This window comes from Cobetia sp. 2AS, from assembly GCF_029846355.1.
Lineage (GTDB): Bacteria > Pseudomonadota > Gammaproteobacteria > Pseudomonadales > Halomonadaceae > Cobetia > Cobetia amphilecti.
The window spans coordinates 288,196-403,538 of sequence record NZ_JARWKQ010000002.1 but is presented as its reverse complement, the minus strand read 5'-3'; the positions used below and the strand labels follow the sequence as shown (position 1 = coordinate 403,538).

84 protein-coding genes and 1 pseudogene (2 of these 85 only partly in view) are annotated in these 115,343 nt (G+C 62.2%); 49 read left to right on the top strand and 36 right to left on the bottom strand.

All coding sequences use genetic code 11. The features are described 5' to 3' along the window. From QD356_RS06850 to QD356_RS06840, 3 genes are all read right to left on the bottom strand, one after another. Positions 1-99: the beginning of a YkvA family protein gene (locus QD356_RS06850; RefSeq protein WP_192839264.1), read on the bottom strand. 342 nt of this gene lie to the left of the window's left edge; 99 of the gene's 441 nt are visible here — the first part of the coding sequence; it begins with the start codon at positions 97-99; its stop codon lies beyond the left edge, outside the window. A gap of 290 nt (positions 100-389) precedes the next feature. Next, on the bottom strand, positions 390-1,115 hold the full coding sequence (locus tag QD356_RS06845; RefSeq protein WP_192839262.1) for a pirin family protein: 726 nt from the start codon (positions 1,113-1,115) through the stop codon (positions 390-392). Positions 1,116-1,176: 61 nt separating this feature from the next. After that, positions 1,177-1,629, bottom strand: coding sequence for a DoxX family protein (locus QD356_RS06840; RefSeq protein WP_192839261.1), 453 nt, complete (start codon positions 1,627-1,629; stop codon positions 1,177-1,179). 131 nt (positions 1,630-1,760) lie between these two features. Between QD356_RS06840 and QD356_RS06835 the strand changes: the two genes are divergently transcribed. Then, complete coding sequence (locus QD356_RS06835; RefSeq protein ID WP_192839260.1) at positions 1,761-2,702, top strand: LysR substrate-binding domain-containing protein; 942 nt, start codon at positions 1,761-1,763, stop codon at positions 2,700-2,702. A 15-nt stretch (positions 2,703-2,717) separates the two neighbouring features. Here QD356_RS06835 and tdh read toward each other — a convergent pair whose 3' ends face one another. From tdh to QD356_RS06810, 5 genes are all read right to left on the bottom strand, one after another. Further along, a complete protein-coding gene (tdh, locus tag QD356_RS06830) occupies positions 2,718-3,743 on the bottom strand; it encodes an L-threonine 3-dehydrogenase (RefSeq protein ID WP_192839259.1) in 1,026 nt (341 codons plus the stop codon). After that, positions 3,740-4,978, bottom strand: coding sequence for a glycine C-acetyltransferase (locus QD356_RS06825; protein WP_192839257.1), 1,239 nt, complete (start codon positions 4,976-4,978; stop codon positions 3,740-3,742). Before QD356_RS06825 ends, tdh begins: the two co-directional genes overlap by 4 nt. A gap of 271 nt (positions 4,979-5,249) precedes the next feature. Next, entirely contained in the window at positions 5,250-6,668 is a 1,419-nt protein-coding gene (locus QD356_RS06820) for a BCCT family transporter (protein WP_192839256.1), read from the bottom strand. 508 nt (positions 6,669-7,176) lie between these two features. After that, complete coding sequence (locus tag QD356_RS06815) at positions 7,177-8,874, bottom strand: BCCT family transporter (protein ID WP_192839254.1); 1,698 nt, start codon at positions 8,872-8,874, stop codon at positions 7,177-7,179. Between the two features lie 584 nt (positions 8,875-9,458). Beyond that, complete coding sequence (locus QD356_RS06810; RefSeq protein ID WP_279877298.1) at positions 9,459-11,276, bottom strand: BCCT family transporter; 1,818 nt, start codon at positions 11,274-11,276, stop codon at positions 9,459-9,461. Between the two features lie 539 nt (positions 11,277-11,815). Between QD356_RS06810 and QD356_RS06805 the strand changes: the two genes are divergently transcribed. The 8 genes from QD356_RS06805 to QD356_RS06770 all read left to right on the top strand — a co-directional run bounded on the left by QD356_RS06805 (position 11,816) and on the right by QD356_RS06770 (position 19,409). Beyond that, a complete protein-coding gene (locus QD356_RS06805) occupies positions 11,816-12,772 on the top strand; it encodes a GlxA family transcriptional regulator (RefSeq protein ID WP_054557162.1) in 957 nt (318 codons plus the stop codon). A 334-nt stretch (positions 12,773-13,106) separates the two neighbouring features. After that, the gene (locus QD356_RS06800; protein WP_192839253.1) at positions 13,107-14,150 is read left to right on the top strand and encodes a YHYH protein; all 1,044 of its coding nucleotides are present in this window, start codon (positions 13,107-13,109) and stop codon (positions 14,148-14,150) included. A gap of 149 nt (positions 14,151-14,299) precedes the next feature. After that, on the top strand, positions 14,300-14,650 hold the full coding sequence (locus QD356_RS06795) for a hypothetical protein (RefSeq protein ID WP_191237206.1): 351 nt from the start codon (positions 14,300-14,302) through the stop codon (positions 14,648-14,650). Positions 14,651-14,878: 228 nt separating this feature from the next. Continuing rightward, positions 14,879-15,970, top strand: coding sequence for a YHYH protein (locus tag QD356_RS06790; protein ID WP_192839251.1), 1,092 nt, complete (start codon positions 14,879-14,881; stop codon positions 15,968-15,970). Between the two features lie 158 nt (positions 15,971-16,128). Then, positions 16,129-16,749 carry a HupE/UreJ family protein gene (locus QD356_RS06785; protein WP_192839249.1) on the top strand — a complete coding sequence of 207 codons (621 nt, stop codon included), beginning with the start codon at positions 16,129-16,131 and terminating at the stop codon, positions 16,747-16,749. Continuing rightward, complete coding sequence (locus QD356_RS06780) at positions 16,746-17,297, top strand: hypothetical protein (protein ID WP_192839248.1); 552 nt, start codon at positions 16,746-16,748, stop codon at positions 17,295-17,297. Before QD356_RS06785 ends, QD356_RS06780 begins: the two co-directional genes overlap by 4 nt. Before the next feature lie 261 nt (positions 17,298-17,558). Next, the gene (locus QD356_RS06775) at positions 17,559-18,170 is read left to right on the top strand and encodes a hypothetical protein (protein WP_192839246.1); all 612 of its coding nucleotides are present in this window, start codon (positions 17,559-17,561) and stop codon (positions 18,168-18,170) included. A gap of 333 nt (positions 18,171-18,503) precedes the next feature. Beyond that, positions 18,504-19,409, top strand: coding sequence for a hypothetical protein (locus QD356_RS06770; protein ID WP_192839244.1), 906 nt, complete (start codon positions 18,504-18,506; stop codon positions 19,407-19,409). A gap of 157 nt (positions 19,410-19,566) precedes the next feature. Here the strand turns inward: QD356_RS06770 and QD356_RS06765 are convergent, their stop codons facing one another. From QD356_RS06765 to QD356_RS06745, 5 genes are all read right to left on the bottom strand, one after another. Further along, positions 19,567-20,613 (bottom strand): alpha/beta hydrolase, encoded by a 1,047-nt coding sequence (locus tag QD356_RS06765; protein ID WP_192839243.1) that lies wholly within the window; start codon positions 20,611-20,613, stop codon positions 19,567-19,569. A gap of 120 nt (positions 20,614-20,733) precedes the next feature. Continuing rightward, positions 20,734-21,201 carry a thioesterase family protein gene (locus QD356_RS06760; RefSeq protein WP_192839241.1) on the bottom strand — a complete coding sequence of 156 codons (468 nt, stop codon included), beginning with the start codon at positions 21,199-21,201 and terminating at the stop codon, positions 20,734-20,736. Next, complete coding sequence (locus QD356_RS06755; protein ID WP_192839239.1) at positions 21,201-22,154, bottom strand: L-carnitine dehydrogenase; 954 nt, start codon at positions 22,152-22,154, stop codon at positions 21,201-21,203. Before QD356_RS06755 ends, QD356_RS06760 begins: the two co-directional genes overlap by 1 nt. Next, positions 22,151-23,086, bottom strand: a complete 936-nt coding sequence (locus tag QD356_RS06750; protein ID WP_192839238.1) for a 3-keto-5-aminohexanoate cleavage protein — start codon at positions 23,084-23,086, stop codon at positions 22,151-22,153. Before QD356_RS06750 ends, QD356_RS06755 begins: the two co-directional genes overlap by 4 nt. A 282-nt stretch (positions 23,087-23,368) precedes the next feature. Further along, positions 23,369-24,406 (bottom strand): LacI family DNA-binding transcriptional regulator, encoded by a 1,038-nt coding sequence (locus tag QD356_RS06745; RefSeq protein ID WP_192839237.1) that lies wholly within the window; start codon positions 24,404-24,406, stop codon positions 23,369-23,371. A 161-nt stretch (positions 24,407-24,567) separates the two neighbouring features. Here QD356_RS06745 and ltnD point away from each other — a divergent pair, with 161 nt between their 5' ends. From ltnD to QD356_RS06685, 12 genes are all read left to right on the top strand, one after another. Then, on the top strand, positions 24,568-25,506 hold the full coding sequence (ltnD, locus tag QD356_RS06740) for an L-threonate dehydrogenase (RefSeq protein WP_192839235.1): 939 nt from the start codon (positions 24,568-24,570) through the stop codon (positions 25,504-25,506). Then, positions 25,506-26,858 (top strand): 3-oxo-tetronate kinase, encoded by a 1,353-nt coding sequence (gene otnK, locus QD356_RS06735; RefSeq protein ID WP_192839234.1) that lies wholly within the window; start codon positions 25,506-25,508, stop codon positions 26,856-26,858. The genes ltnD and otnK overlap by 1 nt, the downstream gene beginning before the upstream one ends. Next, positions 26,855-27,508, top strand: coding sequence for a 3-oxo-tetronate 4-phosphate decarboxylase (otnC, locus tag QD356_RS06730; RefSeq protein WP_043336237.1), 654 nt, complete (start codon positions 26,855-26,857; stop codon positions 27,506-27,508). The genes otnK and otnC overlap by 4 nt, the downstream gene beginning before the upstream one ends. Before the next feature lie 38 nt (positions 27,509-27,546). Beyond that, positions 27,547-28,341: a 2-oxo-tetronate isomerase gene (gene otnI, locus QD356_RS06725; RefSeq protein ID WP_192839233.1), complete on the top strand. Its 795-nt coding sequence runs from the start codon at positions 27,547-27,549 to the stop codon at positions 28,339-28,341. 314 nt (positions 28,342-28,655) lie between these two features. Continuing rightward, positions 28,656-29,651: a D-erythronate dehydrogenase gene (gene denD, locus QD356_RS06720; protein WP_192839232.1), complete on the top strand. Its 996-nt coding sequence runs from the start codon at positions 28,656-28,658 to the stop codon at positions 29,649-29,651. Between the two features lie 163 nt (positions 29,652-29,814). Further along, positions 29,815-31,191 (top strand): gluconate:H+ symporter, encoded by a 1,377-nt coding sequence (locus tag QD356_RS06715; RefSeq protein ID WP_054557183.1) that lies wholly within the window; start codon positions 29,815-29,817, stop codon positions 31,189-31,191. Positions 31,192-31,489: 298 nt separating this feature from the next. Continuing rightward, on the top strand, positions 31,490-32,875 hold the full coding sequence (locus tag QD356_RS06710; protein ID WP_192839231.1) for a GGDEF domain-containing protein: 1,386 nt from the start codon (positions 31,490-31,492) through the stop codon (positions 32,873-32,875). Next, positions 32,872-34,116 carry a GGDEF domain-containing protein gene (locus tag QD356_RS06705; protein ID WP_192839230.1) on the top strand — a complete coding sequence of 415 codons (1,245 nt, stop codon included), beginning with the start codon at positions 32,872-32,874 and terminating at the stop codon, positions 34,114-34,116. Before QD356_RS06710 ends, QD356_RS06705 begins: the two co-directional genes overlap by 4 nt. A 594-nt stretch (positions 34,117-34,710) precedes the next feature. Next, positions 34,711-36,117, top strand: coding sequence for a cytochrome ubiquinol oxidase subunit I (locus QD356_RS06700; protein WP_054557186.1), 1,407 nt, complete (start codon positions 34,711-34,713; stop codon positions 36,115-36,117). Positions 36,118-36,121: 4 nt separating this feature from the next. After that, on the top strand, positions 36,122-37,120 hold the full coding sequence (cydB, locus tag QD356_RS06695) for a cytochrome d ubiquinol oxidase subunit II (RefSeq protein WP_054557187.1): 999 nt from the start codon (positions 36,122-36,124) through the stop codon (positions 37,118-37,120). After that, complete coding sequence (cydD, locus tag QD356_RS06690; RefSeq protein WP_279877287.1) at positions 37,107-38,930, top strand: thiol reductant ABC exporter subunit CydD; 1,824 nt, start codon at positions 37,107-37,109, stop codon at positions 38,928-38,930. The genes cydB and cydD overlap by 14 nt, the downstream gene beginning before the upstream one ends. Beyond that, positions 38,927-40,750, top strand: coding sequence for an ATP-binding cassette domain-containing protein (locus tag QD356_RS06685; protein WP_225996646.1), 1,824 nt, complete (start codon positions 38,927-38,929; stop codon positions 40,748-40,750). The genes cydD and QD356_RS06685 overlap by 4 nt, the downstream gene beginning before the upstream one ends. A gap of 122 nt (positions 40,751-40,872) precedes the next feature. On the opposite strand, the gene dkgB is transcribed toward QD356_RS06685, so the two are convergent. The 4 genes from dkgB to QD356_RS06665 form a co-directional block, all read right to left on the bottom strand. Next, on the bottom strand, positions 40,873-41,679 hold the full coding sequence (dkgB, locus tag QD356_RS06680) for a 2,5-didehydrogluconate reductase DkgB (RefSeq protein WP_153635971.1): 807 nt from the start codon (positions 41,677-41,679) through the stop codon (positions 40,873-40,875). A gap of 157 nt (positions 41,680-41,836) precedes the next feature. Continuing rightward, on the bottom strand, positions 41,837-42,844 hold the full coding sequence (locus tag QD356_RS06675) for an alcohol dehydrogenase catalytic domain-containing protein (RefSeq protein WP_192839229.1): 1,008 nt from the start codon (positions 42,842-42,844) through the stop codon (positions 41,837-41,839). 120 nt (positions 42,845-42,964) lie between these two features. Beyond that, a complete protein-coding gene (locus tag QD356_RS06670; protein WP_192839228.1) occupies positions 42,965-43,879 on the bottom strand; it encodes a TIGR03571 family LLM class oxidoreductase in 915 nt (304 codons plus the stop codon). Between the two features lie 108 nt (positions 43,880-43,987). Continuing rightward, the gene (locus QD356_RS06665) at positions 43,988-45,169 is read right to left on the bottom strand and encodes an MFS transporter (protein WP_054557192.1); all 1,182 of its coding nucleotides are present in this window, start codon (positions 45,167-45,169) and stop codon (positions 43,988-43,990) included. Positions 45,170-45,606: 437 nt separating this feature from the next. On the opposite strand from QD356_RS06665, the gene QD356_RS06660 reads away from it, so the two are divergent. The 7 genes and pseudogenes from QD356_RS06660 to QD356_RS06630 all read left to right on the top strand — a co-directional run bounded on the left by QD356_RS06660 (position 45,607) and on the right by QD356_RS06630 (position 53,856). Beyond that, positions 45,607-45,879 carry a hypothetical protein gene (locus QD356_RS06660; RefSeq protein WP_192839227.1) on the top strand — a complete coding sequence of 91 codons (273 nt, stop codon included), beginning with the start codon at positions 45,607-45,609 and terminating at the stop codon, positions 45,877-45,879. A 74-nt stretch (positions 45,880-45,953) separates the two neighbouring features. Beyond that, complete coding sequence (locus QD356_RS06655; RefSeq protein ID WP_225996657.1) at positions 45,954-47,375, top strand: sodium:solute symporter family protein; 1,422 nt, start codon at positions 45,954-45,956, stop codon at positions 47,373-47,375. A 217-nt stretch (positions 47,376-47,592) separates the two neighbouring features. Then, positions 47,593-48,822, top strand: a complete 1,230-nt coding sequence (locus QD356_RS06650) for a diguanylate cyclase (RefSeq protein WP_192839226.1) — start codon at positions 47,593-47,595, stop codon at positions 48,820-48,822. A gap of 170 nt (positions 48,823-48,992) precedes the next feature. Then, entirely contained in the window at positions 48,993-50,054 is a 1,062-nt protein-coding gene (locus QD356_RS06645; RefSeq protein ID WP_192839225.1) for a helix-turn-helix domain-containing protein, read from the top strand. A gap of 205 nt (positions 50,055-50,259) precedes the next feature. Continuing rightward, positions 50,260-50,880 (top strand): annotated as a pseudogene (locus QD356_RS06640) (trimeric intracellular cation channel family protein); the annotation flags it as partial. A 415-nt stretch (positions 50,881-51,295) separates the two neighbouring features. Beyond that, a complete protein-coding gene (locus QD356_RS06635; RefSeq protein ID WP_153635964.1) occupies positions 51,296-52,186 on the top strand; it encodes a LysR family transcriptional regulator in 891 nt (296 codons plus the stop codon). Between the two features lie 248 nt (positions 52,187-52,434). Continuing rightward, a complete protein-coding gene (locus QD356_RS06630; protein ID WP_192839223.1) occupies positions 52,435-53,856 on the top strand; it encodes a nuclease-related domain-containing protein in 1,422 nt (473 codons plus the stop codon). Between the two features lie 110 nt (positions 53,857-53,966). Here the strand turns inward: QD356_RS06630 and QD356_RS06625 are convergent, their stop codons facing one another. Both QD356_RS06625 and trxA read right to left on the bottom strand, forming a co-directional pair. Then, the gene (locus QD356_RS06625) at positions 53,967-55,085 is read right to left on the bottom strand and encodes an L-dopachrome tautomerase-related protein (RefSeq protein WP_192839222.1); all 1,119 of its coding nucleotides are present in this window, start codon (positions 55,083-55,085) and stop codon (positions 53,967-53,969) included. Between the two features lie 201 nt (positions 55,086-55,286). Then, complete coding sequence (gene trxA / locus QD356_RS06620; protein WP_054557199.1) at positions 55,287-55,610, bottom strand: thioredoxin; 324 nt, start codon at positions 55,608-55,610, stop codon at positions 55,287-55,289. Between the two features lie 486 nt (positions 55,611-56,096). Here trxA and QD356_RS06615 point away from each other — a divergent pair, with 486 nt between their 5' ends. From QD356_RS06615 to arsJ, 3 genes are all read left to right on the top strand, one after another. Further along, positions 56,097-56,501 carry a metalloregulator ArsR/SmtB family transcription factor gene (locus QD356_RS06615; protein WP_225996645.1) on the top strand — a complete coding sequence of 135 codons (405 nt, stop codon included), beginning with the start codon at positions 56,097-56,099 and terminating at the stop codon, positions 56,499-56,501. Between the two features lie 114 nt (positions 56,502-56,615). Then, positions 56,616-57,665 carry an ArsJ-associated glyceraldehyde-3-phosphate dehydrogenase gene (locus QD356_RS06610; RefSeq protein ID WP_192839362.1) on the top strand — a complete coding sequence of 350 codons (1,050 nt, stop codon included), beginning with the start codon at positions 56,616-56,618 and terminating at the stop codon, positions 57,663-57,665. A gap of 1 nt (position 57,666) precedes the next feature. Then, positions 57,667-58,986 (top strand): organoarsenical effux MFS transporter ArsJ, encoded by a 1,320-nt coding sequence (arsJ, locus tag QD356_RS06605; protein WP_192839221.1) that lies wholly within the window; start codon positions 57,667-57,669, stop codon positions 58,984-58,986. Between the two features lie 131 nt (positions 58,987-59,117). Here the strand turns inward: arsJ and QD356_RS06600 are convergent, their stop codons facing one another. Beyond that, positions 59,118-59,249, bottom strand: coding sequence for a hypothetical protein (locus QD356_RS06600; RefSeq protein ID WP_279877273.1), 132 nt, complete (start codon positions 59,247-59,249; stop codon positions 59,118-59,120). On the opposite strand from QD356_RS06600, the gene chrA reads away from it, so the two are divergent. Further along, positions 59,248-60,525: a chromate efflux transporter gene (gene chrA / locus QD356_RS06595; RefSeq protein ID WP_192839220.1), complete on the top strand. Its 1,278-nt coding sequence runs from the start codon at positions 59,248-59,250 to the stop codon at positions 60,523-60,525. The two genes, QD356_RS06600 and chrA, sit on opposite strands and share 2 nt — an antisense overlap. Positions 60,526-60,643: 118 nt before the next feature. Here chrA and QD356_RS06590 read toward each other — a convergent pair whose 3' ends face one another. The 7 genes from QD356_RS06590 to QD356_RS06560 form a co-directional block, all read right to left on the bottom strand. Continuing rightward, positions 60,644-61,849: a GAK system CofD-like protein gene (locus QD356_RS06590; protein WP_131432212.1), complete on the bottom strand. Its 1,206-nt coding sequence runs from the start codon at positions 61,847-61,849 to the stop codon at positions 60,644-60,646. 194 nt (positions 61,850-62,043) lie between these two features. Next, on the bottom strand, positions 62,044-62,718 hold the full coding sequence (locus QD356_RS06585; protein WP_192839219.1) for an HAD-IB family hydrolase: 675 nt from the start codon (positions 62,716-62,718) through the stop codon (positions 62,044-62,046). Then, positions 62,711-63,898 (bottom strand): ABC transporter ATP-binding protein, encoded by a 1,188-nt coding sequence (locus QD356_RS06580; RefSeq protein ID WP_192839218.1) that lies wholly within the window; start codon positions 63,896-63,898, stop codon positions 62,711-62,713. Before QD356_RS06580 ends, QD356_RS06585 begins: the two co-directional genes overlap by 8 nt. Continuing rightward, on the bottom strand, positions 63,898-64,878 hold the full coding sequence (locus QD356_RS06575) for an ABC transporter permease (protein ID WP_225996644.1): 981 nt from the start codon (positions 64,876-64,878) through the stop codon (positions 63,898-63,900). Before QD356_RS06575 ends, QD356_RS06580 begins: the two co-directional genes overlap by 1 nt. Beyond that, positions 64,862-65,710 (bottom strand): ABC transporter permease subunit, encoded by an 849-nt coding sequence (locus QD356_RS06570; RefSeq protein ID WP_192839217.1) that lies wholly within the window; start codon positions 65,708-65,710, stop codon positions 64,862-64,864. The genes QD356_RS06575 and QD356_RS06570 overlap by 17 nt, the downstream gene beginning before the upstream one ends. Continuing rightward, complete coding sequence (locus tag QD356_RS06565) at positions 65,710-66,543, bottom strand: alkaline phosphatase family protein (RefSeq protein ID WP_192839216.1); 834 nt, start codon at positions 66,541-66,543, stop codon at positions 65,710-65,712. The genes QD356_RS06570 and QD356_RS06565 overlap by 1 nt, the downstream gene beginning before the upstream one ends. Positions 66,544-66,635: 92 nt before the next feature. Next, on the bottom strand, positions 66,636-67,724 hold the full coding sequence (locus QD356_RS06560) for an extracellular solute-binding protein (protein WP_225996643.1): 1,089 nt from the start codon (positions 67,722-67,724) through the stop codon (positions 66,636-66,638). A gap of 686 nt (positions 67,725-68,410) precedes the next feature. On the opposite strand from QD356_RS06560, the gene QD356_RS06555 reads away from it, so the two are divergent. Then, a complete protein-coding gene (locus tag QD356_RS06555; protein WP_192839215.1) occupies positions 68,411-69,181 on the top strand; it encodes a UTRA domain-containing protein in 771 nt (256 codons plus the stop codon). A gap of 160 nt (positions 69,182-69,341) precedes the next feature. On the opposite strand, the gene QD356_RS06550 is transcribed toward QD356_RS06555, so the two are convergent. The 3 genes from QD356_RS06550 to QD356_RS06540 form a co-directional block, all read right to left on the bottom strand. Continuing rightward, positions 69,342-70,694: an MFS transporter gene (locus QD356_RS06550; RefSeq protein ID WP_192839214.1), complete on the bottom strand. Its 1,353-nt coding sequence runs from the start codon at positions 70,692-70,694 to the stop codon at positions 69,342-69,344. Positions 70,695-70,978: 284 nt separating this feature from the next. Beyond that, complete coding sequence (locus QD356_RS06545) at positions 70,979-71,536, bottom strand: NYN domain-containing protein (RefSeq protein WP_192839213.1); 558 nt, start codon at positions 71,534-71,536, stop codon at positions 70,979-70,981. Positions 71,537-71,741: 205 nt separating this feature from the next. Then, positions 71,742-71,930: a hypothetical protein gene (locus tag QD356_RS06540; RefSeq protein ID WP_084589604.1), complete on the bottom strand. Its 189-nt coding sequence runs from the start codon at positions 71,928-71,930 to the stop codon at positions 71,742-71,744. Between the two features lie 330 nt (positions 71,931-72,260). Between QD356_RS06540 and QD356_RS06535 the strand changes: the two genes are divergently transcribed. The 5 genes from QD356_RS06535 to QD356_RS06515 all read left to right on the top strand — a co-directional run bounded on the left by QD356_RS06535 (position 72,261) and on the right by QD356_RS06515 (position 76,941). After that, positions 72,261-73,346 carry an NAD(P)-dependent alcohol dehydrogenase gene (locus tag QD356_RS06535; protein ID WP_192839212.1) on the top strand — a complete coding sequence of 362 codons (1,086 nt, stop codon included), beginning with the start codon at positions 72,261-72,263 and terminating at the stop codon, positions 73,344-73,346. Positions 73,347-73,494: 148 nt separating this feature from the next. Beyond that, positions 73,495-74,358: a PA4780 family RIO1-like protein kinase gene (locus QD356_RS06530; protein WP_054557253.1), complete on the top strand. Its 864-nt coding sequence runs from the start codon at positions 73,495-73,497 to the stop codon at positions 74,356-74,358. A 504-nt stretch (positions 74,359-74,862) separates the two neighbouring features. After that, positions 74,863-75,879 carry a substrate-binding domain-containing protein gene (locus QD356_RS06525; RefSeq protein ID WP_107334618.1) on the top strand — a complete coding sequence of 339 codons (1,017 nt, stop codon included), beginning with the start codon at positions 74,863-74,865 and terminating at the stop codon, positions 75,877-75,879. A gap of 285 nt (positions 75,880-76,164) precedes the next feature. After that, entirely contained in the window at positions 76,165-76,578 is a 414-nt protein-coding gene (locus tag QD356_RS06520) for an arsenate reductase ArsC (RefSeq protein ID WP_131432205.1), read from the top strand. Between the two features lie 27 nt (positions 76,579-76,605). Next, on the top strand, positions 76,606-76,941 hold the full coding sequence (locus tag QD356_RS06515; protein WP_279833316.1) for a metalloregulator ArsR/SmtB family transcription factor: 336 nt from the start codon (positions 76,606-76,608) through the stop codon (positions 76,939-76,941). A gap of 89 nt (positions 76,942-77,030) precedes the next feature. On the opposite strand, the gene QD356_RS06510 is transcribed toward QD356_RS06515, so the two are convergent. The 4 genes from QD356_RS06510 to QD356_RS06495 form a co-directional block, all read right to left on the bottom strand. Then, a complete protein-coding gene (locus QD356_RS06510; protein ID WP_043336107.1) occupies positions 77,031-77,531 on the bottom strand; it encodes a DUF1456 family protein in 501 nt (166 codons plus the stop codon). 116 nt (positions 77,532-77,647) lie between these two features. Then, positions 77,648-78,412 (bottom strand): YiiX/YebB-like N1pC/P60 family cysteine hydrolase, encoded by a 765-nt coding sequence (locus QD356_RS06505; RefSeq protein ID WP_192839211.1) that lies wholly within the window; start codon positions 78,410-78,412, stop codon positions 77,648-77,650. Between the two features lie 87 nt (positions 78,413-78,499). After that, on the bottom strand, positions 78,500-79,606 hold the full coding sequence (locus tag QD356_RS06500; protein WP_192839210.1) for an endonuclease/exonuclease/phosphatase family protein: 1,107 nt from the start codon (positions 79,604-79,606) through the stop codon (positions 78,500-78,502). Between the two features lie 95 nt (positions 79,607-79,701). Continuing rightward, positions 79,702-80,631, bottom strand: coding sequence for an EamA family transporter (locus QD356_RS06495; RefSeq protein WP_192839209.1), 930 nt, complete (start codon positions 80,629-80,631; stop codon positions 79,702-79,704). A gap of 384 nt (positions 80,632-81,015) precedes the next feature. Here QD356_RS06495 and QD356_RS06490 point away from each other — a divergent pair, with 384 nt between their 5' ends. Beyond that, positions 81,016-81,882 (top strand): cation diffusion facilitator family transporter, encoded by an 867-nt coding sequence (locus tag QD356_RS06490; RefSeq protein WP_225346721.1) that lies wholly within the window; start codon positions 81,016-81,018, stop codon positions 81,880-81,882. Between the two features lie 220 nt (positions 81,883-82,102). On the opposite strand, the gene QD356_RS06485 is transcribed toward QD356_RS06490, so the two are convergent. Continuing rightward, the gene (locus QD356_RS06485; protein ID WP_192839207.1) at positions 82,103-83,485 is read right to left on the bottom strand and encodes an NAD-dependent succinate-semialdehyde dehydrogenase; all 1,383 of its coding nucleotides are present in this window, start codon (positions 83,483-83,485) and stop codon (positions 82,103-82,105) included. 362 nt (positions 83,486-83,847) lie between these two features. Here QD356_RS06485 and QD356_RS06480 point away from each other — a divergent pair, with 362 nt between their 5' ends. The 6 genes from QD356_RS06480 to QD356_RS06455 all read left to right on the top strand — a co-directional run bounded on the left by QD356_RS06480 (position 83,848) and on the right by QD356_RS06455 (position 108,839). Then, positions 83,848-84,288, top strand: a complete 441-nt coding sequence (locus tag QD356_RS06480; protein WP_192839206.1) for a low molecular weight protein-tyrosine-phosphatase — start codon at positions 83,848-83,850, stop codon at positions 84,286-84,288. A 281-nt stretch (positions 84,289-84,569) separates the two neighbouring features. Continuing rightward, on the top strand, positions 84,570-102,752 hold the full coding sequence (locus QD356_RS06475) for a VCBS domain-containing protein (RefSeq protein WP_279877253.1): 18,183 nt from the start codon (positions 84,570-84,572) through the stop codon (positions 102,750-102,752). A gap of 255 nt (positions 102,753-103,007) precedes the next feature. Next, entirely contained in the window at positions 103,008-104,510 is a 1,503-nt protein-coding gene (locus QD356_RS06470) for a TolC family protein (protein ID WP_192838952.1), read from the top strand. 40 nt (positions 104,511-104,550) lie between these two features. Continuing rightward, positions 104,551-105,360 carry an efflux RND transporter periplasmic adaptor subunit gene (locus QD356_RS06465; protein ID WP_192838951.1) on the top strand — a complete coding sequence of 270 codons (810 nt, stop codon included), beginning with the start codon at positions 104,551-104,553 and terminating at the stop codon, positions 105,358-105,360. A gap of 74 nt (positions 105,361-105,434) precedes the next feature. Continuing rightward, entirely contained in the window at positions 105,435-106,733 is a 1,299-nt protein-coding gene (locus QD356_RS06460; RefSeq protein WP_192838950.1) for an HlyD family efflux transporter periplasmic adaptor subunit, read from the top strand. Positions 106,734-106,736: 3 nt separating this feature from the next. Next, positions 106,737-108,839, top strand: a complete 2,103-nt coding sequence (locus QD356_RS06455; protein WP_192838949.1) for an HlyD family efflux transporter periplasmic adaptor subunit — start codon at positions 106,737-106,739, stop codon at positions 108,837-108,839. Between the two features lie 279 nt (positions 108,840-109,118). On the opposite strand, the gene QD356_RS06450 is transcribed toward QD356_RS06455, so the two are convergent. Then, positions 109,119-112,304, bottom strand: coding sequence for an EAL domain-containing protein (locus QD356_RS06450; protein WP_192838948.1), 3,186 nt, complete (start codon positions 112,302-112,304; stop codon positions 109,119-109,121). Positions 112,305-112,639: 335 nt separating this feature from the next. Here QD356_RS06450 and QD356_RS06445 point away from each other — a divergent pair, with 335 nt between their 5' ends. From QD356_RS06445 to QD356_RS06430, 4 genes are all read left to right on the top strand, one after another. Beyond that, positions 112,640-113,161 (top strand): CidA/LrgA family protein, encoded by a 522-nt coding sequence (locus QD356_RS06445; protein ID WP_192838947.1) that lies wholly within the window; start codon positions 112,640-112,642, stop codon positions 113,159-113,161. Further along, positions 113,158-113,886, top strand: a complete 729-nt coding sequence (locus QD356_RS06440) for an LrgB family protein (protein WP_166019932.1) — start codon at positions 113,158-113,160, stop codon at positions 113,884-113,886. The genes QD356_RS06445 and QD356_RS06440 overlap by 4 nt, the downstream gene beginning before the upstream one ends. Positions 113,887-114,221: 335 nt before the next feature. Continuing rightward, positions 114,222-115,097, top strand: a complete 876-nt coding sequence (locus tag QD356_RS06435) for a hypothetical protein (RefSeq protein WP_192838946.1) — start codon at positions 114,222-114,224, stop codon at positions 115,095-115,097. Positions 115,098-115,244: 147 nt separating this feature from the next. Further along, positions 115,245-115,343: the 5' end (the start) of a response regulator gene (locus tag QD356_RS06430; protein ID WP_192838945.1), read on the top strand. The gene runs 564 nt beyond the window's last position; only the first 99 of its 663 coding nucleotides appear in the window; it begins with the start codon at positions 115,245-115,247; its stop codon lies off the right edge, out of view.

The window sequence follows — 115,343 nt, the reverse complement described above, 5'->3', positions numbered from 1 at the left end:
GTGGGGGCGGCTGCCATCGCCCGTCTGCGCTAGTGGATCCGGTGCTGGCAGCCTGAGTGTCTCAGGCGGCTCGGCGGCGATGATCGTCTCATTCGTCATGGCGCTGTCTCCGTCATCTGAAGGTGTCGGCAATGGCTGCCAGTCTCATACCCTGCGCTGCAGACCTTACTTTACCATGTGACTTTGCGCGGGTTGCGTCGTTCCATGGTTCGCTCCGGGAATTGCTCCGTGAGTCACTTCGGCAATCGCTCCCTGTGTCGTGCTGTGGAGCGCTTCGTGAATCGCTGCGTGCTGGCAATGACAGACAGAAAGACGCCGCCTCACCCGTATCGACTGGGCAAGGAGGCGGCGTCTTTTTTGGCGATCAGGAATTGGTCAGCATCAACGGCTCAGGCGGGCAGGTCGAACAGCAGGGCATGCAGTCGGTGGGCATCGCTCAGCACGAGTCGTGATGCCTGATCCAGCGTCACGGCGTCGCCTGCGCCCAGCGAGACACCTTGCGCATCGTCCCCGCTCAAGCGCGTGGACCCGTCGATCACGTGCAGATAGTAGCGGCGCTCGCTGTCCAGTGGCAGCTCCAGTGCTGCGCGCTGCTCGTCATCCCCTTGCAGGGCGATGCGATACATCCGGGCATCCTGATTGATGGCCAGCACCCCAGGCGCGGCTTGCGCCGGTGGTGCGATCAACAGGGTGAGACCGTCGCGGGCGGCGAAGGGCTGCTGCTGATAGCGCGGCGGCAGCCCCTTGGTCTGTGGCGTGATCCAGATCTGCAGAAAGCGCAGTGGCTCGCGGGACGAGGCGTTGTACTCGCTATGCTCGATGCCCGTCCCGGCACTCATCAGCTGGACTTCGCCGACCCCCAGGGTGTGCTGTGAGCCCATGCTGTCGCGGTGCTCGATGTTGCCTGACAGCACATAGCTGATGATTTCCATGTCGCTGTGCGAGTGCGGATCGAAGCCCGCGCCCGGCGCCACGCGGTCATCGTTGATCACGCGCAGCACGGAGACGCCCATGTGAGCCGGGTCGTAGTAGCTGGCGAAGGAGAAACTGTGGCGGCTCTCCAGCCAGGCGAACCTGGCATGGCCGCGCGCATTGCCGGGACGTAACGTGAGCATGGCAACCTCCTGAGACTGTGCGGGCGCGCATTGAGTGATGAATAGCCAGCCTTCAGCAGGCTTATGAATCGTGCCTGGCCGGGCTCAGCAGGCGGTCGAGTGACAGCTTGCCGCCGCCGGTGATCGCCAGGCTCGCCGCGATGGTCAGCAGTGCCAGCGCGTATTCGTAGCCGTTGTTGCTCGCGAACAGACCATTGCCGATATGCACGGTCAGGATGGCGACCAGCATGGTGAAGGCCAGCACGGCAGCCGCCGGGCGCGTCAGCAGGCCGATCAGGATCGCCAGTCCGCCGAAGAACTCGCCGCTACCGGATAGCAGCGCCATCAGGTAGCCCGGCTCGATACCGATGGAGGCCATCCACTGACCGGTGCCTGCCAGACCGTAGCCGCCGAAGGCGCCGAACAGTTTCTGTGAACCGTGGGCCATGAAGATGATGCCGGTCGGGACGCGCAGCACCAGGCTTGCGAGGCTGGAGTCGGTGGTCATCAGGCGAGAGAGGGCGGACTTGAACATGTGTGGCTCCATTGATCAGGGGATATGAGGTCTTTCAGATCAGTGTGTTTGATCGATGGAGCTACTATAGAATGGGGATTATCAAAAAAATAACGGAGGATTCTGGTCTCAATGATCAGAATTTTTGAATCATGGTCTCACCCATCACACTCGACGCCCTGCGCGTGCTGGATGCCATCGAGCGGCGGGGCAGTTTCGCCGCGGCCGCCGAGACATTGCATCGCGTGCCCTCGGCGATTTCCTATTCGGTCCAGAAGCTGGAGGAAGAGCTGGGCGTGCCGCTGTTCGATCGCTCGCGTCGCAAGGCCGAGCTGACCGATGCGGGCCACCTGGTGCTGGCGCATGGGCGGCGCATTCTGTTGGCCACCGAGGAGATGACGGCGCTGGCGCGTCAGGCGGGAGCCGGCTGGGAGGTCGAGCTGCGTATCTGCGTCGATACCATTCTTGATCCGGAGGCGCTCTATCCGCTGTTGGAGGAGTTCCAGGCCATCCAGCCGCGCACGCGGGTGGTATTGAGTGAGGAGGTGATGGCGGGTGCCTGGGATGCGCTGCATGACAATCGCTGTGATCTCGTGATCGGCGCGCCCGGCGAGCCACCGGTGTCGGGGCTTGCGTGCCGGCGGTTCGGCGCAATAGAACCGGTCTTCGCCGTGGCGGCAGATCATCCGCTGACCCGGCTGGCGCAGCCGATTGCCATCGAGGCGCTGCAGGAGTATCCCACCGTGATCGTGGCGGACAGTTCGCGCAGTCTGCCCGGCCATTCTTCCGGCTTGCTGGATGGCCGCAGCCAGATCATCGTCAAGACCACGGCGCAGAAGATCGAGGTCCAGCGCAAGGGGCTGGGAGTCGGCTATCTGCCGCGGCATCGGATCCATCGCCATCTGGAGGAGGGCAGTCTGGCACTGCTGCAGCTGGAGACGGCGCGCGCGCCGATCGATCTCTCGCTTGCCTGGCGCAGTGGCCGTCAGGGCAAGGCGCTCAAATGGTTCCTCGAGCGCCTTGCCGCCCCCGGCATGGGCGAGGCCTTCGGCCTGTTGCCACGCGAGGCGGCGACTGACTTGCGTGGAGACTGAGCCGAGCAGACGCCCTCAGCCCCAGTCGAGCACCACCTTGCCCGACTGACCGGAGCCCATGATCTCGAAGCCCTGCTGGAAGTCTGCGACGCCCAGGCGATGGGTGATGATGGGCGAAAGATCCAGCCCTGACTGGATCAGGCTGGCCATCTTGTACCAGGTCTCGAACATCTCGCGGCCATAGATGCCCTTGATGGTCAGCCCCTTGAAGATGACCTTGGTCCAGTCGATGGCCATCTCGCCGGGCGGAATGCCCAGCATGGCGATCTTGCCGCCATGATTGATGACATCGAGCATCTGCTCGACGGCGGAGGGCACGCCGGACATTTCCAGCACCACATCGAAGCCCTCATGCATGTCGAGCTCCGCCATCACCTCCTGCAGGGATTCGCGGCTGACATTGACGGTGCGCGTCGCGCCCATCTGCTCGGCGAGTGCCAGTCGATAGTCATTCACGTCGGTGATCACCACGTGGCGAGCCCCGATATGGCGGATGACCGCCGCCGCCATGATGCCGATGGGCCCGGCACCGGTGATCAACACGTCCTCGCCGACCACATCGAACGCCAGCGCCGTATGCACGGCATTGCCGAAGGGGTCGAAGATGGCCGCCAGGTCATCGCTGATCTCATCCGGCAGCTTGAAGAGGTTGTAGGCGGGCAGAGCGAGATATTCGGCGAAGGCGCCGGGGCGGTTGACGCCCACGCCCTCGGTATTGCGGCACAGATGGCGACGCCCCGCGCGGCAGTTTCGGCAATGGCCGCAGGTGATGTGGCCTTCGCCCGAGACACGGTCGCCGATCTCATAGCCGCGCACCTCGCTGCCCAGTGCGACGATTTCCCCCGCATACTCATGACCGGTGACCATCGGCACCGGCACGGTCGCCTGAGACCACTCATCCCACTGATAGATGTGCATGTCCGTGCCGCAGATCGCGGTCTTGCGGATCTTGATCAGCACATCGTTGTGGCCGATTTCCGGCACGGCCGTCTCGGTCATCCAGATGCCGGGTTCGGCCTTGAGCTTGGCCAGCGCCTTCATGCATCACCTCCCGGCGTGGAGTCGATCACGCCCATCTCGCGGCCGATACGCGTGAAGGCGGCAATGGCCGTCTCGATCTGCTCCGGGGTATGTGCCGCCGAGATCTGGGTGCGAATGCGCGCCTGTCCCTTGGGCACCACCGGGTAGGAAAACCCGATCACGTAGATGCCGGCCTCCAGCAGGCGATTGGCGAAGTCGCCCGCCAGGCGTGCATCGCCGATCATCACCGGAATGATGGCGTGACCGGCACCCGCGAGGGTGAAGCCGGCCTCCTGCATGCCACGACGAAAGCGTTCGACGTTCTCCCAAAGCTTTCGGCGCGCCTCGTCGCTGTCCTCGACCTTGTCCAGCGCCTTGAGGGTCGCCGCCACGATGGGCGGTGCCAGCGAGTTGGAGAACAGATAAGGGCGCGAGCGCTGGCGCAGCCACTCGACGATGGGCCCGCGCGCGGCCGTCACGCCGCCCGAGGCCCCGCCCAGCGCCTTGCCGAAGGTCGTGGTGATGATGTCGATCTGGTCCATCACGTCATGGTATTCGTGGCTGCCACGCCCGTTGGCCCCCACGAAGCCGGTGGCGTGGGAGTCATCCACCATCACCAGCGCATCGTAGCGTCTGGCGAGCTCGCAGATGCCCTTGAGATTGGCGATCACGCCATCCATCGAGAAGACACCATCGGTGGCGATCAGCTTGAAGCGTGCACCGGCGGCGTCCGCCTCCTTGAGACGGGCCTCGAGTTCGCGCATGTCATTGTTGGCATAGCGATAGCGGCTTGCCTTGCACAGACGCACGCCATCGATGATGGAGGCGTGATTGAGCGCATCGGAAATGATGGCGTCTTCAGGGCCGAAGAGTGTCTCGAACAGGCCGCCATTGGCGTCGAAACACGAGGAATAGAGGATGGCATCGTCCATGCCGAGAAAGGCTGCGAGGCGTTTTTCCAGCACGCGATGCTGATGATGAGTGCCGCAAATGAAGCGCACCGAGGCCATGCCGAAGCCGTCACGCTCCAGCGCCTGTTGCGCGGCCGCGATCAGCTCGGGGCTATCGGCCAGGCCCAGATAGTTGTTGGCGCAGAAGTTGATCACCTCCGACCCTTGCCCCTCGTGTTCATCACCGCCCGCGACCCGCAGGCTGGCACGCTGGGGCGAGGTGATCTCGCGCTCCTGCTTGTAGAGACCTTCTTCATGCAGCTCATTGATCTGACGGCTGAGGTGGTCGTGGAAACTGGCTGGCATGCGTCGCTCCTGTGGTCCGTCACACTGTCGGGTGTCACCGCTGGGCTCGGTCTGCTTGAGCCGTCTTGTTCGCAGAGACGGTCAACCTGTTACTGACAGCATAGTGGTCTGCCAGAGCGTATGCCGACAAGGGGCGGGTGTGCGTCGGGGGAGGGAAAAGGTCTGCATCAGATGTGACACGGCCCTGCACCTCGTTAGAGGGCAGGGGCGTTGTGTTGGACAGACTGCATCGCATCAGTGCGCGCTGCGACGCGTCTCACGCCATGGCGGTTCAGCGCTGGGTGAGTGGCGCCGCTGCCGGGATGGCGCGGGTGGCGCGATCACGGCGTACGCGGATCACGAAGGCGATCACCAGCGCGAAGATACCGAAGGCGACCGGGATGGCGGCGACCGAGATCAGGCTCAGCAGGGTCTTGTAGACATCGCCGCCCAGCCAGCTGACCACGACGGCCAGTGCCGCCATGGAGACGATCCAGAAGGCGCGTGAGCGTTTGACGGTCAGCATCTCGCATACCAGGCCCGCGGAGTCGGCGCTGGTGATGAAGAACAGCAGGATGTTGAGCGTCAGGATGAGGGACAGCAGGCCGCTGCTGTCGATGGTGTCGATCAGCTTGAACACATCATCGACTCCCAGGCTCAGGCTGCCGAGCCCGAAGACCACGAACCACAGGCACGAGAACAGGGTCGGCACCAGCATCACGCCCAGCACCATGCCACGCAGGGTGCGGCCCTTGGAAATGCGGGCGATGAAGACGCCGGTGAAGATGAACCAGCCATACCAGGCCGCCTCGAAGGCATACAGCCAGTCTGCCAGCCATGTCTTGCGCTCCGGATCGCCCAGGCCGATATCGGTGGCCATCGCGGGGTACTTGAGCAGGTATTCCGGCACCAGGCGCACGAAGGTGGAGAGGATATCGCCGGGCACGGTCAGCACCAGCACGCCGAGCATCAGGATGATCGCGAACAGGGTGTTGTAGTTGCTCAGCCACTTGATGCCGCGCTTGAGGCCCGAGGCGGAGGAGATGATGGCGCACACGGCCAGCACGCAGATGATCAGGGTCGGGCTGAATTCGATGCCGACCAGCTTGACCAGCCCCTGCTGGATCGGGGTGGTCGCGTAGGTGAAGGACAGCGACAGGCCGATGACGGTGGAAACGACGAGGCTTACCAGGTTCAGCTTGCTCCACAGGCCGTTGCCCAGCAGTTCTTCGGCGGGCTTGGCCATCTTCATGTTATACATGGCGTGGGCGAAGAGCGCGCCGATGGCCAGATAACCGGCCCAGGCCAGCAGGCCCCAGTGATTGAAGGCGTTGAGCAGCGCCATGTCGGTGCTCAGGCCGGCATCGGTGTGATATTTGGGTTCCAGCACGCCCCAGGTGAGCAGGCCAATGCCCATGCCGGTGGCGAACAGCATGCCCATCCAGCTCAGGGTATGGAATTCAGGGTCGCCTTCGCCGAAGCGCAGCTTGCCCAGCGGGGTAAAGCAGACCACGACCAGCAGCAGCGAGACGGCAAAGGCCGGCCAAGTGAACAGGAAGCCGAAGTTGCCGATCACCGAGCCCTTGATCAGGTCGAGACTGGCCAGAAATCCTTCGGGAAACAGGGCGGCGGCACCGATCAGCAGCGCGATCACGCAGACGGTCGCGATCGAGGTCAGGTATTGCTCCTTGCCACAGGCCGAGTTTCCCATTCCGCAGATGTCGTCAGCGGAGTGCGCGTTCTGTTGTTCATGATTTGACTGTTCAGAGACGGACTGTTCAGACGCGGACTGTTCAGAAGCAGGCTGTGCAGAGGGCGAGTGGTGGGTCATTGTGCGAGTCCTGATGTTGTTATTGTCGTGGCAGGCAACGTGATGCGGGGATGAGGTGACGCGTTGAAGAGGCCGATGCTGAGCTCCTGTGAATGGCAAGGACCTCATAAGACTATCCGTACTGGGTAAGCAGTTTTGGATATGCACGACAACTAATTGGCTTGTTGCGACATGATGGCCCACTCCAGCGCGATATCGGCAGGCGCAAGCGTGATGTGTTGCCCCACGCGACTCGCCGAGCCGCCCCTGTGACGGGATGGCTCGGCGAGTGGGGGTTGGCAGGACCGCTCTGGCAGAGCATGTCATGCCAGTGAGGCTTCATGTGGGGACTGACACAGGTTCAGGCTCAGTCTCAGTCTCAGTCTCAGTCTCAGCCTCAGCCTCAAGCTCAGGCCTGGCTTCTGTCCGGCTTCGGCTTGCCGAGTTTCATGAGCGCGATGCCGGATTCCTGACATAGCGCTACCAAGAGGCCCAGCGTCATCGCCACGATCACGAAGCTCATCGGCAGGGCGGCGGCCATCAGGATGGTCTGCAGCGCCTTGAGCCCGCCCGCCATCAGCAGCGTACCGGCCACCAGCCCGATGCAGATGCCCCAGAAGATGCGGTGGCGCGCCAGCGGTTCTTCATCGCCCAGCGACAGGATGGTCGTGACCACCAGGGTGCTGGAATCCGAGCTGGTCACGAACCAGCTGATCAACAGGAAGATCAGCAGAGACGACAGGATGACGCTCAGCACGCTGTTGCCCGCTAGGGCATCGGCGGTGGCGAACAGCGCTTCGGGCAGATTCCAGTTGCGCACCAGCGTCATCAGCTCGCCGCTGCCGGCCCCCATGCTGGCCGTCAGCTCCTGATACAGGCCGGTGCCGCCGAACAGCGCCTGCCAGATGAAGATGATCAGCGGCGGCGCGATCAGCACGCCCAGAATGAATTCACGCAGGGTGCGGCCCTTGGAGATGCGGGCGATGAACAACCCGATGAACGGCGCCCACGCCAGCCACCAGGCCCAGTAGAAGATGGTCCAGCCGACCTGCCAGCTGTTTTCTCCCGCGGTCTCGGCGACCCACAGCCCCATCGGCACCACATCGCGCAGATAGGCCAGCAGCGTCTCGCCGAACAGCGAGATCAGCCACAGCGTCGGGCCGCCGATCAGGAAGCTGCCGACCACGAGGACCGACACGCCGATGTTCAGTTCGGAGATGAAGCGAATCCCGCGCTTGATGCCGGAGACCGCCGAGGCGATGGAGATCGCACTGATCGCGACGATCAGCACCAGCTGGGTGCCGATGCCGGCATCCAGACCGGTGAGGCGATTGAGGCCCACCGCGATCTGGCTGACGCCCAGCCCCAGCGAGGTGGCGATACCGAACACGCAGCCCAGCACGCCCATGATGTCGACGGCATGGCCGATCGGGCCGTAGATGCGATCACCGATCAGCGGATAGAGCGCGGAACGCAGCGCCAGCGGCAGTTTCTTGCGATAGGCGAAGTAGGCCAGTGTCATGCCGACCATGCCGTAGATTGCCCAACCATGCAGGCCCCAGTGGAAGAAGGCCACCTTGAGCGCCTCGACGGCGCGGGCGTGATCCATGGCGGTCGCGCCGGCCAGATCCGCGTGCGGGTTATTGGGGTAACCGAAGCCACCGGAATTGTCGAAATAGAACATCGGCTCGGCGACACCGAAGAACAGCACGCCGATGCCGACACCTGCCGAGAGCAACATCGAGATCCAGGTGAAGCGCGAGAATTCCGGCGCGCTGTCCTTGGGACCGAGGCGCAGGCTGCCCCACGGCGAACACACCAGTACCAGCGACAGGGCGATCATCGCGACCACCAGCACCAGGTAGTAGGTGCCGAAGGTATGTTCGATCCAGCTGCGCGCGGCACCGAAGATGGTGGCCGCCCCATCGGGTGAGAGACCGGCCCCGACGACGAACGCCAGCAACAGGCCGGCCGAGGTCAGGGTCATGCCCTTGTGCATGCCCTTGAGCGGGCCACTGGTTTCCACCTGGATATGTGCCGTGAGGACATTGTTCTGCGAAGGGGGTGGTGCGGGATCACCGAGTGGATCATGGTCTGTCGCTGCCATGAGAAGACTCCTGAATTGTTGTAGTTGTTGTGTGAGCTGTCGTTCTAATGCTGTTCGAGTTGTCGTTCTAATTGCTGTTTGAGCGTCGCTCCTGCTGCAGCCTGAGTGCCTTGAGGCCTTGAGTGCGAAAGCGGTAGGGGCTAAGCCAGTGGCTAAAGTGGGGGATGGGGTTCTCGATCAGGCCAAGGCCGGGGGTGGCCAATCTCGAGAGCGCAAAGAGCGTCATGCGTGCCTGGCTGGGCGCTTTTGCTGTCTGCCTCCTGTCAGCAGCGCAACCGGCTGTCAGGCCGAGGGTTGCGCCTTTCCAGACTAGTCAGGTGCGGTGTGGGGACGTTGGAGGCAAGCGACGCCTGCTTGCCACAACACGACGTGAAGAGCATGCAAAAGACGCCAGAAATGACAATGCCCGCTCAGGTGTTGGCCTGAGCGGGCATTGATGACGCCATGGTCACGTGATTCTGATGCTGTGGTCAGACATACAGATCAATGAGGCTGTGATTCCGGAGCAAGTGCCGAGAGCGCCACGCTGCCTTCTCTACGCTTGGATCATGGAGTCCTGCGTCACGAAATCACTGCCAGAGGCCTTAGCCCGCGTTGGTCTGGCTGACCGCTCGCGGCGTGGCTTGCGGGCCGGTCTTCGGCTGACGACGCGACGTGATCATGCTGCGTGATTCATCGACCAGCGCGACCAGCAGGCCAAGCGTCATGGCGAGGATCACGAAGCTGACCGGCAGGGCGGCAGCCATCAAGACCGTCTGCAGCGCCTTGAGCCCGCCTGCCATCAGCAGTACCGCCGCGACGGAGCCGATGCAGACACCCCAGAAGATGCGGTGACGCGGCAGCGGGTCTTCATCGCCCATCGACAGGATGGTGGTGATGACCAGAGTGCTGGAGTCGGAGCTGGTCACGAACCAGCTGATCAGCAGGAAGATCAGCAGTGACGTCAGCACGGTGCTGAGAATGTCATTGCTCACCAGCGCATCGGCGGTGGCGAACAGTGCCTCTGGCAGATTCCAATCGCGAATCATGCCCATCAGCTGGCCGGTGCCCGGGCCCATGGCCGCGTTCAGTTCCTGATGCAGCGCGGTGCCGCCAAACAGGGTCTGCCAGATGAAGATGATCAGCGGCGGGGCAATCAGCACGCCAAGGATGAACTCACGCAGGGTGCGGCCCTTGGAGATACGCGCGATGAACAGGCCGATGAACGGCGCCCATGCCAGCCACCAGGCCCAGTAGAAGATGGTCCAGGCATCCTGCCAGTCGCGCTCGACCGGCGTGCTCGCGACCCACAGCCCCATGGGGATGACGTCACGCACGTAGGAGACGACCGTCTCCCCGAACATGCTGATCAGCCACAGGGTCGGGCCACCGATCAGGAAGCTGCCGACCACGATGACGGACACGCCGACATTCAGCTCGGAAATGATGCGGATGCCGCGCTGGACGCCGGAGACCGCCGAGGCGATGGAGATGATGCTGATGATCGCGATCAGCACGACCTGGGTGCCGATACCCGAGTCGATACCGGTCAGGCGGTTGAGGCCGACGGCGATCTGACTGACGCCCAGCCCCAGCGAGGTGGCGATACCGAACACGCAGCCCAGCACGCCCATGATGTCGACGGCATGGCCGATGGGGCCGTAGATGCGGTCACCGATCAGCGGATAGAGCGCGGAGCGCAGTGCCAGCGGCAGATTGCGGCGATAGGCGAAGTAGGCCAGCGTCATGCCGACGATGACGTAGACCGCCCAGCCGTGCAGGCCCCAGTGGAAGAAGGCTTGCTTGAGGGCGTCGACGGCGCGGGCGTGATCCATCGCCATATGGCCGGCGAGGTCTGCGTGCGGATTGTTGGGATAGCCGAAGCCGCCGGAGTTGTCGAAGTAGAACATCGGTTCGGCGACGCCGAAGAACAGGATGCCGATCCCGACGCCTGCCGAGAGCAGCATCGAGATCCAGGTGAAGCGCGAGAATTCGGGGCGGCTATCCGGCGCGCCCAGGCGTAGCTTGCCCCAGGGGGAGAAGACGAGGGCAATGCACAGGCCGATCAGACCGACGATGGTCACCAGGTAATAGGTGCCGAAGGTGGATTCGATCCAGGCGCGCGCGGCGCCGAACAGGCTGGAGGACAGCTCGGGAGCCAGGCCGGTGGCGAGAACGAAAAGCAGCAGCAGGCCGGCGGAGGTCAGGGTCATGCCCTTGTGCATGCCCTTGAGCGGGCCGGAGGTCTCGACGCGCAGGCTCAGGTCCGGCGAATGGTAGCGCTGAGAACCGACGACTGCCGCGGCGCTGCCGTCAGAGGTGGTGTTGTTAGCGGTGGCGTTTTTGGTACTGGCGTTTTTGGTACTGGCGTTTTTGGTACTGGAATTGTCAGGTGAGGCGGGGTCAGGCTGAGGTGGGGTCACGCAATATCTCCTGTTCGAGCTGGTCGTAGGGCCAGCGTTCCCTGTCGCGGTCACGGCGGAATGACCGTTCATCTGTCGCGAAAAATTGTTGTCGATAAGGCAACGAGATGAAGACGTGAATGCTTGTCGAGAGGCGCGGGATGACGCTAACTCCCTCAAAGCATTACAATATATTATGAATGGAATTGATTTTGATGGCTACAGCTTCTGGAAAATTGGCTGTGTCGCAAGAGCGTGTTCGCCAGCGGGCCCATTCGGTCACGCAGACGCATTGGCGACGGCTATCAAGCAGGGGTGTCGCGGCTGTCTGAGAGATAGAAATCATGCAATGATATTATTGACGTGATGCGACCATTGATTGCCTGTATGCGACAATATTGGCCATCTGTGGGACGCTTTCGGGATAACATTCCGGCGATGCAGGGGCGTGAGCGGAGCCTGCACCCCGGACGCTTGCCCTCACAACGTCATTGACGCTGCTTGCGCTCAGCCGCCGGGCAGGACGGATTCACTTTCTCACTCTCTGGAGCCACTGCACGATGCGACTCGATTACATCGGCCCGCTACCGGAAACCATCGGGTTTCTCTTGCTGCCACGCTTCTCGATGATGGCGTTCTTCGCGGCCGTGGAGCCTCTGCGCATCGCCAATCGCATCAGTGGCAAGCCGCTGTTTCGCTGGCTGCTCATCAGTGAGGATGGCCAGCCGGTCACGTCTTCCAGTGGCATGACGCTGGTCGCCGACCACAGCATTCTCGATATTCGCTCCCTGCCTTCGCTGGCGGTATGCAGTGGTTTCGAGCCCGAGGCGCACCTCAATCGCGCCTTGACGGGCTGGCTGCATCGTCTCGATGGAGGAGGCTGTGTGCTGGGCGGCCTGGATACCGGCTGTTTCCTGCTGGCGGCGGCAGGACTGCTGGACGGCGAGCGGGTCACGCTGCACTGGGAAAGCCTGCCGGCGTTTCGTGAGCGCTTCCCGACCATCAGTACCTCGGATGAGCTGTTCGAGCTGGGCGCGCGGCGCTTTTCCTGTGCCGGTGGGGCAGCCGCGATGGACATGGCGCTGGATGTGATTGCCCGCCGACACGGTACGGCGCTGGCGGTGGATGTCTCGGAGCAGCTGGTACACGACCGCATGCGCACGCGGACGGACCAGCAGCGCATGACGTTGGCGCGCCGCCTGGGCACCCACAAGCGCCAGCTGGTGGATGCGGTCGCCCTGATGGAGCAGAACCTGGACACCCCCTTGTCGCTGGAGGAGCTGGCGAAGCGCTGTCGCGTCTCGCTGCGCCAGTTGCAGCGCCTGTTCGAGCAGGAGCTGTCGACCTCGCCGCGGGCCTGGTACCTGCGGCTGCGCCTGGAGCGGGCGCGGCATCTGCTCAAGGAAACCGACCTCGATATTCTCTCGGTCGGGCTGTCGAGCGGCTTTACCTCCAGCTCCAGCTTCTCGCGTGCCTACCGCAACCACTTCGGGCATTCCCCACGCCAGACGCGCTGAGGTCTGGCCAAGGGCGCTGCTTTCAACACAAGGGCGCTGCTTTCAACAATTGCTGCAAGTTCGTGCGCCACCTTGCGTGCGTTCGGCTCTCACCACTGGCTTTTGTCGGTGGTCCTCATGCGGCTGTCATACCCGCGTGTCAAAAACGTGATCTGATGGGAAAGGCTGACAGAACGAGGGTATCCACGCCTTGAGATGCCATGCTGTCGGGCAGGGTGCGTCTTGTGCTGGAGGAAGTACGAGGTTTCAGCCGGCGTTTGCCGCGGGTGAGTGACAGATGCGTGTGGCCTGCAGAGGCATGAGAGCGACTTTCGCAATGACAAGGGGATGGGGAATGAAGCATCTGACAAGCAAGCTGCTATTGGGGAGCGCCATCGCCTTGATGGCCTCCACGACCGCCGTGGCCCACGGCACCGACACGAGCGAGCGCCTGGCAACTATCAAGACGATGTTCGATGCCGACAGCGTCGTGGCAGGCCCCGAGGTGGTGGATTGCACGCTTTCCGGCGGCACCGAGACCCAATGCTTCAGCATCACGCTCAAGAACTCGCTGGCCGCCGACGAGATGGGCCCCTGGTGCCCGGGCAATATCTCGGACACTGCTGATGAGGGCGGTATCTGGGTGCGTGACGGCACGCAATACGACGTGGATGGTGCCTTCATCGAGAATCTGGCCACCTTCTATGATGACCCCGAGTGGCAGCTGTTCGATGAGGACACCGGCAAGGTTCACGTCACGGATACCAGGACCGCGTGTGATCAGGCGGCGCGGCCGGATGTGGCCGAGGAGTACAACAACTACTGCGTGGAATGCCGCACGGAATACATGGAAGAGGTCGTCGAGACCACCTTTGTGCTGCCCTTGGTGCCTGTCGCCCGTCAGGATGAGGCGACAGGGCGCACGCCAGGCCCGCGGGGCATCGCCTTCAATGGTGTCAGATTCGACGCCGCAGCGCCGCAGGATGCGATTCTCGCTGCCCATACTCTGGCCCCGTTCGACGATTGCGGGGGGCATGTGAATCTGCACGTGGGCTATCACTACCACGGTGCCAATGGCTGTAGCCCCAAGCAGGAGAAAGCGGAAGCGGATGCCCCGATGATCGGCTTCGCGATGGACGGTTACCCGATTCTGGCCAGGCTGACCGGTGAGGATGCTGAAAAGGCTGAGCTGGATGCCTGCAGCGGTCACGTCGCTCAAGGGATCGGCTATCACTATCACGGCAACAGTGCCGAGAAGAACGAGATTCTGGGCTGCTTCAAGGGCGAGATCGGCTGTGCGCTCGACTCGCCGGATGCGGTCTGCAAGGCAGATGAACGCCCGGCAGGTGGGCCGCCCGAGGGCGGGCCCGAAGGGCAAAAGCCTCACGACGAGGCCTGATGCAGAAGGCTTCTCTTGTGTGCATGGGGGAGCCCTTGTCAGTGCTGGGGTTGCCCCGGGGTGTCGGCGTGGTTGCGGCTTTCTGACATATTGCCTGCACACTCTGGCGGCACCCTGCGTTCATCCGCACGAATACACAAGGAACGAGCATGATGAAGCTTTCTGGTCTCTCTGGCGTGAGTCAGGCCATCGCCCGCAGTGGCGCAATGTTTGCCATTACCGGCGCCCTGCTGGCAGTCAGTGCCGTGAGTGCGGCGCAGCAACCGCCGCGCGGCAAGCCGCCTCAGGAAGCGTTGGAGGCATGTGTCGCCAAGCAGGTGGGAGACCAGTGTCAGATTCAGGTGCAAGGTCAGCAGGATCTGATCCCCGGTCAGTGCATCGCTCCGCCCGAGGGCGGTCCTGGCCCGGGGGCATCAGGTGACGCGCCGGCCGATGGCGGTGAAGGCCTTGCCTGCCTGCCCGAGGGTGCCAAGCCGCCGGGCGGCCCAGCGGAACGCTGAGGCTGAAGGCGCCTGCGCCGCATGCACCGTGAATGCTTCGCCCGCCACTCTGATGATGTTGCATGGAATCAGAGGGCGGGCGTTGCTGTCTGTGGGCTGCCGGTTGTCAGTGCAGTCTTTTGGACTGAAGCGCTCTCTTTTGCATGCGTTCTGGTTGATTCCCCCTTTCTGTCGCGGTGGCACCTTGCGCTTGCCGCGACGTTCAAGCGTCCTGTCAGGAGTCATTGAATGACCATCACACCTCCTCATCGTGCAACTGCCGTGCGGCACAAGGCACGCTTGCCCGCTGCTGTGCTGTCAGCCTCGGTCGCGATGCTGATGGCCGGCGCGGCTCACGCTGAAGTCGTGCCGAGCCAATTCTCCTCGGCCGCACTGGTGAAAGCCCCTGAAACGGTGAGCTGTACGCTGGAAAATGGCACGCAGTCCCAGTGCACCCGTCTGGTGGTCAAGTACAAGCCGGATGGCCTGAAAACCGGCCCGTTCTGCCCGCCGTCTCTGGATGACGAGGGCGGTATCTGGGACTGGGATGGCGAGAACTCGGGCCTCTATCGGCTGGATCGTGCCTTCTTCGAGATGCTCGATACGCTCGGCTTCCATTTCCATGATGACGACGAAACGCTCCACATCATGACGGACCTGAGCAAGAGGCCGGTCGAGGCCAACAACTGCCTCAACGTGGCCGAGGATGAGAGCGTCGAGATGACCGTGCTGCTGCCCCTCGAGCCGGTCGAGGCTGACGAGCCCACACCGCTGGGCACCGTCGCCAAGATCGGCCTCGCCCTGGATGGCGTGCCGATCTTCGCTGACGCCCCGTCAGTGCTGGATACCGGCAACCTGCCGGCGCTGGATACCTGCGGCGGGCATGTCGATCCCGGTGGCTGGTATCACTGGCATGCCACGGCGACCGATATCGACACCCTCTATGACGAGCACGGTGTCGATGCCCACTGTCAGCTGCCACAGAGCCATACCGCCCAGTTCGCCTATGCCTTCGATGGCTATCCGATGTTCGGCACCCAGGACGCCGGCGGCAGCGCCCCGACGGACCTCGACAGCTGCAATGGTCACTTCGGCCCAACCGAGCGCCACCCCGAGGGCGAGTACCACTACCACGCCACCGACGAGTTCCCGAATCTACCCAAGTGCCTCAAGGGCGTGGTCGCCAAGGACAACTTCGTGACCACGGCCAGCATGGGCATCGGCTCGCCGCGCATACCGGGCCAGGGCCCCGGCCCGGGTGGGCCGGAGAAGGACACGTCTGATCGCCCGGAGTCTGATCAGCCGTCAGAGGCCCCGTCTCAGGCATCCAGCGAGCAGTAGAGGCGGCAGCCTGGCCCGCCACCTTGCCGACAGTCACGCGGACTGCCTGAGCACAAGCGCTGCATGAAATAGCGTGCTGTATGAAGAAGCCCTGCGGCCATGCGAAAGACCTGCATTGCCGCGGGGCTTCATGCTTTTCACCGAAGGATTGTTACCTCATGACGTTCACCCGCTTTTCGACGCCGCGACTCACGCGAACAGCCATCTCCCGCCTGGGCCTGTTACTGGTCATGTTCTCCGGGGCTGCGCATGCCCATGTCGATACCGATTCGGTCGGTGGCTTTGCCGCGGGCTTCCTGCATCCTCTGACCGGGCTTGATCACTTCACGGCCATGGTGGCGGTGGGCCTGTGGGGCGTGATTCTGGGGCGGCCCGCCACCTGGCTGCTGCCGGTCGTCTTCCCGATGATCATGGCGCTGGGCAGCGTGGTCGGCATCGTGGGCCTGGCGCTGCCGGGCATCGAGATCGGTATCGCGCTTTCCGCGCTGGTGCTCGGCACCTTCATCGTGTGGCGGGTCGCATTGCCGCTGTGGCTCGCCTGTCTGGTGGTCTCGGTGTTCGCTATCTGTCATGGCTACGCCCACGGGGCGGAATTGCCGCTGGCCTCTGACCCCTTCGCCTTTGCCATCGGCTTCATGTTGGCCACCGGCAGTCTGCATGCCGCCGGTATCGGCGTGGGTGTAGTGGCAGAGCGCTTTCGTCAGGGCGTGTTGCTGCGGGTGTTGGGCGCAGTGACGGCGCTGTTGGGTGTCTACTTCCTGATGGAGGCCTTGGCATGATGATGTGGGATCAATGGCTGTTGGGTGTTCGCGCCGCTACCGGAAGTCCGGTGATTCTTTATCTGCTGCTGACGGCCAGTCTGGTGGGCGTTGCCTGTCAGAGCCGCTTCACGACTGGCGAGTGGCTGCGCGGTGTCCTGCGTCTGATCAATGCCATGGTGCTGGGAATCGTGGTGGCGTTGTACGCACCGGATTACCTGGTGATGGCAGTGGTGGGTTTCGCGATCGTCACGGCCTTGCTGGTGTCGGTTCATCTACCACTGCGCACACTGTGGGGCAGGGCGCTGATGGCGCGTGTCCCGGCAGCGTTGTCGGGGCTGGTGGTCGCCCTGCTGTTCGTCGGTCATGACGTGGCCACTACCCCTGTGGCAATACTGCTCGGCGTAATGACGGCCATACTCCTCATCGTTGTCGCCGGCTGGGGGATTCTTGCACTGGCCGGGCGTTTGCTCCCCGAGTCGGCTTTCGTCATCGCCCAACGCGTGCTGGGCGCCTGGCTGGTCGCCATCGGCGTGATGACCCTGACCTTCATCGTGATGCAGTGGTGAGGCTGGTAAAGATCTATCTATGGACCTTAATCAGTTAATATAGTCAGCTAGTAGTTATTGGATGAGAAATAGATATTTGAAAAAACAAATCTCTTCATGCATAGTATGGTAAATGTAATAAGATCAGCTGTCTTTTAGTTTGGGAAGGCAGTGGGTGAAGCGGTTTTAAGGAGTAAAAGAGGTGCAGGGGGTAAGGTGTTTAAAGGTAGCAAATACTCTTTGAGCTTCTTTGTGGCCTAAAAATTAACTAAAGAGGTTATTTTGAATTCTATCTCGAGCGACTCATGCGATGAAATAGTATTAAGAAATCATGCGAGCTATATTGAGGATGTTGAAAGTGTTATAGAAGCTAATGAGAAGTTGACGAATTTTTGGGGTGATTCTGCAGGTTGGGCGCCTGACTCAGCTTTTGAATTACTGTCAAAATCACGCCTTGACTGGCAAGTGGAGTTATCAGCAACATTGAGGATGTGGAACTTCAAGCATAATGTAGATGGTCAGTTAATTTTAGCTTGGGCAAACTTGGGTGCTTTAATAGAAGGTACGTTAAAGCTATTCTTGTCAGTTTATCGTAATGATTACTCTAAGGACGAAATTAGGGTTAAACGTAATGAAAAGACTATCGATCCTGATACTCTTTCATATGAAAGCTTAAAGCTTTTTTTTAAGAAGAAAGAGATATTGTCTGATAAGTGGATTGAGTATCTAAGTGGTATACAATTGAAAAGAAATGCAATACATGCCTATAAGCACAGAGATATAGGTAGTGTTGAAGATTTTCATAAGAGTGTGTCAATGTATTTAGAGTTCTTGTTCCATATAAATGATTCTCTTCCCTATCCTGAGGGTTATGGTTATCTCTTGGGTGCCTGACTATGCTCTATTTTTTAAGATAGAGTTGAGTTTTTGATTTTACTAATCATCTTGATGATAGTGTAAGTTTTAAGGATTAATGCTTTATTTTTAAGGTGCAAATTTTAGTTTGTAGTTTAAATTGACATGTTTGATGCATGGATATCTTTTGTGGGTGGTGGTGCATCTCTTGCTATTATTTCATTTTAATCTATGTTTTTGTAATAATAAAGTTATGGCTTGTGTTTCGCTGATAAAGAATAATAGTTCAGATCGTTCAAATCTCTTGCATTGCTATCTAATGCCCCCATTGCATGAGGGTGCCCTCAGTAAGCCCCAAGGAATGGAGCGCGTATGCAGTTCATGAAATATGCCAGGCAGTTGGCGCGGAACCCGTTGGGGATCATCGCGTTGTTCATCTCGTTGATCTATGGCTTCGCGAGTCTGCTGCTGAATTCGGCGGCCGAGACGCTGACGGTGGCGGAGCGATGGCCGTTGATCGGTTTCATCGTGGTGTTTCCGCTGCTGGTGCTGGCAGTGTTCTATCGACTCGTGACCCATCATCACGGCAAGTTGTATGCGCCGGGGGATTACGACAAGGACCGCTCCTTCATGCGCACGCTATCGCCAGCCGAGCAGGAGCAGCGTCTGACTCGCGAGGTGCAGGAGTCGCTGGGGGAGAGTGATTGGCAGCAGGGTGGAGCAGACGCCGAGGCTCAGGTATCAGCCGCAGATGAGGATAGCGGGCAGGCCGTCGACGATGCCGATGTCGCGCAGCTGTTGAGCCCTCAGGACGGCGCCGACGAGAAGGCGCCGTTATCGCGTGCCGAGTATCTGGATCATCATCGCCAGCAGATGACCCAGCTGAAGGATGCCGTGCTGCGTCAGATGCAGGAGTCATCCACTGCGGGCGGTGGTTCAAGCGGCGCGGTGACGCGGCATGTGCGTGTTGGCGAGACCGATGCCTGCTTCGATGCGCTGCTCGAGGGAGAAAGTGCCCCCTTCACGTTCATTGAAGTGAAGGTGCTCAAGCACTACGCCAGAGCGCAGACGGTGCTGCAAAGTCTGCTCTACGAGGCGCTGCTGGCGGACCGCACCCTGGAGGCCAATTTCAGGTTGATCGTCGTGGTCGTGCTGACGGACGATTCGTCTCAGGATATGACGCGGGAGCGGCTGGAGCAGGAGTGGCATCAGCGAATCAATCAGTGCCCGGTCGCCATCGAGCTGCGCTTCATGTCACCGGCGAGTCTGAAGACTTAGGCCACGGCTTGACGCTCGAGCGGTCATCACCAGGCCTTTCAGTCCTCGGTTATATCTGTCATCCGCTATGTCTGCACCAGCTATATCTGTCACCAGATGCACAAACGCCCAGTCACGACTTTCGTGGCTGGGCGTTTGTGTATGTGAGGGGCTTGCGCTAGTCCAGGGCGCACAGACGCCGATCGAGGGCTTCACAGAAGGCCTGCCAGGCGTGCTGCATCTCGGGGAGCGCATGATGTGCATGCAGCGCCGCATGCACCATGCCGCTTGCACTGCGATAGCCGACATCGGCACCGCGCCAGCGCCAGACATCCACCGCTGCCTCCAGCGGTTGGGTCAGCGGGTCATGTTCGGCGGCCAGCACTTCGATCTGGCGTGCAGGCGGCTGCTGGGAGTGGGCCGGCGAGGGTGAGTAGCTGGCGGAGCGGTCGCCCTCGGCGACGGTCAGCCACATGCTGACCACTTCATCGCGGCCGAGCAGCGGCGCATCCGAACCCAGCGCGAACTCGTTCTCCTTGGCCAGCACGAAGACCGGGTCCATCGGCGGGTAGATCAGCCCCAGCACATAGCTTGTGGGCTTGTCGGGGGCCGGATGCTCCTGATGATGGGCCGTCTCCATTTCCGCGCCGTGAGTGCCGAGGCTTTGCATGCGCGTGCCCTGCAGGCCGATGTTGGGCATCTCGGTGTCGAGTCGGCGCGCCACATCCATCGCCAGTCGAGCGCCGGCGCTGTCACCGACGATGGCCACCGGTTCGACAGTGGCGGAGAGGTGCTCGATGGTCGCCAGACAATCCGCCAGTGCGTCCTGATAGTTGGCTTCCGGCAGCAGGCGATAATCGACACTGACCACCTCACGCCCCAGCTGGGCGGCCAGGCTGGAGGCGATGCCCTGATGGCTCTCCGGCGAGCCTATCTGCCAGGCCCCGCCGTGCAGAAACACCACCGGTGCCGGCAGGTTGCCATCCGCCTTGTGCGCCACCTCCGGAATGAAGTGGCGCAGGCGCAGCGGCGTTGCCCGGCCGGCGATCTCGACATGATTCTCGTGGGTCGTGACGCCCTCGGCGAGCGGCGCGCCAAGTTGCTGGCACAGTTGTTCATAGCGCTTGCGGGCGTCTGCCAGGGGCATCTCTGCCATTTCATCCATGCCGCGCGCGAAGTCATCGATGAAGGCGCGACAGGTGATGGGGGAAGGCGTCATGGTCATGAATCGGCTCTCGGCGGGTGTCCCAAGACAATAACACCCCGCCAGAAGACTGGCAGGGTGTGGGTTTCGACGCTAAATCAGCGACTTGTTATCCGAAGCGGACATCGGTTGTCACACGTCTCAGGCCGTCTTGCGGCGGATGGCGATACGACGACCGGCCGCCTTGGGCCAGTCATCGTCGCCTGCCGGCTGGGGCAGGGCGGCAATGCGCTCCGCCACCGATTCCGGGCAGGGCGTCGGACGACCGCCACTGATGCTCATCGCCATCAGCATCTGCTCGCTGGTGGCGATCTCGCCGCCGTCGGCATCCGTCAGGGTGAACAGCACATGCTGGCGCTTGGCGTCATGGTCCAGCAGCAGCACCTTGACCTTGAGCGTCTGGCCTTCATGCGCTTCCGCCAGATAGCACAGATGCGTCTCCAGTGTGTAGATAGTGAGGTCGTGTTCACGACGCCCCTCGGCATCCAGCCCCACGTGCTCCATCAAGGCTTCGACCGCCATCGAGAAAGCACGCGCGTACTCGGCATCATTCATGTGGCCGTTATAGTCGACCCACTCATGCGGTACCGTGATCTCGAGCAGGTCCATCAGATACGTCCCTCGAGGCCTTCGGCTTCCGGCCAGTACTTGCGCGTCAGGCTCAAGAGCTCGACCAGGAAGTCATCGCGACGACGGTCCAGCTCGGCGACCGGGCGGCCCGCTGCCTGGTACTCGCAGCCTTCCACGACCTTGTCGATCAGCTCGTCGGTCAGCTCCGGCGCTTCGAGTTTGGTCCACGGCAGTTTCAGTGCCGGGCCGAACTGCTCGAGCATGTGACGCATGCCCGGCTCGCCGCCTGCCAGGTGGAAAGTCAGGAAGGTGCCCATCAGCGACCAGCGCAGACCACAGCCGTAGACGACGGCAGCGTCGATCTCTTCGGTGGTGGCGACGCCGTCGTTGACCAGGTGCAGGGCTTCACGCCACAGCGCTTCCATCAGGCGGTCAGCGATGTGACCTTCGATCTCGCGACGCACGATCAGCGGACGCATCGCCAGCTTCTGGTAGTCATCGCGGGCGCCTTCCAGCAGTGCCGGTGAGGTGTGCTCGCCACCGACCAGCTCGACCAGCGGCAGCAGATAGACCGGGTTGAAGGGGTGAGCGACGATGACGCGGCCCGGTGCCTTCTTGCAGTCCTGTTGCAGATCGGTCGGCTTGAAGCCGGAGGTGGAAGAGCCGATCACGACGTGCTCTTCGGCCGCGGCATCGATGGCGCTGAGGATTTCCTGCTTGAGCGGCAGACGCTCCGGCACGTTTTCCTGGATCAGATCGGCGCCGACCACGGCATCCTCAAGGGTCGCGGCGAAGCGCAGACGATCGACGGAGGCACCCTCTGCCAGGCCATCTTTCTCAAGCGCATGCCAGGCATTCGCGACGAAGGCGCGAGTGCGGGCTTCGGCGTCCGGCGCCGGGTCAAAGGCGACCACATCCCAGCCATTGGCCAGTGCACGCGAGATCCAGCCATTGCCGATGACACCGGTTCCTACGACAGACAACTGGCTCATGCGACACCTCCAGCGGTTTCGAGAGCTGCCACGTCGCCAGCGGTCTTGCCGGTGGACGGATCACGCAGCTTGAGGAATTCACGCGTCTCGGCCGGGGTCATCACGCTGGAACCCAGGTTCTCGATGATGCCGGAGGACTTCTCGACCAGCTGCGCGTTGGTCGCCATCACGCCCTTGGACAGATAGAGGTTGTCTTCGAGACCGACGCGAGCGTGACCGCCCAGCAGCACGGCCTGTGCGACCATCGGCATCTGCATGCGGCCGATACCGAAGGCGGCCCAGTTGGAGTTGGTCGGCAGCTTGTTCTTCATGGTCAGCATGGTTTCGGTGTCAGCTTCCGCGCCCCACGGGATGCCCAGGCACAGCTGGAAGAGCAGGTCGTCGTCGAGCAGACCTTCCTGCTGCAGCTGGCGGGCGAACCAGACGTGGCCCAGATCGAAGCACTCGAGCTCCGGCTTGACGCCAGCGGCCTGCACCAGACGAGCGTGCTCGCGCAGCCAGTCAGCGGTGTTGATGTAGACCATGTCGCCGAAGTTCAGGCTGCCGCAGTCCAGGGTGCACAGTTCCGGCAGCAGTTCCTGGATCGGCGCGTGACGCTCGGCCGGGGTCTGGATGTCGGTGCCCGGGCCGCCACGAGTCGGGTCGTTGACGTCCGGAATCCAGTCGCCGCCGCCACCGGCGGTGATGTTCATGACGATGTCGGTGTCGGCGGAACGCACACGGTCCATGACTTCACGGAAGTGCTCGGTGGAGTGGCTGATGCCGCCGGTCTCCGGATCACGCACGTGAATGTGGGCCACGCTGGCACCGGCCTTGGCGGCCGCGATGCAGTCATCGGCGATCTGCTTCGGCGTCACCGGGACATTCGGGTTCTTGCTGGCGGTATCACCCGCGCCAGTGATGGCGCATGTCAGGATAGTCTTGCGATTCATCGTCGGGCCTCACGTGTCAGAACACTTGTCTGCGGTAAGTCGCAGCGGCCATGTCACCAGACGTCGACCTGCACGTCCCGGTCGCATCGCCTCTGCGCCTTTGTTGAACACAGTGTCGTGAAGTTGAGGGCAGCGAGATGATCAGAAGACGCCGGATACTTTGCGTTTTACGTCAATTTTGCTCAGGTCGGGCGCCAACCCGCCCTGACGGACGCGAATGCACCGGTGAGAAGCCTCGATCGTGAGCCAATCGAGCTGCGCCTTAAAGGAGGCTTCGCGGCCTCAGGTACTGCCACCGACCCGCAGCGTGAACCCCAGGTCGTGGCTCAGTTCTCCGACGGGTTCGCCATTGATGCGCGCCAGCAGCTTGCGCGCTGCCATGCGGCCGATCTGCTCCCGCGGTGAGACGATGGTGGTGAGGCGCGGCGTGACATGCTCCCCGATCGGCAGGCCATTGAAGCCGGCGATGGCGATGTCGTCCGGGATACGCACGCCAAGCCGCGCGGCGGCGAGAATGGCGCCACAGGCCATGTCATCGTTGGCGAAGTGGATGGCGTCGCAGTCAGGGAATGTCGCTTTGATACGCTCAAGCGCCTGAGCACCGCTGGTCATCTGTTGACGCACGGGCAGGTCGAGCAGGGGAGCCTCTTCAATGCCGGCCGCCGCCAGCGCCTCACGATGCCCGGCATAGCGCATCGCCGCGCGATAGTCGCGATCAAGCTCGGCACCGGCGAAGTGGATCGTGCGATACCCGCGTGCCAGCAGGTGCTCGGTCATGGCGCGTCCGGCGGCGACATGATCCATCCCCACGTTCAGATCCAAGCCTTCGCCCAGCTCCATGATCTCAACGATCGGCTGATTCCAGTTCTCCAATATCTGGCGCGTCGCATCGTCATGGCGCAGTCCCGTCACCACCAGGCCCGCGGCCGACCAGCCCAGAAAGGTACGGATCAGCTGGGTTTCCCGAGCCAGATCGTAATCCGTCTTGCCCAGCAGCAGCTGATAGCCGTGTGCCTCGAATTCGTCCTGCAGGCCCTTGATCACATCGATGAACACCACGTTGGACAGCGAGGGCACGATCACCGGAATCACGCGACTGGAGGCCGAGGCCAGGCTGCCGGCAATCATGTTGCGCACGTAGCCGACCTTCTCGATGGCCGCTTCGACCTTGACGCGGGTCGCTTCGCGCACGCTGTCGGGGCTATTGAAGTAGCGCGAGACGGTGATCGAGGAGACCCCGGCTTCCCGGGCCACGTCATTCAGGGTCGGCTGCATGGCACCCTTGCGGCTGCGGCGGGGAGATGATGGTGGATTAGACATATGTCGCGTTTTCTCATTTGCCGCTTGTCGTGGCTTGGAGCCTAATCTATTAATGATGTTAGCGCTAACATGATAGCGCTAACATTCAGTGAAGTGCTGATCGGTGTGCCGCATGAGGCCGCCTTGATCAGCACTTGAACAGCTTCCGCGGGAGATGCGAGATGACAGCAGCAACGACTTCACCGGTGATCGGCCTTGTCGGCCTCGGCGCGATGGGAATGGGCAGTGCGCGCGCCATGCTGGAAGCAGGCCTGGACGTGATCGGCTGTGATATCTCGCCCGCCGCCTGTCAGGCCTTCGAAGCGGCGGGTGGCCGAGCCGTTGCCTCGCCGCTGGAACTGGCGGCCGAGTGTCAGGTGGTGGTGCTGGTCGTGGTGAATGCCGATCAGGTCGAGCAGGTGCTGTTCGGGGCGCAGGGTGAGGGCGGCCTGGCCGAGCGACTCGCGCCGGGTAGCCTGGTGATCCAGTGTGCCACCGTGGCGCCGAGCTTCGCACGTGAACTGGAAACCCGCCTGAACGGCATGCAGCTGGAGCTGCTCGACGCCCCGATCAGCGGTGGCGCCGTCAAGGCACGCAGTGGTGAGCTGTCCGTGATGTCCTCCGGCAGTGAAGCGGCTTACGTCAAGGCGGAACGCGTGCTGGCGGCGATGGCGGCCAATGTCTATCGGCTGGGCGACTGTGCCGGCCCGGGCTCGAGCGTCAAGCTGGTCAACCAGCATCTCGCCGGCGTGCACATCGCGGCGGCGGCAGAAGCCATGGCGCTGGGCATGAGCATGGGGATCGACCCCGACACCCTGTATGACGTCATCACCCATTCCGCGGGCAATTCCTGGATGTTCGAGAATCGCGTGCCGCACATCCTCAAGGGCGATTACACCCCGCTGTCAGCCGTCGACATCTTCGTCAAGGACCTCAACATCGTGCACAGCACCGGCCGCGAGCTGAAGCTTGCCATGCCGGTGGCCGGCAGTGCCCTGCAGCAGTTCACCGCCGCCAGTGGTGCAGGCTTCGGGCGCGAGGATGACTCGGCCGTCATCAAGGTCTATCAGCGTCTCGGCAGTTTCAGCCTGCCGGCCGCGAATGATGAAGGAGCGCAGTGATGCCGATCGTACTGGGCGGAATCGCCGATGACTTCACCGGCGCGACGGATCTTGCCAATAACCTGGTACGTGCCGGCATGCGCACCGTGCAGGTGATCGGGGTACCCCAGGATGCGCTGCAGGAAGGGGCGGCGAACGGGCTGGATCTGACTGAGGTCGACGCCGTGGTGGTCGCGCTCAAGTCGCGCAGCTGCCCGGTGGATCAGGCGATCAGTGAATCTCTCGCGGCGCTTGAATGGCTGAAAGCCCAGGGCGCGCGCCAGCTGTTCTTCAAGTACTGCTCGACGTTCGATTCCACGCCCGAGGGCAACATCGGGCCGGTCGCCGATGCCTTGCTGGAGGCCTTGTCCGCCACGCAGACGGCCTTCGTGCCGGCCTTCCCGATCAACGGACGCAGTGTCTATCAGGGCCATCTGTTCGTCGGCGATCGCCTGCTCAATGACAGCGGCATGCAGCATCATCCCCTCAACCCGATGACCGATGCCGATATCGTGCGCGTGCTGTCACGCCAGACCCCGCATGGCGTGGGGCTGCTCGATCACGCCACTCTGCGCCGCGGCGCGCAGGCGGCCCGTCAGCGTCTGGACGAGCTTGCCCATCAAGACGTGCGTCATGTGGTCTGTGACAGCCTCGATGAGCAGGATCTCGAGGTACTGGCCGAGGCGCTGGTCGATCACGCGCTGGTCACCGGTGGCTCTGGCCTCGCCCAGGCCTTGCCTGCTCAGTACCGCCGCAAGGGCTGGCTTGAGCCGATCGATGATGCAGCGGTGCTGGCCCCGGCGCAGGGCGCCGCGATGGTGCTGTCCGGCAGTTGTTCTCGCATGACGCTCAAGCAGGTGGCTCACTTCACGCAGCAGCATGCTGCCTTCGCGCTGGACCCCGTCAAGCTCAACGCGAGCGATGCCCACTTCGAGGCGGCGCTGGGCTTCGCCCGTGAGCAACTGGCGGCGACGGAGCCCAAGCCATTTCTGATCTACGCCTCGGCCGAGCCGGAAAGCGTCAAGGCGGCGCAGGCGTCACTGGGGGTCAAGCAGGCCGGTGAGCTCATCGAGTGCGCCCTGGCCAGTCTGGCCGGCACCCTGGTCGCGGAAGGCGTCGCGCGTCTGCTGGTGGCGGGGGGAGAAACCTCCGGCGCGGTGGTCTCGGCACTCGACATCCGTGAGCTGCGTATCGGCGGTCAGATCGACCCCGGCGTGCCCTGGACACAGGCACCGCACCCGGCCGCCGGCCCCTCGCAGCCGGAGGCGAGGCTCTCGCTGACACTCAAATCCGGCAACTTCGGGGGTGAAGACTTCTTTACCCGGGCATTCGACGTGCTGGATGCCATGAATCCTCGCGAGGAGAACGCATGAGTCAGTCACAGCACGACATCAACGTGTTGCGTGAGCAGATCGCCACCTACGGCAAGTCACTGTTCGACCGCGGCCTGACCATGGGGTCCAGCGGCAACATCAGCCAGCGGCTGGACGATGGCGGCTGGTTGATGACGCCGACCAATGCCTGCCTGGGGCGCCTGGACCCGGCGCGCATCTCGCGCCTCGACGCCCAGGGCGTATTGATCGATGGCGACGCGCCGACCAAGGAGCACTTCCTGCATCGCGCCATGTATGACGAGCGCCCGCAGTCGGGTGCCATCGTCCACCTGCATTCGACCCACTCGGTGGCGGTGTCCTGCCTGCCGGACGTGAATCCCTGCGAGTGCATTCCTCCGCTGACGGCCTATTACGTGATGCGGGTCGGCAAGTTGCCGCTGGTGCCTTACTACATGCCGGGCGACCCCGCACTGGGCGATGCCGTGCGTGGCCTGGCCGGCAAGCACTGCGCCGTGTTGCTGGCCAATCATGGCCCGGTGGTGGCCGGCAAGACGCTGGAAGCGGCGGTCTATGCCACGGAAGAGCTTGAGGAAACCGCCAAGCTGTTCCTGCTGCTGCAGGGCAAGAATCCACGTGGGATGACCCCGGAACAGGTGGCGGAACTCGAAGCCAAGTTCGGGCGCCCCTGAGTGATGACGTCTTCGTCTGTGAAATCCAAGGATCTGACATGACCCGATTGGCCGCCAATCTCAGCATGCTGTTCTCCGAGCATGACTTTCTCGATCGCTTCGCGGCTGCGGCCGAAAGCGGTTTTCGCGGGGTCGAATATCTCTTCCCCTATGCCTATTCCCCGCAAGAATTGCGCGCAAGGCTCGATGAGAACCAGCTGTCGCAGGTGCTGTTCAATCTGCCGCCGGGCGACTGGGAGGCCGGTGAGCGTGGCCTGACCTGTCTGCCGGGGCGCGAGGAGGAGTTTCGGGCCTCGGTGGCCGAGGCGATTCGCTATGCCCAGGTGCTCGACTGTCCGCGCGTGCATGCCATGGCGGGCCTGGTACCGCAGGGCGCGGATGACGCCATGCGCGCGCGTTGCACCGAGACCTACATCCACAACCTGCGTTACGCCGCCGCCGAGCTTGAGAAGGTCGGCAAGACACTGTTGATCGAACCGATCAATCCGCGCGACATGCCCGGCTTCTATCTGAGTGGTCAGGCGCAGGCACGCGAGATTCTCGCTCAGGTCGGCGCTGCCAACCTCAAGGTACAGTTCGATCTCTATCACTGCCAGATCGTCGAGGGCGATCTGATCCGCAACCTGGAAGCGCAGTTCGCGCATATGGGCCATGTGCAGATCGCCGGCGTGCCGGACCGTCACGAGCCGGATGTGGGGGAAGTGCATTATCCGGCGCTGTTCGACCGGCTGGAGAGTCTGGGTTACGACGGCTGGATCGGCTGTGAATATCGTCCACGGGGTGAGACGCGCGCAGGCCTCGGCTGGGGTCGCGAGCATGGTCTGACGCCCTGAATCTGAATCAGAGGGCTCGCTCGGCGAAGACCAGAGTTTTGGCGAAGGTGACTGCGCCGGGCGAGCGTGCAAGGATCAGGAGCAAAAATTAGTGGTATGTATTTCAGACCAGAATATGCAGTAAAGATGAAAGAGTTGAGTGACTGACGCACTTTTAGTCGCATATACCTTCTTCTCATTGCTGATGAAGAGCGTGAGGCGCTATTTTCTCATCCTGTCTGGTCTGGTTTCTGTACCACTTGAGGGCTGCCGCTGAGTGATCTGCCCATGCGGCAAGCCTACCTACGCCAGAACACAAAAGTGGAGTCCACACGATGCACGTCATGATTACCGGCGCCGCCGGATTCCTCGGTCAGCGCCTGACCGAGGCCCTGATCGACAAGGGCAGCCTGAACGGCCAGCCATTGTCACGCCTGACCCTGCTGGATCAGATCGAGGCGCCACGTCCCGAGGCGGCTTCATGTCTGACAGTCGAACCGGCCACCTCGCTGGATATCGAGATCGTCGCCGGCGACATCGCCGATGCCGAGGTGCTTGATCGCTGCCTGGCCGGTGAGCCTGCGGTGATCTATCACCTGGCGGCAGTGGTCAGCTCCGCCGCGGAAGCGGATCTGGCACTGGGCATGCGCGTCAATTTCGATGCGACTCGATTGCTGCTGGAAGGCTGCGCGGCGCGGGGGCTGAACGGTACTCGGCTGGTGATGGCCAGCTCAGTCGCCGCCTACGGAGGCGATCTCCCCGAGACGCTGAACGACATGACTGCTCTGGTGCCGCAGAACTCCTACGGCACCCAGAAGGCGATGTCGGAGCTGCTGATCAATGACTACAGCCGTCGCGGGCTGGTGGATGGCTGCGTGCTGCGTCTGCCGACCATCATCGTGCGTCCGGGGCGCCCCAACGCGGCGGCCTCGAGCTTCGCCTCCTCCATCCTGCGCGAACCGCTCAATGGCGAAACCGCCATCTGCCCGGTACCGACAGAGCTCGAGATGTTCGTGATGTCGCCGCGTCGCGTGGTCGCGGCCCTGCTCAGGGGCGCGGAGGTGGCGAGCGCGGACTTTGGCCTCTCTCGCAGCTTCATGCTGCCGGGCATCACCGTCAGCGTCGCGTCAATGCTCGCGGCGCTCAAGGATATCGCCGGCGAGCAGGCGCTGGCACTCGTCAAGCATGAGCCTGACCCGCGTATCACCGCCATCGTCGGCAGCTGGCCGGCGCGCTTTGACACCCGCAAGGCGCGTTCGCTGGGCTTCGTCGGCGATGCCGACCTGCACGAGATTCTCAATACGTATCGCGACGAGAGCGTCATCGCCTAGCCAGCGTCTGGCCATCTCATCCAGGACGAGCTCGCCAGACCCCTTTGCCAGACCTGCTCGTCACATCACTACGTCAATAACAACGATCGGCGTCATGCCAGCCGGCAGCGCCGACACCGCACACCTTGCGCCACACAATAACAAACTACAGGAGTAGCACCCCATGACAGACGCCGCCGTCGCGGGGCCACAGGTCATCATCGGCCTGGGCATCGCCATCTTCGTCATGATCTATCTGGTATTGAAAACCCGCGTGCATGCCTTGCTGGCCTTGATCATCGCCGCCTCACTGGCGGGGTTGATCGGTGGCATGCCGCCCAATGAGGTCATCAGTGCCATCACCACCGGTTTCGGCAAGACGCTTTCCACCATCGGCCTCGTGATCGGCTTCGGCGTGATGATGGGGCGTGTTCTGGAAGTGACCGGTGCCGGGCAGCGCATGGCCTACGCCATCCTCAATCTGCTGGGCAAGAACAAGGAAGAGGCCGCGATGGCGCTGACGGGCTACATCGTCTCCATCCCGATCTTCTGTGATTCGGCCTACGTCATCCTCAACCCGCTGGTGCGTTCACTGGCGCGCAACAGCGGACGTTCGGTGATTGGCCTGGGTATCGCGTTGGCGGCTGGTCTGATCATCACCCACTCGAGCGTACCACCGACCCCGGGCCCGCTGGGCGTGGCCGGTATCTTCGGTGTCGACATCGGTCTGATGATCGGCTGGGGCCTGGTGATTACCGCGCCGGCGCTGATTGCACTGGTGATCTATGCCCGCCTGATGGGCCCGCGTATCGAGGCGATGCTGGAAGCCCAGCCGGGTGGTTTCGAAGGTAGCGTCAAGCATGACACCGACAGCATGATGCCTGAATCGGAGCTGCCGTCCCTGCTGATGTCCTGCATGCCGATCGGCCTACCCATCGCGCTGATCTTCCTCAATACGCTGGTCAGTGCCGTGATGGGCGATACCAGCAATGCGCTCACCAGCACCATCGCCTTCGTCGGCAACCCGGTGATCGCCGTGGGTATCGGGGTGCTGGTCGCCATCTATGGTCTGATGCCGAAGACTCCCAAGCAGGAAGTGTTCGATCATCTGGAAAAGGGTGTCGAGACGGCGGGTATCATCCTGCTGGTCACCGGTGCCGGTGGTGCGCTGGGCTCGGTACTGCGTGCCAGTGGCGGCGGCGATTACATCGCCATGCAGGTGGCGGCACTGGGGCTTCAGCCGCTGTTGATTCCGTTCATCATCGCCACCCTGGTGCGCTTCATCCAGGGGAGTGGCACGGTGTCGATGATTACCGCGGCATCGATCTCCGCACCTATCCTGATGGGCATGCCGGACGTCAACATGGTGCTGGCCGCGCAGGCCGCCTGTATCGGCGCGATGTTCTTCAGCTACTTCAATGACAGCTATTTCTGGGTCGTCAATCGCATGCTCGGCGTCAAGAGTACCAAGCATCAGATGCTGGTGCTGACCCTGCCGACGACGTTGGCCTGGGCCATTTCCATCATCACCCTGTTGCTGCTCAACGCCATCGTCGGTTGAGCCAGCCAGAGCAGTCTGCTGCATCAAGAACACCGGGCCTCATCGAGGCCCGGTTTTTCGTTGGATTTTCGTTCATGAGCGAGGTACCAACACGGACATGCGGCGCTTGAGCATCTCCGTCAGCGTGGCTTTCAACATCTGCGCATGTGATAAAGAAAGCAGGGCGATCGAAGGGAAATCAGACATGCCTTCACGAATGGCAATATTGGAGCAACACCTGAGTGCCACGACTCCTGCGAGGCTGAGCTTTGCCCCTGAACTCGAGAGGGACTTTGAACAGTTCGAGCATCGTCGGCGCATGAGTCGTGCCGTAATGGGTTGCTGGAGCCTGATCATCTTTCAGCTGATGTTCGTGCTCTATGACACCGTCTATGCGCCGGTCGCGATGCCGGTGACAGAGAATCTCGCCGTGATGCTGCGCCTGTATGTCTGCATCGCGCTCGCGATTCTCGTGGTGGTCCTCAAGAGCGAGATCTGCCGCCCCGTCGGGCGCGAGGCGCTGATGGTCGCGACCCTGTGGGGCGTGATCGGCCTGGCGGCGTGGCTGGCGGTGCGCGAGAACCACCTGCGCTGCTTCCTCGAACTCTATGCGCTGGGCGTGGTGCCACTGGTCGGTATCGTCCTGATGCAGCTGCGTTTCGTCTCGGCTCTGGTGCTGTCGGCAGGGGGGATGGCCATCGTGATCAGCGTGGCGCTGGGCGTAACGATGCCCTATGCCCATATGGACTTCGCGATCGTCTTCGTCTTCATGGCGTTCTGCCTGTTTTCGCTGATCGCCAGCTTCCGCATCGAGTTCTCGGCCCGTCATGCCTATCTGATGACCTCCATCGATCAACTGCGCCTGCAGGATGTGGAGTCACGCAATGCCGAGCTGCAGGAAATGGCCTGTCTCGACCCGCTGACCCAGCTCTACAATCGCCGTCATCTGATCGAGGTGCTCAAGCAGCACCATGGCGATGCTCAGCAGGCAAAGAGCGGCGTGTCAGCGTCCCATCCGGCGCCACCATTGCCGTGCCTGGCGCTGATGATGATGGATGTCGATCACTTCAAGGCCTTCAATGATCACTACGGGCATGTCGCGGGCGACAACTGCCTGTATCAGATCGCCCAGGCCTTGCAGGAAACACTGGACAGGGAAAAAGGCGCTGGCATCGCCGGTGCTTACGAGGGGAAAGAGGCTGCCTTGGCCAGCGTCGTCCGCTTCGGTGGCGAGGAATTTACCGCCCTGGTGGCCGTGCGGGATCTCGAGCATGCGCGCAGTCTGGCCGAGGCAATGCGCTATGCCGTCAAGTCGCTCAAGCTGCCTCACCGCGAGTCGGAACTCGGCGTCGTCACCCTGAGTGTGGGGCTTTGCGTCATCCCCTTGTCGCGCCTGCTCGAGGGCGAGGGAATGGAGGATGAGATGACGCGTGACATGGCGGTCGAGACGCTCCTCAGCTGCTGGGTCGATCAGGCCGACAAGGGGCTCTATCGTGCCAAGCGCCATGGCCGCAACCGTACCTGCGTGCAACGTGGCAACGGCCATGGCAAGGCGCGCGCCCAGGCCAGTGATGACCTGCGTGATGGCCTTGACGATGAGCGCCAGGCTGCGCAGCAGGGTGAGCGGCAGTATGCGCAGCACGATGAACAGAAGGCTGAGTTGCCAGATCACAGGCCGCCGATGGGCGGAGCGGGCCTGTCATGAGAAGTCAAAAGCGACTCCCCGGCGCACGCGAGGCGATGATGCCGGCGGCGGTGGCTGCCGAGCGCGGTGTCGTCGAGGGGCTGATCGACGGTCGCGGCGCGTTACGCTGGCGGCTCATCTTCCCCGACACCCTCGAGACCCGGTATGTGGAAGAGACGCGCGTCTCGCGCACGCGCGGCTTGCTGTATTCCGGCATCTTCGCCTTCGTGATGTATGCCACCTTCCTGATCAGTGACACCATTCATCGCAGTGAGGACCTGGCACTGGCCGCCATGCTGCGGCTGGGCTGTGTTTGCGTGGTGGCCATGCTGGTGCTGCCGCTGGTGCAGCGCGCGCCTTCCATGCAGCTCAAGGAGTGGCTTATGACCGCGCTGGTGATCAATACCATGCTGGTCAGCGCCATCCTGTTGCAGCTGTCGCGCACCGAGCTTTCGCATGTCGATACGCTGTTGTTCGGCTTCTTTCCCATGGTCGGCAACATTCTCTTTCGGCTGCGCTTCCCCCAGGCACTGACGGCGTCGCTGACCTGCACGCTCATCATGGCCGGGGTGATCGCGTTGGAACCTGCCGGTCAGGAGGGGCTGGAGCTGCTGGCGATGGTGATCTTCGTCAGCACCACGGGGCTCTCGCTATTGGCCAACCATCAGCTCGAGCACAATCAGCGTCAGGTGTGGTTGCTGCGCCAGCGTGAGCGGCTGTTGCTGGAGGAGAAGCGCGCTGCCGGTCAACGTCTTACCCGAGAGGCCAACTGCGATGCACTGACGGGCGTCTTCAACCGGCGCCATCTGGAGCGGGATCTGGCCCAGCGCTGGGCGGACCTGACCCGTGAGGACGGGCTGGCGATCCTGATGGTGGATGTCGATCACTTCAAGACCTACAACGACCATCATGGCCATGTAGAAGGGGATCACTGCCTGCAGCAGGTTGCCGAGGCGCTCCAGGCTGCCATCGGCCCGCAACCGGGCATGGTGGTGCGCTATGGCGGTGAGGAATTCTTGGTTCTGCTGGAGTCAGTGACCGAGCGGCAATTGCGTGCCTGCGCCGAACGCATCCGCCGCAAGGTGCGTGCGCTCAAGCTGATCCACCCCGACAGCGCGGGGGCGAGAGTACTGACCGTCAGCGTCGGGGCGGTGAGCTACAAGGCCGAGCAGCACACCAATCTGACCGACCTGGTACGTGCGGCGGACGCGGCGCTCTATGACGCCAAGCATCAGGGGCGCGACTGCTGTGTCGTACGGTGAGTTCCTGACGCGAAGGGGCAGAGCCACAAGGAAAAGGGCACAAAGAAGAGCGAAGTGAGACAAGAGAGTGAAGAAAAGGAAAAAAGGAGACAACAAGGCGCGTTCTCGAAAGGGGGCGCGCCTTGTCTTTATTCAGCCAACAGGGCGCACATTCCTGGCCGGATCAGGGTGCGCCGCACGACAGAAATCAAGATAAACCGCGTCCGACGGCCCCTGGCATTGGTCGTAATCGAGGCTCGACGTGTGTTTCTCTTGATGTACGTCAATAAAGGCGGATGTGCGGCGAAATATAGATGGCAAGCCTGAGCATGCCGAGTGGAAAATACGTGGATGCTGTCATGCAATATGGCGGGCCTGATCGATCACCAACACGGCGATTGATCGGATGGCTGGGCCTGCGGCAAAGCGTCATCGTGCACGATAGCCTGGTGTTTTCTATGCTCTTTGGGTCAGCTGGTAGAAAGATGACTGCCATGATCGATGGAGTTTGGTGGTATGCCTTGTCGTCACGGGCCTGACCGTGATATCGCTGCGACTGTGCGTCCCACAACGGGATGAACAGAGTGCAACCCCTGGAGTCCTGAGGAGTCGCCCATGGAACTGGATCCCGTGATCCTGTCACGCATACAGTTCGGATTTGTCGTGTCATTTCATGCCGTCTTTCCGGTGTTCACCATCGGCCTGGCATCCTATGTGGCCTTGTTGCATGGCCTTTTCTACAAGACAGGCAATGCCGCTTGGGAGCGCCTTGCAGCGTTCTGGGTGAAGGTATTCGCCGTGGTCTTCGCGATGGGCGTGGTCTCCGGCATCGTGATGGCCTTCCAGTTCGGCACCAACTGGAGCAACTTCAGTTATGCCACCTCCAACTTCATCGGCCCGATGCTCAGCTATGAGGTGGTGACCGCCTTCTTCCTCGAAGCCGGCTTCCTCGGCGTGCTGTTGTTCGGGCGTGGCAAGGTGCCGGAGGGCGTCCACCTGTTCGCGGCACTGATGGTGTCATTGGGGACCTTCATCTCCTCCTTCTGGATTCTGTCCTCCAACAGCTGGATGCAGACACCGGCGGGCGTCGACTTCATTGATGGTCACTTCTTCGTGAATGACTGGAGCGCGGCCATCTTCAATGCCTCCTTCCCGTATCGCTTCACGCATATGGCGATCGCCTCGTTCTTGACCGGCGGCTTCGTGGTGGCCGGGGTGAGCGCCTGGTATCTGCTGATCGGGCGTGATGTCGAGGCCAACAAGCGCGCGCTGTCCATGTGCATGTGGCTGCTGCTGGTGTTGGCGCCGGCGCAGGCAGTGGTGGGTGACATGCACGGCATCAACACGCTGGAGCATCAGCCGACCAAGGTCGCGGCGATGGAAGGCAACTGGGAAACCCAGTCGGGCGCGCCCTTGTTGCTGTTCGCCTGGCCGGACAAGGAAGCCCAGATGAACCACTTCGAGATCGCGATCCCGAAGCTGGCCAGCCTGATCCTGACCCATGACCCCGATGGTGTGGTGCCGGGCCTCAAGGAGGTCGAGCCCGACATGCAGCCGCCGGTGTGGTTCGTGTTCTGGTCGTTCCGCGTGATGGTGGCGGTGGGGCTGGTGATGATCGCGGTGGCGTTCATCGGCCTGTTCCTGCGTCGCGATGGCAAGCTCTATCGCTCGCGCCCCTTCCTGCAGACGCTGCGTCTGATGTCGATCGCGCCATTCTTCGCCGTGCTGGCCGGGTGGTTCGTCACCGAGGCCGGACGCTCACCGTGGCTGGTCTACGAGATGATGACCCAGCAGGAGGCCGTCACGCCCTCGCTGACCGGCTGGATGGTGCTTGCCACGCTGATCGGCTACTTCCTGGTCTATCTGGTGGTCTTCGTGACCGGCAGCTACTACCTGACGCGCGTCATCCGTGGCGGCATGCAGCCTGAGCTGCCGCATGACGATGTCGAAACCGCGATGCGCCCGCTGTCCGCCGCGCACGAGAGTCTCGATGATGATGCCAGCCGTACGGTAAGGAGTTGAGCACATGGAACTGATCAATCTGACCATGATCTGGGCGCTGATCATCGGCTTCGGCATCATGATGTACATCCTGATGGATGGCTTCGATCTCGGGGTCGGCATCCTCTATCCCTTCGCCCCGGATGAACACGCCCGTGACGTGATGATGAATTCGGTCGCGCCGGTCTGGGATGGCAATGAAACCTGGCTGGTACTGGGCGGGGCCGGCTTGCTGGCGGCGTTTCCGGCGGTGTACTCCATTCTGCTGCCGGCGCTGTATCTGGGGGTCTTCCTGATGCTGGCCGGGCTGATCTTCCGCGGGATCGCCTTCGAGTTCCGCTTCAAGTCCACGCGCAATCGGCATTGGTGGAACGTCGCCTTCAGTGGTGGCTCCTACGTGGCCACCTTCTGCCAGGGTGTGGTGGTCGGGGCCTATATCCAGGGCTTTGCCACCGAAGGCCATATCTATGTCGGCGGCGCCTTTGACTGGCTGACCCCCTTCACGGTGATCACCGGGCTCGCGCTAGTGGCGGGTTACGCTCTGCTGGGCGCCACCTGGACCATCCTCAAGAGTGAAGGCGAGGTTCAGGCCTGGGCCTATCGCATCACGCCCAAGCTGCTGATTGCCGTGCTGGTCGGCTTCGGGGTCATCAGCCTCTACACGCCGTTCGTCGATGAATACGTGCGCGAGCGCTGGTTCAATCATATCGGCATGTTCTGGGTCTTCCCGGTGCTGGCGCTGTGCTGTGCGGCCTTCATCTGGCGTGCCGTCAGCAAGCGCCTGGAGGGCCAGCCCTTCGTCGCGACCCTGGGGCTGTTCCTGTTCACCTATCTGGGGCTGATCTTCAGCAAGTGGCCGTATCTGGTGCCGCCGGACATCACCATCTGGGATGCGGCGTCAGACCCGGGCGCGCAGCTGTTCCTGCTGATCGGCGTACTGTTCGTGATTCCCATCGTGCTGGGCTATACCGCATGGAGCTACTGGGTCTTCCGCGGCAAGGTGCAGGACGGTGGCTATCACTGATCTCACGCAAGGGGCAGCGCAGGAGGCCCCGACCAGCGCCGCTGGCAATGACACGGCGCGCGCCAGCGTCAGCGACGACAGTGTCACTGGCAAGGAGCGCGACAAGGCCAGACGCAAGGCTGCCGGCAAGTGGCTCAGCCAACAGGCGACGCGCGAGCGTCGCCTGTTGGCTATGGCGGCGCTGTGCGGCGCATTGGCGGGGCTGGCAACGGTTGCGCAACTGGTACTGCTGGCCTGGCTGGTCACTCAGGTAATCGAACAGCCCGCGGCGTTGGCTCGCCTGTGGTGGCCGTTCGGCGGCCTGGTGGCGCTGCTGGCGGTGCGTGCCTTGCTGAGTGCCGCGCAGGAGCTATGTGCCCAAAAAGCCAGTCAGCGCCTGCGCCAGCGGGTGCGTCGAGATGTAATGGATCACCTGCAGGCATTGGGCCCGGTGCGCGCCGCGCAGTTTCATGGCGCCGATGTGGCCCAGCGCTGGGTCGAGCAGGTCGAGGCGTTGGAAGGCTACTTCGCGCGTTTCTACGTCCAGCTGCGCCTGGTGCTGATCAGCCCGCTGGTGATTCTGGCCATCGTGGTCAGTCAGGACTGGCTGGCGGCGATTCTGCTCGCGCTGACCGCGCCGCTGATTCCGCTGTTCATGGCGCTGGTCGGCATGGGGGCCGAGTCGCTCAATCGCGAGCAGTTCGTCGCGGTCGCGCGCCTGTCGCGCCACTTCGTCGATCGCGTACGCGGGATCACCACGCTGCGCCTGTTCGGCCTGGGCGAGCAGGCCACGCGCGAGGTCACGCTGGTCGCCGATGATTATCGCCGTCGCAGTCTGCGCACGCTGCGCCTCGCCTTCCTCTCATCAGCGGTACTGGAGTTCTTCTCGTCGGTGTCGATTGCGGTGGTCGCGATCTATATCGGCTTCGGCCTGCTGGGCGACATTCCCTTCGGGCCCGCCCAGGCGCTGACCCTGTTCAGCGGCCTGCTGATCCTGCTGCTGGCGCCGGAGTTCTTCCAGCCGCTGCGCACCCTGTCTCAGCACTATCATGATCGCGCCTCAGCCTTGGCCGCCGCGGACTCGTTGCTGGAGCTGCTCGACACGCCGATCGCGTCGGCGCGTCAGGCCTCCACGATGGCGTCGGCCAGTATGTCGCTGCCTGGCGATGTGATGTTGCAGCTGGAGGCCGTCACGCTGACGCATCCCGGACGGGGCAGGGTGCTTGGCCCGCTGGATCTCACCTTGAAGACCCACGAGGTGCTGGTGATCAGCGGCCCGTCCGGGGCCGGCAAGTCATCGCTGTTGCAACTGATGGCGGGATTCGTGGCACCCGATGAAGGCCGCTGTCGTCGCCATGCGGCCACACGCCTTGCCTGGATGGATCAACGGCCGCTGCTGATGCAGGGCAGTCTGGCCGACAACCTGCGCATCACCGCGCCAGACGCCAGTGACGATGACATCGCGCAGGCGCTGACGCGTGCCGGCCTTACCGAGGTGCTGGCCGCCTTGCCGCAGGGCATCGACAGCCCGTTGGGCGAAGGCGGGCGTGGGCTGTCCGGCGGCCAGGCTCAGCGTCTGGCGCTGGCGCGGGTCTTCTTGAGCGATGCGCCGCTGGTGTTGCTCGACGAGCCGACCGCCAGTCTGGACGCCGAGACCGAACAGCGCCTGATCGCCGGCTTCCAGGTGTTGGCCGAAGAAGGCCGCACGCTGGTCATCGCCACTCACCATCCGGCCTTGAGGGCCATGGCGACGCGCCAGCTGTGTCTGACCCGTGATGGGGTCGTTGGCACTACTGGAGAGACACAGGATTCTGGGGAGGGCGCATCATGATCGGACCTGCTCGTACTCTCGGTCCTGGCTCCACTCCCTCGACGCGCGAGGCACTGGCCGCGCTGGCGCCCTGGTGGCGAGTGCATGAGCGCTACCGCCGACGACTGCTGCTGGGCGTGTTGCTGATGGCAATGACCGCGCTGTCGGCACTCGGGCTGCTGGCGGTCTCGGGGTGGTTCATCACGGCATCGGCATTGACGGGGGCTGCGCTGGCTGCCGGTGCCGTCGCCGTGCTGGATGTCTACACGCCGGGCAGCGCGATTCGCCTGTTTGCCGTCTCGCGCACCGTCTCACGCTATCTGGAGCGTCTCTACAATCACGACACCATCCTGCGACTGCTGGCCAGCCTGCGCGGCAGCGCCTTCGCCTCGCTGGTCAGCATGGACCCCGCGCGGCTGGCAGCCCGGCGTTCCAGTGACTGGCTCAATCGTCTGACCGCGGATATCGACACCCTCGATGCGCTCTATCTGCGTCTGGCGGCGCCTCCGGTGATGGCCTTGCTGCTGATCGTGGCGCTGCTGGGCATCACGCTGGTGTGGCTGCCGGGCACGACACTGTGGCTGGCGCTCTTGCTGTTGACTGGCTGGGCGTGGCTGACTCTCGGGCAGGCACGCTGGGGGCTGGTGGCCAGCCGCCGGCGCGTGACCACTCTGGAGACATTGCGCTCCAGCCTGATGGAGGCGCTGCGCGGGCATGCCGAACTCGAGGCCTACGCGGCGCTTGGCCATGTGCGTGAGCAGCTGGAGGCGGTGGAGGCGCGTCTGCTGGCGGACCAATGGCGGCTGGCGGTCATCAGTGCCGTCGGCAATGCGCTGGCCGTGCTGGTGATCGGACTCGCCTGGTTGCTGTTGCTGGCGATGGGCATGCTCGCCCTGCGCGATGGCCAGCTCAGCGGCCCGATGATGGTGATGCTGCCGCTCGCGGCGATGGCGCTGGGTGAGGGGCTGGCGGGGCTGCCGGCGGCCTTCAGCCAGGCCGGGGCGACGCTTGGCGCCGCGGAGCGCCTCAACGATATCGAGCACGCCGCGGGTGTCGTGCACGGCAATGCTCGCCTGTCCGCGGGGCCGATCACAGTGACGTTGGAGCAGGTCAGCTATCGCTACCCGGGCGCCTTGTTCGAGGCATTTTCGAACGTCTCGCTCACTGTCGAAGCCGGTGAGCAGGTCGCGATCTGTGGCGCCTCCGGCGCTGGCAAGTCGACGCTGGCGGCGCTGCTGACCGGGCAGACCAGCCTGGCCTCCCGCGGCCTGCAGAGCAGACACAATGAACAGCAGGGCGGGGGCACTGAACTGCAGGGCGGGGGCACTGAAGAGAAGCGAGGTGAAGAGCAGAGCGGGCGAGTGTTGCTCAATGGCCGTGAGGTGCATCACTACGCGCCTCTGGCGATTGCCGATGGCGTCGGCTGTCTCACCCAGCAGGTCGATCTATTCGATGCCAGTCTGGCTGACAACCTGCGACTGGGGGCCGCCGACGCCGACGATGCCGCGCTATGGCGGGTGCTGGACGCGGTGGATCTCGCCGACTGGGTCGCGAGTCTGCCTCAGGGGCTGGCGACGCGTGTCGGTGAGGGCGGTCGTCAAGTGTCGGGTGGCCAGGCACGGCGCATCAGTCTGGCGCGCCTGGCGCTGACCAACCCCGGCCTCGTGCTGCTGGATGAGCCCTTCTCGGGGCTGGATGCCACGACAGCGCAACGCGTCGCGCAGGGTCTCGCTGATTGGCTGGCGGGCAGAACGGTGATCTATCTGCTGCATGAGCATGATCTCGCGGCACCACGTCCCGGCACCGAGGCCGTGACCCGCGTCTGCTGGCTGGATCGCTGAGCATCCATCGGGATCAAATCATGGCAGGGTAGAAATGCGAAAAAGCCTCCCGGGCAGGGTGCCCGGGAGGCTTTCTTGTCACTGGACCCGTCGATCAGGCTCAGTCAGCTGGGCTCAGTCAATCAGTCCCAGTCGGGGGCGATATCCGGGTTGGCGATACGCTCGCCGCGGTCCAGCTCGGCGATCTTGGCCATGTCCTCGCCGGTCAGCGTTAGCGAGAAGGCCTCGAAGTTGCTGCGGATGTTCTTCGGCTTGGTGGAGGACGGGAAGGTCACGATGTCCTGCATCTTCAGCCACGCCAGGGCGATCTGCGCCGGGCTGACACCATGGCGGTCCGCGATGATCTTGAGGGTCTCGTCATCCATCACCTTGCCGACGGCCAGCGGCATGAAGGCGCTGACCTCGAGCCCCAGCTCCTGACACTTGTCGAGCACCTTGCGGTTCTGCAGGAAGGGATGCACCTCGACCTGATTGGTCAGCAGCTCATCACGCCCCAGAATGCCGACGGCGCGTTCCATCTGCTCGCAGGTGAAGTTGGAGATGCCGATATGGCGCGTCTTTTCCTCGGCCTTCATCTTGGCGAGCGCCGGCAGGTAGTCCTCCATGGCGACTTCGTCATTGGGTGACGGCCAGTGGATCAACAGCAGGTCGACGTAGTCCATCTGGAGCTTCTCGAGGCTTTCCTCGACGCTCTTCTCAAGATCACCGGGCTGGAGACGGTCGTACCAGATCTTGGTGGTGACGAACAGCTCGCTGCGCGGGATGCCGCTGTCGGCGAGCACCTGTCCCACTTCGGCTTCGTTGCCGTAGAACTGGGCGGTATCGAAATGACGATAACCGGCGTCCAGCGCCGCCTTCATGCTCTCACGCAGGGTATCGCCTTCCAGACGGAAGGTGCCAAAGCCGGGATTCGGTAGGGTAGTCGACATGCGGTAACTCCTGTTGACGTTCTCGCCGGGTGTGGCGGGGACGTTTCCATGTGTTGTGTCGTGTTTACTGGGGCTGTGAAACTGGCGCGACAATGGCGTGCCTACGCATCAGTCATGTGCCGGTTGCGCAACAATCCTGCGCCGCCCGCCATGCGCCTCATTCGTTGGCCGTGATCACGAATTTCAGGGCGCGACGCTCACCACTCTTCAGTTCGGCGAGGCAGGCCGGCAGCGCCGTGAACGGCTCGATGCAGGGCGCCGGCTGGTTCATGGAGCCATCGGCGATCGCTTCGAGCAGACCTTCCCCCGCCTCGACCAGGCGTGCCCAGTCCTCGTCGTCACCCGCCCAGTGCAGCGCACCCAGCGCAACTTCATGCTGCGAGATGGCGCGATCGAAGGCCGGCGCGGCCGCCTGCTCCAGACGGTCCTGGATGCAGACGATGTGGCCATTGGCCCCCAGATGGCGGGTCATCTTGTGGGCGTGATCGCCATTGACGGTATCGATCACGGCGAAGACCGGCGCGTCCAGCTGCTCGGCGTCCGCAAGCGTCTCGTCGGCGCCCAGCGCCTTGAGGTCCGCGTGGCGCTTCTCGGAGGCAACGCCAATGACGTGGAAGTTGCGCTGTCTGGCCAGCTGGATCAACCAGCGGCCCACGCTGCCGGAGGCGCCGGTGATCAGCAGGCGTCGGCCGGCCTTGATGGGCAGCTTGTCGATGGCAAGCCAGGCGGTCAGTGCCGGACACGGGAAGGCGGCGGCGTCATTGAAGCCCAGGGTGACGGGCAGGCGCATCACGGCGCGCGCCGGCACACGCAGGCGTTTGCTGAAGGTGCCTGGCCCTGCCAGGGTGGTGTGGACCGCGATGCGATCGCCCGGCGATACGTGGCGGACATTGGCACCGCAGGCGATCACCTCGCCGGAGGCATCGACGCCGGGAATCTGGCCGGCTTGCCACAGCTCGCTGTCCATCGCCATGAACTTCCAGTCGACGGGATTGAGGCCGATGGCACGCGTGGCGACCAGTACCTCGTCGTCTCCCGGCGCGCCGATGTCCACCTCTGACTGCTCGAGCGCCTCAGGCTCGCCCGGGCCTTGCCATACCCAGGCGGGTGCCCGAGTGGCGCTGTGACTGATGTCTTGTGTGGTGGTCTCTGTGGAATCTGACATGGGATCTCCTTGCAGCGTGAACGATGAATCCTTTCCGCCATGGCGGGGGCAGGCCGCGCGACCCGCCCGGCTTACCAGTGCGCTCAGTCAGCCGGGCAGATCAGTACAACCCTTGCGCCCTCATGAGAAGTGCGGCAGCACCTCACGCCCCAGTTCCTCGAGGGTTTCCGTGAGCGGGCGGCGATTGCGACGCAGGTGGAAGCCGATGTGATTCACCCCGGCATCCTGCATGGCCGACAGTTCTTCCATGAGGGCAAGGCGGCCACTCGACAACCCGAAGCGATGACGACGCACCGGGGCGTGCGGATCTTCTTCCAGATTGAGGTGGATGAAACTGACGTAGGGCTTGTCGCCGGCGACCTGACGCCAGAGCGCCACGCGACGGATGTGGTCCTCCGGCGTGCCCGGGTAGGCCAGCCAGCCGTCCATCTCGCGACCGATCCACTCGGGCGTCTGCTGGGAGAGCCCGGCACTCAACAGCGGCGGACGCGTCGCGGCAGGCAGGATGGCCTGACCTTCGCTCAGGGCGTCGTCCGCCTGGCCCTTGATGACATCCACCGCATGACGGAAGGCGGCACCACGGGTCGCGAACTCCTCGCCGAACAGCGGGTATTCCGCCGGTCGGTCGCCACTGGCGACGCCCAGCAGCAGGCGGTCTTCGCTCAGGGCCTGCACGCTGGCGGCGGCCTTTCTCACCAGCCACGGCTGGCGCAGTGGCAGCACCGCGGCGGCAGTGCCCAGCAGCAGGTTGTCGGTGTGACTGGCCAGATAGCCCAGGTAGGTGAACAGCTCGAAGACCTGACCGGCATCGCCGAAGGCGGGGTCGAACAGCGGCACGTCACGCAGCCAGGCGGCGCGGAAGCCGAGCCTGTCGACCTGGCCGATCAGCTCGGCATGGGCGCGCATGTCAGGCACGCCGAAGGGCGTGGAGGGGGCTCTGTCAGTGCGGACCCAGTCATTGTCGAGGGGCAGTTCGACGCCCAGGGTCAGGGGGCCTTGAGTGAGACGATCCAGCGGGCGGGTCGGGGAGATCATGATGGACTCCTTCAGCAAGCAGGTGGGTAGACGACGGTGCCCCCGAGCCAGCAGGCTGAGCTGTCGGAATCGGGGGCACGTCGTGATGGCGGGAGGCTTCGCGGCGGATCAGGCGGTCGCGATGGAAGACGCGTGACGCTTGTCGAGGCGACCGGCCAGCAGGGTCAGCAGCAGGGCGGCGGTGACGATCAGCGCGCCGATCCAGGCGGTGTCGGTCAGTGCCATCCCGGAGACCACCTGGCCACCGACGATGGAGCCCAGCGCGATGCCGATGTTGAAGGCGGCGATGTTGAGGCCGGAGGCCACGTCAACAGCCTGCGGCACGAAGCGTTCGGCCTGCTGCACGACGTAGACCTGCAGGCCCGGCACGTTGCCGAAGGCGAAGGCACCCCAGATCAGGATGGTGATCACGGCGGTGATCGGGTTGGCGGCAGTGAAGGTCAGCACGCCGAGGATGACGATCAGGCCACCGAAGATCAGGGTCAGGGCGCGAATCGGGCCCATGCGGTCGGCCAGCTTGCCGCCCTGGATGTTGCCGATGGCGACCGAGATACCGTAGACCAGCATGATCAGACTGATGGCGCCTTCATTGAAGCCACTGACGTCCTGCAGCAGCGGGGCCAGGTAGGTGAAGGCCGTGAAGGTGCCGCCGTAGCCGAGAATGGTGATCAGGTAGACCAGCAGCAGGCGCGGATGGGTCAGAACCTTGAGCTGTTGGGCGAAGGTGGCCGGTACGCTCTTCTTGAGATTGTTGGGCACCAGGATGGCGCTGCCGATCAATGCCAGTACGCCGAGGACCGAGACCACGAGGAAGGTGGCGCGCCAGCCGAAGTGCTGACCGATCCAGGTGCCCAGCGGCACGCCGGTGACCAGTGCCACGGTCAGGCCGGTGAACATGATGGCGATCGCACTGGCTTCCTTGTCCTTGCTCACCAGGCTTGTCGCGATGGTGGAGCCGATGGAGAAGAAGACCCCGTGGGCCAGGCCAGTCAGGATGCGCGCCGTGATCAGCGAGCTATAGCTGGGTGCCTGCCAGGCCAGCAGGTTGCCGGCGATGAACAGTGCCATCAGTCCCAGCAGTACCAGCTTGCGATTGAAGCGGCCGGTCATGGCGGTCAACACGGGGGCGCCGATGGCGACACCGACGGCATACAGGCTGACCAGCAGGCCAGCGGAAGGCAGAGAGACGCTCAGGTCCTGAGCGATGGTGGGTACCAGTCCGACGATCACGAACTCGGTGGTCCCGATGGCAAAGGCGCTCAATGTCAGCGCCAGCAGGGCAAGGGGCATGGCAGTTCTCCATCAGCAATGGGTGGGTCTTGGATGCTGTGCAGTCTGCCGTGAGAAACCTTTGTGATAAACGCACGAAATGATGAAAGACTTTTGCAGTTTTCGTAAATATACCCGGTGACGGCGTCCTTTCTCCCCATCCTTGCAGCGCCTGTCTCTGTCCCTGTCAGCTTGTGTCGCCATCTCGATCTCATGCCAGATGGCGCCACAGGGTGACTCAACAGCGTGATTCAACAGGGCGACTCGACAGGGCGACTCAACAGGGTGACTCAACAGCGGGATTCACCAGGGTGACTCCACAGGGCGGGGCGCAGCGGCTACACTGCGCGCCGAGAATTTTCATTCACTCCCTGTTCACATCGGAGATCGTCTTGGCCGCGCCTGACACCCCGTCTTCCTCTCAGCCTGATGCCCGCACTGCAGAGACTCCCTGTTCCTTGCCGCGCCTCGTCATGCCCTCGACCTGGCGGGGCTGGAGCCTGCTGGTGATCTTCCTGCTGCTGGTCGTGATGGGCATCTGGCCGGTGATCGGCTGGATCAACCAGCAGACCCTGTTGTGGGGCATGCCGTCATTGATCATCTGGAGTTACCTGATCATCTTCGCCTGCAGTGGCGCGATGTTGCTGGGCAATTGCCTGTTGCGCCGTCGCCACGGCGCAGACCCGCTGTCGAAAGCGTCCGCTGGTGAAAGAGACGGAGGCGCCGCGTGATCGATCCGCATGCCTTTTCGTCCGTGCATGACAGCGTGCCCTTGCTGGTCACGCTGGGGTATGTCGTCCTCGCCATGGCCATCGGTCTCGGCGCGCGGGGTGGCCGCCGCATGGACACGCTGGAGCAGTGGGGAGTCGCCGGGCGCTCGATGGGGCCCGTGACGCTCTATCTGTTGATCGCCGCCGGCAGCGTCAGTGCCTACACCTTCATGGGCGCGCCGGGCTGGGCCTACAGCAAGGGCGTGCCGGTGTTCTATGTCGCCATCTATCTGGCCTATCTGGCGCTGGTGGCCTGGTACTTCGGCCCCAAGGTGTGGAAGTTCGGCGAGCAGTTCGGGCATGTCACCCAGGCAAGCGCGATCGCGGACCGCTATCAGAGCCCTCTGCTGGGCGCGCTGTCGGCGCTGGTGATGTCGATTGCCTCCATCGCCTATGCGGTCCTGCAGACCATCGGCTCGGCCTACATCCTGCTGGTGATGAGCGGCGGGCGCATTCCGCTCTGGGCTGGCGTGTTGCTGGTGCTCAGCGCGATCGCCGTCTATCTGTTCGTCAGCGGCCAGCGCGCCATCGGGCGCACCAATGCCTTCCAGGGCGTGTTGATGCTGGTCGTTGCCTGGGCAATCGGCCTGTGGGCGGCCTATCTCTCCACCGGCGAATGGGGCTTCAGTGGCGTGTTCACGCGTCTTGAGGCCAGCCATCCGGAGTATCTGCGTCTGCCCGGCGCCGGCGGCGACATGAGCTTCAGTTTCTGGACCACCTCGATCATCGTCTCGATGCTGTCCTTCATGCCGCCGGTATGGACCCAATGGATGAGCGCCGCCTCCGCCGGCACCATCCGCCGCAGTGCCAGCTGGCTGCCGACCTACTATGTGGTGATCCTGCCGCTGGTGGTGGTCGGCTTCATCGGTATCTACAGCCTGCCGGAGCTTGAGCGCGCCGACACCGTAGTGCTCGAATACGCGATGGCCAACATGCCGGTCTGGCTGGTGGGCCTGTTGGGCGCGGGCACGCTGGCGGCCTCGATGTCCTCAAGCGAGCCCTTCATCCACTCGGTGGCCCTTAGCTTGAGCCGTGATGTGCTGCAGCCGGGCCTGAAGCTTGATGACCAACGCGCTGGCAAGCTGGCGCGCTGGTTGATCTTCCCGGTGATGTTCCTGATCGTGGCACCCCTGGCGATCTGGGAGCCGGGCAATCTGGTGATGATTCTCCTGATCGGGCTGGGCTTTGCCTCTCAGGTATTGCCGGCATTTCTGGGCATGTTCTTCTGGCCGCGCGCCTCGGCGGCAGGCGTCATCAGCGGCATCAGTGCCGGCTTCGTGGTCACGGTGCTGTTTACCGTCGTATGGCCGCATCCGCTGGGCCTGCATGCCGGTTTCTGGGGGCTGATGCTCAACCTGCCGGTCTTCGTGCTGGTGTCACTGCTGACACGGCCGGTGGATGAGGCGGTGACGTTGCGCTTCTTCCGCATCGCCGCCCCCTGGAGCCTCAAGCGCTGAGATTGCGCAGGGAAGATCGCGAGCGGAGTGCTGTCGGGGACATCACTTTGCTCTGATGGTCGAGCGTTTAGCGCGACCAAACAGTTGTCTGAAATTTGGACAAGCGTTTGACAAGGTTGTGAACGATTGTCACGTTTGCGCCCGAGCGCTTATTGATCCGTGTCGCCTTGTATAGAGTGAGATCATTGATTGGCTGTCCTCAAGGGAGGGGACGTGAATGAATGATCTGATGGTGCAGGTGGACAGACAGATACAGCGTGAGGGCGGTCTGGGAGTGCATTTCCCGGCCGAGATAGAAGCGCGCTTCGAGCACGATATCCATGTCGCGCGCAGCCACAAGCTTGCCTGCATGGGCGCGGTGGCGATCAGTATCTATGTGCTGTTTCTGCTCAATGACTGGCGCTTTCGCCCAGACCACATGCTGGAGGCCATCGTCATTCGCGTCGGGGTCATGACGCCCATCGCCCTGATCTGCATCTATATGCTCAAGCGGGGTGTCTCGCCGGTATTGCGTGAGATGTTGATGACCGCGCTGGTGTGCTTCGCGATGATCTTCACGGCCCTCTTGATCCAGTTGTCTGTCTCGCCACATTCCTTCCTCGATCTGTTCGCACTTGGCCTTATCGTGCTGGTGGGCAATGTCCTGTTTCAGCTGCGCTTCTGGTATGCCCTGTGCTCTTCGGCCTTCCATTTCGGCGTGATGCTGTATCTGGTCAATGCCCATCCTGCGCCCTATGCCTCGGCGGGTTTCATGGCGTTGATGGTGTTTTTGTCCATCACGCTGTTTTCGATCATTTCCAATCTGCGCAGCGAAAAGGCCGAGCGCCTTTCCTACCTGCTGTTGCTGCGTGAGCAGCTCAGGGTCGAGGAGTTCACCGAGAAGAATGAAGAGTTCCGACGCCTGGCCTCGATCGATCCCTTGACCGAAGTCTATAACCGGCGCCACTTCGACAGTCTCGTGAGCTCCCTGCTCGGCAAGCAGGTCGACAGCCGTCTTCAATACGGCGTGGCCATGATCGATGTCGACCATTTCAAGGCCTACAACGACCACTACGGCCACGTGAAAGGGGACCTGTGCCTCAAGCGTATCGCGACGGCAATCTTTGAAAGCGTGCACCCCGATGTCGATATCGTGGCGCGTTTCGGGGGCGAGGAATTCGTGGTACTGCTGCCATCCTGTACGCCGCAACAGGCATTGGCGCGCGCAGAAGAGATTCGCCGCCATGTTCGCGACCTGGCGCTACCGCATGCGGGAAGTTCACGCCATGGTATTGTCACCATCAGTATCGGGGTCTCTGCTGCAGGCACCGGCCAGGGTTGCAGCTTCGAGACCATTCTCAAGCAGGCGGATGAGGCGCTTTATCGCGCCAAGGCCTCGGGACGAGATCGCTGCGAGCTGTTTGCTCAGCAGGATCCGCAAGCGCTGGGCCGAGCCTTCGCCGGCTAGCGTCGCTTAGGCCGTTCTCGGGTTTCAACCCCGTGCCACTTACCTCCAGTGCCTGACACGGGTAAGGTTGAGGCAAATGGCCACAGGTTGATGAAATTTGCCTCATGTCTGAACCGCAGCCCGACCCCTCTGAATTCTCTGAGATTTCAGAACAGCCCGCGCCATCCCGCATGCCTCCTCTAGCGTCGGCGACGGCGTCGGAGCCCCTCTCTGCGCCGTATCCGCGCCCGGATTCACCGCCGCTGCTGACGCCGGGGACCGCCGAGCACACGCTGAATGTCTGGTTGGTGCCGCGCTTCTCGATGTTGACGTTGTTCTGCCTGCTGGAACCGCTACGGGTCGCCAATCGCTTCGGACGGCCGCTGTTCGCCTGGCGTCTGCTGTCCAGTGATGGCGAGGCTGTCGTGGCCAGCAATGGCGTGCGTATCGACGTCGATGGTGCCTTGTCGTCTCTGGTCGATGAGCCGTCGTCGGGTGGCCAGAGCGGGGCGCAGACGCGCTTGATGGTGGTGTCATCCTACGGACCGGAAGTCAGTGTCGGCAGCCAGGCGCGTGGCGTGATTCGGCACCTGGCAGCCCACGGCGCCTGGTTGGGAGGGTTGGATACCGCCCCCTTCATTCTGGCGCGCGCCGGGGTGCTCGCGGGTCATCGGGTCGCCCTGCACTGGGAGAGCGTGCCGGCCTTTCGCGAGGAATTTCCTCAACTCGAGATCAGTCAGGCCGACTATGAATGGCAGGGCGAGCGGCTGACGGGGTCTGGCGGCGCGGCCAGTATCGACATGATGCTGGCGTGGATCGAGTTTCTGTACGGGCCGTCGCTGGCGGACGCCGTCGGGCGGCAACTGGTACATCAGCGCGGGCATCTGGCCACGCCTGCTGCTGTCAGCACTCGAGACGATTCGCTGCCACGCAGTGTGGTCAAGGCGCTGGCTGTGATGGAGGCCAATCTTGCCCAGGTGCTGACGATCCCCGACATCTGTCGTCTGGTCGGCCAATCCCAGCGCCAGCTGACGCGTCTGTTCATGGCTCACTTCGAGGAAACGCCCAAGCAGCGCTATCTCGGCATGCGGCTGGATCATGCGCGGTGCGTATTGGCCGACAGCAGTCGCAGCGTTTCCCAGGCGGCTCTCGGCGTCGGATTCACGCATCTGGCGCACTTCTCGCGTGCCTATCGTCAGCGATTCGGTGAGCCGCCCAGCGCGACCGCGCGCCGTGGTCAGGCCACGCCCTGAGGCGGGTCATTGTCCTGAGCTCCCTCAAGGCGGCGCGGATGGTGCCAAGGGCGCAAAAAGAGCCGCAAAAGGGAGTATGATCGCGCCGCTGCGGCGAAACAGCGTCACAGCAGACGACTTGGCAGAGGGGCCATCAGGGTTCACGACAAGCATATACGCCAATGTTTCATGCGCACGCCAGCGCACTGCAGGAGGCTTCACGAGAATGAACTGGATAACCTGGCTCGACCTGGCCGGTGTGATGATCTTTGCCCTGACCGGTGTCGTCGTGGCGTGCCGTTCACGCATGGACCCGATCGGCATGCTGGTGCTGGGCGCCGTGACCGGTATCGGGGGCGGTACGCTGCGTGATCTCGTGCTGGGAATCGGCCCGGTGTTCTGGGTCGAGCAGCCGATCTATCTGTGGGTCATCCTGTTGACGGTAATGGTGGCGACGCTCGGCTTTCATTATATCCACCGCCTGACGCGGGTTTTCCTGCCGGTCACCGATGCCTTCGGGTTGGCGCTGTTTACGGTGTTGGGCGCGCATAAGGCGCGCATGCTGGGCGTGGATGGCATCGTGGCCGTCCTGATGGGCACCATGAGCGGCGTGGCGGGTGGCATGATCCGCGATGTGCTCGCGCGCCGTGTGCCGATGGTGCTGCGTCAGGAAATCTACGCCTCGGCGTCGCTGGCGGGTGGCATTCTCTATATCGCGCTTCTCGAGGCGGGTGTTGGCCTGGCGTGGGCCACTGGCGCTGCCATCTTGCTGATACTGGCGATTCGCCTGCCGGCGATCTATTGGCATCTGACCTTGCCGACCTTTGCCTGGGTGATCATCCCGCCACCCCCGCTGGCTTCGCAAGACAGTGGCCAGAGGCATGATCAGGCCCCGTTGCGGGCAGCGGGCATGGAGGGGGAGAGTCGCGAGGGTGCGCACGCCGCCCCAGATGGCAGGCCTCGTCAGCGCTCGGAATTCGCGACGACGCTGGGCGGCTCGATCGGCGCCAGCGATGTCTCGCCCTCGGGTCAGCTGGAGACACCGCCGGCGCCTCCGTCATTGCCGCGGCGCACCCCCAAGGCGCGGGTCAGGATGCTGCGCCCCGGCGAACGCCGCCGTGGTGGGCTCTAGGCGACATCCTTTTGCTGAGTGATTTGATCGGCAAGCCATATTGCAGAAGCGATCATGATGCGGATGATTATTGTGATTTCTGCAAAGATGCATGGGACCATGCATCTTGCACTTTCAAGGAGATCGCAACATGCGCAGCCGTTCGGATGACCTCGAGTTGCTACTGGCCGTGGTGGATAGCGGGGGCTTCAGCGCTGCCGCCAATCGGTTGAACATTCCGGTGGCCAAAGTATCGCGGGCCATCCAGCGCCTGGAAGGTGAGCTGGAAACGCCGCTACTGAACCGCACTACACGCAGCGTGGCGCTGACCGATGAGGGGCGCGGCTTCGTCGAACGCGTGCGCGAGGGCTTGTTGCTGCTCGGCAGTGCCGAAGAGGCCCTGTTGCAGCAGCGCGATCAGCCCAGTGGCCGGCTGCGCGTCGATGCCGCGAGCCCCTTCGTGCTGCATCAGCTGGTGCCGCTGGTCGCGGAGTTCTCGCGCAGCTATCCCGGCATCGCGCTGGAGCTGTCAGCGGCCGATGACATCATCAATCTGCTGGAACAGCGTACCGATGTGGCCATCCGCATCGGCGAGCTGGATGACTCCACGCTGCACGCCAAGGTGCTGGGGCGCTCCACGCTGCATCTGGTCGCAAGCCCTGCCTATCTGGCCGAGCATGGCGTGCCGTCCAGTGTCGCGGCGCTGCAGACCCATCAGCTGCTGGGGTTCCTGCCCCCCAGTCGTCTCAATCGCTGGCCGCTCAAGGGTTCCGCACAGGGCTTTGACACGACACCTCATCTGCCGACCACCAGTGGCGAAGTCATGCGTCAGCTGTGCCTGGCGGGGCATGGTATCGCGCTGATCTCGCGCTTCATGCTGGGCAATGACCTCAAGACCGGCGCTCTGGTGGAAGTGTTGCCCGGCCAGATCCAGAGCCCCAATCCCCGCGAGCAGATCCAGGCGGTCTATTACCGCAACAGTACGCTGTCGCCGCGTATCAGCGCCTTCGTCGAGTTTCTCGCCACCCGCCTGACGCTGTGAGTGGTTGATGCCTGGCGCCCCAGATTTGCCCTGACAACAGCGGATAAAGGGGCGCTGATTTGTCCTGGTACAGAGTTTTAACGATTATCCCGCACCTGAAGCATGGCAGTGGAGTCGGGCTGATTTAAATAAAGTTTATAATCTCTTGATGAAATCTGTTTATTGACGCATGTTGCATGGCGTATTTCACGGGCAATAGCGATATATTGGGCTGACAAGGATGTAATCAGCGCTTCAGGGACGAGCAGATGATAGCCAAGGAAAAAGAGGCCTACAGTGGCGACGATGAGCGCGCCAGGTACGGTCACCGCCAGGAAGAGGATGTGGCCTTCCATCTACGGCGTGCCTTCGGGGATGACCCCGAGGTCGTGATCTTCAATGATCTGCGACTGAAACATGGTGAGGAGAATGCCCAGATCGATCATCTGGTCATGCATCCCTTCGGCTTCATCATCATCGAGTCGAAAAGCATCACTGGTGAAGTCAGGGTCAATGCGGCAGGTGAATGGCAGCGCAGCTATCGAGGCAATTGGTCTGGGCTCAAGTCACCACTGCGTCAGGCGGAATTGCAGCAGGATATTCTCAAGCGCCTGTTGATCGAGCATCGCACTCGTTTGATGAACAAGACCCTGGGGCTGCAAGGCGGCTTTGCCGGTCGACAATGGAAAGTGCTGTGCGCCGTCTCGAGCAATGCCATCGTGCACCGTGCCGATATGGCCAAGGGGGTCTCGGCTCAGGTGGTGAAGCCGGAGTTTCTCCACGAGCAGGTCAGTGGCCTGATCGGGGCGCGGTCGATGGTCAAGCGTGCCTTGCTGTTCGATACGCGTCCGGAGTTCACCAAGGATGAGCTTGAGCGTGTCAGCGAGTTCCTGCTCAAGCAGGATGCCCGTTCGCGTCGCGCGCATGCCGTAGAGACCGTTCGTCGCGAGGTGAGTCGTCGCCCGCCGCCGGCAGCGAAGACGCCAGACGCCGTTGACAGTGCCGCGAGTCGATGGGCGATTAATGAGGGTGGTACCCGCGAATCTGACAGCAAAGCCCTCGCCAACAAAGCCCTCGCTAACAAAGATTTCGGTAACAACGGCGCGGGCTATAGTGCTCATGGCGGCAATGGCATTGGTGACAATGCGCCGGGCAGTCATGAGCTTGACGACCAGGAGCGCTGTAATAAGAAGCCGCGCGCCATGGCCAGGCAGGGAGGCGATTCGAGTGCAGTGGCAGTTGCCATCCCCGCCGCCGCGGCAGTCAATGAGGCGAAGGCAAGCGCCGTGAGCGTCGCTAAGCCAAAAGCTGACACCAGAGCCGAAACACCAGCGACGCCAGCCGAGGTACCTGTCGGGTCGCCAGTGCCTGAAGCGTGCCTGGCCTCGCCACAGTTGAGCGAGCATCTCGACAGAATTACGGCACGCCTGAAGGCTTCCGCCACCACGCAAGCGCCACCGGAAGTGCGTGTCCAGTGCCAGAAATGTCAGGAAAAAGAGGCACTGCTGGGGCGTTATGGCCCCTACGGCTATTACGTCAAATGTCAGGTCTGCAACGCCAACACATCACTCAAGCAGGGCTGTCCGGCCTGCGAGCATCACAGCGTACGCCTGAGCAAGTCCGGGGCGGTCTACTCGGGGCATTGCCCGCAATGTGAGCATGAGTTCGTGATATTCCGACAGCCCGACTGATGGGGTGCCTTGCAGAAAGACAACGCCCGCATTCCTGACCAAGGAATGCGGGCGTTGTCTTTCAGAGGGTCGACGCGACCGACCTCTCTATTGCCGATTCAATTATCGACTCAATCGTCGACGGGCCAGACCTTGAAGATACGGTACGGCGCCTGGCCGCTGTCCTTGCCGTCATTGAAGGGCGGCGTGCTGTCGAGCTGATTGACGGTGACATAGAGCCAGCCGTCGGCCGCCATGCGCACGCCATCCGGCCAGTCGAGACGCTCATCGCGCACCAGCGGCGTCAGTTTGCCATCGGCGCCCAGCACATCCAGCCCATGCTGATTGAGGTTGGTGAAGTAGTGGATGCCCCCGGCGGTATCTGCGCCGTCGGAAATGGGCTTGTCGCCGACGCGCGTGATGGCAGCGGCGATGGTGGCGTGATCGGCGCCTTCGCGCAGCAGTCTGGCCGGTACGCTGTACCAGCTGTGGCCGGTCATGGCGCCGAAGAAGACCGTCTCGCCATCGCCGGACAGGGTGATCGGGTCGACGCCGACCTTGGCAGGCTTGCCATTGAACTGGACGTCCTTGCCATCGATCTTGAGCGTGGCACCGGGTTCTGCCTCAAGCGCCGGGTGCTCGCTGAAGCGGGTGGCCTCGCCGCTCGCCAGGTCGACGGTGATCAAGCCCGGATTGGCGATGTCTGCCAGATAGGCCACGCCACGGCTGCGGTCCACTGCCAGGTCCTGCACGAAGCTGCCCTCGGGGGCGATATTCGCCGGTAGAGTCAGCTTGGTGATCAGCTTGCCCGAGGCAATATCGAAGCCCCACAGGCGGGTCTTGCCCAGATGCAGCCCCATGTCGGTGATCCACAGACCGCCCTGGCTATCCTGGTAGATGCCCAGCGGGGAATCGATGGTGGCGTCGCTGTAGCGGCCAGCATGTGTCTGCAAGGCGGGGGAGGGCCAGGCGCGGTAGCTGTTCTGGCCGGTGATCTCGACCAGCTGCACGTCGTGATCCCCATCCATCGGGTGGATGGTGGCGAAGACCTGCCCATTGGGCGTCACCGCCACATTGCCGGGGCGAATCTGCATGACGGCGACAGAGCGCATTTCACCGTAGGCAGGCCCGGCCTTGAGCGCTGAGGTGGTGGCCGGCAGGGTCGTATGGCCGTTGGCGCAGCCCGTCAGCAGGCCGGTAAGCAGGGCGACCATGCCCAGATGTCGGGTCGAACGGACGGGGTCAGGCATCAATGTTTCCTTGTCGTGGTAATGCTGGTGTTACTGTCGCGATGAGCGAAAACTTGAAGGCAGGGATTTCTCGATGACGATAATTGCCTGAAAAATCATGGGCATAGAGTAACCTAAAGCACCGTGCAGACCAAAAAAACGCCCTCATGGAGGGCGTTCTTCATTGCAGCGTCAGGGCCTTGCGGCCAGCGGCCGATTCGATCAGGCGTGACGCGAGATCATGGCGTCGAAGTTTTCCTTCGGCTGGACGCCGGTCAGGGCTTCGAGCTTCTCGCCGGACTTGAACAGCGCGATGGTCGGCAGGCCACGGACGCCATTCTGGGCGGCGAGGTCCGGTGCATCATCGACATTGATGGCAACGACCTTGAGAGCATCACCCTGTTCTTCGGCGATGGATTCGACGATCGGGTCGAGCATCTTGCACGGGCCGCACCACGGTGCCCAGAACTTGACCAGCACCGGCTGCTCGCTCTCGATGACTTCCTGGGTGTAGTTGCTATCGACGACTTGTGCGAAATCCGCCATTTGTCTCTCCTGTGCATCACGAGGGATGCGTGATTCGAAAGGGCACTTGGTGTGCTTGATGGGCACACACTAACGCCGCTCGACTTTTGTTCGCAAGCGCATTCGCTTTTGAGGCCAGGCAACATATGCGTGCCGTTTGCGCAACAGTGGCGATGGTGTGACCGCCTACCCGCTGGTACATCGAGCCAAGCGACACTCTGATCGCGCTTCATTTGTCCTCCATTCCCCCTCCACTCGCCCTCCATCGCTGCCATCGATTCACGCGCCGGCTGTCATCCAACTGTCATGCATGTGTCACTTGATATATGGAAAAACACATATATGATATTTCGTATGTCACCGCGCTTCAGCCGGCTGGCAGGCAACCTGCCTCGCCATGCGTCAGGTGCTGGTGAGAGGGGGGCGGGAGAGGGAATCGGGAGAGGGAATCGGGAGCGGGAATCGAGAGGGGAGCAAGATGGCTCAGGCATACGCGAGGACATCGCCATGAAACCGTCAACCAATGACGTTATTGATGGAGTGGGAGACCTGGCGGCCCGCCTGACACCATTGCAGGTCTTCAAGTGCCTTGCCGAGGACACTCGCCTGACCGTCGTGCAGCTGTTGGCCCAGATGGAAGAGCTGTGTGTCTGTGAGCTTATCTGGCTGCTGGAGCAGCGCGCCATGCCCATCTCCCAACCCAAGGTCTCGCGGCATCTCGCTCAGCTGAGAGATGTTGGCCTGCTGACCAGTCAGCGGAGTGGCCAGTGGGTGCACTACCGCCTGGCACCTGACCTGCCGGCCTGGTGCCATCAGATTCTCGAGACTCTCTGTCAGGCCAACGCCCGCGAGGTGTCGCGCTGGGTGGCGTGGCTGGAGACGATGCCCAACCGCCCTGTGCGCTGCTGCTGAGCGCACAGGCCGTAGAACGTTAGCCGAATCTTTTCGAACACTCTCAAGGAAATGCCCATGTGTCCTGCTCATAGCGCTCCGTCCTATTCCTCATCCATCAGCGTGCCGGAGGGCATGCCGGCCCTGCGCGTCGGCATCAACGGCTTTGGGCGCATCGGTCGTCTCGCCCTGCGCGCGCTGTGGAAGCTGCGCGAGGATATCGCGCTGGACGTGGTGCGCATCAATGACCCGGGTGGCGATGCCGCGACCTTCGCCCATCTGCTGGAATTCGATTCCGTGCATGGCCAGTGGTCGCCGGGCGCCGGTATCACCAGCGACGCGGATTCCATCACCCTCGATGGTCAGCGCACGGCATTCTCAAGCCAGCGTGAGATCGGTGACACCGACTGGTCGGGCTGCGATGTGGTGATCGAGGCCTCCGGCAAGAAGAAGAGCACCGAGGTGCTGAACGCCTATCTCGAGCAGGGCGTCGCGCGGGTCGTGGTCTCCGCGCCGGTCAAGGAAGAGGGCGTGCTCAACATCGTCATGGGCGTCAACGACCACCTCTACAGCGCCGAACAGCATCGCATCGTGACGGCGGCCAGCTGCACCACCAACTGCCTGGCACCGGTGATCAAGGTGATTCAGGAGCAGTTCGGCATTCGTCATGGCTCCATGACCACCGTGCACGACATCACCAATACCCAGACGATTCTGGATGCGCCGCACAAGGACCTGCGCCGCGCGCGCGCCTGCGGCATGAGCCTGATTCCGACTACCACCGGCTCCGCCAAGGCGATCAGCGCCATCTTCCCGGAGCTGGAAGGCCGCTTGAACGGCCACGCCATTCGTGTGCCGCTGGCCAATGCCTCCCTGACCGACATGGTGTTCGAGCTCAACCGCGAAGTGACGGTGGAAGAGGTCAATCAGGCGCTGCAGAGCGCGGCGGAAGGTGAACTGGCCGGCGTGCTGGGCTATGAGACACGCCCGCTGGTGTCGATCGATTTCCGTACCGATTCCCGCTCCAGCATCATCGATGCGCCCTCGACCATGGTCGTCGCGGGTACCCAGCTTAAGCTGTACGCCTGGTATGACAACGAGTGGGGCTATGCCAACCGCACCGCAGAGCTGGCGCTGAAAGTGGGCCTGGGTGATCTGGCCGACGCCAGCACACAGGAGCGCTGAAATGCTTGCCCGCCTGCGAGAGCTGCCTCATGAGGTGCGCCAGTACCTGCTGGTGACGGGGAATTACTGGGCCTTCACGCTGACGGATGGCGCACTGCGCATGCTGGTGGTGCTGCATTTCCATTCGCTGGGCTATTCGGCGCTGGACATCGCGCTGCTGTTCCTGTTCTACGAAGCCTTCGGTGTCGTCACCAACCTGGTCGGCGGCTGGCTGGGGGCAAGGCTCGGTCTCAATCGCACCATGAATGCGGGGCTTGCGATGCAGCTGGTGGCGCTCGGCATGCTGTTGGTGCCGGAGCCCATGCTGACGGTGATCTGGGTGATGATCGCCCAGGCGCTGTCGGGCATCGCCAAGGACCTCAACAAGATGAGCGCCAAGAGCGCCATCAAGGTATTGGTGCCGAAGGGGCAGCAGGCGGCGCAGTCGCAGAGCTCGCTGTATCGCTGGGTCGCGCTGCTGACCGGTTCCAAGAATGCCCTCAAGGGTCTGGGCTTCTTCCTCGGTGGCGCGGCGCTCAGCCTCATCGGCTTCCAAGGCACGGTATTGGCCATGTGGCTCATGCTGGCCGTGGTGCTGGTGCTGTCCCTGCGCAAGCTCTCGGCATCGCTGGGGCAGAGCAAGGCCAGCCGCAAGCCGGCGTTTCGTGAGATGTTCTCGACCTCGCGGGCGGTCAATGTGCTGTCAGCTGCGCGCATGTGCCTGTTCGCTGCACGTGATGTCTGGTTCGTGGTCGCCTTGCCGGTCTATCTGGCCGAGGTACATGGCTGGAACTTCTGGACAGTCGGTATCCTGATGGCCGCATGGGTGATCGGTTACGGCGGGGTGCAGACCCAGGCCCCGCACATTACCGGGCCGATAGCGCGTCGCTTGAGCGGTGATGCGGGCGTGCGCTGGATGACCGTGCTGCTGGCCGGCGTGCTGGCGTTGTTGCCCGCGCTGATGGCGAGCATGTCGTTGGACGCCCAGCAGGGTGTCGACAGCAGTGCGGCCATCCTGCTGGGGCTGGCACCCCTTGAGTGGTTGATCATCGGTCTGCTGGTGTTCGGCGTCATCTTCGCCGTCAATTCCAGCTGGCACAGCTACCTGATCGTGCGCTTCGCGCGCAGTGAAGGCGTGTCGATGGATGTCGGCTTCTATTACATGGCCAACGCCATGGGGCGCCTGCTGGGCACGTTGCTGTCCGGCTGGCTCTATCAGGCCTATGGTCTGGAAGCCTGCCTGTGGTGGTCGGCGGCACTGGTGGCGGCGAGCGCGGTGATGGCCATCGCGTTGCCCTCGGACACGCAGCATGCTTCCACTCAGGAGACGTCGGCCAACTGAAGCCTTCGCCGGGCACCTGACGCCTAAGCCCTTATGCAGGAAGCCCTCATGCAGGAAGCCCGTCCCAACCATGGGGCGGGCTTCCTGTCATCTGGCGGCGATAGTCTGGTGGGTGATGCAAGAGGCGAGAATCAGCTCATTGCGCTTTCACCTGATGTCACCGTAGCGTCAGCAAGTGAAAATTCTTTCATATAGCTCTTGCTAAGCCCCTCGCTGGATTTCTGATCGATATCCTTTTCTTTCCGCTCCAAGAGAAACGTCATGTCACATCCGGATGAAACTGCAAGGCGTGAGCGCGACCACGCGACGCCTGATGCTGCGCTTGCGGGCGACAAGGCGCGGTGCCGTGAAGTGCTGCGCACCTTCCTCACGCTGGGGCTGACCAGCTTCGGCGGCCCGATTGCTCACCTGGGATACTTCCACGATGAGCTGGTACGCAGGCGAGGCTGGTTGAGTGACAAGGCCTACGCCGAGCTGGTCGCGCTCTGTCAGTTTCTGCCGGGTCCGGCCAGCAGCCAGGTCGGTTTCGCGCTGGGCATGGTGCGTGGCGGTGGCGTGATGGGCGGGATACTGGCGTGGATCGGCTTCACCTTGCCGTCTGCGTTGGCGTTGCTGGTATTGGCGCTGGTGGCGGGCAGCCTCGAAGGGCTGCTGGCCTCCGGGGTGATCCACGGCTTGAAGCTGGTGGCGGTGGCCGTCGTCGCCCAGGCGATCTGGGGCATGGCGCGCAAGCTGTGCCCGGATTTGCGGCGTACCTGTCTGGCGCTGTTGGCGATGCTGGGCCTGGCGCTGGCACAGAGCGCCTGGACGCAGGTCGCCTGGGCGCAGGTCGGGGTGATCGCGATGGGCGCAGTGCTCGGCAGCCTGCTGTGTCGTGATGACAAGGCGGCATCCGGGCGCCAGAAAGCCCAGGCCGCGGGACTGTCATTGCCGGTCTCGACGCGCCTGGCGCGCTACTGCCTGATCGCGTTCTTCGTGTTGTTGATCGGCCTGCCGTTGGTGGCCTCCGGCAGTCTGGTCGATATCTTCTACCGTGCCGGGGCGCTGGTGTTCGGGGGCGGGCACGTGGTGCTGCCGCTGCTGGAGGCCTCCACCGTGGAGACGGGCCAGATCGCGGCCGATACCTTCCTCACCGGCTATGGCGCCGCTCAGGCGGTGCCGGGGCCGCTGTTCACCTTTGCCGCCTGGCTGGGGGCCGGCATGGCGCAGGTGGGCGGAGGTTCGGCACTGCTCGGTGCCGTCATTGCGCTGTTGAGCATCTTCCTGCCGGGGATTCTGCTGCTGATCGGTGTGGCGCCTTTGTGGGGGCGTCTGCGCGCCCGCGCCGGGGCGCGCGCTGCGCTCGCCGGTGCCAATGCGGCCGTGGTGGGCGTGCTGGGCATGGCGCTCTATGACCCGCTATGGACCACCAGCGTGCTGAGCCGAACGGACCTGGTGATCGCGCTGGCCGCCTTCATCGCTCTGACGCGTTTCTCGCTGGCCCCCTGGAAGCTGGTGCTGGGGATGGTGATCCTCGGCGCGGTGCGTGGCGTGATCTAAGCCCCGACGTCGTATCTGAAAAAGAACGCCCCCGTCTGCTGTTGGCAGGCGGGGGCGTTCTTTTTCTGCCGAGCAACTCATGCAGTGCAACTTCAGGCCGAGCAGCTCGCGGTTGGCATCACACTAGCGACAGCAGCGCGGTGACCAGCAGCTCGTTGTCGTAGTAGGGCGCGCTCTGCTCGCTGATCAGGCGGGTGTCGATCACGGTGATGCCCATGCGCTCGAGCGCCTCGATGCAGGGGCCGCCGGGGTAGTCACCGCGCTGGCTGTCGAGAAGCACGATGTTGAGCAGGTTCTCGGTGGGGCAGTCTTCCATGCGGCCGGTGAGGTCGGCACACAGGGTGTCGAGCAATACGCTGACCAGCTCATCCATGCGCTTGCCGGTCTGCTCCGGGTCCGGGCAGCAGTTGGGGATATAGACCTTGGGGCAGGGGTTGGCCAGCACCGCGCGTCCGACGCCCTTGGGCAGCAGATTGGCGAGCACGCTGGAATAGAAGCTGCCGGGAGGGAAGCAGATCAGCTCGGCCGACTCGATCAACTGGCGATTGTTGGCGTGCAGCTCCGGCACCACGGGCACATGGTGGTCGCCCTCTGTCGCGGCCAGGCGCATGCGCGCGATGGGCGAATCGAGAGGGGCGACTTCCTTGCCGGTGATGCGGTGCTGACCGATGATCTCGCGACCATCTTGCAGCGTCACCGCTAGATGGCAATCGGCATTGACCACGGCGCGCACCGTGCCGCGTACATGTACCAGCTTGGAGAACAGGAAGATGATCTGATCCAGCTGCTGGTGATGGTTCAGATAGCCACCGGCAATGATCAGATTGCCGATGCTGGCGCCGCGCAGATCGAAGCCTTCCGGCATGGCGTCGATGAGAAAGCCCAGCTGATGGCAGATCAGGGTGCGCATCGGTTCCGCGACCGCCATGGTCAACGGATGACGTCCGGCCGCCAGCTCGCGCAGCGTGGCATGTAACATCTCCGGGCGCGCTTCACGTGGCAGGCGGTGGGTAAACAGGCGATAGATGTCGGGATGGCCCAGGACGCTGTCATCGGCCAGCGCCATCAGGCGTGAACGCAGATCGCCGATGGCTGGCATCGAGAAGGCGTCGCGCAGTTTGGCCGAGCTGCCACCGGAGTCGAACGGCGTCACCAGATGGATGCTGTGGTGGGTATAGCGGGTCAGGGTGCGCGAGACCCCGGTCAGCGCGGTACCGCCACTGAAGAACAGCACGCGTGGGCCGACTTCGGGGGCTTTCAGATAGCGCCTGACGCGCATGGGATCGGGTACACGTGCGGTCCGACTGACCCTGACCTTGGCCATTGCATGGCTTCCTTTATGCTTGCATTTTTGGCATAGAGTGCCTTTTTTTCCGCCCAGCGTCGCCTATTATGCACTTTCTCTCAATTCTAGCGCAGTGGCTCTCGATTCCCGTCTCTCGATCCCAGCCCAGCGTCTCTTGTTGCCAGCGTCTCTTGTTGCCAGCCTGGCTTCCCTCATTGCCAACCCGGTTTCCTTCATTGCCAGCGTAATGTCTGCCAGGCGCGCTGTTGCGCCAGGCTGGCGAGGGTCGGGTCCGGATGGACGGCGAAGGGGTGATCGACGAATTCAAGCAAGGCCAGATCATTGCGTGAATCCGAATAGCCCCAGCTGGGCACTCCAGTGCTGTGGCTGGCGTGTTGCTGTTGCCATGCCTTGAGTGCCGCGAGCTTGCCCTCGCGGAAGGTGCGAATGCCACGGGCCCGGCCGTTGTAACAGCCTTGCTCGGTCTCAAGTGCCGTGGCCAGAGCCGCGTCCAGCGCCAGGCGCTCGGCGAGGGGGGCAACCAGATGCGCCGTCGAGGCCGAGATGATCACGACCTGATGATTCTGCGCGCGGTGCCAGTGGATTCGCTCCAGCCCCTCACGATACAGGCGCGGCATCAGCTCGGCATCGAGAAAGCGTGCCACCTCGGCATCGACCTCACTGACGGCGCGACCTGCCAGCGGGGCCAGCAGGTGGGTCAGGTGGGTCTCCATGTCGAGCTCACCGGCCGCGTAGTCCAGCATCTGTTGTGCCCAGATCGCGCGATATTCCTCGCCATCGGTGATCCAGCCCTTCGCGATCAACCAGTCGGTCCAAAGCCCTGTGGCATCGCCCTCGAGTAAGGTGTCGTCAAGATCGAAGATGGCAAGTCCTGTGATGTCATCCATGGGACACCTGCGACGTGGCGGCGGTCTCGTGCCCGCCCAGCGCCTGAACCTCATCCAGATCAGCATGCAGCATCACGCGCAGATGGCGCGGCAGTAGCTGCCGAGCGCTGCGATTGAGGACATCGACATTCAGGCGCAGTCCCTGACAGTCCACCTCGTAGCGCACGATATTGCCGAGCAGCTGGTGGCGGCGAATCACGCCCGGGCAGGCGGGGCCGGCATTGTCTGGCAAGGGTTGGGTCGGGAAGTTGGCATATTCATCCTGCTGCCCCTGGGGGCTGGTGTCCGGTTGCAGATACAGCGCTTCCGGGCGCAGTGCCACGCGCGGGCTGTCGCTTTCGTAGCCGAGCAGCGGGCGCGCCAACTCGCGACCGATCAGATTGTAATGCCCCATGAAGCCCGCCGCCGTGGCATCCACCGGCCGCGTATACAGCGACTCGGCATTGCCCTGTTGCAGGATGCGCCCCTGATGCATCAGGAAGATGCGGTCCGACAGCAACAGTGCCTCTTCCTGATCGTGGGTCACGAACAGGGTGGTCAGGCCGAGGCTCTTCTGGATGTCACGGATCTGATCACGCAGATGGCGGCGGATACGTGCATCGAGTGCCGACAGCGGCTCATCCAGCAACAGGATCTGCGGCTCGACCACCAGCGCGCGTGCCAGTGCCACACGCTGACGCTGACCGCCGGACAGTTGATGCGGGAAGCGCTGCGCCTGATCGGTCAGCTCCACCAGTCTGAGCACCTCGCTGACACGCCGCTCGCGTTCTTCCGGGCGCACCTTCTTCATGCGCAGCCCGAAGGCCACGTTGTCCGCCACGCGCATGTTGGGGAACAGCGCATAGTGCTGGAAGACCATGCCGATGCCGCGACGCTGCGGCGGCAGCGGCGTGATGTCGTGACCATCGACGATGATCTGGCCGGCATCGACCTCATTGAGCCCGGCAATGGCGCGCAGCAGGGTCGACTTGCCGCAGCCGGAGGGGCCGAGCAGGGTGATGAATTCACCGCGCGCGATCTCGGCCTCTATCTCGGCGAATACCTGGGTCTTGCCGAAGCTCTTGGCCAGGCCATTGAGCTTGAGGTAGTGCTGGTCGGCGGCGCGTTCGCGCAGGGCGCTGGTCAGAAGGCCGCCGGCGCTCTGGCTATCGAATGTGGTGGCGGTGTCGATGGCAAGCATCAGCGGTCCCCTCGGGGTGCGGAGTCTGACGACTGGTGGTGGGTGTGACGCGGCTCGGGGTCGGCACTCGGCACCGGGCCGGGCAAGCCGTCGGTCATGGCGGTGGCCAGCGCCTCGTCGGGGTCATCCGCGGGCATCTCCTGCTCGGCGGGCTGACGATTGCCGAGCCAGGTCAGGATCAGGGTGAACACGAACAGGGTGATGACCAGGGCGCTGGTGAAGTGGCCGCTGGCGCCGCGGATATTGTTCAGATAGACCTGCAGGGTCTCAAAGCGTGTGCCGACCAGCATGTTGGCGAATACGAATTCGCCAGCCAGGAACGAGAAGGCCAGGAAGACGGCAATCTGGATGCCGACGCGAATATTGGGCAGCACGACCAGGAAGAACGCCTTGAGCGGACTCGCCCCCAGCAGTTGAGCGGCTTCCATCAGGGATGCCACGTCCAGCGCACGCAGGCTGTTGGCCAGAGCGCGGTACATGAAGGGCAGCACGATGGTGAAGTAGGTGGGGATCAGGATCCACGGCGTGCCGACGATGGCCAGCGGGCCGCCTGCATAGAGCTGCAGCAGGCCGACCGATGACACGATGGGCGGCACGGCGAAGGGCAGCAGGATCAGCCCATTCATCACGCTATCCAGGCGCGGATAGCGTGTGTGGGCGAGGAACACCACCGGCACGATCAGCAGCAACGACAATGCCAGCGCGCCGACGGCGACCAGCAGCGAGCGCCCGAACGCCGCCAGAAAGCGCGGTGTGGTCCAGAGCTCCAGAAACCATTTCACGGTCAGGGCATCGGGGGTCAGGCTGGCGCCCCAGCGTGTCGCCAGGGCGTAGAACAGCGTCGCGATCAGCGGCAGTGCCAGCAGCGCGAAGACACTGGTGACGATGAAGGTGTAGATGTTCACGCGGCGCAGGCGCGCCATCAGGCTGGGCAGCAAGGGCTTGCCGTGGCGATAGGGCAGTTCAGCGGGAAGTGACATGGTAGCTCCTGCGCATGAGCCATTGCTGAATCAGCGTGACGATGACGAGAATGACGACCAGCACCAGGGCCAGTGCGCTGGCCAGTTCCGGCTGCAGGAACAGGTCCCCGGAGACCAGATTGGCGATGCGGATGGTCATCAGGTTGTAGCTGGTGTTCACCAGCGCATAGACAGTGGCGTAGGCGCCCATGGCATTGGCGAAGAGTACGGTGAGCGTGCCTGCCAGGGACGGCCACAGCACCGGCAGGCCGATGTGCTGCCAGTAGGCGAGGCGGTTGGCGCCCAGCAGGCTGGCGGCTTCACGCCACTCCGTCTTCAGGGTGCTGAAGGCGGGATACAGCAACAGGATGCCCAGCGGAATCTGGAACCAGGTGTAGATGACGATCAGGCCGGTGCGCGAGTAGAGATTGAAGTTCTCGAGCAGACCGATGCGCTCCAGCATCAGGGTCAGCATGCCGTTGGCGCCCATCAGGATGATGAAGGCGAAGGCCAGCGGGACACCGGCGAAGTTGCTGGTCATGTTGGTGAAGGCAATCATCATGCGCGTCAGGCGCGGGCCGCAGCGGTGCATGCTGTGACAGGTCACGGCGGCGATCGCCAGCCCCAGCACGCTGGACATGAAGGAGATCTCGAGGCTGCGCCAGATGGCCTGCCGGAAGAAGGCCGAGGAGGCGATCTCGTGAAAGTTGGCCAGCCCCCAGCCCGTGGGGGTCTTGAAGGCGCTGATCATCACCCACACCAGCGGCGCGATCTGGAAGGCGCCGAAGATCAGCGCAAACGGCAGCAGCCACATGACGGGGCTGGTCAGGCGACGCTTCAATGCGGCAGACATCACTTGAGGCCTCGCGTGGCAGCATGGCTTGCCAGCAGCGACGGATTGCTCGCCTTGCTGTGCTCAAGCCCCAGCAGTGTGGCCAGGGTGCCGCAGAGCTCGCGTTGCTTGAGATCCGTCGCGGCGCCGTTGGCGAAGGCGTTGCCGAAGGTCCACAGAGGCACGCGACGCTCCTCTTCCAGCAGGCCGGAGTGTGAGCGGTCGGCATTCATGCCGTGATCGGCGGTGACCATCACCTGATAGCCGGCTTCCAGCCATGCCGGCAGGTAGTTGGCCAGGGCGACGTCGGCATGCCGTGCGGCGTTGCGATACTGCGGCGTGTCGCCGCCATGACGATGGCCGGCATCATCGATGTTCATGCTATGCACCAGCAGGAAGTCCGGGTCGTGACGCAGGCGCAGCATTTCGGCGTCACTGAACAGATGGTCATCCGGATAATGATCCTGCCAGTAGAAGATGCCCGCCTGGATGGCGGATTCCGGGTTGTCGAGCCAGCGATGGCGGGCCGGCACGAAGGGGGCCGCGACATAGAGTTCGCTGACCCAATGATAGGCGGCGGCAGCCGTGCGCTTGCCTTGCTGGCTGGCAAGGTCGAACAGACTGATGCCGCGTGAGCGGCGTACGATACCGTTGTTGACGATACCTGAATCGACAGGCAAGTCGCCGGTCAGCAGGCATTCATAGAGCGGGCGCGACATGGCCGGCAGCTCGCAGTCCAGTGATTGATACTGGCCACGGCCGGCCTCGACCAGGGCACTCAGATAGCCCATGGCATGATGACCCACGGCGTGGTTGAGGCCGTCGAGCACGACAAGAATGACACGCTGAGACATGGTGACTCCGTGAAGCTCAAGACGGCACCGCAAAGGCGATGCCGTCTGTCAGGATGGTGCGCGCTCTGCTCGCGTGAAGCAGAGGCCGGGGATCACTGCTGGTGGATCAGTACCTGGGACTGCCACTGACGCGGCAACTGCTTGGCACTGGCTTCCCAGCCCGCGAAGTCCTGGACCGGACGTGCATTGGCGTACTGCTCGTTGGGCAGCAGCTTGGCGGCGATATCCTCGGGCAGGGTGAGGTGCTCGGCGCGGATCGGACGGGCATAGCCCTTGGCCAGATTCAACTGACCGGCGTCGGAGAGGATGTACTCACGGGCTAGCTTGGCGGCATTCGGGTGCGCGGCATGCTTGTTGATGATGGTGGCGTAGCCGGAGGTGACGGAGGCATCAGACGGGATGACGACCTCGAAGGTGTCGCGGTTGATCTGATCGCGATAGTTCAGGGCATTGAAGTCCCACAGCAGGGCGACTTCGACTTCGCCTTTCTCCAGGTTGGCGATGCTCGGCTCTGCCAGTGACAGACGGCCCTGGCGCGCCAGTTCCGCGAAGACTTCCAGGCCCGGTGTCAGGTCGGATTCCTTGCCGCCATTGGCGAAGGCAGCGGCCAGAATGGCGTTGTTGGCCTGGGAGGCCTTGCCCACCGCGCCGACGGACACCTTGTAGTCACCCTCGGCGAGATCGGCGAAGGAGGTCGGGCGCTCATCTTCGCTGACCAGTGTCTTGTTGATCATGAAGGAAATGGTGCCGGTGTAGCCCAATACCCAGTGGCCATCCTTGTCTTTGGCCCACTCCGGGATCTGCTCCCAGGTCGTGGTCTTGTAGGCCTGGGTCACGCCTTGCTGCACCGCGATCGGACCGAAGGCGAAGCCCACGTCACCGATATCGGCGGTGGCGTTCTCACCCTCGGCCTTGAACTTGGCGACTTCCTCGGCGGAGCTCATGTCGGTATCGCTATGCGCGATGGAATACTTCGACTCGAGGTCTGCCCAGGTGTCCTTCCAGTTGGCCCAGCTGTCCGGCATGCCGACGCTATCGACACGGCCTTCGGACTGAGCGGCCTCGAGAAGGTCAGCCGGCATGTCGGCGGCACTGACGGAGGCACTGCCCAACAGGGCGGCCATGCAGGTGGAAACCAGCAGGCCGGTGGAGCGGGATGAGGTAGTGGCAATCGACTTCAAGGAGATTTCCCCAGTAGGTGATGAACAATCGCTGCGCTGAAGGTAAGGCGTGACGGGCATCAGGCACCCTGTCGACACGCTGAGAGCACGTCCGGGTGCTCAGGTCATTGCTCACGCCAGTTCTCGGATCTTTGATCAGACCAGTGCTCTGCCAAGTGCTCAGGCAAGTGTCGAGACAGCTGAGCTGTGTGGTCTAGTTCAGTTCGAAAGGCACGATCGACTCTAGCGCTCGCCTGTGACAGTTGCGTGTCGTCAACATGTCGTTGTCATGGCATGGGGTGGCGGCTCTGCCTCTGCCTCCTTCATACCTTCTTCGTGCCTCCTTCATACCTTCTTCGTGCCTTCTTCGTGCCTTCTTCGTGCCTTGCCGCGGGCCCCGGTCCTCGCTATCTTCCACAGTCACAAGTGTGCAAAGCAGGGCGTGCAAGGCATGAGTCAGCGCGTGATGGCTGAGCTGGCGTGGCAGCCAGAGTTGTGCTGTCACCGAGTTGTCACGCCAATGCCACTATTCTCCTCATGCGTGTCTCGACAAGCGTGTCTTGAAAAGTCGCTCTGAGCTTTGTGGGGTGTCTGAACTAGACCACAGAAATCGCTTCTCTCTGACCCTTTCCATCCTGGACGCTCTGGATGTCATGCAAGTGACTCGCCAGAAATTGCTGTCTTTCGTTATCTTTCAGGAACTTCGCATGCCTTCATCTTCGCTTGAGCCCCAGAGTGACGCCGCTTCATCGGCAACTCCTGACGCGGATGTCCCCGTGGCAGGGCTCAAGGGCAGGCTGCTGAACCATCTTGAGGCAGCGCCGCTACGCGCTTCACAGCGCCTGCCCTCCGAGCGCGAGATGATCGAACGCTTTGCCACGACGCGGGTCACGCTGCGCGACACCTTGCTGCAGCTGGAGGCGGAGGGGCGTATCTATCGCGAGAATCGGCGGGGCTGGTTCGTCTCGCCGCCACGACTGCGCTATGACTTGCTGGCGTGCCTGCCATTTCGAGACATGGTCGAGTCACAGCAGCGGGTGGCCAGCACCGAGGTACTGGCGGCAGGAGAAGTCGCTGCCAACGCGGTGATCGCGCGGCGACTGGGGATTGCGGAGGGCTCAGTGGTCTATCGCATCACTCGCGTGCGGCGTATCGATGGGCGGCGCGTGCTGCATGTCTGCCATCACCTGCGACGTGACTGCTTCCCGGGCATCCTGGATTTCGACCTCGGAGCCCACTCCCTGACCGACCTCTATCGACACGAATACGCCATTCGTGTCAGTCGCGTCAGCTTCGAGCTGGCCTCCACGGTGTTCGACGCTGAGGCCGCCGCCGCGCTGAACGCCGCACAGGGCAGCCCCGCGCAGCGCATCACCCGCATCAACTTCGATCAGAATGGCCGCGCGGTGGACTGCGATGATGAACACTGGCGCCACGATGCCATCGAATTGACGCTGAGTGCCGCACCACAGAGCTAGTTGTCAAGTTCGCGGCGAAGCCTGAATGTCTGGCAGGCCGCTGGTGGCCCAGACGAAAACACCCGCCATGGCGAGAATCAGTCGCTGTGGCGGGTGTTTTGTCATCGCTGAGGGGGCATGCCTGTCAGGCCGAGTTCATCAGTGGTCACGAGACCTCAGTTCATGCGGCCGGTATGACGCTCGACGCTCTCTTGCGGGGAGTCTCCGGGATGTCGGTGAGCGAGATGCCACGGGTTTCCGGCAGTCGCAGGCCGCCGAGCAGGGCCACGGCGGCGATCGCGATCAGGTACCAGGCCGGTGCCAGGTTGTTGCCGCTCAGGTCGATCAACCAGGTGGCGACCAGCGGGGCGGTGCCGCCGAAGATGGTGTAGGCGACATTGTAGCTGAGTGCCGAGGCGGTATAGCGCACCCGGGTCGGGAACTGCTCCGAGAGCAGTGCGGCCGTGACGACACCGCAGAGCACGGCACCGACCGCCATCAATGAAGCGCCCAGCATGGACGCCCACAAGGTGCCACTGGCGGCGAGCGAATAGGCGGGAAATACCGCGACGGCCAGACTGCCACACGCCGTGATGATGGTATTGCGTCGCCCGACAAGGTCCGAATACCGCCCGGCCAATGGGCACAGCAATGCGGCGACGATGAGGCCGCCCAGGCTTGCCAGCAATGCCGTCTGGCGCGTGGCGCCACCCGCCACCTGCATATAGGTCGCGAAATAGGTGCTGAACATGTAGAACGACAGCGCCGTGGCAGAGATGAAGGCCATCAGGCTTACGATGGTGCTGCCGTGGGTGGTCAGTGTTTCCTTGAGCGGGGCGCTGGTGGCATTGTGTTCCTGCTGAATCAGGTGGAACGCCGGTGAGTCATCCAGCTTGAGGCGCATGTACAGCCCGATCAGCCCCAAGGGGGCGGCGATCAGAAAGGGGACACGCCAGCCCCATGCCTGCATGGTGGCTTCCGATACCAGGCTGTTGAGGCCTAGACCGAGTGCTGCTGCTGTGGCGAAGGCGCTGAAGGTCGAGACGGGAATGAAGCTTCCGTACCAGCCACGCTTGTCGTCAGGGGCGTGCTCCATCACGAAGGCGCAGGCACCGGCGTATTCGCCGCCTGCCGAGAAACCCTGAGCGCAGCGAGCCAGCGTCAATAGCAGCGGAGCCAGCATGCCGATGCTCTGATAGGTCGGCAACAGACCGATCAAGGCGGTGGCGCTGGCCATCATGATGATGGTGATGGCCAGGACATTCTTGCGCCCGATGCGGTCCCCCAGGGTGCCGAAGAAGATGCCGCCGAGGGGACGCAAGGCAAAGGATACCGCAAAGACGGCAAAGGTCTGGATCAGTGCCAGAGTCGAATCGCCCTGCGGGAAGAAGTGCTGCGAGATGATCACGGCCATGAAGCCGTAGATGGCGAAGTCGAACCATTCAATGAAATTGCCGATGGCAGAGGCTGCCAGCACGCGTCTCAGCGTGGCTGGCGAGATGCTGTCGGTCCCGCCTGTCTTGTTGTTGTTCATGTCTTGCTCCGCATGAGAGGAATCGGGAAGAGGTGTGGCTGTAACAGCGCACAGCTCCCTGCGTCATCCTGCGGCACGCGGTATAGGGCGATCACGCTCAATGCGACATCAGTAATGTCCGATACGACATGACCGATGGGACATGACTGATGGGACATGACCGATGCCGTCAATATGCTGTGGCGCCTTGGCATTCAGCATGTCGGGTGCAGGAAGCCCGTCTCAGGCCGTTGCTGACATGACAGAGAACAAGCTGATCAAAAGGGGAGGGCGCCAGACAGATTTCAGCGCATCAGCAGGCTTTCATCGACTTCGCGGAAGTGATGGGCGCTTTTCATCAGGGCGAGGGCGGTGAGGGCTTCGACGCCATACACGCGGGTGGTGATGGCGTGGCGGGTGGCGACATGGTCCAGCAGCAGGGCGAAGTCGCCATCGCCGGAGGCGAGGATGATCTCATCGACCTCGAGGGCGGCTTCCATCACGTCGATGGTGATGCCGACATCCCAGTCGCCCTTGGCCGAGCCGTCGCCGCGCTGGATGAAGGGCTTGAGTTTGACCGTGAAGCCTATCTCGCGCAGGCGCTGCTGGAATTGCTGCTGCTTGGGGTCGCCACGGTCGATCGCGTAGGCGTAGGCATGCTGGATCGAGCCGAGGCGCTCTAGCTCTGCCCACAGGCGACGATAATCGAACTGCCGGCCGAAGGTATCGCGGGTGGTGTAGTAGATGTTCTGCACATCAATGAAGACGGCCAGGCGCGCTCGTGCCCCATCCGCGTCGCGAGTGCCATACACGCTGTGCTGGCGGGAGTCGAGGGAGCTGTCGCGCGAAGTAGAGGCTGGCATGGGCGTCGCCGTGGCGGGAGGAGCAAGGGCAGGCAAGAGGCGATTTTCCTCTCCCCATAAAGAAGCCGGCCGCTACCTGATGATGCAGGGCAGCGGCTGGAGGTCTAGCGATGAACAGCGCTCTCACCGGTCAGTGACTCGATGGCAGACGCCAGTTGAGTGAGGCGAGCAGCGCGTTTGGGCACCAAGGCTTGATGGGCAAGCCTCAGCTCTTGGCAGCAGGGTTTGACGGCTTGGTCGGCTTGACGCCAATGACCTGGCCGCTGACACCGGATTCAATCACATCCACCTTGCCACCACGGTCCAGGAAGGCCTGCATCTGAGCTTCAAGCGAGGCTGAGGTTTCGACAGCAGCCGGTGCTTTTTTCTTTGCAGCAGTACGAGTATTCGCCATGCGGGACTCCGTTCCAAGACGTGAGGGGTGAAGGGGCATGATAACACAGTGGCAACTTTGCTGCTTGATGGCGTCAATTTGGAATCAGAAGCCTGATGTTTTGCGTCGCTTTTCCTTGTGTCTGCAAGCCTCGCGTAGCGTGGTGGGGCGCTGTTGCGATCTGACCAACACAGTGATGCAGGGCAGCCAAGCCATTGAAAAGTCGGGCTGTCGGCAAGAGGTCAGTGGGCATGATCGCGACTGCCGCATGGCATGCGAATCCTTTTACGGGCGCTGAATCATCTTTGATGACCAGGCTGTCCGACGCTCAGCCAAGCAAGGAGAGACTCCATGACAAGCCCTTCCAACGGTGATTTTGACGGCCAGACACGCGCTTATGCCGTGGCATCCGAAACGGCAGACCTGGCGCCCTGGAACTTCGAGCGTCGCCAACCGCGCCCTGATGACGTGGCCATCGAGATTCTCTACTGCGGTGTCTGTCACTCGGATCTGCACGTCGGGCGCAATGACTGGGGCTTTTCTCAATACCCGCTGGTCCCGGGGCACGAGATCGTGGGTCGGGTGACCCAGGTGGGCAATGACGTCAGTCAGTACAAGGTGGGCGACATGGTCGGCGTCGGGTGCATGGTGGATTCCTGCCGTGAATGCAGCGCCTGTCAGAAGGGGCTCGAGCAATACTGCCTCGACGGCATGACAATGACCTACGGCAGCCCGGACCGTCACGATGGCAGCCTCACCCAGGGCGGCTATTCCGACAAGATCGTCGTCAGCGAGCGCTTCGTGGTCTCCATCCCGGACAAGCTCGACCCGGCTGTGGCCGCGCCGCTGCTGTGCGCGGGTGTCACGACCTATTCGCCGCTGCGTCACTATGGCGTGAAGTCCGGTGACAAGGTCGGGGTGATCGGCATGGGCGGCCTGGGTCACATGGGCATCAAGTTCGCCAAGGCGATGGGCTGTGAAGTGACGCTCTTCACCCGCAGCGAGAGCAAGGTCGAGGAAGCGCGCGAGAATGGCGTCGATCATGTGATTGTCTCGACGGACGACGAGCAGATGGCAGGTGCCACCGAAACCTTCGACTTCCTGCTCGACACGGTGCCGGTGCCGCATGATCTCAACCCCTACCTCAATACCCTGAAGTACGACGGCACGCATATCCTCGTCGGCCTGGTGCAGGAAGTGGACCCCGCGCTGCAGGGCGGCAACCTGGTCATGAAGCGCCGTGTACTGGCGGGCTCGTTGATCGGTGGCATGCCCGAGACCCAGGAAGTGCTCGACTACTGCGCCGAACACGACATTGGCTGCGATATCGAGATGATCGACATCGACACCATCAATGATGCCTGGAAGCGCATGCAGGAAGGCAAGGTCAAGTATCGTTTCGTGATTGACATGCAGAGCCTCAAGAACGCCCAATAAGCGCTGGCGCTGCTGCCGACGAGGCAGTCTGTCAGTGAATGCTGAACCCCCCGCCAATGACGCATTGGCGGGGGTTTTGTCGTAAGGTATGTCACAAAATTGCTACAGGGTGATTCCCGATGTATCGCAAAACGCGTATAAGAACGCGATGAAAACGCCAAAGAGAATCCAGCCGCTCATAGATGACGGTCTGGTCGATGAAGTGCTCCGCCCCTTGATGAGTGGCAAGGAAGCCTCGGTTTACGTCGTGCGCTGCGGAGAAGAGATTCGCTGTGCCAAGGTCTACAAGGATGCTGCCCAGCGCAGCTTCAAACAGGCTGTGCTGTATCAGGAAGGCCGCAAGGTGCGTAACAGTCGCCGTCAACGGGCGATGGAGAAGGGCTCCGGCTTCGGACGCAACCAGCAGGAAGCCGCCTGGCAGAATGCCGAGGTCGATGCGCTGTATCGTTTGGCCGATGCCGGTGTGCGCGTGCCGCAGCCGTTCGGCTGCTTCGATGGCGTGCTGCTGATGGAGCTGGTCACCGATGACGACGGCAATGTGGCACCGCGCCTGAATGATGTCTCGATGTCCGCCGAGCAGGCGCGGGAAGACCATGCACTGATGATGCAGTACATCGTGCGCATGCTGCATGCCGGCCTGGTACATGGCGATCTGTCCGAGTTCAACGTGCTGGTCGATGACTATGGCCCGGTGATCATTGATCTGCCGCAGGCGGTCGATGCGGCGGCCAATAACAATGCCAAGAGCATGTTGGCGCGTGATGTCGCCAATATCACCGCCTACTACGCGATGTTCGCGCCTGAACTGGCACAGACACGCTACGCCGACGAGATCTGGGCATTGTTCGAGGCCGGTGATATGGACCCGGATGTCGAGCTGACGGGCCTTTATGAGGACGACGCCGAAGCGCCGGACGTGGATGCGCTGCTCGAGAACATCATGGCGGCCATGGAAGAAGAGCAGGAGCGCAAGGCGCGCCAGAAGAGTGCCGAAGAGGGCGATGATGACTAGCAGGAACCTTTAGCTGCTAACTGCTGGCCGCTAGCCGTTTGCCAGGACTCGGGCTCCCGCCGGAAGCGCTGAGTAGGGGCTCGCCAGTGGCAAGCGAGTGATGCCCTGTCACGCACGCTGCCGTGTCGATGGCCTGATCTTCCCACGAGTGCCTGGGGGAGATCAGGCCATTTCTGTTGGGGACTTGTCTCAGCCGAAGGTAAAGCAGAGAGGCGAAAGGGGAAGAGGAAAGGGTAGAGGAAGGGATAGAGAGGCAAGGCAGCCCGCGGCAGGATGCTCAGCGGAGATGTCACGCGACTGCAATAAAATGATGCTCATATATGCCTATGCGTATTTATCGACATGGCTGTCATCGAGATACGTATTCAGCATGCCGAGGGTGATTCTCATCACCGGCATGTGGCGATTGGCGAGCTGTCGCGCCAATCGGGGCGGCGGAGTCGTGAGGGATTTCGCCACCAAATATATGCTTATTCATATACATCAATGCATCGGAGCACCGCAATGAATCGCCCTCTCAAGCAGCTCGCTTTCGTGATCGCCTCTGCGGCTATCGTGTCCAGTGCACAAGCACGTGACCAGGTTCGCATCGTCGGTTCCAGCACCGTCTATCCCTTCTCGAGCTATGTGGCGGAAGAGTTCGGTGTCACCACAGATCATCCCACACCGGTCATCGAAGCCACGGGTTCCGGTGGCGGCATGAAGCTCTTCTGTGAAGGTGCCGGCAGCAACACCCCGGATATCACCAACGCCTCGCGCCGCATGAAGGCCTCCGAATTCGAGCGCTGTCAGGAAAATGGCGTGACCGACATCACCGAAGCCTTCATCGGTTATGACGGCATCGCCTTCGCGCAGTCCAACACCAACGACCCTGCCGCCTTCACGCTGGAGCAGATCGCGCTGGCGGTCGCGGCCCAGGTGCCGGTCGATGGCAAGCTGGTGGCCAATCCCTATACCCGCTGGAACCAGATCGATTCCAGCCTGCCGGACCGCAAGATCACCATCTATGGGCCGCCCAGCACTTCCGGTACGCGCGATTCCTTTGAGGAGCTGGTGCTGGAAGCCGCCACCGAAGAGATGGACGGCTATGGTGGCGAAGGCTACTCCAAGGTGCGCAACGATGGCGTCTTCGTGCCGGCCGGCGAGAACGACAACCTGATCGTGCAGAAGCTGTCGGAAGACACCGAGGCCTTCGGTGTCTTCGGTTATTCCTTCCTCGAGGAGAACGAAGACTCGCTGAGCGGCGCGACCATCGACGGCATCGCCCCGTCTCCCGAGGCCATCTCGGAAGAGACCTACCCGGTCGCACGTACCATGTTCTTCTACATCAAGAATCAGCACGCGGAAGAAGCGCCGGTCATGTATGACTACGCGGACCTGTTCATGAGCGAGAAGATGGTCGGCAACCTGGGCTACCTGAAAGGCATCGGCCTGATTCCGGCGCACGAAGAAGCGCGCAAGGCGGCGCGTCAAGCCGTCGCTGACAGGAAAACCCTGACGCTTTCGGACCTGCAGGGCTGATGACGTGAGCCACGCGATGCGGCGGTCGAGCGCATCGTGAACGTAGCGAGTGGCGATCTTCGCGGGCTGGCGTGGTGTGTCTGGCAGTTGCCGGTCACTGCGCTGGCCCGTTCGCGTCTGTTGCAGGGTTTGGTGCAGGCGTTGTTACAGGGTTTGTTGCAGAAAGTGATCTGAAGGTGGGGCGCCAAGGCCTGAAAGGCAACTGACATCAGTTTGTTATACAAGCGCGGTACTTCTGATATGCGACCCTATGGTAAGGTAAAATTGCAGCTCTGGAGATGAGTCATGTCCAAACAGCGAGTGCTTTTTCTGTGCAATGCCAATTCTGCCCGCTCCCTGATGGGGGAGGCATTGCTGCGCAACATGGCGGGGGACGAGTTTGACGCCTTCAGTGCCGGTGTCGCGCCTGATGCCCCGCAACAGCATGCGTTGGACGCTCTGGCGCGTGCCGGGGTGGATAATTCAGGTCTGGCGAGCGAGTCGATCGATCGCTACCGCTCTCAGTCCTTCGATGCCGTCATCGTGCTGTGTCAGAAGGCGCAGCAGCAGTGTCGCCAGTGGGATGGCCAGACCGATGAGCTGTTGTTCTGGGATATCGAAGACCCGCGCAATGAGGATACTGCGGTGTCCTATGGGCGCGCCTTGAACGAAATTCGCACGCGCTTGCAGCTGTGGTTGGCGGCACGCTCACATCATTGAATCAGGTGGAATTCTGCATTGTCTCTTCTGACCCCGACACGTCTTTTCAAATGCCTCAGCGACGATACGCGCCTTGTGCTGATGTTGCTTATCCATGCAGAAGGCGAGCTTTGCGTATGCGAGATGACCTACGTGTTACAGGAGTCGCAGCCCAAGGTATCGCGCCATCTGGCCCAGTTGCGCAATTGTGGTCTGCTGCTGGATCGCCGCCAGGGGCAATGGGTCTACTACCGCCTGATGCCTGACCTGCCGTCCTGGGTATTGCCGGCGCTGGTTGCGGCGGCGGAAGGGAGCCAGCACCGCATGGCGCCGTTGCTGGCGCGCCTGGCCACCATGGAAGGGCGCCCCAACCGCGAATGCTGAGCCGCTGTTGGTACCGCCATTGCCGTTATACAACAACGCCGCCCCGGATTCCGGGGCGGCGTTGTTGTTGAGAGCACATCAGGGTCTGATCAGACCGGATCGACGGCGTGCTGCTCGGTCTCGGGGTCATGGCGACGATGGCGCAGTTCGATGCCCTTGAGCAGGTTGCGCAGGATCTGGTCCTTGCACTCGCGGTAGTGGCGATGCTCGGGCTTGCGGAAGAAGGCAGACAGCTCGGACTTGGTGATCAGCTCGAAACCGGCCAGTGCCAGCAGCTCGAGCATGTCGTCATCCTTGAGCTCGAAGGCGATCTTGAGCTTGCGCAGAATCACGTTGTTGTCGAGACGTTTTTCAGGCGCCGGCTGGGCGCCTTCGCGCTTGCCGCGACGCACGTTGATCAGGCCATTGAGGAATCTGGCCAGGTCGATGTCCTTGATGCGCTGCTGAGCCTCATCATCATCGCGCTTGAGCCAATCGCTGATCTGGGCGCGTGAGACCTCGTGGTCCGCGGCAGCGAAGGTGTTGATCATGTCGGTGTCGGAGAGGTTCAGCGCGTAGCGCAGGCGACGGATGATGTCGTTATTGGTCACGGGCGTGGTTCCGGTCGTGAAGAGTGTCAGAGGGCGGCAGGCGACACAGTCTGCACAGCAGAACTGATGCACAGGTGCCGGCCAGCAAGGCCGCGGATGGCGCGCAGCATACCAGATCAGGCGGGCGGTTCGCTCCACTGCAGGCGATGGGGATCGAATCCGGCGCACAGGGTCGGCTTGATGATGTCGTAGTAGGGCGAGATATCGAAGTCGCAGGGCGCAAACAGGCTGTGATGGCGGATATGCAGCAACTCCTCATAGCAGTGCAGGCATGCCGGGTCGCTGGAGGGCAGGACGTCACTGTCTGGCAGGATGGGATAGCGCACGGCCTGGAAGGCCTCGGCGATCAGCGATGAGCAGATCGCACGGGTCGGGTCGCCGCTGCCCAGTGCCAGCATGCGGCGTCGATAGCGGCTTGGCACCGGTGGAGTGCGTATCAGATAGCGAGCCAGATCGACGATGTTGCGCAGGTCGTATTGATGGCCCAGGCGCGCCTCGGCATGGGCGATCAACGCGCTGATCTCCTCCTCCTTGAGTCCGACCGGGCGGCAGATGCGCGTGTGCTGATGCCAGTAATAGTTGAGGGGGACGCGGCGCACCCCGGCGGTGACGTCCGCTTCCAGCAGGCAGTCGCCCCTGATCGGGCGTCCTCTGCTGTCCAGCGGTGTGCGCACGCAGAGCGCGGCGTGAGACCAGGTCGATTGAGTGAGGTAGCGAATGGCGGTGCTGATACGCGAGGAGCCCTCGACCAGCAGGACATCGCCGCGCCGCAGGGTGGCCGCCAGCTTTTCCGGTGATGAGGTGGCGCGATGCGCCGGCAGCTTGCCCGGCGCCGTGAGATGACGCGCCAGCCGCGTGCCCAGCCAGTCGAGTCCTCGCATGCCTGCCTCCCGTATGGCTCAACCCTCATCAGCCAGTCTGGGACCTTTTGGAGAATTCAGCCAAATGCCACCTCAGGCATGTCGCGCTCAGCGCCCCGGTTTCGGCACGTCCTGCTGGCTGACATTCTCGTCGTTGGCGGTCTCGCTGGCCTCGGCCTGGTCGTCGGCGTCCGGCTCCGGGGCATCGAGTGTCTCGTCGGTGTCCTGGGCGGGCGTCAGCGCCAGTTCGGTGAGCAGCGGGAAGTGATCGGAGCCGAAGGCTTCCATGCGCGCCACGCGCACCACACTGAAATGCTCGCTGTGGAAGAGGTGATCCAGCGGCCAGCGCAGCAGGGGAATGTTGGCGTGGAAGGTATTGAACATGCCGCGGCCGACGCGGGGGTCCAGCAGGCCGGACAGCTTGCGGAACAGGCGCGTGGTGCGAGACCAGGCCACGTCGTTGAGGTCGCCGGTGACGATCACCGGTTGCTGGCTGTCGGCGACGCTGCGCGCCACGATGATCAGCTCGGCATCCCGTTCGGATGACTCGTCATTCTCGGTCGGGCTGGGCGGCGCCGGGTGCAGGAAGTGCACCCGCACGCGATCACCGCTGGCCAGCTCCAGTTGCGCATGCATCGACGGCACATCCTCTTCGACCAGGTAGTCGATGCTGGCGTCATGCAGCGGCAGGCGTGAATAGACATGCATGCCATAGAGGTTGTCCAGCGGGCATTTGAGGGTATGCGTATAGCCGTATTGCTCGCTATTCGCCTCGAGCACGTCGAGCCGCTGCTGCCACCAGTCATCGGATTCCAGCGTCACCAGCACGTCGGGCTGTTCGCGTTCGACGATGGCCAGCAGCTTGTCACTGTCGTGGTTGCTGGTCAGGACATTGGCGGTGAGCAGGCGGACCTGACGCTGCCGGTCGTGCTGTCTGGTGCGCGCGGACTCGCAGGGAAAGAGGCGGGTATAGGGCACGATCCAGTGTGCCTGATAGACAAGTCCGGCCACGGCGATCACGGCCAGTGACACCCTGAGCCCGAAGGCAAGCTGGGACACCGCGAGGTCGGCGATCAACAGCATCGCCCACAATGCAGCCAGCTGCAGACGGGGGAAGTCCATGATGCGCACCGACCAATGGCGAATACGCGTCAGTGGCAGCAGGGTGAAGGCTGCCATCAGCAGCGTCAGTACGCCGAGTAGCGTGGGGATCATGGTGGCTCCGGTGGCAGAGAATGGGGCGGGAAGTCGAACGCTCAAGCGTCAGACATGGTGGCGACATGCCTGACACTCAAGTCAGGACGCTTTTCTCACGAGGCAGCCCGCCGCTGTCGCCACAGGCGTGAGATCCATTGCCAGCGATTGATCAACAGGGCAGTGAAGATGAGGCCGCAGCCGGTCATCTGGATCAGGGTCATGCGCTCACCGAACCAGGCAGCCGACATCAGGGCGGCCCAGACCGCTTCCAGCATCAGGATGACCGAGGCGTGGCTGGGCGTGGTCAGGCCCTGTGCGTAGATCTGCAGGAAGAAACGCAGCGTGCTGGCGATCAGGGTACTGGCCAGGAACCAGCTCAGGATGTCGAGACTGATCCCGGCGGGCCAGCTCTCGCTAAGTGCCGAGAGTATCAGGCAGGTGACGCCGGTGGTCATCAGCTGGATGGCCGTCAGCGGCAGGGCCGGGATATTGCGCACCAGGCGTGAATTGAAGTTGAACACCAGTGCGAACAGGCAGGCGGCGCCGAAGATGAGCCATTGAGCGGGCTCGATGGTGAAGCCATCGGTCGCGCCGGGCTGGCCCATGCCGAGCAGGGCGAAACCGAGCAGGGCGGTGGGCAGTGCGATCCAGGTGCTCAGCGGCGGTCTGTCCTTGAACAGCAGTCGTGCGAGCACCGGCACCAGCAGGATGCCGAAGCTGTTGATGAAGGCGATCACGCCCAGTTGATCAGATAGTGCGACCCCCAGCGACCAGCAGGCCATGGCGCCCCCGAACAGGACACCGACGCCGCTGGCGCGCAGCTTGCGCGCGGTGGATAGCTGTCCCAGTGAGCGCGCATCGAAGATGGCCAGAATGAGCCCCGCAAGCAGGAAGCGACTGCCGATGAACAGCAGAGGGGGCATGCCGGCCATTGCCTCCTTGGAGAATATCCAGCCTGCGGCGGCGATGATGGTGACCAGCAGGAGCAGCAGATCGGCCTTGAGGGGCGAGCGGGAGGGGGTCGTCTCGGAGGAGAGGCTCATGGGGAAGGCGGGAATCCTTTATTCGTTGCTTCGCAAGTGATAACTATCCTATCAAGCTGGCGCAGTGGTTGCTGGCCTTTATCGGAACGCGAAAATCCGCCAATGCGTCTTGAAAGACGCGCGACTTTCGACGTTACGCTGCGCATCATGCAGACACGTTTCTTTTTTCATTAGATGGCCGGAGGTTGAATGGCATCGACACCGCAAGATGAGGTTCGCGAACCCTCGCATGAGCCTTCCGGGCAGCACGCTCACGATCATTCTCATGGCTCCGACCCTTCAGATGGTCACGCGCATGGAGATTCACACGGTAATTCACACGGCCACTCACATGATCATTCGCACGGTCATTCACACGGGCACCACCATGATCATGCGCCTGAGGTGACCGCCGACAGCGAGCGACGCGTCAAGCTGGCGATGTATCTGACGGGCGGCTTCATGCTGGCGGAGGTGGTCGGCGGGCTGGTCGCGGGCTCACTGGCCCTCTTGGCGGATGCCGGGCACATGCTCAGTGATACCGTGTCGCTGGCATTGGCCTGGGGCGCGTTTCGCCTCGGGCATCGGGCGGCGACCCGCAAGCTGACCTTCGGCTATGCACGCTTTCAGGTGCTGGCCGCGTTCGTCAATGGCCTGACTCTGCTGGTGATCGGGGCGGCGATCGTGGTGGCCGCCATCAAGCGGCTCTGGCTGCCCTCCGAAGTACTCGCGGGGCCGATGCTGGCCATCGCCGTGCTCGGACTTGTCGTCAATATCGCGGCATTTCGTATCCTGCATCAGGGCGATCAGGACAACCTCAATCTGCGCGGCGCGGTATTGCATGTGATGGGGGACCTGCTCGGCTCGGTGGCGGCCATCGTCGCCTCGCTGATCATAATGACTACCGGCTGGAATCAGGCGGACCCGCTGTTGTCAGTGCTCGCGGCGGTGCTGATATTGCGCGGTGCCTGGTCGTTGGTGAAGCGTTCGGCGCACACCTTGCTGGAAGGCACGCCGGAGCAGCTCGATCACGCCGATATCCAGGCGGGGGTCCTGGCGCTTGAGGGCGTGGAGAGCGTACATGACCTGCATCTCTGGGGGCTGACGCCTCAGTCGCCGATTGCCAGTCTGCATGTCGTCGTGGCCGCCACCAGCGTACCCGGCGATGTGCTGGAGCGTGTTCAGGCCTATCTGCGCGACGGCCATGACATCTCGCACGTCACGGTTCAGCTGGAAGGTGAGGCATGCCTGCAGGGCTGCGTGACGCGCTGATGTGATGAGTGCGATCAGCGCTATGGATGAGGGAGGGGGATATCGCAAGGCAAAGCATGCGAATCCCTGACGAACAACGCCCCGCTGAAAAGCGGGGCGTTGTTCGTTGCCGCGAATGGTTTGGAGTGAATCATCCGCTGCAGTCTCTTCAGCGTCGCTGGCGTCACGTTACGCCTTGACGCGCAACGAGTCTGTGCTCAGCGACTCAGTGCTCAGCGACTCAGTGCTCAGCGACATAGACGGTGCGGATGTTCATGAAGGCACCGAAGCCATATTCGCTCTGCTCACGACCATAGCCACTGCCTTTGACGCCACCGAAGGGCAGCTGGGCGAAGGGCGTGGTCGGACGGTTGACGAAGCTCATGCCGGCCTGCAGCTGACGAGAGACGCGTTCACCCCGTTCGTCGTCCTTGGCCACCACGGTGCTGCCCAGGCCATAGGGGCAGTCGTTGGCAAGCTCTATGGCATGTGCTTCGTTGTCCGCGACCACCACGGAGGCGACCGGACCGAACAGTTCTTCATTGAAGGCCGGATTGCCCTGGGTGACATTGGTCAGCACGGTCGGCGGATACCAGGCGCCGTCGCGATCCGGAATCTTACCACCGCATTCAAGCTTGGCGCCTGCCTTGATGGCGCGCTGGACCTGGTCATGCAGGTCATCGCGCAGGTCCTTGCGAGACATCGGGCCGATATCGACCCCTTCGCTCATCGGGTCGTCCATGCGCATGTCCTTGACCTTCTCGATCAGGCGCTTGGAGAAGTCCTCGGCGAGGGACTTGTCGACGATCAGGCGCTTGGACGCGGCGCAGCTCTGGCCGGTATTGTCGAAACGCCCGGCGATGGCGAGATCCACCGCACGCTCGATGTCGGCATCATCCAGCACGATCAGCGGATCGATACCACCCAGCTCCAGCACGCTTGGCTTGAGTGCCGCGCCTGCCTGCTCGGCGACCTTGCGTCCTGCCTCTTCACTGCCGGTCAGGGTGACGCCCTGGACGACAGGATCATTGATGATGTCTTCGATCATCTCCGAGCCCACCGGCAACCAGGTGAAGATACCCTCTTCAAAGTCGGCCTTGTGGAACAGCTGAGTGATCAGATCGGCACAGCCCGGGACATTGGAGGCGTGCTTCATCAGGCAGACATTGCCGCCCGCCAGGGCCGGAGCCGCGAAGCGGATGACCTGATAGAGCGGATAGTTCCACGGCATCACGCCGAGGACGGCGCCGATGGGATCCTTGACGATCTTGGCACGCACGGCGCCGTCGACATCACGCTGCTCGGTTTCCATCAGCTTGGGCAGGTTGTCGGCATAGAAGCGCGCGATGCTGGAGGAAATCTGCGTCTCGCTGATGCCCTGATCATAGGGCTTGCCCATCTCATGGGCGATCTGCGTGGCGATTTCCTTCTGATGCTCATCGATCAAGTCCGCCAGAACGGTGAGGCGCTGCGCACGATCCTGCACGGTGGTCTGGCTGAAGCTCGAGTACGCCTTGCGCGTCTGCTCTAGTTTCTGCTGAACCTCTTCCTTGCTCAGCGTGGCGTATTCCTTGAGAACCTTGTCATTGGCCGGATTGGACGCGGTCAGTGTCTTGTTGCTCATCTTGCCTCCCTGGTGGGTGCTGGTTCAGCAAGTGACTGAATGGGGATCGCGAGGGGTCGAGATCGGCCCTTGAGCCAGTCACTTCATTGGCTACACATCAGGACTTGGAGATATTGCCTGAGGTCTTCAAGGGGCAGGGGGCTATTGCGTCGGGTCACCTCAGTGTTGCCATATGAGCACGCTGTTGGCCCTTGAAAAGCCACAGGTGTCATCAGTGCTCGATCGCGAAGCGGTCGAATGTGAACCTGCCGAACAGGCTGCCAGCATGCGACAATGGGCGTCTGACGTCCGTGCGGGGCCAAGCTTGCCGCGCGCCGGGCCATCAACATGAGTGCAAGCGTCACAAGGAAGAGGAAGTCAGCGTGTTCAACAATATTCTGGTGGTGTGTACCGGCAATATCTGTCGCAGTCCGGTCGGCGAGTCACTGCTGAAGCAGGCGTTGCCTGACAAGACAGTGCACTCGGCGGGCGTGGGCGCACTGGTCGATCACCCGGTCGAGCCCACGGCAGCACGCTTCGCCGTCGAGTCAGGGCTCGAGGTAAATGAGCATCGTGCGCGCCAGGTGTCGGTCGAGATGCTGACGGCTGCAGACCTGATTCTGGTCATGAGCGATGGCCATCGCCGCGCCATCAATCAGATGGCACCGCAGGTCAGTGGCAAGACGATGCTGTTCGGCCGCTGGCTGGCGGGCGGCCAGGGGGAAGAGATCCCTGATCCCTATCGCAAGAGCGAAGAGGCCTTCCGCCACACGCACCATAAGCTGGTGGAAGCGGCTGCGCTGTGGGTTGCCAAGCTCAAGTGACGGCGTGCATCTGTATGTAAAATAATGTTTCGAGATTTTTCATAGCTCAAGAGGAAGGAATGCTGCCAACAGCATTCCTTCCTTTTTTTATGCCCGTAAATGCAGTGTTGCTTCATGGGGTTAGTCGTTGAGTAAGAAAGTTTGCATATTATGATGATATGAATTAATTCTTATGGTTGAAAGCACTCAGTCGGTTCTGTGTAAGAAGTTTGCGGGAATGTGCTTCTCAATGTATATTTTTGTTACTGTCTGTCTAAACACAATTACACTGGTGCCCGCCCATGCGCGAACTCGATCTTCAGGCCCTTGAGCCCCGTCTGCTGTTGGATGCCGCTGCTGCCGTGACCATTGCCGAGGGCGCCGATAGCAACGGCGACACTGTGTCGGCCACCAATACTGGTGCTTCGCTGTCGGGTACCGAAGATACGCAATTCTCGCTTTCGAGCCTGAGTGTCACGGACAGTGGCAACGTGGATGATGAGGGTAACGCCACGGATGAGTACTCGCTGACACTGAATCTGGATCAGGCAGCCGCCGATGCCGGGGCGGAGTTCAGTAGCGGCGGCAGCAGCGCGACCCTGACGGGTACAGCTCAGGAGATCACCGATGAGCTTGCCGGCCTCGTAGTCACTCCGGGGGACGATTACACCGCCGATATCACCTTGAGCCTGAGCCTCACCGAAACCACAGACGGGGTGGTGGATACCGACCGAGGCAGCCTCGATTTCGTTGCCACTCTGACGCCTGTCAACGATGACCCGGTGTTCGGGGACAGCGGTGCGACGGTCACCGAGGCGGGAACCTTCACCTTCTCCATTGAAGCCTTGGGTCTGAGTGATCCAGATGTCGTCAGTGGCGAGCAGGATACCGACCAGCTGATCATCGAGATCGACAGCCTGCCGACGGGTGGCTCGCTGACGTTCAATGGATCTCCGGTGGCAATTGGTTCAAGTTTCGATGCAGACCAGCTCAGCAAGCTGGTCTATACCCATGGTGGCAGCGATGTGGCCGTCGGAGACAGTGACAGCTTCGCCATCACGGTGGTGGATGGCGCGGGTGGTGAGGCCTCCAATATCCTCAATATCGAGCTGATTCCTGACAACGCCGCGCCGACCGTCACGGGCGACCCGCAGCAGTTCGAGGGCGAAAATACCTCGCTGGGTCTGAGCTATACCGATGAAGAGTCCGGGCATGCCGATGCGGCGGCCAATGCAACGGTGGAAATCACGGAGCTGGGCAATCTCTCGGAGCGTGGCACCCTCTATCTGGATCTCAACCAGGACGGTATCGCAGACACTGATGAGATCATCTCCGACACGTCGGATGCGGCTGCCAGTTTCACGGCAGACAAGCTCCAGTATCTGTCCTTCGCCCATGATGGGGACGAGCCGATTGTCGATGACTTGCCCAGTTTCACCATCAAGGTGACCGACGCCGGTGGCGGTGAAGGGGCGGGGAATGAGCTTTCCAGTGAGCGTACCGTCGAGATCAGCATTCTCGAGAATGATGATGACCCGACGCTGACGCCCACCACCGACGCGCTGGATGCCACTGGTGAGGCGGTATTGATCGATGCATCTGCCCTGAACGCGATAGACCCGGACAGCACCGATGATCAGCTGAGCTACAAGATCGACACCTTGCCGAGCTTTGGTGAGATCCAGATTCTCAATGGGACTGAATGGGTCAAGCTGCCGGTGGGTGGCACCTTCTCGCAGGCGCAGGTCACGGCGGGCGAAGTCCGCTATCAACAGACCCTCGTGGATGGCACTGGAGGCACGGCGGACGACTTCACCTTCACGTTGGTGGATTCCGAATTTAAGGCATTTGAAGAGGCAGGAGACGCAGGGACCTGGGGCGGCGCGGATTCACCGACCGTCGGTACGCTGAATTTCCTGATTGACAATGTGGCCGGTGGCCCCGGGGAGCAGCAACAGGAAACCATCTACGCCGAGCAAGTGAACAATACCGGCGTCATCGTGAGCGAAAGCACGTCCGATCCTGCTTCCACCGCGGTGGTCATCACAGACGATATGCTCAAGTATGGCGCCGAGCTGGACGGCTACGTGCTGCCTGCGACCCAGATCGTCTACACCGTGACGAACATACCGACCAACGGAACGCTATTCCTGGATGGTCAGCCGATTTCCGACTTCGGCAGCTTCACCCAGGAAGACATCGATAACGGGCTGGTCACCTTCCTGCACGATGGCAGCGAAGATCATGAGTCCAGCTTCACGTTCACCATCCTGCCGACGGACATCGACAAGGATCCGGACACGCTCGACCCCATTACCGATGTCTTCACCATCGACGCAACACCCGTCAATGATGCTCCCGTCGCGGGTAACTCGAGTGTCAATCTGCTCGAGCAGACCGATACGACCGACGGCATCGTTCGTATCACCAATCTGGTGATGTCGGATGTGGACGGCAGTCTGGAGAATCTGGACGGCGAGGGGGAAAGTGATGACCTCTGGTTCCAGATCACCAGCACCGAGCTGAGCGGTGGATCACTCGAAGTCTGGGATGGCGACAGCTGGGAGGCAGCCTCCACCGATGTCTGGTACTCCCAGGCGATTCTGACCGCGCAGGCGGATGGTCAGACGGGGGGATTGCGCTACGTTCACGACGGTGGTGAAAGTGTCGACTCCCTGAACGATAGCTTCACTTTCATCGTGCGTGATGACCTGACGGCGCCGTCAGATCCCTTCGCGACGGATTCTTCTACTCCGGTAGACAATGGGAACGATACCAGTGTCGTCTCCAATGTCGGCAACGTCACTATCGAAGTAACACCCTTCAATGATGCCCCTCTGATTCCGCTGACCTCCGATGCTGCGGATCAGACGGTCATTGATGCCCTGGATCAGTCGTCCACTTCCGCCAACAATGTGCTGACCCTTGGGGAAGGGGAAACGGCAGTCATCGACAATAGCCTGCTGCAGGCTGTGGACAGCGACAACACCACGCGTCAGTCGACCTTCGTGATCACGAGCCTGCCGGAGAACGGCACTTTGACGGTGAATGGCAAGGTGCTGCGCGTCGGTAGCTCCTTCACCCAGGCCGACATCGACAGTGGGGCACTGTCCTATGAGCATGATGGCGGGGAAATCCACTCTGATGCTTTCACCTTTACTGTCAGTGATGGTCCGCTGACGACCGACGTTGCGACGTTCAGCATTGATATCACCCCGTTGGATGATTCGCCGGAAATCACGGCAACCCAGCCAGAAGACAGACTGATCCCGGCTTCCACAGCACTTTCAGCATTGGACCTTGGTGATGCCTTTGTCATTGGTGATGTCGATATTCTGGATCTCGACTCCAGCTCGGGTATTGATGCTGGCGAGACGGATAGCATCACGGTATCTCTTTCGCTGAAGGATGAGACGGGAGCTACTGTTCCTTTTACTACCGCAATATTGACTACAGATGCGTCGGTAACCACGGACGCCACTTTCAGCACTCAGGCAACGGAAAACCTGTCGGCTGACACTCTGGTGCTTGAAGGCACGCTGGAGGGTGTGCAGGCACTACTGGAAAACCTGCAAGTCCAGATGGTGCTGGCCGGCGAGGCCGGTGACTTCGATGCACGTTGGACGGTGGAAGCCGTAGTAGATGATCGTCTGGACGATGGCTCCTTGAATGGCGGCGAAGCCAACGAGGGAGGGGTGACGATTGGTGATGAGTTCAATACCGCCACCGCGAGCATCGAACTGTGGGTTTCCACCGAGAACGATGCTCCTGTTGTCACGTTGCCGGATACCGACTCTCTGACTGTCACGGAAGATGGCGGCTATCAGGATATCGGCACCATCACGGTGACGGACGCTGACAGCTTCGATACCGATATCACCGTCGTACTGAGCGTTCCAAATGGCACGCTGCAGATCAGTGATGCCGGTGATGTTGAGGTCACCGATGACGGCACTGCCAGCATCGAGCTGAAGGGTACCCAGGAAGAGCTTGCGACGGCATTGGCAAACGTCCAGTACCAGCCGGATGCCAATGACAATGGTGCCGTCGAGCTGACCGTCACGGCGAAGGATACTGACTTGCACGGGACCGGTACCGCCATTGAAACTGTCGTGAAGGAAGACATCACCGTGACAGCGGTCAATGATGAGCCGGTACTGACTTCCACCACACCGGTGCAAACGATGGATGATGGTCAGCCCTTGACCATCAGTGGCCTGTCCGTCGCAGACATCAATGATGTCGGTCAAGAAGTCTTCGAAGATAGCCAGACCGTTACAGTGTCTGTGCGAGGCGGCGCCACGGGTGAAACAGGCGGCACCTTGAATATGGATGCGACCGGTGTCACTGGCAACGGTACCAGCGAGGTTACCCTGACGGGAACGCTCAGCGAAATCAATGCCGCGCTTGAAGACCTCGTATTGACTGCCGCTGAAGTGAACGCAGATACCTCAGTGATACTTGATGTCGAGTTCAGTGATGATGCTAATGGTAACTTGGCTCTAGCCAATGCCTTCCTTGTCTCCACCGCCATAACGGTCAATGTTTCCGGCACCAACGATGCACCTACCATTTCTGCAGCGACCGGCACTACCACGCTGGTCGAAGATGGCAGTCTCACGCTGTCAGCGCTCGGGGTGACCCTTGATGATGCTGATGATTTCGGTGCTGACAACCTGACGCTGACATTGACCGTGGATCACGGCACCTTCAGCAATAGCACAAACACCATCACCTTTACTGGGACTGTCGCATCGCTCCAGGACTCACTGAATAGCGAGGTCTATACCCCTGCAGCCGACTTCTATGGTGAAGATACCCTCAGAATCGTTTTCAATGATGCCGGCAATACCGGCCAGGGCGGTGCAGAGGAGGCGAGCCGTGAGATCACTCTCACGGTCACCCCGGTCAATGACCGTCCGCTTGCCGCCGGTACAGCGGAAACAGTGGCCTCCGTTGCAGAAGACACCGCGGCAGATGGTATCGCCGGCACGGATCTCTATACGCTGCTGGTCGATCAGTACGATGACACCACCGATGATCAGACCGATGAGAATGGCAATACCGCTGCCACCACCGAGACTGATCTCACCTATATTGCCATCGTCGAGAATACGTCTACCGATGCGCAAGGGGAGTGGGAATACAGCACTGATGGTGGTAGCACCTGGGAGCAGATCCCAGGCAATCTGCGTAACAATAATGCCCTCATATTGCCTGCTGATGCCGATATTCGCTTTGTACCTGCCGACGACTTCAATGGTGAGCCTGGTGCTCTGACCGTACGTCTGGGTGATGACAGCGCAGCACTGGTTACCAGTACCGATGCCGATGATCTTCGTAATCTGAATCAAACTGCCAATGGTGACCGCGATCTGGCGACTGGCGTCTGGTCAAGCAGCACCATTGCCATCAACACCAGCATCACTGCCGTCAATGATGCCCCGACGACACCTGATGACAGTGTCACTCTCGCGGCCATCAATGAAGACGACACCGATCCGGCTGGCGCCACCGTCGCGGAGCTGGTGGGCGATAACTTCGACGATACTGTTGATCAGATCGATGAGAATGGCCTGAATGGCAGTTCTGCCAATGTGTTGGCAGGTATCGCCATCATCTCCAACCCCTCCGATGACAGCGAAGGGACCTGGCAGTACTCCACTGACGGCGGCGATTCCTGGATCGATGTCCCTGCTGATGTCAGTGACAGCAATGCATTGGTGCTGTCGACGACTGACTCAGTGCGCTTCCTTACGGCGGAGAACTACCACGGTGATCCGGCTGGCCTGACCTACGTCGTGGCGGATGACAGTAGCGGAGCCGTGACGTCTGAAACCACCGTGGATGTCTCCACCTTTGACGAGACCGGTATCTGGTCAAGTGTGACCGATGCCGACACCCTCAACACGACGGTCAATGCGATCAATGATGCACCGGTACTCTCCGGTGGCACGGCTGCGCAAGCCTTCCCCATTTCAGCTGTCGAGGCTGGCGGTGAAGGCACCGGAACCAACGAAGTTTCGCTGGTAGCCGGGGCCTCGCTCTCAGATGTCGACACTGCACTGGTCGGTGACAACTTCGGTGGTGGCACCATCACGGTTTCCATCGATGCCGCGACGGCTGCCGATGTGTTTGCCGTCGATGACTCTCTGGCGGGCTTCGCCGGTGCTTCTCTTGCAGACGGCACCCTGACGGTGACGCTGGACTCCGGCGCGACGGCAGCCCAGGTCTCGGCGCTGATTGACTCGCTGACCTATCAGAACACCAGCGATAACCCGGACACCAATACGCGTGCCTACACCGTAGTCGTCAATGACGGCAACAACGACGGTCTGGCCGAAATCGATGGTGTCGGGCTGGATAGCAATGTCCTGACTGGCTATCTGCAAGTCGTGGATACCAATGACAGCCCTGTCGCGAATGATGATGCCGATGCCACCGACGAAGGCGTGGCGCTGACCACCGCTGACACCCCCAATCTGTTCGACAACGACACGGATCTGGATACCCCCACTGACGACTTCACCATCACCCAGGTGAATGGCAATGCTGGCGGGGTGGGCAGCGCGGTCTCGGGCAGCGAAGGCGGTTCCTTCACGGTCAATTCCGATGGCACCTGGAGCTTTGATCCGGGCGCTGATTTCGACGGCCTCACCGATGGTGAGAGCGCGGTTACCACCATTACCTACCAGGTCAGTGATGGCGAGGGCGGCGTCTCGACCGCCACCGTCAGCGTGACCGTCAATGGTGTCGATGACACCCCGACGCTGACCCCGGATACCGGTAATGTCATCGAAGATACCAATGTCACCTCCGACAACCTGACCACCAGCGGTACGCTTGACGCGGGCACTGGCGGCGACACCGGGGAAGACAAGTTCACGGCTGAGACAGTCACGGGCACCTATGGGGCGCTGGTGGTCGATGCCGATGGCAACTGGTCCTACAGTGCCGACAATACTCAGGACGTCATTCAGCAGCTCAATCAGGGCGCCACGCTGACGGATACCCTGACCGTAACCAATGCTGATGGTGTCACCCAGACCACCGTCAGCATCACCCTCACCGGTGTCAATGACGCGCCGGTCGCTGTTGCCGATACCGGCGAGACTGCGGAAAACCTCGATCTGAGCGTCGCGGCTGCGGATGGCGTACTGGCCAATGACACGGATATCGATACCGGTTCCACCAAGGCGGTTAGCCAGGTGGCTGGCGCGGGGACGGGCGTTGGGGCAGCGGTCGCCATGGCAGGGGGCGGTACTGTCACCATTGCCGCGGATGGCAGCTATGTCTTCGTGCCGGGGACTGACTTCGATTATCTCGCCGAGGGCGCGTCTGCCTCGACCACCGTTGCCTATACGGTCATTGATGACAATGGCGCCGAGTCGAGCAATACGCTGACGATTACCGTGACCGGCACCAATGATGCGCCGGCCGTGGTGGAGACCCAGGCTGCTCAAGACAGCGTCGATGGTCAGGCCATCACGCCCTTTGATGTGGTGGATCTGTTCGCGGATGCCGATGACGGCGCGGTGCTGACCTACTCGGCAACGGGCCTGCCGGACGGGCTGAGCATCGACCCGGATACCGGTGAGATCAGTGGCACGCTGACCAGTGATGCCTCCCAGGGCGGTAGCGGGGGCGTTCACACCGTCACGCTGACGGCGACGGATGAAAACAATGCGCCTGTCACCACGACTTTCACGTGGACCGTGGCCAATGTGGACCCCGTTGCGCAGGACAATAGCGACGATATCTCTGAAGGACTTGCCACTGATTCCGTCAGCACGACCGCCGGCAATGTCACGTCTGACGCCGGTACCGATAGTGATGGTGGCAATGACAACGATGCCATCGTCGTCAGCGGAGTCGGGGCGGGCGCCAATCAGGCCACGGATGTTGCGGCCGGTACGCCGGTCGAAGGTGACTACGGCAGCGTGACCATCGCCGAGGATGGTAGCTACACCTATACGCTCGATAACACCGATTCCGTCATCCAGGCGCTGGATGTCGGCGACAGTCTCACGGACACTTTCACCTACGAGATTTCCGATGGCCAGGGTGGCACCGATACAGCGCTGCTGACGATCACCATCAATGGCACCAACGATGCTCCGGTCGCGACCGATGATGCCTCAACCACTGATGAAGACACTGCGCTGGCCACGGCCGACACGACCAATGTGCTGGTCAATGACATTGATGTGGACGCTGACTCCGCACTTGTCGTCAGTCAGGTCAATGGCAGTGGTGCGAATGTCGGTCAGCCGGTTACCGGCAGTGAGGGAGGTGATTTCACCCTGAATGCTGACGGCAGCTGGAGTTTCGATCCCAGCGGCGATTTCGAAGCGCTGAAGAACGGCGAAAGCGCTGTCACCACCCTGACGTATCAGGTCAGCGATGGCCTGGGCGGTGTCTCCACCGCCACGGTCAGCGTGACCATCAATGGCGTTGACGATGTGCCGACTCTGACGCCGGCCACTGGCGACGTCACGGAAGACACAGCGGTCAATGGTGAGGGAGACCTCGTGGCTGCCGGCACTTTGGCGGCAGGTAGCGGCGGGGATGCAGGCGAAGACAAGTTCACCGCCGCTACCCTCACCGGGGAGTATGGCGAGCTGACGGTCGATGCCGATGGCAATTGGGCCTATAGCGCAGACAATGCGCAAGATGCCGTGCAGCAACTCAACCAGGGCGTTGAGCTGACCGATACCTTCACGGTCACCAACGCCGATGGCGAGACCACCACGACGGTCACTATCACTCTCACCGGCGTGAACGATGCGCCGGTGGCCGAAGCGGATACCGGCACCACGGCCGAAAATGCCAACCTGGTGGTGGACGCCGTCGAGGGTGTGCTCAGCAATGACACCGATATCGACACAGGCTCCACAAGCGTCGTCAGTCAGGTCGCGGGCACCGCCGCCGGCGTGGATGCCGCGGTCGACATGACCGGGGGCGGCAGCATCACTATCGCCGAAGATGGCAGCTATACCTTCGCGCCGGGGACCGATTTCGACACCCTGGCGGTCGGCGAGAGCGCCACCACCACCATCGCCTACACGGTGCAGGATGATAACGGTGCCGAATCCAGCAGCACCTTGACCATCACCGTGACTGGCACCAATGACGCGCCGACCGTCGTCGCGACCCAGGGTGACCAGGCCCATGAAGATGGCGAGGCGATCACAGAGTTCTCGGTGGCCGACCTGTTCGATGATGTCGATAACGGTGCCGAGCTCACCTACACCGCCGCACAGTTGCCGGACGGCCTGAACCTGGACCCGCAGACGGGTGTCATCAGCGGCACCTTGAGCAGCGATGCCTCTCAGGGCGGTACTGAGGGTGATGGGGTACATACCGTCGTGCTCACTGCGGACGATGGCAACGGTGGGGTGATCACCACATCCTTCACCTGGACCGTGGCCAACGTGGTGCCGGTGGCAGAGGACAACAGCGATTCTCTCGATGAAGGCGTGGCAGACACCAGCGTCAGCCAGGCTCAGGGGAACGTGATCAACGACGCCGGCACGGACAGTGATGGCGGCAACGACAACGATGACATCGTCGTCAGCGGTGTCGGGTTCGGCGAGAACGTCGCCACGGGGTCTGCAGCTGATACCGAGGTGTCCGGCACCTATGGCGCCGTCGTGATCGAAGCGGACGGCAGCTACACCTATACGCTGGACAACAGCAACGCAGCGGTTCAGGCGCTGGATATCGGCGACAGTCTGGTCGAGACCTTCACCTACGAGATCTCCGATGGCCAGGGTGGCGTTGCGACTGCTCTGCTGACACTCACTATCAACGGCACCAATGATGCCCCGGTATTGGTGGACAACGCTCAACCCGTCGAGCAGAACGATGCGGATGGCGATGAAGTGACGCCGGTGGATGTCTCCACCGCCTTCGCGGATGTCGATGGCGATGCCGTGCTGACCTATAGCGCGGCGAACCTGCCGGACGGCCTGACCATCGACCCGGAAACAGGTGTGATCAGCGGAACGCTGACCAGCGATGCCTCCCAGGGCGGCACCGACGGCGCACATTCCGTGACGGTCACGGCGACCGATGATCAGAACGCGACCGTCACCACCACCTTCGTGTGGAATGTGGACAACGTGGCACCGGTGGCGCAGGACAACATCGCGAGTGTGTCGGAAGGGCTCGACACTACCAGCACCAGTGCGACAGGCGGCAATGTCCTGACTGACGCAGCGCTGGATGCCAGTGTTGATGCGGACGGAGGAAATGATACCGATACCCTGAGTGTCAGCGGTGTCGGGGCGGGTCAGACCGTGGTGGACGCGGCGACAACTGCCGAGGGCACCTACGGCAGTATCTCACTCGATAGTGCCGGCGATTACGACTACACCCTCGATAACACCAATCCGGACGTTCAGGCACTGGCAGTGGGGGAAAGTGTCACCGAGACCTTCACCTACGCGATTTCCGATGGCCAGGGCGGCTCGGATACCGCCGAGCTGACTATCACCATCAACGGAACCAACGATGCGCCGGCCATCACGATTGCGGCCGGTGACAGCATCAGCGCCGCGCTTTCAGAGTCGGATAGCGGCTTGAGCGCGGATGGCACCCTGACGGTCACCGATGTCGATACCTCCGACAGCGTGACGCCCACGGTCGAGGCGGTGGTCGCCGACGGGGACGTCAATGGCCTGTCGGATGCCGCTCTGCTTGCGATGTTCAGCGTGGATGGTGGCGCCATCATCGACGGCACTGCCAACGACGGCACCCTGAATTGGGGCTTCGACAGCAGCGCGCTTCCCGAAGCCTTTGATCATCTCGAGCAGGGGGAAGTGCTGACCCTGACGTATCAGGTCGATGTCGCGGATGGCAATGGCGGCACCGACACTCAGGACATCACGCTGACCATTACCGGCACCAATGATGCGCCGGTGTTGGTCGCAGGCGCTCAGCCGCAAGATCAGTCTGACAATGACGGCGATGCGATCACGCCGTTCAGCGTCGCGGATGCCTTCGCTGACGTCGACAACGAGGCGGTGTTGAGCTTCGCCGCTGACAATCTGCCCCCGGGCCTGGTGATCGATGCCGACACTGGCGAGATCAGCGGTACCCTGTCACCGGATGCCTCCATCGGCGGAGACGACGGTGTCTATACCGTCACCCTGACGGCCACGGATGAAAACGACGCCGAGGTCACGACGACCTTCACCTGGAGCGTGGCCAACGTCGACCCGCAAGCCGAGAACGATGCTGCCTTCGTGACGGAAGGGCTTGACGCCGGTGACAGCAGTGACGTCAGTGGCAATGTCCTTGCCGCTGCGGGTGCCGGTGTCAATGACCAGGCAGACAGTGATGGCGGCAACGACTCGGATACGCTCGTCGTCAGTGGCCTTGCCTTCGGGGCGGTCCCGAGCGCCTTCACCGCCGCCGGCAGTGACGTCGAGGGCAATTATGGCGCTGTCACCATCAATGAAGATGGCACCTATACCTATGTCCTGAACAATGCCCATGAAGATGTCCAGGCATTGGCAGAGGGCGAGGTGCTCAGCGAAACCTTCACCTACCAGATCTCCGATGGTCAGGGCGGCACGGATACCGCACTGCTCACCATCACCATCAATGGCAGCAATGATGCTCCGGTCATCGCGATTGAAGGCGATGACAGCGCGGCCGAAACGCTGACCGAGACTGACGACACGCTTGCCACTGCTGGCACGCTGTCCGTCAGCGATCTGGATACCTCGGATAGCGTCACGCCCAGTATTGATTCCGTGACCGCCACAGGCGACACCGACGGCCTGAGCAATGCCGAGCTGCTGGGCATGCTCTCCGTCGATGCCGACGCGATCATAGATAGTGCCAACAACGACGGCACCCTGAACTGGACCTTCGACAGCAACAGTGTCGCCGGTGAGGCGTTTGACCATCTCGCCGTCGGCGAAAGCCTGGTGCTCGACTACACCGTGGTCGTCACCGACAGCCAGGGCGCGACCGCCGAGCAGGTCGTCTCGATCACCATCAACGGCACCAACGATGTACCTGTCATTGCCGTTGAAAACGACGACAGCGACAGCGCCGACCTGACCGAGACCAACGCACCGCTGTCCGCCGACGGCACCCTGTCCGTCAGTGATCTGGACACCACCGACGACGTCACCCCGAGCGTCACCGCAGTGAACGCCACTGGTGACACCGACGGCCTGAGCAATGCCGAGCTGCTGGGCATGCTCTCCGTCGATGCCGACGCCATCATCGACGGTGTCAGCAACGACGGCACCCTGAACTGGACCTTCGACAGCGCGAACCTGCCGGAAGCGTTTGATCATCTGGCACTGGATGAGACGCTGGTGCTGGATTACACCGTGCAGGTGACTGACAGCGAGGGAGCGACAGCGGAGCAGGTGGTGACCATCACCATCACCGGCACCAATGATTCACCGGTACTGGTTGCCGGCGAGCAGCCCGCTGATCAGACCGACAATGATGGCGACCCCATCACGCCGTTCAGCGTCGCGGATGCCTTCACGGACATCGACAATGATGCCGTGCTGAGTTTCTCGGCTGACAACCTGCCGGACGGGATCGAGATTGATCCGACCAGCGGTGAAATCAGTGGCACCTTGTCGCCGGATGCCTCCATCGGCGGTGACAACGATGACGGCACCTACACCGTCATCCTGACCGCGACCGACGAGAATGGCGCCACTGTCACCACATCCTTCACCTGGACCGTGGCCAACGTCGCGCCCGAGGCCTTCGACAACGTGGCAGACCTCGAGGAAGGTGTCGCCACCGGCGATACCAGCACTGCCACAGGCAATGTCCTCGATGATGCGCAACCGGATGCCGACACCGATGGCGGCAATGACAGCGATGCACTGATCGTCAGTGCTATCGGTGCTGGCACCAACGCCGGTACGGCAAGTGCGGTCGATACTGACGTGACCGGCACCTATGGCAGCATCACCGTCGCGGAAGATGGCAGCTACACCTACACCCTGGACAACACCAATCCTGACGTTCAGGCACTGGCCGTCGGGGAAAGCCTCAACGAGACCTTTACCTATCAGATCTCCGATGGCCAGGGGGGTGTCGATACGGCACTGCTCACCATCACCATCAACAGCACCAATGATGCGCCTGTCATCGACATTGATGGCGATGACAGCGCGGCTGCGATTCTGACGGAAACAGATGCAACCCTGAGTGCCGCCGGTACCTTGTCGGTCAGTGATATCGACACCACCGACGACGTCACCCCGAGCGTCATCGCCGTGACTGCGACTGGTGATACCGATGGCCTGAGCAATGCCGAGCTGCTGGGTATGCTCTCCGTCGATGCCGAGGCGATCATCGATGATGCCAGCACCGAGGGTACGCTGAACTGGGAGTTCGACAGCAGCAGTGTCGAGGGCGAAGCCTTCGATCATCTGGCGGTGGGTGAGAGCCTGGTGCTCGACTACACCGTCGTCGTCACCGACAGCCAGGGCGCGACTGCCGAACAGGTCGTCTCGATCACCATCAACGGCACCAATGATGCGCCGGTCCTGGTCGATGGGGCACAGCCGGCTGACCAAAATGGTAACGATGGTGACCCCATCACGCCGTTCAGCGTCGCTGATGCCTTCACTGACGTCGACAACGGCACAGAGCTGAACTTCTCGGCTGACAATCTGCCGGACGGCCTGGTGATCGACCCGACCACCGGCGAGATCAGTGGCACGTTGTCACCGGATGCCTCCACCGGCGGTGACAACAATGACGGCATCTACACCGTCACGCTGACTGGCACCGACGAGAATGGCTTGGATGTCACCACGACCTTCACCTGGACGGTGGCCAACGTCGCGCCGGAAGCCTTCGACAACACTGCCGAGCTGGATGAGGGCGTCGCCACCAGCGACACCAGCACCACAACCGGCAACGTGCTCAGCGATGCGCAGCCCGATACCGACACCGATGGCGGCAACGACAGCGATGTGCTGATCGTCAGTGGCATCGGTGCTGGCGCCAATGCCGGGACTGACACCGCCGCGGGTACGCCGGTCCCTGGCACCTACGGCAGCGTCACCATCGCCGAAGACGGCAGCTACACCTACGCGCTGGACAACAGCAACGCGGCGGTGCAGGCGCTGGCCGAAGACGAGGTGATCACCGAGACCTTCACCTACGAGATCTCCGATGGCCAGGGCGGCACCGACACGGCGCTGCTCACCGTCACCATCAACGGCACCAATGATGCGCCGGTGCTGGTCGATGGGGCGCAGCCGGTTGACCAAAACGGTAACGATGGTGACCCCATCACGCCGTTCAGCGTCGCTGATGCCTTCACCGACGTCGACGAGGGTGCGGAGCTGACTTACAGCGTCGACAACCTGCCGGACGGCCTGGTGATTGACCCGACCACCGGCGAGATCAGCGGCACGCTGTCCCCGGATGCCTCCACCGGCGGTGATAACAATGATGGCATCTACACCGTCACGCTGACTGGCACCGACGAGAATGGCTTGGATGTCACCACGACCTTCACCTGGACGGTGGCCAACGTCGCGCCGGAAGCCTTCGACAATACTGCCGAGTTGGATGAGGGCGTCGCCACCAGCGACACCAGCACCACGACTGGCAACGTGCTCAGTGATGCGCAGCCCGATACCGACACCGATGGCGGCAACGACAGCGATGCGCTGATCGTCAGTGGCATCGGTGCTGGCGCCAATGCCGGCACTGACACCGCCGCGGGTACGCCGGTCACTGGCACCTACGGCAGCGTCACCATCGCCGAAGACGGCAGCTACACCTACGCGCTGGATAACAGCAACGCGGCGGTGCAGGCGCTGGCCGAAGGCGAGGTGATCACCGAGACCTTCACCTACGAGATCTCCGATGGCCAGGGCGGCACCGACACGGCACTGCTCACCGTCGCCATCAACGGCACCAATGATGCGCCAATCTCGACTCTTCGAGCTCCGCAGGTGCAGACGGGAAGTGACGGGGAAGAGATTGCACCGATCAGCCTCCAGGATGCCTTCCAAGACGTCGATAGCGGCGCTCAGCTGAGCTATACGGCCGAGAATCTGCCAGGTGGTCTGGTCATTGATCCGGTGACGGGCGTCATCAGCGGCACACTTGCCGACGATGCCTCTCAGTCAGGCAACACCACGACGGACGGTCGCTACATCGTGACCGTGACAGCCACGGATGAGCAAGGCCAATCGGCTGACGTCACGTTGAACTTCTTTGTCGCCAACGTCGCGCCGGAAGCCTTCGACAATACTGCCGAGTTGGATGAGGGCGTCGCCACCAGCGACACCAGCACCACGACTGGCAACGTGCTCAGTGATGCGCAGCCCGATACCGACACCGATGGTGGCAACGACACGGATGTGCTGATCGTCAGTGGCATCGGTGCTGGCGCCAATGCCGGGACTGACACCGCCGCGGGTACGCCGGTCACTGGCACCTACGGCAGCGTCACCATCGCCGAAGACGGCAGCTACACCTACGCGCTGGACAACAGCAACGCGGCGGTGCAGGCGCTGGCCGAAGGCGAGGTGATCACCGAGACTTTCACCTACGAGATCTCCGATGGCCAGGGCGGCACCGACACGGCGCTGCTCACCGTCACCATCAACGGCACCAATGATGCGCCGGTGCTGGTCGATGGGGCGCAGCCGGTGGACCAAAACGGTAACGATGGTGACCCCATCACGCCGTTCAGCGTCGCTGATGCCTTCACTGACGTCGACAACGGCGCAGAGCTGAGCTTCTCGGCTGACAATCTGCCGGACGGCCTGGTGATTGACCCGACCACCGGCGAGATCAGCGGCACGCTGTCCCCGGATGCCTCCACCGGCGGTGACAACAATGACGGCATCTACACCGTCACGCTGACTGGCACCGACGAGAATGGCTTGGATGTCACCACGACCTTCACCTGGACGGTGGCCAACGTCGCGCCGGAAGCCTTCGACAACACTGCCGAGCTGGATGAGGGCGTCGCCACCAGCGATACCAGCACCACGACCGGCAACGTGCTCAGCGATGCGCAGCCCGATACCGACACCGATGGTGGCAACGACGCGGATGCGCTGATCGTCAGTGGCATCGGTGCTGGCGCCAATGCCGGCACTGACACCGCCGCGGGTACGCCGGTCACCGGCACCTACGGCAGCGTCACCATCGCCGAAGACGGCAGCTACACCTACGCGCTGGATAACAGCAACGCGGCGGTGCAGGCGCTGGCTGAAGGCGAGGTGATCACGGAGACCTTCACCTACGAGATCTCTGATGGCCAGGGCGGCACCGACACGGCGCTGCTCACCGTCACCATCAACGGCACCAATGATGCGCCAATCGCGACTCTTCGAGCTCCGCAGGTGGAGACGGGAAGCGACGGGGAAGAGATTGCACCGATCAGCCTCCAGGATGCCTTCCAGGATGTCGATAGCGGCGCTCAGCTGAGCTATACGGCCGAGAACCTGCCAGGTGGTCTGGTCATTGATCCGGTGACGGGCGTCATCAGCGGCACACTTGCTGACGATGCCTCTCAGTCAGGCAACACCACGACGGACGGTCGCTACACCGTGACCGTGACAGCCACGGACGAACAAGGCCAATCGGCTGACGTCACGTTGAACTTCTTTGTCGCCAACGTGGCGCCGGAAGCCTTCGACAACACCGCCGAGCTGGATGAGGGCGTCGCCACCAGCGATACCAGCACCACGACCGGCAACGTGCTCAGCGATGCGCAGCCCGATACCGACACCGATGGCGGCAACGACAGCGATGCGCTGATTGTCAGTGGCATCGGTGCTGGCGCCAATGCCGGCACTGACACCGCCGCGGGTACGCCGGTCACCGGCGCCTACGGCAGCGTCACCATCGCCGAAGACGGCAGCTACACCTACGCGCTGGACAACAGCAACGCGGCAGTGCAGGCACTGGCCGAAGGCGAGGTGATCACCGAGACCTTCACCTACGAGATCTCCGATGGCCAGGGCGGCACCGACACGGCACTGCTCACCGTCGCCATCAACGGCACCAATGATGCGCCGGTGCTGGTCGATGGGGCACAGCCGGCCGATCAGACTGCCAATGACGGCGACACGGTCACACCGTTCACCATTGCCGATGCCTTCACCGACGTCGACGAGGGTGCGGAGCTGACTTACAGCGTCGACAACCTGCCGGACGGCCTGGTGATTGACCCGACTACCGGCGAGATCAGCGGCACGCTGTCACCGGATGCCTCTACCGGCGGTGACAACAATGACGGCATCTACACCGTCACGCTGACGGGCACCGACGAGAATGGCTTGGATGTCACCACGACCTTCACCTTCGAGGTAGGGAATCCGGCGCCGCAGGCATTGGATCAGAGCGCGGACGTCTCCGAGGACGGAGTGACGACAACCGAGGGCAGCCTGCTGGTCGATGCTGATGGCGAACCGGTGACTGTCGATGGCGATGGCGATTCACTGCTCATTGCGAGCGTCAATGGCCAGGCCGTCGCTGACAGCGACACCGTGATCCAGGGCACTTACGGTCAGTTGATCATCGCTGCTGATGGCACCTGGAACTATGTGCTGGACAACGACAGTGATGCCGTCCAGTCCCTCGACGATGGTCAGCAGGTGACGGATGACTTCAGCTTCGTGGTCAGTGATGGAGAAGGGGGCACGGCAGTCGGTGAGTTGACGATCCGGGTGGCTGGTCTCAGCGACAACGTTGTTCCGGAACCCGTGGTGCCGGTGACGCCAGTCGAAGGCTCCTCCGGTAATGGTTCCCCGGCAGGCGGCGCAAATGCTGGATCTGATGAGGGCGAAGCAGACTTCCTCCCGGAAGGTGATGAAGAGCTCTTCCAACCGCTCAGCGATTCCACCTTGCTGGATATCCCGAGCATTCAGCCGGTTCAGTTGACCATCATCCTGCGAGACGTGGTGGCAAACGAGGCTGTCTATGAATTCTCACTGCCGGCGGGCGCATTCGAAAGCACCAACAATGAAGAGATCAAGGTTGAGTCGACCCGTACCGATGGCAGCCCGCTGCCGGATTATGTGGTCTTCGACAGCGATTCGCTGACTTATCGCGTCAATCGTGCACTGGCCTTGTCCCTGGGCGTCGAGCGCATCGACATCAAGGTGATCGGTCGTGACGAATCCGGAAACGAAGCGAGCACCACTTTCGTCATCTACCTCACCCCTGAACAGGAAGATGAACAGGAAAGCGAAGTCTTCTTCGATGGCAACGAGACGGCGCCGTCATCTGATGCGGCTCCCGCAATTGAAGGCGAGGGAGGCGAACAGGGCGAAGGCGATGAGCAGGGCGAGATCACCGAGCAAGAGCAGGTGGCTGAAGAAGAGGCCGCGGCACTCGGTGCCGTTCCACTCTCCGAGATGCTCAAGGTGGCCGGACGTGACGGGTTCAGTCACGACCATGCCGATGTGCTTGCCGATTTGATGGCGTTGTTGAGCGATGATTCAGAAATTTCTTGATTATCGTTAACAGAATAAACCGCAACGAGCTCTCGATAGCGCGAAAGTGAGCTTATCCAATACAAGGTGTCCGCCTGCCCCATACCACGGGGCGGGTGAACAAGAGCAAGGGAACGAGGCGATATCATGACGGGAAACGAAAAAACGGAAACCACCCGGGCGTTGCCAGAATCACGCGGGCGAGGTCGTCTCAAGACTCTGGCGACGATGGTTGCCATCAGCGCGGCGGGTATTGCCTTGTCGGCATGCGGCACCGTGCAACCTGAGCCTCTGGATCGTCAGGATATCGCGACCGCCATCCAGAGCGATGAGATGCTCTTTGAGCAGATGACTCCGGCCATCACCGAGCCGCTGAATCTCAATCAGGCGATGGCGCGCGCGCTGAAGTACAACCTCGACAATCGCGTCAAGCTGATGGAGCAGGCGTTGGCCGAGCAGAGCTTTAATCTGGCCAAGATGGACATGCTGCCGGTATTGGCGGCAAATGCCGGTTTCACCAGCCGTAACAATGAAGATGCCTCCTCGAGCGAGAACGTGCGTACCGGCGTGCAGAGCCTTGCCCAGTCGACCTCTGTCGACAAGGACCGCACCGATGCGGATCTGCGCCTTTCCTGGAATGTGCTGGATTTCGGTGTCAGCTACCTGAAGGCCAAGCAGGAGGCGGACCGCTTCCTGATCGTCAAGAACGCCCGGCGTGACATCATGGCCAAGCTGCTTCAGCAGACGCGCAGCGCCTATTGGAAAGCTGCGGTGACGCAGAAGTTGAAGCCGCGCATCGATGCCTTGCTGATAGACACCGAAAAGGCGCTCGCGCAGCTGGATCAGATCCAGCGCGAACGACTGCGGGCACCGTTGGATGTCCTGCAGGAGCAGCGCCAGCTGCTCTCCATCATGCGCAATCTCAAGAGCTTGCAGCGTTCCGTCGAGACCTCCCAGATCGAACTGGCGAGCCTGATCAATCAGGCCCCCAATGTCGAGATCCCCTTGCAGGCGCCGAGTGAGTTGCCGGAACTTCCTCCGTTGCCTTCCAACGACCTGGATGTGCTGGAGCGTGTCGCGCTGGCCAACAGTGGGGAATACGTCGGTCAGCTCTACAATGCGCGCATCGCGCAACGTGAAGCGCGCAAGAGCATGGTGCGACTGTTGCCGGGGCTGGAGTTCTCCTACAGCGCCAATTATGACAGCAACAGCTACCTCTACAACGACACCTGGGCACAGGCGGGTGTGCGAGTCAGCTGGAATATTTTCCGTCTGTTCGCGATCGATGAGATCAAGGCGCAGAACGAGGCGCGTGACCAGATGGTCGAAGCGCGTCGTCTCGCCAGCAACATGGCGACGCTGGCACGAGTGAATCTGGGCTGGCAGCAGTACCACAACTCATTGGATAGCCTGGCGATCGCGCAGCGCTTCCAGGCATTGGATGAGCAGATCGCGGACTTCAGCAAGCAGGCGCGGGCAAGCCGTGCGATCTCGGGGACGCAATCCCTGCTCAACCAGGCCAAGGCCTTGAACTCCGTGCTGAGCAATTCATTGGCCTACGCCGATGCACAGGACGCCTATGGTGGCTTCCTGTTCAGCCTGGGCTTCAATCCGGTCCCCGAGGATTATCAGCGTTACGACGTCGATACACTGGCCAGCAACCTGGATGCCTCATTCCGTCAGTGGTCTGGCGGCAGCCTGCCATTGCAGGACCCGGCACTCTGGCTGGAAGCCCAGTCCGAGACAACCCAAGCACAGGACGGTCAGGCCAGTCTGTAAGATAGCCTCCCGCCATATTTCAACAGGGATGCTGACGATGATGATCGCTGGTAAAGATATCAATCGCCGCATGGCGAGTTTTGGGGGAACCCTGCTGGTCGCCATGCTGCCCGGGCTGATGAATGCCGCGCACGGGGCGGATCAACCGACCGTTCGCGGTCAGGTCAGTGCTGTCAATTCCACCATTCTGGCGGCGCCCCTGTCGGGGCGCCTGCTGGAAGTCAATCGGCGTGTCGGGGAAGAGGTCAACAAGGGCGATGTGCTGGTGCGCTTCGATTGCCGTTCGCTGAAGGCGGAACGGGCAGTCGCGAGTGCGCGTCTGTCCGGTGCAAGCTCCCAGTACAAGGTCAACAAGCAGCTGGCGCGCTATGACAATGTCAGCCAGCTGGACGTGGATCTGTCGCGAGCGGCGGTCAATGAGGCCAGTTCCTCGGTCAATCTGTCGGATGTCTATCTCAGCGATTGCACCATCACGGCGCCCTTCGATGCGGAAGTGGTCTCGCGTGCGGTCAATCCTCATCAGTTCGTCTCCAATGGCGAGCCGATGCTGGAGCTGGTGAGTTCCGACGAGCTCGAGATCGAGGCCGTCATTCCCGCCATGTGGCTGGGGCAGGTCGACGCGGACACCCCGATGACCTTCACCGCAGATGCCACGGGGGCGGAACTTGCCGGCAAGATCGTACGCGTCGTCGACAACATTGATCCGGTCAGCCAGACCCTCAAGGTGATCGCGCGGCCGGATGCCAAGCCGGATGGCGGCATCAAGCCCGGCATGAGTGGTGAGGTCCGTTTCCCCTCTCTGAGTCCTTCCACCCTCGAGGATGTGGATAGTAGAGAGGCGGCACAATGAATCGGCGGGTCGAAATGCCAGGCAATGTCACGACAGATCGCCTGGCGGGCCTCATCACCTTGCAGAAGCGTTTGATGAGCGCCAAGGGACGCAAGGAAGCAGAGTATGTGCTGGTCAATGACACAGGCTACCTCTTTCCCGCGCGCCAGATGTTACTGGTCAGCAATGGCAAGCTCTCGTCACATTCCGGCGCCACCGATGTCGAGCAGCAGAGCCCCTATCTGCACTGGGCAAGACGCGTCATCAAAGCGTTTGATCTCGATCGTCAGGTCGTCTCCGACAAGGCAGGTGGCTCCCGGGCGGCCAAGCCCGAGCAGGTCATGTCACTGACGCCGGAGCGTCTCAAGGAACGCGATGCGTCTCTTGCCGAAGACTGGAGTGAGTATTGGCCACGTGAAGGACTCTGGGTGCCCATGGTATGGCGAGGCCGTATCGAGGGTGGCTTGCTGTTGTTGCGCGAAAAACCCTGGAATGAAGCCGAACAACGCCTGCTGACCCATTGGGTGCAAGGTGCCGAGAACGTGCTGGCACGCCATTCGGGTCGCAGGCGCCAGCCGGTGGGCAAACGCCTGCTGTGGGGCGCGGCCTTGGTAGTGATCGGTCTGCTGATGTTGGTGCCGGTACGCCTTTCCGTGCTGGGGCAGGCGGAGGTGGTGCCAGAGGTCAGCAGTATCATCCGCTCACCGCTGGATGGCGTGCTCAAGGACTTGTCCGTGGCGCCCAATCAGGTGGTGGAGAAGGGCCAGTTGCTGGCGAGTCTCGATGATGCCGAGCTCAAGGGGCGACTGGCCGAAGCCAATCAGGCTCTGGCGGTGGCACAGGCGGAATATGCGCGTGCCCGGCAGCGCTCCTTTACCGAGCGTGAGGCCAGTGCCGAGGTGCCGCTGTTGAGGGCACGAGTGGATCAGGCGCGTGCCGACGTCGATTTCCTTGAAACACAGCTGACGCGTGTGCGCGTCGAAGCACCGCGTGAGGGTGTCGCGATCCTCGGCGATACCAGCGATTGGGCAGGGCGTCCGGTCAGGCTGGGTGAGCGTCTGCTGGAAGTGGCCGACACTCGGGGCGCCGAGGTGGAAATCTGGCTGCCGAGTGCCGACAACATTCCGCTGCCGGAAGGCGCCGAGGTCTCGTTGTTCTTGAATGTCGACCCCTCACAGGTTCGTGAAGCACGGCTGACGCACGTCAATTATCGGGCCGAGCTGGCACCGGAGGGCGAGCTCGCCTACCGCGCGCACGCCGTGTTGAGCGATGCCGAGAACCTGCCGCGCGTCGGCTGGCGGGGCACGGCCAAGGTCGAGGGGGAACAGGTCATGCTGGGTTATTACCTGTTCCGTCGCCCGTGGGCCACGCTGCGCAGCTGGACCGGGTGGTAAGGCATGATCTCACAGACTCCCCCGTTGGCCGTGCTGCGCGAAGACCTCAAGTTGCACCCCGTCGAGCAGGATCGCGATGGCAAGCGGCGCTGGTTGCTGCATGATCCGGTCGCCCAGCGCTTCTATCGACTGGGCGAGGCCGCCATCGAATTGCTGCCCTTCATTCGCGGTGGTCAGGAAGCGGCAGCCGCCAAACAGGCCAGCGCCAGTCTCGGTCGTGAAGTGCCTGGTGAACAGTTGCGCGCCCTGTCGGAATTTCTGCGTCAGCATGATCTGGTGCGCGGGGATCCCGGGCAGCAGGAACGCTACCAACGCCGTCTTGAGTCGCGTCCTACGGGGCTCAAGTGGTTGATGCATCACTATCTCTTCGTGCGCATTCCGCTGGCCAATCCGGATCGCTGGCTGAGCCGGCACGTCAACAAGGTACGCTGGCTGGGTAGCCGGGGCTTCTTCTGGAGCCTGGCGGTCATGTTTCTGGTGGGCCTATGGCTGACGGTACGCCAGCTGGATACCTTCATCGCGAGCTTCGCGGCACTGGGCGCTGTCGGCGGCTGGCTGACGCTGGGGCTGGCGCTGGTCTTCGTCAAGATACTGCATGAGCTGGGGCACGCCTTCGTCGCCAAGGCCAAGGGCGCGCGCGTCCCGACCATCGGGGTGGCCTTCATCGTCGGCTGGCCGGTGCTCTACACCGATACCAGTGATGCCTGGCGACTCACCGAGGCCCGGGACAGAGTTGGCGTCGATATCGCGGGTGTCGCGGTCGAGCTCTCGATCGCGGTACTGGCCTTGCTGTGCTGGCATCTGTTGCCGGAAGGTCTGCCGCGCACCCTGTGTTTCTGGCTGGCGACGACGACCTGGATCATGTCGGCGCTGGTCAACTTCAATCCTCTGATGCGCTTCGATGGCTATTACCTGCTGTCCGATGCCTGGCGACAGCCCAACCTTGAGCCGCGCTCCCAGGCGCTGGCGCGTTGGCAGCTGCGTGAATGGCTGTTCGCCTTCAAGGAAGCGCCGCCTGAGCGTCCGCAGCGTGCCTTGGTGCTGTTCGCGGTGGGCGTCTGGGTGTATCGCCTGCTGCTGTTTCTCGGGATCGCCCTGGCGGTCTATCACTTCTTCTTCAAGCTTCTCGGCATCGTGCTGTTCGCCGTCGAGATCTGGTACTTCATCATGCGGCCAATCGTGAATGAAATTCGGCGCTGGTTCAGTGAAGGTCGCAAGCCACGCGCCAATCTGGCTCTGTTGCGTACCGGGATGATCGTCGTGGCGCTGGGGGCCTTGCTGGTCTGGCCCTGGCAGAGCGAGCTGCGCCTGCCGGGGTGGCTGGAGCAACCCTCGGCTCGTCTCGAAGCCCCCTTCGGTGGCCGACTGAGTCTCGATGTCGCCCAGGGTGACGAGGTGAGCGCCGGTCAAGCGCTGGCGACCATCAGTGCCCCGGAAGTCGCCCAGCGGCTTGCCAGTGCCGAGCGTCGCGTGGAGCAGCTGGACTGGCGTCGCTCCGCCAGTGGTCTGGATCGCAGGCTGCTGCAGGATAGCCCGGTGGTGCAGGCCGATCTTGACGTGCAGCGCCAACGAGTCAGCGCGCTGCAAGCCGAACAGGCGACCGGTCAGCTGGAGGCGGCATTCGCTGGCGAGGTGCACTCGCTCAACCCTGCCTTGCGAGAAGGGGGCTGGGTCGGTGAAGGGGAGTGGGTGATGACGCTGCGCAACCCCCGGCAGGTGACCCTGACGGCCTGGGTGGAAGAGGAAGAGGTACTGCGTGTCGATGAAGGCGCCACTGCCTGGTTCTATCCGCTGGCGCCGGTAGGCAAGCCGCTGGAAATGCGCGTGGTCAGCGTCGAACCTCAGGCAGTCGCAGTGCTTGAGCAGCCGGAAATGGCCGCGCCCTACGGTGGGGAGTTGAAGGTTCGCGAGGGCGAGGAAGGGCAGCTGGAACTGATGCGCAGCCTCTATCGGGTCACGCTTGAGCCAGTGGACTTCTCGCAGGCGCTGGCACTCTCGATGCCTGGCCGGCGCGGCATGGTCAACGTCGAGACCGAGCCGCGCAGCCTGTTGAGTCGAACCTGGCGTGAAGTGGTGGGAGTCTGGCGTCGCGAATCCGGTTTCTGATACCGCTATTCTTCCCACCTCCTGCATCCTGAATCTTTTATCCTGCCTTCTAAAAAAGAGCACAGAAGCCCAGCCTCCTGGTGGCGTTTGCCGCTCGGAGGCTGGGCTTCTGTGGTCTGGTTCTGGAGAGCAGACTTGTGGAGGCAGGGCTTATGGAGAGGGCTTTGTGTGGTCTTGAGGATATGCCGCGCTCTGCTCTATGGTGCGCTCCGCCTTGATTCGGCAAGCCCCTGACTTATCAAGCCCTTGGCTCAGCTTGCTCTGGTTCAGCCAGCTGATTTAGCCAGCCTTAGGAGCAAGAGGCTGCGCCACGCGAGCGTCATTGACCCGTGAGATCGGGCTGGAGCCTTTGCCCTCAGCATGCCCCTTGCCGTGGCCGTCATCGGTATTGGAGCAGATGGCGAGTGTCTCGAGTGGCTCCGGCATGCCCAGCGCATAGCCCTGCACATAGTCGGCGCCGATGGTGGCGACGGAGGCGAGCACTTGCGCACTTCCCACGAATTCCGCCACGGTCTTCATGCCCATTTCACGCGCGACCTCGGCAATGGCGCGGGCGATGGAGTAGGAAACGCGGTTGGTGTCCATGTCGCGAATGAAGGCGCCATCGATCTTCAGGAAGTCGACGGGTAGGTTTTTCAGGTAGCCGAAGGAGGACACGCCACTCCCGAAGTCATCCAGCGCGAAGGAACAGCCGAGTGCGCCGAGTGCCTCGAAGAAGGCGCGAGCGTCGCCCAGCCGCGTGATGGCGACGGATTCGGTGATCTCGAAACACAGCTTGTCACCCGGGATGCCACTGTCGCGGACCAGCGTGACCAGCAGGTCGCGAAAGCTCGGGCTGCTGATGGAGTGCCCGGAGAGATTGAGTGACACCATGGTCAGTCGCTGGGCATGCGCAGGGTGCGCAGCCAGCCAGCTCAGGTATTGGCGAATGACATGTTCATCGATGGCGGCTGACAGGCCATAACGCTCCGCTGCAGGCAGGAAGGCGCCCGGCGCAATGATGGTGCCGTCCCGGCCTTTCAATCGCACCAGCACTTCGTAATGTAGCTCGCAGAGCGGCTCGCAGTGCGGGTCGTTGGCTGGCTCTGCGTTGTCAGCTTGTGCAGTGGCGAGGGTGCTGACGATCGGCTGTTGGTAAAGCACCAGACGCTGTTCTTCGATGGCTGCGGTGATTTCTGTCAGCCAGTGCATTTCCTGCATGCGCCGAGCTACCTCGTCACCGGATTCACTGTGGCGATGAATGCGGTTGCGCCCGGCATCCTTGGCTTCATAGCAGGCAGCATCGGCGGCACTCAGCAGCTGGTGCGGGTCGTTGTGATTGCTGTCGATGCTCACCAGGCCAATGCTGGTACTGATGGTGAACAGCTTGTCTTCCCACATGAATCGGAAGTTGGTGACAGACTGGCGCATCTCTTCGAGTAGCGCCTCGGCGGCGTCCAGCGACATGTCTGGCATCAGCAAGCCGAATTCATCCCCTCCCAGGCGCGCGAGACGATCCTGCTTGCGCAAGCCGGCGGCAATCACGTCGACCAGCTGGATCAATAGCGCATCGCCGGCCGAGTGGCCGCAGGTGTCATTGACCACCTTGAACTGGTCTAGATCGATGTAGGCGAGACAATGCAGAGCGCGAGTGGCGCGTGCATCATCGCAAAGTGTCGTCAGTTCACGCTTGAAGGCGCCGCGATTGAGCAAGCCCGTCAGGCTGTCGTGATTGGCCTCGTGGGCCATGCGCTGCGACATGGTGTGATTGAGCGTATTGTCGATCAGCGCCAGCAGCGTATAGCCATCCTGGTCTGGCGTCGCCTCGACCGCAGAGACACTGATCTCTGCATGTACCGAGTTGCCGGAGGCATGGATGAAGCGACATTGCTGGGTAAAGAAATCCTTGCGCTGCTCGATCAGCGCCTGATGTTGCTGCAGGAAACTTTCCAGGTCTTCCGGCTCGATCAGTTCGCGTATCACACTCTGCGACAAGGTGGCGGCGGTGTAGCCCAGGATGCTCTCGAGTCGTTGATTGACGCGCAACAGCTGGCCACTGGTGCTCAGGTGCGCCATGCCGACAGCGGAGTGCTCGAAGGTGGCGCGGTAGCGTCGCTCGCTGGCTCGCAGGCGCTTCTGAGAGGCCTGTTGCTCGAATTCGGTCATGAGCTGTGAGACGTGATCCGCCACCGAGGCCAGAAACGCCTGCTCATCCTCTGCCCATTCGCGCGGGGCATTGCTTTCCGTGCAGCAGATGACGGCCACCACCTGGCCCGCCACACGGATCGGGCTGTCGATGATGGCCTTGACGCTGCAGCGGAAGGTGCCATCGAACAGCAATTCCTGATTGGCCTTGGTCACATCGGCCAGGGCGAGAGCATGTCCGGCATCCAGAGCCTCGAAATAGACCCGGTTCTGGGTGCGGGTAAGGCGAGTGGGAACTGTGCTATGCGTGGCATCGTGCGGCGGGGGGACCCACGCATCATGGACATGGGCCAGCGACAGACAGTCGCGGTCTTCATTCATGTACCAGAAGCTTACCTTGCGTATCTGCAGGCCCTTGGCGACTTGCTCACATAACCATGGCAGCAGGCTGTCGAGCTGCGCGTTCTCATCGTGGCGGGTGTTGCCGAGCTCGATCAAGGCCGCCTGCTGACGTTCATAGCGGCGCAGCTTGTCGGCCTGGGCATCCTTGGCCAGATGCTGCTGATGGATATCCAGCAATGAGCCGATGAAGCGGTAGGGCGCGCCGTTTCTGACCTCGAATTGAGCGCGCAGCTCAAACCAGCGATGATCTCCCTGCTGGGTGCGGATCAGCAACTCGCAATTGAAAGGTGTCCCGCTCAGTCGCTTGGCGTTGATCAAGGCCTTGAAGTCGTCACGCATGTCGGGCGCGACTCTCTCATGCAACGCCTCGAGTGCGGTGTCGAGTGTGCCGGCTTCATACCCCAACTGGTTTTCCAGACGGGTTGAGATGGTCAATCTCTCGTTACCTGTTTTCCATTCGATGACGCCATCGGAAATGCTGCGCAATATCCAGCTGGCGCGCGACTGACTGTCTGCGAACTCTGCATTGAGGTAGCTTTGATTGACCTGGCGTTTCAGCGCCTCGGTTGCCAGGCTCGCGAGCTTGTCCAGCCGGACGAGGACGTCCGGGCTGGGCAATTGTTGCCGCGGCTCAGCGTCCGCCAGGCTCATGCAGCCGATTATCTCGCCATTGTCTGCCTTGAGGGGCAGGCCGATGTAATAACGAATGCCGTCGGCAAGAACCGAACTGCAACCGGCGAGTTCCGGTTGTCGACGGGCGTCACACGTGATGAGGGGACTGGCTTGCAGTACCGCCACGCCACACAGCGCATCGTTGATGGGGACGGACTCTTGAACGTTGTCGTCCAGACTCAACCAGCGCTTGAGCTGATCGCCATCACGCAGGTTGATCATCGCCATGGGAGCGCCAGCCAGGTCGGCAGCCAGTTCAAGGATCATCAAAGCCTGATGATCCTCTTCATGCCGCAATGTCTTGATCCAATTGGGAATAATGGATGTATCAAGCCCGAGAGAATCTGGCATCGTGTCGCAGCCTTCCCTGTCTGTAGCGGTGATGGGGGATCAAGAAAGATCGCAGATTACCACAGTAAAGCGTTGCCTCACCGTTGTTGGGGTTGAGACCACTGAGACCACTGAGAGCACTGAGGGCAGCAAGGGCGCTGGGGTCATGAGGATGCCGGGAGGAAGAGGCAAGGGCGTCAGGGATGGCTGTGACATAATTGTCAGCATGGCGGCCTGACGGGCTGACACGGTCAAGAGGAGTCTGTAAGGAAATGGCGTTGATCAAGGGGTTCTGCATCTTGCTGCTTTGCCAGTTTCTCGGCGAGGTGACGGTGCGTGCGTTGTTGCTTCCGGTGCCGGGGCCAGTACTGGGAATGTTGTTCCTGCTGCTGGGGTTGATGTTGCGAGGGCGGCTGCGCAAACGGTTGTTGCCTGCCCCGGACAGAGAGGGGGAAGGAGTGCTGCGTGTTGACGAGAATGCGGATCGAGATCTCGGTCAACGTCAGCTGGCCCGTGCGCTGCTGCGGGAACGCGTGCCTGCCAGTCTCAGGCTTGCCAGCAATGGCCTGCTCTCGCATCTGTCGCTGCTGTTCGTGCCCGCGGGCGTTGGTGTGATGGTCCATTTCGAGCTCATCGCACGCGATCTCACCGCCATCGCCATCACGCTGGTCGCGTCGATCGCGGTCACCCAGTTCGTCACGGCCTGGCTGTTGCAACGTCTTATCGATCGAGGTTCTGCGACGCCGAGCGGGTCAGGGGGCAAGTCACACAGCGCCGATGAGGTGTCTTCATGAATCTGGCCCCGCTTGACGCCCTGTGGGTGTACCTGAGCGCTTCTCCGTTGCTGCATCTGCTGTTGACGCTGGTGGCCTTTCTGCTGGCTACGGCGATCAACCGTCTGGCTCGGGGGGCATCGCTGGCGCATCCGGTACTGGTCTCCATCGCGCTGATCATCGGGTTTCTATGGCTGACGGACACCGACTATCCCACCTATTTCGAAGGGGCCCAGTTCATTCACTTCCTGCTCGGGCCGGCCACCGTCGCGCTGGCGGTACCGCTGTTTGACCATCTTGATCGGGTCAAGCAGATGCTGTGGCCACTGCTGACAGCCTGTTGCGTCGGTATCGTCACCGCCGTGACCACCACCCTGGGTCTGGCGCTGGCACTGGGGGCACATACCCAGGTGGCCTTGAGCCTGGCGCCCAAATCCGTCACATCGCCGATCGCGATGGGGATCGCCGAAAAGCTGGGCGGTATTCCCTCGCTGACGGCAGGGCTGGTACTGCTGACCGGCACCCTGGGCTGTGTGGTGGGTCCCGTTGTCATGCGACTGGCAGGGGCACGAGACGATACCGTCAAGGGCTTCACCATGGGCTTGTCAGCGCATGGTATCGGTACTGCCTTCTGCTTCTCGTCGGTGAGCACGCTGGCGGGGGCCTTCGCTGGCATGTCGATGGGGCTGACCGGTCTGCTGACCGCCTTCATCGTGCCGCCTATCGTCGGGCTGTTCGGCTTCTGAGCATGAGGGGGCATTGGTGGAGAGTCGAGCTGGAGGTGAGCAAGCGGCGAGCAAGCGGCGAGCAAGAAGCAGGAAGGCCAGCGCTATCGTGGCACTGCCTTCTGAGGGCTTAAGTTTGCGTTAAGCGCAGCCATTCATGCTGGTGATCACTCCATGGTTCAGCTCAGCGCTTGCGTGTTGGCCATGGCAATCGCCAGCACGTCTTGTGGAGATGTCACCTTGTTGACACATGTCTGTCAGTGAGCTGATCGATCATGCTCCTACGCAGGTCCACAAGGCGTGGAATCCACTCGCGCCTCTGTGGCTGGCAATGCCTCGACCCAAGGAAAGCCCTCATGTTCACTTCTCTTGCACGCACAGTTCTTGAACGCACTGGTCTTGCTCGCACCGCTGCAAATCTCAAGCCCGCTGGCCTTGCCGGGCATCGTGTACTGGTCGAGGCGCCGATGGCCTCCAGCTGTCGAGAGCTCTGTTGGCAGCTGGCGGCGGCAGGGGCTGCATTGATTCTGGTCGAGCGAGAGGGGGATGACCTTGCCTTGCTGTGCAGGGTATTGCCCACCCCGAGTGGCCAGCAACATCGCCGCCTGTCACTGACGCACGCAGATGTGAGGGGTGACGCGCTATGCACGCAACTGCGCAACATCCCGGCTTCGGAGCGCCCCGATACCTTGCTGAGCCTGCCGGGCGATGGCCGCTGGCATCTGGAGAGTGGCCGCGCCTGGCATGTGCTCGAGCGTGGGGGGTGGCCGGCCGAGGTGCGCGCCAAGGTACTGGAATGTCTTGAGCTTCATGGCTCGGCGGATAGCCGACGCCCGCTGCTGGAGCTGATCGTGCAGGCAGACGGCGACTTTTTCGTTCCGCTGCCAACAGCGAAGCACTCTCGTATCCGGTTGTATACCCCAGCGCTGATCACCGGTGAAGAGGACCCTCTGTTGATGCGCCTGGCGCGCCATCAGGGCAATCATCCTGTCAGTGTGGCACGTCAGGCGCGCAAGCTGATCTTCCGACTGCGGCTGGCGCGAGCCAGGCACCCGCTCGCGTATGGCTGGTTGTTGGTGGGTGAGGCGTTGCGGCGGGTCATCGGCGGGCCGCGCCGCATGCTGGAGCGTGGCGCGCTCGGGCTGCGCGAGCAGAGGATGCTGCTGACGGCGCGTCTGGCCAGGTGGCGCCATGCCCGACACCAGGGGCGTCGCGCACGCAGCGGTGTGTGATGGCTGGCTGATCCATCGACACCGGCGATGTGCTATCCCGCGGTTTGCTTCCCACGTCCGTCACCTTTCGGTGGCGGACGTCTTGTCTCATGTCCCCTCATATCCCGATATGACATGGCAGAATCAGAACGATTTCAAGGAGTCCAGATGCGAGTTCTGCTCGTCGAAGATGATCCGTTGTTGGGCGAGGGGGTCAACCATACCCTGCGCCGCGAGGGTATGAGTACTGAATGGTTGAAGGAGGGT

What these genes read in the sequence shown, in the direction of transcription:
- QD356_RS06580 (WP_192839218.1), bottom strand. Translation starts at nt 63,898, where the DNA reads ATGCTTGCCATCGACACCGCCACCACATTCGATAGCCAGAGCGCCGGC.
- QD356_RS06840 (WP_192839261.1), bottom strand. Translation starts at nt 1,629, where the DNA reads ATGTTCAAGTCCGCCCTCTCTCGCCTGATGACCACCGACTCCAGCCTC.
- QD356_RS06825 (WP_192839257.1), bottom strand. Translation starts at nt 4,978, where the DNA reads ATGCCAGCCAGTTTCCACGACCACCTCAGCCGTCAGATCAATGAGCTG.
- QD356_RS06645 (WP_192839225.1), top strand. Translation starts at nt 48,993, where the DNA reads ATGCCTCCTCTAGCGTCGGCGACGGCGTCGGAGCCCCTCTCTGCGCCG.
- QD356_RS06475 (WP_279877253.1), top strand. Translation starts at nt 84,570, where the DNA reads ATGCGCGAACTCGATCTTCAGGCCCTTGAGCCCCGTCTGCTGTTGGAT.
- QD356_RS06790 (WP_192839251.1), top strand. Translation starts at nt 14,879, where the DNA reads ATGACCATCACACCTCCTCATCGTGCAACTGCCGTGCGGCACAAGGCA.
- QD356_RS06505 (WP_192839211.1), bottom strand. Translation starts at nt 78,412, where the DNA reads ATGCGAGGACTCGACTGGCTGGGCACGCGGCTGGCGCGTCATCTCACG.
- otnK (WP_192839234.1), top strand. Translation starts at nt 25,506, where the DNA reads ATGCCGATCGTACTGGGCGGAATCGCCGATGACTTCACCGGCGCGACG.
- QD356_RS06760 (WP_192839241.1), bottom strand. Translation starts at nt 21,201, where the DNA reads ATGGACCTGCTCGAGATCACGGTACCGCATGAGTGGGTCGACTATAAC.
- QD356_RS06565 (WP_192839216.1), bottom strand. Translation starts at nt 66,543, where the DNA reads ATGTCTCAGCGTGTCATTCTTGTCGTGCTCGACGGCCTCAACCACGCC.
- otnC (WP_043336237.1), top strand. Translation starts at nt 26,855, where the DNA reads ATGAGTCAGTCACAGCACGACATCAACGTGTTGCGTGAGCAGATCGCC.
- QD356_RS06630 (WP_192839223.1), top strand. Translation starts at nt 52,435, where the DNA reads ATGATAGCCAAGGAAAAAGAGGCCTACAGTGGCGACGATGAGCGCGCC.
- QD356_RS06815 (WP_192839254.1), bottom strand. Translation starts at nt 8,874, where the DNA reads ATGGCAGCGACAGACCATGATCCACTCGGTGATCCCGCACCACCCCCT.
- QD356_RS06545 (WP_192839213.1), bottom strand. Translation starts at nt 71,536, where the DNA reads ATGCCAGCCTCTACTTCGCGCGACAGCTCCCTCGACTCCCGCCAGCAC.
- QD356_RS06805 (WP_054557162.1), top strand. Translation starts at nt 11,816, where the DNA reads ATGCGACTCGATTACATCGGCCCGCTACCGGAAACCATCGGGTTTCTC.
- QD356_RS06750 (WP_192839238.1), bottom strand. Translation starts at nt 23,086, where the DNA reads ATGAATCGCAAGACTATCCTGACATGCGCCATCACTGGCGCGGGTGAT.
- QD356_RS06600 (WP_279877273.1), bottom strand. Translation starts at nt 59,249, where the DNA reads ATGACGTTTCTCTTGGAGCGGAAAGAAAAGGATATCGATCAGAAATCC.
- QD356_RS06670 (WP_192839228.1), bottom strand. Translation starts at nt 43,879, where the DNA reads ATGATCTCCCCGACCCGCCCGCTGGATCGTCTCACTCAAGGCCCCCTG.
- QD356_RS06460 (WP_192838950.1), top strand. Translation starts at nt 105,435, where the DNA reads ATGAGCGCCAAGGGACGCAAGGAAGCAGAGTATGTGCTGGTCAATGAC.
- QD356_RS06715 (WP_054557183.1), top strand. Translation starts at nt 29,815, where the DNA reads ATGACAGACGCCGCCGTCGCGGGGCCACAGGTCATCATCGGCCTGGGC.
- trxA (WP_054557199.1), bottom strand. Translation starts at nt 55,610, where the DNA reads ATGGCGGATTTCGCACAAGTCGTCGATAGCAACTACACCCAGGAAGTC.
- ltnD (WP_192839235.1), top strand. Translation starts at nt 24,568, where the DNA reads ATGACAGCAGCAACGACTTCACCGGTGATCGGCCTTGTCGGCCTCGGC.
- QD356_RS06650 (WP_192839226.1), top strand. Translation starts at nt 47,593, where the DNA reads ATGAATGATCTGATGGTGCAGGTGGACAGACAGATACAGCGTGAGGGC.
- QD356_RS06675 (WP_192839229.1), bottom strand. Translation starts at nt 42,844, where the DNA reads ATGTCAGATTCCACAGAGACCACCACACAAGACATCAGTCACAGCGCC.
- QD356_RS06535 (WP_192839212.1), top strand. Translation starts at nt 72,261, where the DNA reads ATGACAAGCCCTTCCAACGGTGATTTTGACGGCCAGACACGCGCTTAT.
- chrA (WP_192839220.1), top strand. Translation starts at nt 59,248, where the DNA reads ATGTCACATCCGGATGAAACTGCAAGGCGTGAGCGCGACCACGCGACG.
- dkgB (WP_153635971.1), bottom strand. Translation starts at nt 41,679, where the DNA reads ATGTCGACTACCCTACCGAATCCCGGCTTTGGCACCTTCCGTCTGGAA.
- tdh (WP_192839259.1), bottom strand. Translation starts at nt 3,743, where the DNA reads ATGAAGGCGCTGGCCAAGCTCAAGGCCGAACCCGGCATCTGGATGACC.
- QD356_RS06500 (WP_192839210.1), bottom strand. Translation starts at nt 79,606, where the DNA reads ATGATCCCCACGCTACTCGGCGTACTGACGCTGCTGATGGCAGCCTTC.
- QD356_RS06540 (WP_084589604.1), bottom strand. Translation starts at nt 71,930, where the DNA reads ATGGCGAATACTCGTACTGCTGCAAAGAAAAAAGCACCGGCTGCTGTC.
- QD356_RS06635 (WP_153635964.1), top strand. Translation starts at nt 51,296, where the DNA reads ATGCGCAGCCGTTCGGATGACCTCGAGTTGCTACTGGCCGTGGTGGAT.
- QD356_RS06555 (WP_192839215.1), top strand. Translation starts at nt 68,411, where the DNA reads ATGCCTTCATCTTCGCTTGAGCCCCAGAGTGACGCCGCTTCATCGGCA.
- QD356_RS06770 (WP_192839244.1), top strand. Translation starts at nt 18,504, where the DNA reads ATGCAGTTCATGAAATATGCCAGGCAGTTGGCGCGGAACCCGTTGGGG.
- QD356_RS06745 (WP_192839237.1), bottom strand. Translation starts at nt 24,406, where the DNA reads ATGTCTAATCCACCATCATCTCCCCGCCGCAGCCGCAAGGGTGCCATG.
- QD356_RS06755 (WP_192839239.1), bottom strand. Translation starts at nt 22,154, where the DNA reads ATGAGCCAGTTGTCTGTCGTAGGAACCGGTGTCATCGGCAATGGCTGG.
- QD356_RS06795 (WP_191237206.1), top strand. Translation starts at nt 14,300, where the DNA reads ATGATGAAGCTTTCTGGTCTCTCTGGCGTGAGTCAGGCCATCGCCCGC.
- QD356_RS06705 (WP_192839230.1), top strand. Translation starts at nt 32,872, where the DNA reads ATGAGAAGTCAAAAGCGACTCCCCGGCGCACGCGAGGCGATGATGCCG.
- QD356_RS06665 (WP_054557192.1), bottom strand. Translation starts at nt 45,169, where the DNA reads ATGCCCCTTGCCCTGCTGGCGCTGACATTGAGCGCCTTTGCCATCGGG.
- QD356_RS06780 (WP_192839248.1), top strand. Translation starts at nt 16,746, where the DNA reads ATGATGATGTGGGATCAATGGCTGTTGGGTGTTCGCGCCGCTACCGGA.
- QD356_RS06685 (WP_225996646.1), top strand. Translation starts at nt 38,927, where the DNA reads ATGATCGGACCTGCTCGTACTCTCGGTCCTGGCTCCACTCCCTCGACG.
- QD356_RS06590 (WP_131432212.1), bottom strand. Translation starts at nt 61,849, where the DNA reads ATGGCCAAGGTCAGGGTCAGTCGGACCGCACGTGTACCCGATCCCATG.
- otnI (WP_192839233.1), top strand. Translation starts at nt 27,547, where the DNA reads ATGACCCGATTGGCCGCCAATCTCAGCATGCTGTTCTCCGAGCATGAC.
- QD356_RS06585 (WP_192839219.1), bottom strand. Translation starts at nt 62,718, where the DNA reads ATGGATGACATCACAGGACTTGCCATCTTCGATCTTGACGACACCTTA.
- QD356_RS06785 (WP_192839249.1), top strand. Translation starts at nt 16,129, where the DNA reads ATGACGTTCACCCGCTTTTCGACGCCGCGACTCACGCGAACAGCCATC.
- cydB (WP_054557187.1), top strand. Translation starts at nt 36,122, where the DNA reads ATGGAACTGATCAATCTGACCATGATCTGGGCGCTGATCATCGGCTTC.
- QD356_RS06710 (WP_192839231.1), top strand. Translation starts at nt 31,490, where the DNA reads ATGAGTCGTGCCGTAATGGGTTGCTGGAGCCTGATCATCTTTCAGCTG.
- QD356_RS06835 (WP_192839260.1), top strand. Translation starts at nt 1,761, where the DNA reads ATGGTCTCACCCATCACACTCGACGCCCTGCGCGTGCTGGATGCCATC.
- arsJ (WP_192839221.1), top strand. Translation starts at nt 57,667, where the DNA reads ATGCTTGCCCGCCTGCGAGAGCTGCCTCATGAGGTGCGCCAGTACCTG.
- QD356_RS06655 (WP_225996657.1), top strand. Translation starts at nt 45,954, where the DNA reads ATGGCCATCGGTCTCGGCGCGCGGGGTGGCCGCCGCATGGACACGCTG.
- QD356_RS06610 (WP_192839362.1), top strand. Translation starts at nt 56,616, where the DNA reads ATGCCGGCCCTGCGCGTCGGCATCAACGGCTTTGGGCGCATCGGTCGT.
- QD356_RS06800 (WP_192839253.1), top strand. Translation starts at nt 13,107, where the DNA reads ATGAAGCATCTGACAAGCAAGCTGCTATTGGGGAGCGCCATCGCCTTG.
- QD356_RS06550 (WP_192839214.1), bottom strand. Translation starts at nt 70,694, where the DNA reads ATGAACAACAACAAGACAGGCGGGACCGACAGCATCTCGCCAGCCACG.
- QD356_RS06435 (WP_192838946.1), top strand. Translation starts at nt 114,222, where the DNA reads ATGTTCACTTCTCTTGCACGCACAGTTCTTGAACGCACTGGTCTTGCT.
- QD356_RS06615 (WP_225996645.1), top strand. Translation starts at nt 56,097, where the DNA reads ATGAAACCGTCAACCAATGACGTTATTGATGGAGTGGGAGACCTGGCG.
- QD356_RS06845 (WP_192839262.1), bottom strand. Translation starts at nt 1,115, where the DNA reads ATGCTCACGTTACGTCCCGGCAATGCGCGCGGCCATGCCAGGTTCGCC.
- QD356_RS06700 (WP_054557186.1), top strand. Translation starts at nt 34,711, where the DNA reads ATGGAACTGGATCCCGTGATCCTGTCACGCATACAGTTCGGATTTGTC.
- QD356_RS06450 (WP_192838948.1), bottom strand. Translation starts at nt 112,304, where the DNA reads ATGATCCTTGAACTGGCTGCCGACCTGGCTGGCGCTCCCATGGCGATG.
- QD356_RS06445 (WP_192838947.1), top strand. Translation starts at nt 112,640, where the DNA reads ATGGCGTTGATCAAGGGGTTCTGCATCTTGCTGCTTTGCCAGTTTCTC.
- QD356_RS06570 (WP_192839217.1), bottom strand. Translation starts at nt 65,710, where the DNA reads ATGTCTGCCGCATTGAAGCGTCGCCTGACCAGCCCCGTCATGTGGCTG.
- QD356_RS06520 (WP_131432205.1), top strand. Translation starts at nt 76,165, where the DNA reads ATGTCCAAACAGCGAGTGCTTTTTCTGTGCAATGCCAATTCTGCCCGC.
- QD356_RS06575 (WP_225996644.1), bottom strand. Translation starts at nt 64,878, where the DNA reads ATGTCACTTCCCGCTGAACTGCCCTATCGCCACGGCAAGCCCTTGCTG.
- QD356_RS06485 (WP_192839207.1), bottom strand. Translation starts at nt 83,485, where the DNA reads ATGAGCAACAAGACACTGACCGCGTCCAATCCGGCCAATGACAAGGTT.
- QD356_RS06440 (WP_166019932.1), top strand. Translation starts at nt 113,158, where the DNA reads ATGAATCTGGCCCCGCTTGACGCCCTGTGGGTGTACCTGAGCGCTTCT.
- QD356_RS06625 (WP_192839222.1), bottom strand. Translation starts at nt 55,085, where the DNA reads ATGCCTGACCCCGTCCGTTCGACCCGACATCTGGGCATGGTCGCCCTG.
- QD356_RS06465 (WP_192838951.1), top strand. Translation starts at nt 104,551, where the DNA reads ATGATCGCTGGTAAAGATATCAATCGCCGCATGGCGAGTTTTGGGGGA.
- QD356_RS06525 (WP_107334618.1), top strand. Translation starts at nt 74,863, where the DNA reads ATGAATCGCCCTCTCAAGCAGCTCGCTTTCGTGATCGCCTCTGCGGCT.
- QD356_RS06820 (WP_192839256.1), bottom strand. Translation starts at nt 6,668, where the DNA reads ATGGGAAACTCGGCCTGTGGCAAGGAGCAATACCTGACCTCGATCGCG.
- QD356_RS06495 (WP_192839209.1), bottom strand. Translation starts at nt 80,631, where the DNA reads ATGAGCCTCTCCTCCGAGACGACCCCCTCCCGCTCGCCCCTCAAGGCC.
- QD356_RS06530 (WP_054557253.1), top strand. Translation starts at nt 73,495, where the DNA reads ATGAAAACGCCAAAGAGAATCCAGCCGCTCATAGATGACGGTCTGGTC.
- QD356_RS06455 (WP_192838949.1), top strand. Translation starts at nt 106,737, where the DNA reads ATGATCTCACAGACTCCCCCGTTGGCCGTGCTGCGCGAAGACCTCAAG.
- QD356_RS06765 (WP_192839243.1), bottom strand. Translation starts at nt 20,613, where the DNA reads ATGACCATGACGCCTTCCCCCATCACCTGTCGCGCCTTCATCGATGAC.
- denD (WP_192839232.1), top strand. Translation starts at nt 28,656, where the DNA reads ATGCACGTCATGATTACCGGCGCCGCCGGATTCCTCGGTCAGCGCCTG.